The organism is Streptomyces verrucosisporus (genome assembly GCF_017114865.1).
GTDB classification, from domain to species: domain Bacteria; phylum Actinomycetota; class Actinomycetes; order Streptomycetales; family Streptomycetaceae; genus Streptomyces; species Streptomyces fenghuangensis.
The window spans coordinates 1-111,644 of record NZ_JADEYH010000003.1; the positions used below are offsets into that span (position 1 = coordinate 1).

A 111,644-nucleotide genomic window follows, 5' to 3' on the forward strand; every position below is an offset into this window, starting at 1 on the left:
CCGGTCAGCTCCTTGACGAGCTCGGCGACGGCAGGCATACGGGTCGAGCCGCCGACGAGGACGACGTGGTCGATCTCGGAGAGCTGGATGCCCGCGTCCTTGATCACGTTGTGGAACGGGATCTTGCAGCGCTCCAGCAGGTCGGCGGTCAGCTGCTGGAACTGGGCCCGGGTGAGCTTCTCGTCCAGGTGCAGCGGGCCCTCGGCCGAGGCGGTGATGTAGGGCAGGTTGATGGTGGTCTCGGTCGAGCTGGAGAGCTCGATCTTCGCCTTCTCCGCCGCCTCGCGCAGCCGCTGGAGGGCCATCTTGTCCTTGGCCAGGTCCACGCCGTGGCCGGACTGGAACTGCTTGACCAGGTAGTCGACGATCCGCTGGTCCCAGTCGTCGCCGCCGAGCTGGTTGTCGCCGTTGGTGGCCTTCACCTCCACCACGCCGTCGCCGATCTCCAGCAGCGAGACGTCGAAGGTGCCGCCGCCGAGGTCGAAGACCAGGATGGTCTGGTCGTCCTTCTCCAGGCCGTAGGCCAGGGCGGCCGCGGTCGGCTCGTTGACGATCCGCAGGACGTTCAGGCCCGCGATCTCGCCGGCCTCCTTGGTGGCCTGGCGCTCGTGGTCGTTGAAGTAGGCGGGGACGGTGATCACCGCGTCGGTGACCTTCTCGCCCAGGTACGCCTCGGCGTCCCGCTTCAGCTTCTGCAGCACGAAGGCGCTGATCTGCTGGGGGTTGAAGTCCTTGCCGTCCAGGTTGATCTTCCAGTCGGTGCCCATGTGGCGCTTGACCGACCGGATCGTCCTGTCGACGTTGGTGACGGCCTGGCGCTTGGCGACCTCACCGACGAGGACCTCGCCGTTCTTGGCGAAGGCGACGACGGACGGCGTGGTCCTGGCGCCCTCGGCGTTGGTGATGACGGTGGGCTCACCGCCCTCGAGAACACTGACGACGGAGTTCGTCGTACCCAGGTCGATGCCGACCGCTCGTGCCATTTCGGGTTCCTCCAGCTCATGCCTTGAGTAGATCTGGCTCAAGAGTGCAGCAGGAGGGTGGGCGGCGTCAAGAGACCTGAGCCGACCCGACTCAACTCTCCTCCGGCGGCCGAACTCACGCCCGGACGCCTCCGCCCCAACTGCCCGCGGAAGACCGGTCGTCGGGGGAAGCGTCCTTCGTGAGTCAGGACGCGCGCCGGGCCGTCACGGCTCCCGGACGGGGCAGCCTTCCCCGTGCCACCCGATCCATCCGGCCCTCACCGCTCCTCTTCCGCCCCCTCCGCCCCCTCCTCCCCGGACACCTCCGCGACCGCCGCCCCGGACGCCGTGAACTCGACGGCGACGACCGCCGCGTCGTCCCGCAGCCTCCCGCCGGTGTGGCGGGCGACCGCCTCCAGGAGTGCGTCCGGCAGCCGCTCGGTGGGCACCCCGCGCAGCTCCCGCAGCGTCTCGGCGAGCGGGAAGAAGCGCCCCCTGCCGTCGCGCGCCTCGTCGATGCCGTCGGTGTGGAGCAGCAGCCGGTCCCCGGGGTGCCACCGGGCGTGGACGGTCAGACCGCGGTCGTCGTCCCACCCGGCCGTGAACCCGTGCACCAGCCCCAGCGGCGGCAGCGGATCGACCGCCAGCGGCTCGCAGCCCCCGGCGGTGAGCAGCAGCGGCGGCGGATGCCCGAGGTCGACGACGCGCAGCCGCCCGCCCTCGATCTCCACCAGCGCGGCGGTGACGAACAGTTCCTCCGCCTCCGCCCGCGTGTCCGGGCCGAAGCCGCCGGCCGCCTCGCGCGCGCACCGCTCCACCGCACGCGAGCAGCGTCCGGCCACGGTCGTCAGCGCGGACTCGTACTGGGCCGCCTCCCGGAAGGCGCCCAGCACCGCGGCCGCCGTACGGATCGCGGGCAGGCCCTTGCCGCGCACATCGCCGATGATCAGCCGGACGCGGCCCGGGTGGACCACGACCTCGTACAGGTCGCCGCCGATCAGTGTGTCGGACTCGGCGGCGCTGTACCTGGCCGCCAGGCGCAGCCCGTCCGCACGGCGCGGCACCGGGGAGAGGAGGGCGAGCTGGGCCGCCTCGGCGACCTGCCGGATCCGGACGAGCTGCCCCTCGCGCCGCCGCCGGGCCCCGGCCGCCACCAGACTCGCGGCACTCACCACCACCAGCGAGACCAGTGCGGTCGTGGAGGTGTCCGTCTCGGACGTGGCCGGCTCGAAGGAGGTGGCCAGCCCGAGGGCCAGGGCGGCGGCGGAGACGGCGAGCACGTCACGCGGACGCCCGCGAACGGCGGCGAGCGCGGGCGCCGGGGTGAGCAGGGAGCCCGCGTGCGCGACGCGGCCGTGGAGCCCGTCGGCGGCCTCCAGGACGGCGACCGCGAGGACGAGCAGCCAGGGGAGGAGGAGCCAGACCCACAGCCGCCCCCACAGGCGCTCCCACAAGCTCTCCCAGAGCCTCGTGGAGGCCCGCGCGAGCCCCGCGCGCGGAGTGCGCATAGGGACTTCCTCCCGGCCGCGGGGAACGAACGCATCCCTTTTTACCGCATTCGACACTGATTCGGAGGATGAGGCGGGGGAGGTCTATAGGATGGATCCACCCTTCCGTTCCCGGGCCGCCACAGGGCCCCGCGGTCACCTCTCGGGCAAGGGCCGCCTCAGCGACGCAGATCACCGTACGAGTGGCTACAGACGGCCTCTGTTCATGGGTAGTCTCGAACAGATCGGATAAGTTACCGCTTAGTAAGCTTGCAGCCGCAGGCACCGCCCCGCAGGTTCGAGGAGCCGCCATGCAACTCGCCGCGATCGTCGTCTCGCTGGTACTCACCGCGGTCGGCGTTGCGCTCTTGGCACGCGCCGTCGCGCAGATCTACCGCTTCGTGAGGCTCGGCCAGTCCGTACCGGCGGGCAGTCGGACCGACGACCCGAAGCAGCGCACGATCACCCTGGTCAAGGAGTTCCTCGGCCACACCCGGATGAACCGGTGGGGAATCGTCGGCTTCGCGCACTGGTTCGTCGCGATCGGCTTCCTGACCCTTCCGCCGACCCTGGCCCAGGCCTACGGGCAGCTGTTCCAGGCCGACTGGGTCCTCCCCGTCCTCGGCGGCTTCCTGCCGTTCGAGATGTACATCGAGTTCATCGGTCTGATGACGGTCGCCGGCATCCTGGTGCTGATCGCGATCCGGCTGCTGAACCTCCCCACCCGCCCCGGCCGCAAGTCCCGCTTCGCCGGTTCGACCGCCTGGCAGGCGTACTTCGTCGAGTACGTCATCCTCACCATCGGCCTGGCGATCCTGGTGCTGCGCGGCCTGGAGGGCGCGATCCACCACGTCGAGGGCTACGAGGCGGCGTACTTCGTCTCCTACCCGCTGGTCGAGGCCTTCGACGGGCTGGAGACCGGCACGCTGCAGAACCTGATCTACTTCACCGCGATGATCAAGATCAGTGTCTCGCTGATCTGGATGATCACGGTGTCGCTCAACATCACCATGGGCGTCGCCTGGCACCGCTTCCTGGCGTTCCCCAACATCTGGTTCAAGCGCGAGTCCAGCGGCGACGTGGCGCTCGGCGCCCTCCAGCCGATGACCTCGGGCGGCAAGCCGATCGACTTCGAGGACCCGGGCGAGGACGACACCTTCGGCGTCTCCCAGGTCGAGCAGTTCTCCTGGAAGGGCATCCTCGACTTCTCCACCTGCACCGAGTGCGGCCGCTGCCAGTCCCAGTGCCCCGCCTGGAACACCGGCAAGCCGCTGTCGCCCAAGCTGATGATCATGTCGCTGCGCGACCACGCGCACGCCAAGGCCCCCTACCTGCTGGCCGGCGGCGGCAAGGACATGGAGGGCGAGGAGCAGGCCACCGAGGAGCAACTGAAGGACGTTCCCGCCGCCGCCCTGGCCGAGGCCGAGCGCCCGCTGGTCGGGACGCTTGAGGAGAACGGCGTCATCGACCCGGACGTGCTGTGGTCCTGCACCACCTGCGGCGCCTGCGTCGAGCAGTGCCCCGTCGACATCGAGCACGTCGACCACATCGTCGACATGCGCCGCTACCAGGTGATGATCGAGTCCTCGTTCCCGTCCGAGGCGGGCACGATGCTCAAGAACCTGGAGAAGAAGGGCAACCCCTGGGGGCTGGCCAAGAAGCAGCGCCTGGAGTGGACCAAGGAGGTCGATTTCGAGGTCCCGGTCGTCGGCAAGGACATCGAGGACCTCACCGAGGTCGAGTACCTGTACTGGGTCGGCTGCGCCGGTGCCCTGGAGGACCGGGCCAAGAAGACCACCAAGGCCTTCGCCGAGCTGCTGCACATCGCGGGCGTGAAGTTCGCGATCATGGGCGGCGACGAGAAGTGCAGCGGTGACTCCCCCCGCCGTCTGGGCAACGAGTTCCTCTTCCAGCAGCTCGGCGCCGAGAACGTCGGGATGCTGAACATGGCCTTCGGCGAGGATGAGGACGAGGGCGTCACCGTCGAGCGGTCCAGGAAGAAGATCGTCGCGACCTGCCCGCACTGCTTCAACACGATCGCCAACGAGTACCCGCAGCTCGGCGGGCACTACGAGGTCATCCACCACACCCAGCTGCTCCAGCACCTCATCGACGAGGGGCGCCTGGTGCCGGTCACGCCGGTCGAGGGTCTGATCACCTACCACGACCCGTGCTACCTGGGCCGCCACAACAAGGTCTACACGCCGCCGCGCGAGATCATCGGCCGCGTGCCCGGCCTGCGCAACGAGGAGATGCACCGCCACAAGGAGCGGGGCTTCTGCTGCGGCGCCGGCGGCGCGCGGATGTGGATGGAGGAGCGCATCGGCAAGCGCATCAACACCGAGCGCGTGGACGAGGCGCTGTCGCTGAACCCGGACATCGTCTCCACCGCCTGCCCGTTCTGCCTGGTGATGCTGACCGACTCGGTCAACGGCAAGAAGAACGAGGGCAAGGCCAAGGAGAACGTCCAGGTCGTGGACGTCGCCCAGCTCCTGCTGGAGTCGGTCAAGACCCCGGCGGAGCCTGAGGGCACGGCCGGCACGGAGCCGGCTCCCGAGCCCGAGCCCGCCTCGTAGCGGTCACGCCCCGGGCAGTACGCAAGACGGCGGAGGCCGGTCCCGCACCCCGCGGGACCGGCCTCCGCCGTTCCGCCGTCCTCCTGCCGTGCCGGGCCGTCCCGGCACGGCCCTTCCGCCGGTTCCTCAGTCCTCGCCGAACCACTCGTCCAGAACGGCGTCGAACTCCTCGTCCCACTCCTTCAGGACCTTCCTGGAGGGGGCGTCGACGTCGGCCTCGTACCAGCGGCGGGCGGTCGTGCAGACCGACACGGAGAACCGGCGCCCGAAGCGCGGGAGGTCGGTCTCGACCGCGCCGATCTCGTCCCAGGGGAACCGGGCCTCCTCGCCGTCCAGCCGGAACACCACCCCGAAGCGGCCGGCGGCTATCGAGCCGCGGCGGTCGGAAGCCTCGAAGGCGGACCCGCCGTCCCCGTCCTCGTCCTGCTCGCCGTCCTGCTCGCCGTCCTCGCTCCCCGCCTCGTCCCGGTCACCGGTCTCCTGCTCACCGGCGGACTCCCCGGCAGGGGTCTCCTCCTGCTTCTGTTCCACCTCCTCCCCGGCGGCCTCCTCACCGGCCCGGTCCGGGCTCGGCGGAGCGAGGCCGGGAATGTAGGCCGGATCGGTGCCGGCTGCGGTTACGGGCGGGATGACCGGACCTCTGAGCTGTTCCACGGCGGGCAGTATGGCCGACGAACCCGCACCGGCGACAGACGGTCCCGTGCCCGGGCGGTGAAGAAAACCCCGCCTCCCGTACAACCTCCAGGCCTCCCCGGAGGTCTCCTGTTGGCCACCTCCGCGTGAATTCCTGGCCAACGCCCGGTGAAACGGGCGTATTTGGCCGCATCAGCCCGGGATGCCGACGGCATCCTCATCGTGCAGCAGGAGAGTTCCGAGTGCACAATCGTTTCCGTACGGCTCTCGCGGCCGCGACCGTGGCCGCCCTGACCGGTGGTCTGATGGCCGCCACCGCCGGCCCGGCCGCCGCCGAGGGCGACCGCCCCACCGCCGACTTCAACGGCGACGGCTACCGCGACCTCGCCGTCTCGGCCCCCTTCGCCACCGTCAACGGCCAGAAGGAAGCCGGCCAGGTCGTGGTGCTCTACGGCTCCGCCAACGGCATCACCACCACCTCCAAGCGCACTCTCATCAGCCAGGACAGCCCCGGGGTGCCCGGCGTCTCCGAGGCCGGCGACGGCTTCGGCCACGACACCACCGCGGCCGACTTCAACAACGACGGCTTCACCGACCTCGCCGTCGGCACCCCGCGCGAGAAGGTCGGCAAGGACGTCAACGGCGGCACGGTGCAGATCATCTGGGGCTCCGCCTCGGGTCTGTACGGGGGCACCACCGTCCCCGACCCCGCGCCGAGCTCCCACGACCGCTTCGGCTACGTACTGGACGCCGCCGACTACGACGGCGACGACCTGGCAGACCTGGCCGTCGGCACCAGCTCCTCCTACGTCCGCGTCTTCCGCGGCGGCTTCGGCAAGAGCAAGGGGGAGTACCGCGGCGCCTACGGTGTCCGCCCCGCCATCCTCAGTGGCGCTGACACCGGCCCGATGAACCTCCACTCCGGCGACGTCAACGGCGACGACATCGCCGACCTGGTCGTGGACGGCTACGAGAGGGACTCCGCCGACGACGAGTACCACTGGAACGCCAACTACTACGTCCCCGGCTCCGCCTCCGGCCTGACCGCGAGCGGGCAGCAGAAGCTCCCCGCCGGTCTGATCACCGACATCGGCGACGTCAACAGCGACGGCTTCGGCGACATCGTCATCGGCATGCGGTTCGACGCGGACTCCGGCGTCCCCGGCAGCCGCACCGGCGGCCTGGTCAACGTCCTCCACGGCTCCCCCTCCGGCCCGAACGGCACCCGCCAGTCCTTCACCCAGGACACCCCCGGCGTCCCCGGCGGCTCGGAGCAGTACGACAGCTTCGGCTCCGAACTGGACCTGGGCGACGTCAACGGCGACGGCCACCTCGACCTGGCCGTCGGCGCACCCGGCGAGTCCCTGGGCGACGCGGAGTACACCGGCGCGGTCGTCGTCCTGTACGGCGCGGCGGACGGCTCCGGCCTCACCGGCTCCGGCTCGCAGTTCATCCACCAGGACACCTCCGGCGTCCCCGGCGGCAACGAGACCGACGACCAGTTCGGCAGCGACGTCCACCTCGCCGACATGAACGGTGACGGACTGGCGGACCTGACGGTCGGCGCACTCGGCGAGAACAACGGCAACGGCGCGGTCACCGCGCTCCGTTCCGACGGGACGCGGATCGCCGGCGGCGGCTACTTCCTCTCCGTCAGCAGGGTGGGCGTCTCCACGGCCGGCACCCCGCTGTTCGGCGTCAACTTCGCCGGCTGACACCTTGGACGGCGCTTGGGCGCGCACGCACCCCCGTGGGGCCCGGTCCGTCGGACCGGGCCCCACGGCCGTACCCGCGGCGCCGCCCTACGGGGGTGGCCCCACCCCCGCCCGGGGGGCGCCCCCGGGGACCCCGTGGGTGATGTCACAGCTCGGCGGCAATGCGCGGTCCGCCGCCCGGCCCACGACACCACGTACGGCCGGACACGGTACGTTCGAGGGCGTGGCTGGATTCAGGATGGGACACGGCCGGGATCCCCGGAACGCACGACAGCAAGGGCACCTCCCCCCGCAGCAGGCTCCCGGCGCACCCGGGCAGCCGGGGCAGCCGCCCGTACAGCCCGGTCGGCCCGGGCACACCCTGTGGCGCCAGGGCGGCGGGCAACACGGTGAGCCGGAGTACTTCGGCGACCCCGGACACGGCGGTCACCACCCCGGACACGGCGGTCACCACCCCGGACACGGCGGGCACCCCGGGCACGGCGGCCAGGTGCGCCCGCCCGCGCACGACCCCGCCAACAACCCCGGGCACACCCAGATGTTCAGCTTCGGCGAGGCCCCCGACCACGGCGTCCCGCAGCCGGGCCACCCGGCAGGCGACGGCTACACCGACGGCGGTACCTACGCGGCGGGGCGGCCGCCCGCGGCGCCCTCCGGCCCGCGGCTGCACTGGAAGCAGCTGCTGAGCGGCATCGTGCTGCGTCCCGGCACCACCTTCTGGCAGATGCGCGACCACTCGGTGTGGAGCCCGGCGCTCATCGTCACCTTCGTCTACGGCCTCCTCGCCGTCTTCGGCTTCGACCAGGCCCGCGAGGACGCGATCAACTCCACGCTCTCCAGCGCGATCCCGTTCGTGCTGATCACCGGCGTGGCCGTCGTCGTCTCCACCCTGCTGATGGGCGTGGTCACCCACACCCTGGCCCGCCAGCTCGGCGGCGAGGGCCTGTGGGCGCCGACCGTCGGCCTGTCCATGCTGATCACGACGATCACGGACGCGCCGCGGCTGCTGCTGGCGATGTTCCTGGGCGGCAGCGCCACGGTGGTCCAGGTCGTCGGCTGGATCACCCTGCTCGCGGCGGGCGTGCTGCTCACCTCGATGATCCGCCGCTCGCACGACCTGCCCTGGCCGAAGGCACTGGGCGCCTGTGCGATCCAGCTGATCGCGCTGCTGGCGCTGTTCAAGCTCGGCACCCTGTAGGGCGCGCGGCGGGCACGGCCCGCACAACCGCCCGTACGCCCGCGTGTGAAGGGGGCCCGCGCCGGTGCGCGGGCCCCCTTCACACGTCAGGAATCGAGGACCTGCCCCTCCCGCCGTACGACCGGCGGTTCCACACTCCACGGGAAGTCGATCCAGCGGTCGGTGCGCTTCCACACGTACTCGCACTTCACCAGCGACCTCGGCTTCTCGTAGACCACCGCGGACCGCACCTCGGCCACGTGCTCGGCGCAGAAGTCGTGCACCAGCTTGAGCGTCCTGCCGCTGTCGGCGACGTCGTCGGCGACCAGGACCCTCTTCTCGCTCAGGTCGACGACGCTGGGCACCGGCGGCAGCATGACGGGCATCTCCAGCGTCGTGCCGACGCCGGTGTAGAACTCCACGTTCATCACGTGCAGGTTCTTCACGTCCAGCGCGTAGCCGAGCCCTCCGGCGACGAACAGCCCGCCGCGCGCGATGGACAGGATCATGTCCGGCTCGTAGCCGTCGTCCGCGACGGCCTGCGCCAGCTGCCGGACCGCCCGCCCGAACAGCTCGTAGGTCAGGTTCTCCCGCTCGTCGCCCATGCGCCTCTCCTCGCTCCTCGCTGCCCTCTGCCGGCTGCCCGCTGCCCGCTCAGACCTGCGTGCGGTGGAAGTTCAGATAGGAGCGCGAGGGCGTCGGGCCGCGCTGCCCCTGGTAGCGGGAGCCGTAGCGGGCGGAGCCGTAGGGGTGTTCGGCGGGCGAGGAGAGACGGAACATGCACAGCTGCCCGATCTTCATCCCGGGCCAGAGCTTGATCGGCAGCGTCGCCACGTTCGACAGCTCCAGCGTCACGTGCCCGGAGAAGCCGGGGTCGATGAAGCCGGCCGTGGAGTGCGTCAGCAGACCCAGCCGCCCCAGCGAACTCTTGCCCTCCAGCCGGGAGGCGATGTCGTCGGGCAGGGTGACGACCTCGTAGGTGGAGGCCAGCACGAACTCGCCCGGGTGGAGGATGAACGGCTCGTCCCCCTCCGGCTCGATCAGCCGCGTCAGGTCGGACTGCTCGACCGCGGGGTCGATGTGGGGGTAGCGGTGGTTCTCGAACACCCGGAAGAAGCGGTCCAGCCGCACGTCGATGCTGGACGGCTGCACCATCTCGGGGTCGTACGGATCGATCCTCACCCGCCCGGAGTCGACCTCGGCCCGGATGTCCTTGTCTGAGAGAAGCACGACGCCGAGCGTACAGACCGCGGGCCCGGCGCCTGCGCACCGGGCCCGCGTGCCCTCACCCGTCACGACCGCTCACCACGGCCGCCTGGGCGCCTCGGCGTCTCAACGCACCGGCGCCTCAGCGCCTCACGGCCTCCATGCCCGTCACGGCCTGCCGCGCCACCGGCACCGCCTGCCTCAACCGCGCGCACCTCGGACACCGCAGCAGCCGGCCCGGACCGATCCGGCCGCTGCCGAGGTTCTGCATCGGGAACGTCGAGGTGCTGAACACATGCCCATCGGCACACTGAACGACGGTGGACTCCATCGCCTGCCTCTCCCCACTACGTGTACGGCCAAAGCCACATTAGGGGATCAATCGACCTGCCCCGCACCCGGCGCTCCGTACTCACCGTACGCCCCAACTCCCTTCCCCCGCTTCCCGGAAACCCGCCCGTCACACGCCCCGGGGACACGACGAAAAGGACCCCGCGGCTGTGCGCCGGGGGCCCGGTATGGGGTACAGTGTGCGTCGGTGAGTGACGTGATCGTCCACTCCTCGCGGGTGTAGTTTAATGGTAGAACATGAGCTTCCCAAGCTCAGAGCGCGGGTTCGATTCCCGTCACCCGCTCCATGACGAAGGCCCAGGTCGGCGACCTGGGCCTTGTTCGTTGTCCGGATCTCCCGGCGCCGTCCCGGTGGTGCTGAGCGAATACCTTCCGCTGCCCGTCCTGCCTGCTTCGGTTGACCGGCCGGGAGACGAGGCCGCCCACGGCGACCGCCCTCGTCCGGTTGCCTCAGGTGCACCAGGCCCGCGGGCGGCGCCTCCTCAGGTCAGAACACGTCGTGGTCCGGGCGGCAGTGGCGTTCGTGATACGTACGGAAGTCGGAGAAGCGCAGGCCCTCGATCACGGTGTCCGACTCGATCTCCCGCAATGTCCAGGCGTGCTCGGATTAGTCGTCGAACGCGACGCCGCCTCGCTTCAGCAGCAGAGCGGCAAGGTGGCGCACCCCGGCGGTTCCGTCGATTCGCCCGGATACGTCAACCTGTACCGCCCAGGTGGGGTGGTATCCGAGAGCCGCTTCGGGAGGGTTACTTCCTCGGGCCCCAGTCCTGGAACAAGCAGCCGGTTTCCTCGTCGTCGATCACGGCACAGAGGCGTTCGGCGAACGTCCACGCCCCGCCGCCTCCCACAAGGTGCCGGTCGAGGCAGGCCACTGTGTCGGCACGATCGGCAGCGGGAAGCAGGAACACGGTCCGCATGGACGCAGCGTATGCGCAGTGGTCGCGCCGCATCGAACAACAACAACCGGGCGGGCGCCGCCGCCCGGGCCGCCCTCCGCCGCCGGCGACAAGGGCACGGCGCCCTGGAAATGCGGCAGGTGCGGCTCATCGCGTTGGTGGTGCAGGCCGATGCCGGTGAAACCGGCGTGCCTCGACGGGCATCGGTCGGGTACCGTGCGGGCCATGTCGAGTCCTGAGTCGGACAGGGTGGGGGCTTTCGGTCACGCCGTCAGCCCCCTGAACCACTGAGCTCGTAGCCCTTCCGCCGCGCCGCGTTCTGCGGCCCGGCGGGTGTGCCTCTGGGGCTGGCCGCGGTGACGAGATGACCTTCTCGTGCTTCTCCTCACCCCGGAGCCACTCGATGCCTCTCCCGCTGTATCTGCTCGCCATGGCGGTCTTCGCCATGGGCACCTCCGAATTCATGCTCGCCGGCCTCCTGCCGGACATCGCCGCCGATCTCGACGTCACGGTCGGGGCGGCGGGCACGCTCACCTCGGCCTTCGCCGCCGGCATGGCCGTCGGTGCTCCCCTGGTGGCCGCGCTGGCCCGCAACTGGCCCAGGCGCGCCGCCCTGCTCGGGTCCGTCCTCACGTTCGCGGCGGCTCACGCCGTGGGCGCCGTCACCACGAGCTTCCCGGTGCTGTTCGCCACCCGGATCGTCGCCGCGCTCGCGAACGCCGGGTTCCTCGCAGTCGCTCTGACGGCCGCCGCCGCGCTGGTCCCACCCGACCGGAAGGGACGTGCGCTGGCCGTGCTGCTGTCGGGCACGACGGTGGCCACGATCGCCGGTGTCCCCGGCGGGTCGGCACTCGGCACGGTGCTCGGCTGGCGGGCCACCTTCTGGGCCGTCGCCGCTCTCTGCCTGCCCGCCGCCCTCGGCATCCTGAAGGCGATTCCGGCGGGACGGGTGAGGGAGAAGGCGGCCGGCGGGCCGGCCCTGCGGGCGGAGCTCGCCCAACTCGCCAGGCCGCCGCTGGTTCTGGTGATGGGACTCGGTGCGCTGGTGAACGCGGCCACGTTCGCAAGCTTCACCTTCCTCGCCCCCGTGGTGACCGGCCCCGCCGGGCTGGGCGAGTGGTGGATCTCTGTCGCCCTGGTGCTCTTCGGTGCCGGTTCCTTCGCCGGCGTCACCGTCGCAGGCCGGCTGTCCGACCGGCGCCCCGGCCCGGTCATCACAGTCGGCGGCCCGCTGCTGCTGCTCGGCTGGCCGGCCCTGGCAGCGCTGGCCGACGAGCCGCTCGCCCTGTTCGCCCTCGTGTTCGCGCAGGGCGCCCTGTCGTTCGCGCTGGGCGGCACCCTGATCACCCGGGTCCTGTACGAGGCAGCGGAAGCCCCCACCCTGGCCGGGGCGTACGCCACCGCCGCCCTCAACACCGGCGCCGCCATCGGCCCCCTGGTCGCCGCGGCCACCCTCACCACCGCGGCCGGGATCCTCGGGCCGCTATGGGCAAGCGGGCTCCTGGTCGCGATCGCACTGCTCATCGCCCTCCCCTTCCTCGGCGTGGTGGCCGTCGGCCGGGGCGTGCGCCACGACCGGCCTGGCGGGTCCGCGGAGGAACAGCGCGGCCGCGAGGACTCCGGCGAGTACGATCGCGGCGTTCACGCCGACGGCCACCTTCAGTCCGCCGAGGATGCCCGCGGCGCCCGCGCCGGTGATGGATGCGGTCGCGACGGCGCTCATGACCGGCGTGCCCATCGTGATGCCGACCTGCTGGGTCATGGTCGCCAGGCCGGTGGCGAGGCCCTGCTCGTGGTCGGGGAGGCCCGTCGTGGCGGTGATCATGAAGCCCACGATCACCAGCATGTTGCCCACGCCTCCGGCGAAGGTGGCCACCAGCAGCAGCCACATCCACGACCGGCCGTCCCCGAGGCCGAGGAGTGCCGCGGTGGCGGCGGTCTGCAGCAGGCCGCCGGCGATCAGCGTCGACCGGGTGCCGATCCGTCCGACGACCCGTGGGGCGATGGACCCGCCGATGACCGTTCCGATGCCCAGCACACCGAACGACAGACCGGCGGAGAGCGGGGAGAAGTCCAGGACCTTCTGGAGGTAGAGGGTCATCAGGAAGACCAGTGAGGTCTCGGTGAGGAAGGCGATCAGACCGGCGACGTTGCCCCAGGCCACATTGCGCCGACGCAGCACCCCCACCGGCACCAGCGGGGAGGCCGCCCTGCTCTCGACCGCGTGGAAGAGCAGCAGCAGCGCCACGCCCACCGCGAGGGAGGCCGGGGCGACGGGCGAGGTCCAGCCGTGTTCACCGGCCTGGGTGAGGCCGAGGACGACGGCCAGCAGGCCGAGCGTGACGGTGACGGCGCCGGGCAGGTCCAGCTTCGGGCGGCCCTCCGGGCGCGACTCCTTGATCACCACCACCGCGGCGACCAGCACGACGGCGACGACCGGCACGTTGATGAAGAAGGCCCAGCGCCAGGAGAGCAGGTCCGTCAGCAGACCGCCCAGGATGGCGCCGGTGGTGAACCCGGCCGACATGAGCGCTCCGTTGAGTCCCAGCGCCTTGTCCCGCAGCGGTCCCTCGGGGAAGGAGGTGGTCAGCAGCGACAGGCCCGCCGGCGTCACCGCGGCCGTCGCCAGACCCTGGAGGATCCGCGCCACGATGAGCAGTCCGGGCGAGGTCGCCAGTCCGCCCAGCAGCGATGCCGCGCCCAGGACCAGCAGGCCGCCCAGGAACAGCCGCCTGCGGCCGAACAGGTCCGCGATACGCCCGAACAGCAGCGTGAAACCGGCCGCGCACAGCGCGAAGGACGTCGCGATCCACTGGAGGTTCGCCAGCTGGAAGCCCAGGCCCTCGCCGATGACCGGCAGGGCCACGTTCAGGATGGAGAAGTCCACGGCCAGCATGAACTGCGCGGCCAGCAGGAGCACCAGCACCAGCCGCAGGCGGGGGGTGAGCCGGGTGGGAGGCGGCTCCTCGGCCGGTCTCGCACCGGCCCTGTCGATGACACTCATCAGGGGTTCCCTTCTCTTCTCGCGCGCGTTCGTCGCGGAAGTCGCGGGAAGAGCCTCGCCGGGACGCGGCACCCCAGCCAGAACCCGCCTGAGACCTGCACCGCGCAGGGTGGTCACGACAGGACCACCCCGGGCCGCGGCGCGGGCCGTCCGGCGCGGGCATCATGGAGACCGCAGCCACCGACCCGAGGGGTGCCGATGAGCGCGTCGTCCGAGCTGGGGAACTTCCTGAGGAACCGCCGCGGCGACCTCCGCCCGGAGGACGTCGGCCTGCTGCGGCACACCGGCCGGCGCCGCGTGCCGGGGCTGCGCCGCGAGGAGCTGGCGATGCTCGCCGGCGTCAGCGTCACCCACTACACACGCCTGGAACAGGGACGGGCGACGACCGCCTCGGACTCCGTCCTGGACGCGATCGCACGGGCGCTGCGGCTGACCGACGACGAGACCGCCCACCTGAGGGACCTGGCCCGCCCCGCGGCCCCCCGGCGCGCCCCCGCCGCACCGCGGGCGGAGTACGTGAGCGCGTCGGCCCGTCAGCTGCTGTCCGCCATGACGGCGGTGCCCGCCCTGGTGCTGGACCGCCGCAACGACATCCTCGCCTGGAACCGACTGGGCCACGCGCTGCTGGCCGGGCCCCTGGACGCCGGAGGGCCGGACGACCCGAGCGCCCGCCCCAACCTCACCCGGCTGCTCTTCCTCGACGAGAACTTCCGCACCCTGTACGCCGACTGGCACGAGGAGGCCCAGCTCGCGGTCGCCTCGCTGCGCCTGGTGGCCGGGCGCCACCCCGACGACCGCCGGCTGGCCGAACTCGTCGGGCATCTCGTGATGCGGAGCCCCGACTTCGCCTCCCGGTGGGCCAGGCACCCGGTGCGCACCTGCACCTCGGGCGTCAAGCACTTCCGCCACCCCGTGGTCGGCGCCATGGAACTCGCCTTCGAGAACCTCCACATCCCCGGCGACTCGGGGCAGCGCATGATCGCCTACAGCGCCGAGCCCGGCTCACCGTCCGACGCGGCCCTGCGGCTCCTGGACAGCGCCACCGCGCCCGGGGAACGGATGCCGGAGGGCATGGCGGAGAACACGTTCCGCGGCGTGTGACGGCTTCCGGCTCTCGTGGGGTGCCCGGCCCGCCGTTTCACCCTCTGGGCGGCGGGCCGGACGCTTCGCCCTCCGGTACGGCGGGTACCCCTGCGCGCGCGGCCCGGAAAACCGGGCGTGCACTCCTCGTCGTCGGTCCCGCAGGGGGCGTTCCTCCTCAGTCGCGCTCGGGCCAGACCGGGCCCTGCTCGGTCCAGACGACGCCCTTGTTGCGGCACAGGCAGAAGGGGTGGCCGATCGGGTCGGTATAGACCTGCCAGCCGTAGCCGTTCGGGCCGATGAAGTCCTGTCTCAGCGTCGCGCCGAGGTCGAGGACGCGGCGCTGCTCGGACTCGAACTCGTCCACTTCGGAGTCGAGGTGGAACTGCTTGGGGTGCTCTCTGTCGGGCCACTGCGGAGCGCGGTAGTCGTCCACCCGGATGAATGCCAACTCGATCTCGCCGAACCGGATGCCGGCCCAGTGCTCGGAGCTGCCTTCCTTGACCGGACGGCCCGTCACCTCGGAGTAGAAAGCCGCCAGCTTCATCGTGTCCGGGCAGTCGATGATGAAATCGGTGAGACGCAGCATCCCGCGATCCTGTCATCGGGGCTCTCCTTCGTGGATACCCCGCCCTTTAGGGCGGGGTATCCACGAAGGAGAGCCCCGATGACGCCGTCCGGCGTGAAGCCGCGCGAGTCGCCGAGATCGGCATCCGTCTGGACCGGCGGGAGGACGACCGCGACCGGATCACGCCCACCGTCGCGGCAGCCGGTTCACGCCGGGCCGGTGGCGGCCGGGTGCGGACAAGCCGGATTCGCCGGGGCGATCGGCGGAACGGCGGAGTGGTGAGGGCGGTCAGGGCAGTTCGGGGCGTATGAGGGCCCGGGCGATCGGCTCTCCGGTGCGTGCCGCGTAGGACATCCGCTCCCGCACCTCGCGAAGGGTGCGCGGCCGGTAGCCGGGCCCGCCGCAGCAGCTCTTGTGGAAGTGGATTCCCGCGTTCACCAGCACCGTGAGCACCCGCCAGCCCTCGTCGTCCCGCCTCCGGGGCGTCGCGAAGGCCGACCCGACGTGGGCCAGCCCCTCACCGCAGCGGGGACACCGCCGTTCGTGGTCACCGGGGTAGGGCTGCTTGTAGGAGGCCCGGCACGGCAGGCAGACGTACGAGGTCTTCGCGTGTCCCATGCGGTCAGCCCAGGTCCGCCGCCTTCCCGGCCCAACGGATTTACGGACCGGACGGAGTGGAACGGCGGGCGGTCACGCGGGGAGGTCGCGGAGGTCCACGGGGGTGCAGTCGTGGAGGGCCAGGACCTGCCGGTGGGCCACCGTCCACCGGATCGCCGGGTGATCGTGGGAGACCTCCTCCAGGAAGGCGGTGACCGGCTCCAGGGTGGCCGGATGGTGGACGGTCCCGGCCACGCCCCACACCCGTGCCCGGCCCACCAGCGCGGCCACGTGCCCCTCGCGCAGCCGTGGGCAGGCCCGTACCGAGATCCGGGCGCACGGCACGCACACCGGCGGCGCCGTGGTCCGCTCCCCCCCTCCTCCACCGGGCGGCCGACGTCCCGCAGTACGAACAGCCACGGCCCGCCGTTCGCCGCCGGCCCGCCGCACACCTGGCAGAGCATGTACCGCACGGCCCTTCGCTGCCGCAGTGCGTGCACCAGCTGGTACTGCGGCCTGACCCGGCCCGGCGCGATGTCGATCACGACATGGACGCGTTCGGCGAACGTCCACGCCCCGTCGCCCCCCCGCCATGTGCTGGTCCAGGCAGGCCACGGTGTCGGCACGATCGGCAGCGGGAAACAGGAACACGGTGCGCATGGACGCAGCGTAGGAGCAGCGGCCGCGCCGCATCGCGGGAACGGCGACCGGACGAGCACCGCTTCCCGGGCTCGGGGCGCGGGTTCGAGTCCCGTCACTCGCCCCATGACGAGGACTCGGGTCGGCGCCCGGGCCTTGCTCGCCGTCCGGACCGGCCCACAGGTCGCGGCACTGCTCGGTCCGCGGACACGGACCCGTCTCAGGCGCCTTCGGCTCCTCCCGGTACCGCCGGTCACCGGGGCCGTCACGGCCTTCCTCCGGCGTGTGGGGACGGGGTCTGTTCCGGTCGCCCCTCGGGCGCCGCCCAGCCCGGCCGCCCGGCCGCCGGACCGGCTCAGCCGCCGGCGGGCGGGGGGTCGGACGGGTCGAGGTGGCGCAGGACGCGGCGCAGGAAACGGGCTCGGTCGCTGCCGTCGGGCACTTCGGCGAGGCGGGTGCGCAGCCGGCGGACGAGGCCGACGGGGACGGAGTACGCGTCCGCGGCCGTGCCGCTCAGCAGGCGGTCGGTGGTGTTGGCGCACCAGTACATGAGGAACGGCAGCTCCTCGCGGGCGGTGGCGTCCAGCAGCGCCTCCAGCTTCGCCGGGTCCGGTTCGGTGTAGAGGCGGGCGAGGGCGGCCAGGCGCTCGCCGGGCTCCTCGGAGGTCAGCATGGCGTCGGTGTCGAAGCCGGGCACGTGCGGCACCACCTTCAGCATCTCGCCGAAGATCCGCTCCTGGCGCGCGGTGCGCAGGGAGCTGCTCGGCATCCGCTCGCGCACTTCCGCGTACTCGGTGACGAGCCGTTCGAGGGCGCCGACCGCCCAGGAGGCGTCGCCTCCTGTCCCCTCCCAGCCTTCCGGATCGGGGCTGTTGGCCGCGGCGAGGGCCACGCGGGCGGTCGCCGCGGCCCCGTCCACCTGCTGGTCCAGGCGCGTGGCGCGCTCCTCCGCCGCGCCGATGCGCTCCTCCAGTCGCCGGTACTCCAGCCGCGCGCCGCCCGGCAGTTCGATGCTGTGGAACAGATCGCCCATCCACGGCACCAGCGCGATCACGAGCAGCGCGACCGCCGTGCTGTCGATGCTCAGATCCGGGCGCAGCACATGGACCAGCGCCAGCGCCGTCGCCACGCAGGTGACGGCCGCCCCCGTCCAGCGTCGGCGGCGTACGAGACCGCGCTCGGTGTCCTCTCCGTCACTCCCCCTGGACATGGCGTCCAGGATGTCAGGACGCGCCCGCCCCTGTCAGGCGTCCCGGGAACCCTCCGGGGAACGGTCCTGGGGGTACCAGCGCAGTTCGACGGTGTTGCCGTCCGGATCGAGGATGTAGACGGACTCGGCGGTGCCGCGCGCGCCGAAGCGGGGGCCGGGGCCGTCCACCACGGTGAGGGTGCCCAAGTCCACGGCCTCCTGCCAGTCCAGCGGTTCGACGACCAGGCAGATGTGGTCCACGTTGGAGCCGCTGCGGGGACCGGCGACCAGGTCGATGATGGTCGTGTCGCTCACCCGTACCGACGGGAACGGCACCTTCCCGGCGCGCCACTCCTCCACACGGACCGGTTCCAGGCCCAGCGGGCCGCAGTAGAGGTCGAGGGACCTCTCGACGTCCTCGACGTTGAGCACCAGGTGGTCGAAGGCGATGACACGCATGGCGGTCTCCTCAACGGGTTTGTGGGGAAGTGCGGTTGACGGTCGGGGGCTTCCGTCACGCTATCCGCCGGGAGCGCGGCGGGCATCGGCCGCCGGTCCTGCGTCCCCGGGACGAGGAGCCCGGCTGGGCGCCGTAGGCCGGATGCCGTAAGCCGGGCGGCGTACGGTGCGCGGTTCACGCCTCCGGCTCGGAGGGCGCCCGGCGGCGCAGCGCCGACTTGACCGTGTCGACCACGAGCCGGGCCGCGACGCCCACCAGCAGCAGACCGCCGGTCATCTGGACCATCACGATGATCCGGGCCGGCTGGGAGCGTGCGGTGATGTCGCCGTATCCGACGGTGGCGAACGTCGTGAGCGCGAAGTACAGGGCGTCGGTGCGGGTGAGGGGCTCGTTGAAGCTGCCCGGCTCGGCCCTCTCCAGGAGGTGGTAGACGGTCGCGAAGAGCAGCAGGAACAGCAGCAGCACGCTCACCAGCGCCTCGGCCGCCCGCAGGATCGGGCGGGGGGAGTGCTCGATCTCGCGTACCTCCCAGAGGAACAGGGCGAGGACGGCGAGCAGCCCCAGGACGAGGATGACGGCCGTACCGCCGGTGAACTCCTTGTCCACGGGCAGCAGGTAGTACGCGGTCAGGAGCGCGGCGGTGATGAAGGCCAGCCGCACCGCCGCGATCACCGCGGGCACACCGTGGGCGGCGCGGACACCCTCCCAGCTGTCCGGGGGTGGCCGGTCGGGCGGGTCGGGTGGCGGCATGCGCGTCTCCCGGTGGTTCGGTCGCGGCCCGCGAGGGCTCCGGCGGGTGTGAGGGGGCTTCGGCGGTCGGGCGGGCAGGGGGTCGGGCGGACGGCGGCTCGGGCTCGTGCCGGGGCCGGGCCGTCAGGGCCGTCAGGGCCGTCAGGGCCGTCAGGGGCGGACCGACACCGTCCAGCCGCTCTTGTAGGTGTCCGGTACCGGGTGGCGCGGCCAGTCGCGCGCCCAGGGCGGCGGGTCCGCCCGGCGCATGACCACCGCGTCGGACCGCTCGGGGGTCCGCAGGTCCGTTCTGACGCAGCCCGCGGTGTGCGCGACGAGGATCCCGTCGTCGCCCGTGACCGCGCACGGGGCGCGCACGCCGTGCGCGTGGAGCACCGCCGCGATGCGCTGCCAGTCGCCGCGCGCCCGCTCCTGGATGCCCGCGTGGGTGTGCGCCAGACCGGCCTGGACGGCCAGATGGCCCGCCAGTACGGCGGTGAGGGCGACGGCCACCGGCACCGAGCCGCGGGCCCGGTCGGCGAGGCGGAGCAGGCCGAGGCCGGCGGGCACGGCAAGCAGCGCGTAGCCGGGCAGCAGGAAGCGCGGAGCGGCGTAGGGCAGCAGGAAGAAGTACTGCACCGTGAGCGAGCCGGCCGTGGCCGCGGCCAGCCACAGCGGCGCCGCGTCCCCCGTGCCCGCCATGCCCCACGGCGTACGGGTGCGGCGGGCCGCGATCAGCCCCAGCGCGGCGAGCAGCGCCAGCAGCGGCCACCAGGCGGCTGCCGCCCACCCCACGCCGTCGCCCGTGCAGGGGCGGCACAGCAGCGGGCCGTCCAGCGCGGTGAGGTGGTCGGCCACCGACAGCACCGGCCGCATGCCGCCCTGGACCTCGCTCGCCTCGGCGAGCCGTTGCGCCACCCCGCCGAACCGCAGCCGCGCCTCCACCAGCCACGGCAGCGCGCCCGCCGCGGCGCCCGCGGCGACGGCCAGGATCCTGCCCCGGCCGCGCCAGGCGGGCACCACGACGGCGGCCAGCAGCAGGGGTGCGGCGAGGGCCGCGCCCTCGTTGGGCCGCATCAGGGTCGCCACGGCCAGCCCGGCGGCCAGCCCCGCGTACCGCGCGCCGCGGCCGGGTCCGCGTCCCGCGAAGCAGCCCACCGCCGCGAGAGCGCCCATCGCCGTGTAGTGGTTGGGCATGGCGGCGCCCGCGTAGAACAGCGCCGTCCACAGCGAGCCGTACAGCGCCGCCGCCACCCATACCGCCGACGGCCGGGGCACCACCCGCAGCCAGGGGCGGAAGCCCAGGTAGAGCGCGGTGCTCGACAGCACCAGCAGCCAGACGCGCAGCAGTACGACCGAGTCGCTCCAGGTGGTGACCGGGGACAGCAGCAGGGGCACGCCGCGGGTGCGCGGGGCGCTGAAGGGGGTCGGGGGACCGTAGGGGGAGAAGCGGCTGGCGTAGACCGTCTCGTCCCAGCCGAGCGGAAGGGTGAGCGGCACCAGGACGGCGGCGGACAGCGCCAGCAGGACGCAGACGGCCGCCAGCTTGCGGGCCTCCCGCCGCAGGGCGCTCGGCGAGCCCGGCGCCGCGGCCGTGGCGCCGGTGCCGACGGCGGCGAGCCCTTTGATTCCCCGGGGGGCGAGGAGCCCGCCGGGGACCGGCACCGTGCGGCCGAAGGTCGGTGCACTGCCCGGCGTTCTGCCCGGCACGGCGTTCACGAGGCCTCCACCCGGTCGTCCTGCGGCCTGCGGTCTGCCCCCCGCCCGCCGTTGTACCAGCGCGCCGGCCGGGGCGGCGCGCGCCCGCGCGGCGGCCGCACCGATCGGACGACGGCCGTACGGCAGCCGGCCTACGGCCGTGTCCCGCCGGAGGCGGGTGCGAGCGGGGGAGGCGGGCAGGCGCGGACGGGGGGCGGGCCGGGCGGAAAAGGGAAGGGGCGCGCGGGAGGATTGGCGCGCTGTGACGCACGCCCCACGCGCGCGGTCCGCCGCCCCCGGCGGGCCCCGGGCACGCCCGGACCAGCGGCCCGTACCGGTCCCGGGGACGGGCGCGAGGGGGACGACAGAAAGCCGCTGACCTGGGCTTTCGGCCGCACGGACGCACCGGCGCCGCCTGACGCCGACAGGGCGCGGACGGCTGTCCGACGGGCCCGCGGGGCGGGCTGCCGTGCGGGCCGCGAGGCGGGCCCGGGCCCGCCGGAGTCCTGACCTCCCGATACGGAAGATGTCTCAAGTAGGCTACGGCACCGTTGCCGTCCGGCAAGGATGCCGGGAACCGTGACGCCCGCCGATGCTGTCGACCGGGTTCGTACGAGGAAGCGGAGTACAGCGGTGGTGCGGATCGAACTGGGAACCGCGGTGTCCGTTGCCCGGGAGATCTCCGAGGAGGTCCTGGCCCCGCAGGCCGCGGCGGTCGACGCGGAGCAGCGGTGGCCGAAGGAGGGCATGGCGGCCCTGCTGGCCCGGCTGGGCGGGCTGGTGGTGCCCGAGCACTCCGGCGGCATGGGCCACGGTCTGCTGGCCGTGGCGCAGGTGGGAGAGGCGACGGGCCGGGCCTGCGCCTCGACGTCGATCTGTTTCGGCATGCACCTGGTCGGCTCGGCGGTGATCGCCGCCCAGGCCGGCACCGCCCAGCGGGAGCGGTACCTGGAGCCCATCGCCGCCGGGGAGCACCTGACGACCCTGGCTCTGTCGGAACCCGGGACGGGTGGCGAGTTCTGGCTGCCGCAGACGCGCATGGAACGCGTCGGGCACCCCGGCGGCGACCGGCTGCGGCTGACCGGCACCAAGAGCTTCGTCACCAACGGCGGCCGCGCCGACTCCTACGTCGTGTCCACCATCGCCGTGGGGCCGGAGACGCCGCCCGGCCAGTTCTCCTGCACGGTCGTCGACGCCGACGCGCCCGGCCTTCAGTGGGGTCCCGAGTGGCACGGCTTCGGCATGCGGGGCAACGCCTCGCGCGGCCTGGAGCTGCCCGGGGTGGAGATCCCCGCCGAGTGCCTGCTGGGACGGGAGGGCGACGAGATCTGGTACGTGTTCAACGTCGTCGCCCCCTACTTCCTGATGGCCATGTCCGGCACCTACCTGGGCGTCGCCGCGGCCGCCCTGGAGGAGGCCCGCGCCCATCTGACGCGGCGGCGCACGCGCGCAGGTCACACCCTGTCCGGCAACCCGGTCGTGCAGCACCGGCTGGGCACGATGTGGGCCCGGGTGGAGCGCACCCGGCGGCTGATCTACCAGGCCGCCGCCGAGGCGGAGCTGGGCGGACCCGAGGCCCTGCCGGGGCTGGCCTCGGCCAAGGCCGAGGTCGCCGACGCGGCGGAGGCCACGGTGAACGACGCCCTGACCCTGGTCGGCGGGATCGGCTACGGGACCGACTCGCCGCTGCAGCGGATGCTGCGCGACGCCCGGGCCGCCCATGTGATGGCCCCGGTCACCGATGTGCTGCGGGTGTGGGCGGGCAAGGCCCTGCTGGACGAACCGCTGCTGGAAAGCTGACGGTGTACTGACGATGCCCGGCGAGAAGAACCGCATCCTGCTGGTGGACGTCCTCCCCGAGACCGCGGAGGACTTCGAGGCCGCGTTCGGCGAGGGGACCGCGTCCGGCGAGGAGGTCGAACTGGTCCACGTCACGGCCGCGAGCGTCCTGGAGCACACCGAGGGCAGGCCCGGCGAACGCCGGCCCGCCGTGGCGGTGGTGGGCCGGCGGGTACCGGCCCCGGTCGGCCTGATCCACGCGCTGCGTCCCCACCCCGCGGACCTGGCGGCGGTGGTGGTCGCCACCTCCGCCACCGACTCCCGGCTCACCACATTGCCGATACTCTTCTCCGCCGACCTCGTCCGCCGGATCCCGGACGCGCAGGTCCACCTGCTGCCGCGGACGGCCCGCGAACTGCTGGGGGGCGTGACCGGACGGCGCGCCGAGATCTCGGTACGTGCCACCGTCCAGCGGCAGCTCACCACCGGCACGGTGATGGGCCGGCAGCTGGGAGAGCGGCTGCTGGGCGAGTTCCTCACCCAGGCCCCGATCGGCGCCCTCATGCTGGACGACGACGGCACGGTGCTCGCCTGGAACCACCGTGCCTCGGACGTCCTGGAGCTGGACGACCACGGCTCGCTCCGCCGTCCGCTGGCCGACCTGTTCCCGCCGGACGCCCGCGCCGCGCTGCGGCAGCACCTGGCCACCGCCCGGGAGCAGTCCGCCCCCGGCCCCGACGTGGTCTTCGAGCGCACCGGGTCCGACGGCACCTCGCAGGCCATACGCATAGCCCCCCAGAAGGTGACGGACTCCGAGGGCCGCGAGCGCGTCCTGGTGCTCGCCGAGGACGTCACCGACCGCCTGCACGCACAGCGCAAGCTCGCCGAGCGCACCGGCCACGCCCTGCTCAGCGCGGAGGTCGCCGCCGCCATGACGGCCTCCGGGCCGCTGGCCGAGCGCCTGCACCGCTGCGTACGGGCCACCGCGGACCGGCTGGGCGCCGACCGCGCCTGCCTGTGGACCCTGACGCCGTCCGGCAGACCCGAGCCCGCCGCCTGCGCCGACATGGAACGCACCACCGCCGCCGAGCGTCTCCACCCCGAGCACGCGGACGAGGAACTGGTCGGGCGGATCGTCGACCGCAAGCGCCCCCATCTGGACCTCACGCCCCCCGGCGGCCGGCACACCGGGTCCGGCCGCCCGGCGGGGTCCTTCGCCGGGTATCCGCTGGTCTCCGGCGGGGAGCTGATCGGTGTACTGACCCTGAGCACCCGGCTGGCTCTGCCCGGCTCCACGCTGTCCATCCTGGAGAACATCGCCGACCAGGTGGCCGTCGGCATCCAGCGGGACCGCCTGCTGCACCGGCTGCGCGCCACCACCCAGGCCCTGGAGCGCCCGCTGCTCCCGCCCCGCCTGCCCGAGCTGCCCGGTTTCGACCTCGCCGCCCGCTACCACCCCTTCGGCAGCGGCCTGCACATCGGCGGGGACTTCTACGACGCCTTCGCCGCCCCCGACGGCCGGTACGTCCTGGCCCTGGGCGACGTCTGCGGCAAGGGACCCGGCGCGGCGGCCATCACCGGCCTGGTCCGCCACACCCTGTGGGCGGCGGCCCAGCACACCACCGACCCCGAGCACGTCCTGGGCCTGGTCAACAACGCGCTACGGCGTCAGAACACCCCCTTCTGCACCCTCGCCTACGCCGTTCTGGAGCCGCCCCCCGATCCCTCGGACCCCTCCTGCGCCGTCCGCGTCCGCATCGCCTCCGCCGGGCACCCCGCCCCGCTGCTGCGCCGCGCCGACGGGCGTGCCGTGCCGCTGGAGGTGCGCGGCCCGCTGCTGGGCGTCCTGGACGAGCTGCACCACCCGGTGACCGAGGCGGAGCTGCGGCCGGGCGAGACCCTGGTCTTCTACACCGACGGCTTCACCGAGGGCGCCGGGGCGGAGGACCGCCGCGAACCCGAGGACCTCGCCGCCCTGCTCGCCGGACACCCGTCGCCGTCCGCCGACGGGCGCCCCGCCGACCGCGTGGTGGCGGCCCTGCTGGAGGACGCCCACTCCTGGTGGGGCGAGCGGCTCCGCGACGACCTGGCCGTCCTCGCGCTCAGCCGCCTGGGCTGAGCGCCGCCGCCCTTCTGCGGGAGGCCCGCCCCCCTTGGGGGCCCGCTCTCAGGGGCGGGTGCGGAGGTTGGTGCCGTTCAGGCACAGGGCGATGTTGCGGACCGCGGCGGTGAGCTCCTCGATCACCCGGGCGGCCTGCTCGGCGTCGTGGAAGGCGGGACGGTCGGCGGACGCGGACAGGGAACTGCTGAGGTCCTCGGTGAGCCGGCGCATCGCGTCCAGCTCCTCGGCGGGTGGCACGGCGGGCGCTTCGGAGGCCGCCGGCGGGGTCGAAGAGGGCGCCGGGGCCGGTGCGGCGGCCGGGGTCGCCGGGACCAGCGGTACGGGCTCGGGCGCGGGGGCGGGCGCCGGCTGGGCGGGTTGAGGGGGCTGCGGAGCCTGAGCGGACCGGGCCGGCTGCGGCTGTGCCCGCTCGGGCGCGGGCGGAGACGGGGCCTGGGGGTCGGCCCGGGGCGCGGGAGGTGCGGGAGGTGCGGCAGGTGCGGGAGGTGCGGCAGGTGCGGCAGGCACCTCGGGTGCGGCCTCCGCCGTACCCGCGTCCGCGCCCGTACCGCTGCCGCCCGCCGCCGGAGCGGCGTTCCACCCCCCGGCGGACCTCGACGCGTCCGGCGAGAGCCGGGTCTGCGGCGGCAGTACGTTCTCGGCGGTGCCCGGGGACCACAGCGGCGCCGTCGGCTGCGGCGCGGTGGGCACGTGCTCGGCCTTCCACTGCAACCGGTAGCACTCGACCTGGTCGGCGCAGGCGGTGCGGGCGTGGAAGATCGCGCTGCCCTCGCCCAGATCGGGGTACCAGAGGTTGGGGCCGGGGAAGCGCACCGTCCGCATCCGGGGCTTGACGGGCTCCGCGCAGCCGATGCAGCAGCCCGCCGGCACGCACAGCCCCGCGCCCTCCTTCTGGGCGGCGGCGCGGGGGCCGATCTCCCCGCGGTACTCCCCGTTGCCGCAGGGCGGCAGTTCGCCGCAGGTGCGGCAGACCGCGTAGTGCTCGGGCAGGACCTGCCAGCCGTGGCTGATGGGCGCGCACCAGTGCTTGGGCGCGGAGCGCGGGTAGTTCTCGTTGCGCAGGACCAGCACCACGGGCCGCTTGTAGAAGTCGGCCCGCTCGGGGGGCTGCGCGTTCAGCCTCCCGTTCATCCGGCGCAGGTCCTCCGAGTGCCGCCACAGTTCGAGGTGCTCGCGCCAGGCCTGCTCGTAGGAGAGGGGCCAGGGGTGGTCCCGGTACTCGTCGATCTCCAGGATCCGCCAGGGCTGCCGGTCGAAGACGACGACGTGCCCGCTCCTCAGGCGCAGGTGCGTACCGTTGTCGCCTTCCTTGGGCCAGTCGATGCGGCCGACGCGGGTGGGCTGGTCGGGGAGCCCTTCGCGAACATGCATGCCACGCTCCTCGGCAACGGGACAACTATGGTCAACATGGAGCACTTTCCATCATTCTGGATCATTTCGGACCTTTAGCCGCTCAGACACGCGCACGCCACCGCCTCACCCGCCCCGCTCCGCAACCTCCGTGACGCGCCGTCAGCCGGCATCCGCGCGCGGTGCCGGACCGCGGTGTCCGCCCGCGGTGCCGGACCGCGCCAACACCGGGCGCCCCCGTGAGTATTAGCCTTTTGCCCGAGATTCCCCGCGAGTGGTTGGCTGCCCGCCATGAGGCCCGTGACCGAGAAGGACATCCGTGCGTCGTTCGTCAACTGCTCCAAGGGCGAGGCCGGACGCATGGCGCTGCCGCGCGACCTGACCGAACAGCCCTGGGACGACCTGGACTTCCCCGGACGGCGCGACCCCGCCGCCCCCGACCGCCGCCGTGTCGTCGCCGAACGCGGCGGCCCGCTCACGGGCGTGGCGCTCCGCTCCCCCGCCCGGCGGCCGGGCCGCGCCCGCCCCGGCGGCGGCGTGTGCTCGCTGTGCCTGACCACGCACCCGGCCGACGGCGTGGCCCTGATGGCCGCGCCCAAGGCCGGCCGGGCCGGGCGCGAGGGCGACTCCGTCGGGCTGTCCATGTGCGCCGATCCGGCCTGCTCGCTGTACGTGCGCGGCGGGAAGGTCCCCGACGGCGGCGGACGCCTGGAGGAGTCGCCGGCGGTGGAGGAGCAGGCGGAGCGCGCCGGGGCCGGCCTCCCGGCCTTCCTCGACCGGCTCCACGCGTGAGCATCGGCCCGGAGCAGCTCGCGGCCGTCGCCCTCCTGGCCGCGGTCGCCCACGGCCTCAAGGGCCTCACCGGCTTCGGGCCCGCGACGCTGTTCGTCCCGGTGGCGTCGCTGCTGTTCGGCCAGCCGACCGCGGTGGCCGCCTCCGGAGTCCTGGACGCCACCTCCGGCGCGGCGCTCACCGCCGCGGACCGGAGCGTCCGCCGGGGCCGGGAGGGCCTGCTGACCGGTGCGTTCATGGCGGTGGGGACGGCCGCCGGAGTGGTGGCCCTGACCCGTGTGCCCGAGGCCGTGGCCGCCGCCGCCCTGGTGCTGGCGGTGCTCGCCGGCCTGGCGGCGGTGGTGGACGCCGGGCGGCGGGGTCCGGTGGGCGAGTCCCGGCCTCTGGACGCCCGGGACGGGGCGGCCGGACTGCTGGCCGGATTCCTCGGCGGCCTCACCGGTATCGGCGGCCCACCGCTCGTGGTCCACCTCCAGCGCGTCCTGACCCCACACGACCTCAGGGCCGTGGTGACGCGCGTCCTGCTGGTGTCGGCCATGGTGCGGGTCGCCACGTTCCTCGTCATCGGCGACGACGCGCAGGTCGCGGACGCGCTGCTGCTGGCGGCGGTGTGCCTGCCGCCGCAGCTCGCCGGGCTGCTGGCCGGCGCCCGGCTGGCCCGCCGCGTCTCCCCGGCCCGCCTGGCGGCGGTCAACGGCACGGTCGTCGCCGCCTCCGTCCTGCTCGCCGCGCTGGGCGCCCTGCTGTAGTACCCCGCCGGCTGCGAGGCGCCCGCCGGTCCCGGCGGCGGGGCGGAACGGCACGGGCGCCCGGGGCGGCGAACCGTTCCTCCGCCGCCCCGGGCGCCCGGCGCACCCGCCGTGCCCGGCGTGGCCGCTAGATCAGGCCCTGCGCCACCATGCCCTGCTCCACCAGCTCGAAGCCGGCGATGTTGGCTCCGGCCACGTAGTCGCCGGGGCGGTCGTAGCGCTCGGCGGTGGTGTGGCACAGGTTGTGGATGTGCTGCATGATCTCGGTCAGCCGGGCCTCGGTGTGCTCGAAGGTCCACGAGTCACGCGAGGCGTTCTGCTGCATCTCCAGGGCGCTGGTGGCCACGCCGCCGGCGTTGGCCGCCTTGCCGGGGCCGAACAGCACGTCGGCCTCGCGCAGCACGCGCACGCCCCCCGGGGTGGTGGGCATGTTCGCACCCTCTCCGACCGCCTGCACGCCGTTGCGCACCAGCGTCGCGGCGTCCTTCTCGTCCAGCTCGTTCTGGGTGGCCGAGGGCAGCGCCACCTCGCACGGCACCTCCCAGACCCGGCCACCGGGGACGAAGCGCGCCCCGCCGCGCTCGGCGTACTCGGACAGCCGGCCGCGCTCGGTGAGCTTGACCTGCTTCAGCAGCTCCAGATCGATGCCCCTCTCCGCGACGACGTAGCCGCCGGAGTCGGAGCAGGCGATCGGGACGGCGCCGAGCTGCCGCGCCTTCTCCATGGCGTAGATGGCCACGTTCCCGGAGCCGGAGACGACCACGCGCTTGCCCTCCAGGGTCTCGCCGCGCGTCTTGAGCATCTCCTCGGTGAAGACGACCAGGCCGTAGCCGGTGGCCTCGGTACGGGCCTGCGACCCGCCCCACAGGACACCCTTGCCGGTCAGGACGCCGGCCTCCCAGCGGTTGGTGATCCGGCGGTACTGGCCGAAGAGGTAGCCGATCTCACGGCCGCCGACCCCGATGTCGCCCGCCGGGATGTCCGTGTACTCACCCAGGTGGCGGTACAGCTCGGTCATGAAGGACTGGCAGAAGCGCATGACCTCCGCGTCCGACTTGCCCTTGGGGTCGAAGTCGCTGCCGCCCTTGCCCCCGCCGATCGGCATGCCGGTCAGGGCGTTCTTGAAGGTCTGCTCGAAGCCCAGGAATTTGATGACCCCCAGGTTGACGGAGGGGTGGAAGCGCAGGCCGCCCTTGTACGGGCCGAGGGCGCTGTTGAACTCCACCCGGAAACCGCGGTTGACGTGGGTCCTCCCGGAGTCGTCGCTCCACGGGACACGGAAGATGATCTGCCGCTCAGGCTCGCACAGGCGCTCGATGAGAGATTCGTCCAGCAGCTCGGGACGCCGGGCGAAGACCGGTTCGAGGGATTCCAGGACCTCCCACACGGCCTGGTGAAACTCCTTCTCGCCGGGATTGCGGTGCAGTATCCGGTCGTAGATCTTCTCGATCACGCGTACTCCTAGAAGGTGCGGCTCCTGTTGTCCCGCCGGTCCCGCTGACCCCTGCGGAACCCGTGAAACGCATGACGCCGAGCACCCCCATGGAGATCGGGTGCTCGGCGTCTTCGTCGACGTGGCGGACTTCAAGCGTGACACGCCTCGGCCGCGAATTCCTCCCGGGGTGCCCCGGATACCCCGGCCACCATGGCCGGAAACCGGGGTCGTCCGACAACTTGCCGCCCAGGACTACAAACGGCCTCACTGGTAAGGGATGTGGCATCCCCGGCGCGCGTGCGCGGGCGCCCGCGCGGGAAGCGGGATACGAGCGCCCGTGCGCCGCGCGGCGCTCTTGGACGAGCGGAGAGAATATATTAGGTTAGCCTGGCCTAATTTGACGGCCGTTCAGGCGGCCCGGGCAAGCACCCGGAGGGAGGGGACGTGAGCGCTTCCGACGGCGGCTGACGCCGCGCACCGGACGACCGCACCGCCTCCCCGACCGCGCCGCACCCAGCGAGGTAGAGCCCGTGTCCATCGTTCTCCCGCCCTCCGCCGCCCCGCGTTCCGCCTACCCCGACGAGGTCCTGCCCGAGCCGGTCCGCCGGCGCCTGCTGGAGCTGGCGGAGGGCGAGGCACCCGTCTCCGCCTACCTCTACGACGGCCGGGCCGCCGCCGCGCGCGCCCGCGAGCTGCGCGCCGCGCTGCCCGATTGGGCGGCCGTCCACTACGCGGTGAAGGCCAACTCCTTCCCCGGCGTCGTACGGGCGCTGGCCCCGTACGTGGACGGCTTCGAGGTCGCCTCCCGCACCGAACTGGAGCTGGCCCTGGCCGCGCTGCGGGAGCGGGACGGCCTCGGAGGCACGCCGGACTCCCCCGCATCCCCGGTCCCCGTCGTCGCCGCCGGGCCCGCCAAGTCCGTGCCCGTACTGACCGCCCTGGTGCGCGCCGGGGTCGAGGCGATCAACGCCGAGAGCCTGCTGGAACTGCACCGCGTCAGCCGTATCGCCGTCGCCGAGGGCACCACCGCCCGGGTGGCGCTGCGCGTCAACCCGGCCGACGACCCCACTGCCGGCACCACCGCCGCTCCGGCCTCGGGGTCGCTGCGCATGGGCGGGCGGCCGTCGCAGTTCGGGGTGCCCGAGCCCGACGTGCCCGGGGTGCTGGAGCAGGCGCTGCGGCTGCCGGGGCTGGACGTCACCGGCTTCCACGTCCACGCCGCCTCCAACAATCTCGACGCCGAGTCCCAGGCCGCCCACCTGCGCCGTTGCGTGGAGTGGAGCGCGGCGACCGCCCGAAGGCACGGTGTGGACCTGCGCATGGTGGACGTCGGCGGCGGCATAGGCGTGGCCTTCGAGGAGCTCGCGGGCGAGCGGCCCTTCGACGTCTCCCGCTTCGGCGAGCTGGTCGCGGAGTGCGAGCCGCCGCCGGGCGTGCGGGTGGTCCTGGAACCGGGCCGCTTCCTGGTGGCCGACTGCGGCTGGTACGCGGCCGAGGTCACCGACGTCAAGCACAGTTACGGCACCGCCTTCGCCGTGCTGCGCGGCGGCATCAACCACTTCCAGCTCCCCACCTCCTGGGACCTGGTGCACAACATCGCCGTCCTGCCCGTCGACCGCTGGCCCGACGGCCTGCCGCGCCCGGAGGCGGCCGGTACGCGCGTCACCGTCGTCGGCGAGCTGTGCACTCCGGAGGACACCCTGCTGCGCGATGTCCGGGTGGACCGAGTCCGGGCGGGGGATCTGGTCGTTTTCCCCTATGCGGGCTCCTACGGGTGGGAGTTCGCGATGCACGGCTTCCTCGGCCATCCCGTCGCGGAACGCCACCTGCTGTGACCACCGACCGCCCCCCGAGACGGCCGCCGGGCCGTACCGCCGAAGCCTTCCTCCCGACGGAGCGACGCAGTAACGGAGCGAGAACGCCATGACCGTGCCCACCGCACCTCCGACACCGGCCACCGGGGCCGCCGGGGCACCCGGCCCCGCGGCCCCCGGCTCCGCCGCCGCGCCCACCGGGCGGCCGGCGTGACGGGCCGCGTCCGCGCCGCGGAGGCGGGCTCCCCGGCGCCGGGCGTGCCGGGTGTGCCGGGGGCCCGGGACGGCGGCGGCCGGGCCGAGGCGCTGCGCGCCCTCGTCGACGGACTGCTGGCGTCCGCCTCCCCCGCCGGTGCGGAGCCGCCCGGGTCCGAGCCGCCCGGCGTCGCCTCACCGCCCGGCACCGCCCTGTCCGGCTCCGTGGAAGGCCCCGGCGCCCTGGAGCCGCTGCTGCGTGCCGCGCTCGCGGCGCTGGAGGAGGGCGCGGCCCGGCGCGGTGGGCCCGTACCGGCGCTCGAGCCCGGCGAGCTGGCCGCGCGCGTCGCCGGGGAGTACGCGGCGGCCCGCGGCGAGGGGGCGCTGCCCCGGCTGACCTCGCTGCTGGCGTACGGCAGCGCCGATCCGGCCGACCCGCTGTGCGCGGCCCATCTGCACTGCCCGCCGCTGGCCGTCGCCGTCGCCGCCGACCTGGCCGTATCCGCCCTCAACCCCTCGCAGGACTCCTGGGACCAGGCGCCGGCCGCCACCACCCTGGAGACGCTGCTGCTGGCGGAGCTGGCCGGGATGGTGGGGTACGGCGAGGAGGCCGCCGGAGTGCTGACCTCCGGCGGCACCGAGTCCAACCTGATGGGCCTGATGCTGGCCCGCGACCGGGTGATGGGGCGCGCGTCGGGGCGGCAGGTCGAGCTGGAGGGCGTACCGCGTACCGGACCGCGCCCCCGCGTGTTCACCTCCGCCGCCGCGCACTTCTCCGTACAGCGCGCCGCCGCCCTGCTGGGTCTGGGCGAGGACGCGGTGGTGCCCGTCGGCATCGACCACGCCCAGCGCATGGACCCCGGCGCGCTGGCCGGCGCCCTGAGGCGGTGCGCCGGGGCCGGCGAGCTGCCCGTCGCCGTCGTCGCCACCGCCGGGACCACCGACACCGGCACGGTCGACCCGCTGCCCGAGTGCGCGCGCCTGGCCGCCGAGTACGGCGCCTGGTTCCACGTGGACGCGGCCTACGGCGGCGGCGCGCTGCTGTCGGACCGCCTGGCCCCGCTGCTGGACGGCGTCGAGCTGGCCGACTCCGTCTCCCTGGACTGGCACAAGCTGGGCTGGCAGCCGGTCGCGGCGGGCGTCTTCCTCGTCCGGCGCGCGCAGACGTACGCCTCACTCGCCCGCCGCGCGGCCTACCTCAACCCGCGCGACGACGAGGAGGCCGGTTACCCCAGCCTGCTCGGCCTGTCGCTGCGCACCACCCGCCGCGCGGACGGCTTCTCCATCGCCGTCACCCTGCGCGCCCTGGGCCGCGAGGGCCTGGGCCGGCTGGTGGACGCCTGCCACGACCTCGCGCTGGCCGGGGCGGAGGCGGTGCGTGCCCATCCCCGGCTGGAGCTGCACGCCGATCCGGTGCTGACGGCGTTCCTCTTCCGCTACGTGCCGCGCGGGCACGGCGGCCCCGGGCGGAGCGGCCCCGGGCGGGCGGACCGGATCAACGCCGCCCTGCGTCGCAGGCTGCTGCGCGAGGGCCGCGCGGTCGTCGGCCGCACCGAGCTGCCGGGCGAGGGGCCGGGCCGGGTGCGGCTGAAGCTCACCCTGCTCAACCCGCACGCGACGCCCTCCGACGTCGAGCGGCTGCTGGAAGCGGTCGCCGAGGCGGGCCTGGCGGAGGAGCGGGCCGATGAGCGGGCCGGGGAACAGGCCGGGGAGGAGTCCCCGTGACCCCGGACCCACTGGGCGGAAACCCGTCCGCGCCCGGCGGCGGCCCGCACGGCCCCGACCCGCTCGACCACTCCGACCCGCGGCGCGCCGCCGGCGCCGCCGCGGCCGAGCGGCTGCTGCGCGCGTACGTCCGGGAGACCGGCACCGAGGTGCCGGCCGCGGGGCAGTCGCTGCACCTGGTGCTGCCGCTGAGCAGGATGACGCTGCGCGTCCCGGTGCGCTACCGGTCCGCGACCGGCTGGCACCGCTTCGGCGAGGTGCGCGTGGTCACCTCCGAGCGGGGCGGCAGCCTGCCGGCCGACATCGCGCTGGCGGCGGCGGGGCTGGTCCGGGAGCACGCGCTGCGGCGCGACCGCTCCCTCCTGGAGGGAGGCGACGCGGTGGCCCGGGTGCTGGACTCGGCCCGCCGTACCGCCGTCCATCTGGCCCGGCGCCGCGCCGAGGCCCCGGGCACGGCCGGCCCGACGCCGTTCCTGGACGCCGAGCAGGCGCTGCTGCTGGGCCATCCCCTCCACCCCGCGCCCAAGAGCCGGGGGGAGGCCTCGGACGCCGAACTGGATTCCTACTCCCCGGAGTTGCGCGGCTCCTTCCCGCTGCACTGGTTCGCCGCGCACCCGGACGCGGTCGTCGGCGAGAGCGCGGACGGCCGCCCCGTCGCCGATCTGCTGCGGTCCCTGGCGGCGGGTGTGGAGGTGCCCGCCGGCACGGTGCCGGTACCCGCCCACCCCTGGCAGGCCCGCGAGGCCGTACGCCGCCCGGAGACCGCCGCGCTGCTGGAGGCCGGGCTGCTGCGCCCGCTGGGGCCGGCCGGTCCCGCCTGGTACCCCACCTCCTCGCTGCGGACGGTGCACCGGCCGGACGCGGAGGCGATGCTGAAGCTGTCGCTCGGCATGCGGATCACCAACTCCCGCCGCAACAACCTCCGCGGCGAGCTGCGGCTGGGGGTGCGGGCCGCGCGGCTGCTGGCCGCCGGATCGCCGGACCGTCCCGGGCCGGGCGGGTGGCTGCGCGCCGAGCACCCGGAGTTCGGCATCCTGCGCGACTTCGCCTGGGTGTCGGTGGGCCGCGGCGAGGGCTCACCGGAAGCGGGGCCGGAGACGGGTCTGGAGACGGCGGTACGCGACAACCCCTTCCGGGGCACCGGAGGCGTGAGCGGGAGCGGCGGCGGAGCCGGCGAGGCGCTGTGCGTGGCCGGTCTGCTGGCCGAGCGCACCGGCCCCGGCGACGGCTCCCCGCCGCCGTACCGCTCCGCGCTGTGCGAGGCCGTGGAGCGGGCCGCCCGCGCTCACGGCGTCTCCACCGCCGAGGCCTCCGAGCGCTGGCTGCTGCGCTATCTCGACGTGCTGGCCGTCCCCCTGATCCGCCTCCACGCCCACCACGGGATCGCGCTGGAGCCGCACCACCAGAACACCCTGGTGGCGCTGGGCGCCGACGGGCTGCCGGTGGCGGGCCGCTACCGCGACAGCCAGGGCTACTACGTCGCCGCCTCCCGCGCCGCCGCGCTGGAACGGCTGGTACCGGGCCTGTACGAGGAGGTGGAGCTGGTCTTCGAGGACTCCTTCGTCGACGAGCGCGTCGCCTACTACCTGGGAATCAGCAACCTGCTGGGCCTGGTGGGCGCGTTCGGCTCGTTCGGCCTGGCCCGCGAGGAGCGTCTGCTGCGCGTGCTGCGCGGCGCGCTGGAGCGGCTGCGCGCCGCCGAGCCCGGCGCCAAGGGCCTGCTGGAGCTGCTGCTGGACGCGCCCACGCTGCGCTGCAAGGCCAACTTCCTCACCTGTGTGGACGGGCTCGACGAGCTGGTCGGCGACGTCCACACCCAGTCCGTCTACACCGACCTTCCCAACCCCCTCGCGGAGGCACAGCGTTGACCGACCACTCCACCCCGCCGCACGGCGTGTACGACCTCGTCGGCGTCGGCATCGGCCCGTTCAACCTCTCCCTGGCCGCGCTCTGCGACGGCGTGCCGGGGCTGGACACCCTCTTCCTGGACCGCCGTCCCGCCTTCTCCTGGCACCCCGGCCTGCTGCTGGAGGGCACCGTCCTGCAGGTGCCCTTCATGGCCGACCTGGTGACGATGGCCGACCCCACCAGCCGCTGGTCGTACCTGAACTACCTGCGCGAGCACGGGCGGCTGTTCCCGTTCTTCTTCTCCGAGCGCTTCCACATCCCGCGCCGCGAGTACGACCACTACTGCCGCTGGGCCGCCGAGCGCCTGCCCTCGTGCCGCTTCGGCGCGGAGGTGACGGCGGTGGAGTGGGACGCCTCGGCCGAGGCGTTCGCCGTCACCCACCGGCCCTCCGGTGCGCCTTCCGGCGGGGACCGGGACGGCGGCCGGGAGGAGCGCGTACTGGCCCGGCGGGTCGTGCTCGGCGTCGGCACCACCCCGGTCGTGCCCGAGCCGCTGCGCCCCCTGCTCGCGCCCGCGCACGCCGGGCGCGTACTGCACAGCGCCGACTACCGCACCCACCGCGCCGCCCTCGCCGGCAGGGACGACGTGACGGTGGTCGGGGCGGGGCAGTCCGGCGCGGAGGTCGTGCTCGACCTGCTGCGGCACCAGGACGGCGAGGGGCGCGGCGGCCCGTACGTGCGCTGGCTGGCGCGCACCCCGGCGTTCGCGCCCATGGAGTACTCCAAGATCGGCCTGGAGCACTTCACCCCGGACTACGTGCGCTACTTCCGCGCCCTGCCCGAGGCCGTCCGCGACCGGCTGGTGCGCGAGCAGTGGCAGCTCTACAAGGGCGTCAGCGAGCAGACCCTCGGCGAGATCCACGACGAGCTGTACGAGCGGACCATCGGCGGCGGCCGGCCGCGAGCCGGCCTCCACCCGGGCGTGGAGATCACCGCCGTGCGCCCCGTGGAGGGCTCCGAAGGCCGCGGCTACGTGCTGGGCTGCCGCCACACCGGGCAGGGCGCGGAGTTCGAGGTGCGCACCTCGGCGGTCGTCGCGGCCACCGGCTACGCGGCCGTGCGCCCGGCCTGCCTGGACCCGCTGGACAAGCTCGTCGACTGGGACGCGCGCGGCCGCTACCGCGTCGGCGGCGACTACCGCGTCGCGCTCGACGAGAGCGTCACCGGCGAGCTGTACGTGCAGAACGCCGAGATGCACACCCACGGCGTGGGCGCGCCCGACCTCACCCTCGGCGCCTGGCGGGCGGCGGTGATCCTCAACTCCGCCGCCGGGCGCACCGTACTGCCCGTGCCCGAACGGGCGGCCTGGACGACCTTCGGCGCGCCCGAACCCGGGGCACGCGAACCCGGGGCACGCGCCGGGGAGGCGGCCCGGTGAGCGCCGTCCCCCGCGACGCCTGGCGGGAGGCCGGGCGCAGACTCCTGGCCAGGGCCGTCGAGGAGTTCGCCTACGAGGAGCTGCTCGTCCCCGAGCCCGATCCCGCCGCCTCCCCCGACACGTACCGGCTGGACCTGGGCGGCGGGGTGTCCTGGACGTTCCGCGCCGCCCGCGGCTCCTTCGGCTCCTGGCGCCTGATCCCCGGCACCCTGCGCCGCCGGCCCGCGCCCGGCGGCGTCGCGGAGGAGCAAGGAGAGGAGGAGGCCGGCCCGGAGCGGCTGCTGCTCGACGCCCGCGAAGTGCTGGGCTGGGACGGCCCCACCACCGCCGAGGTGCTGCGCGAGCTGACCGCGACACGCCGCGCCGAGGCCCACGTCATATCCCGCGACCTGCCCGCCGCCGAGCTGGCCGACCTGGACCACCTGGAGCTGGAGTCCCACCAGGACGGCCACCCCTGCATGCTGCTCAACAAGGGCCGCCTGGGCTTCTCCGCCTCCGACGCCGCCGCCTACGCCCCCGAGGCGGCCGGCGAGGTGCGGCTGCGCTGGGCGGCCGTCCACACCACCCTGGCCTCGTATTCGGGGTATCCGGGCGCACCGGGCCTGGGCGCGGACGCGCTGCTGGAGCAGGAGCTGGACGCGGCCGTGCGCGAACGGTTCACCGCCGCCCTCGCCGAGGCCTGCGCCCAGGGCCCCCACTCCCCGGGCGACTTCGTCTGGCTGCCGGTCCACCCCTTCCACTGGGACGAGGCCGTGGCCACCCTCTTCGCCCCCTACCTCGCCGACGGCCGGATCGTCCCCCTCGGCGAGGGCCCGGACCGCTACCGGCCCCTGCAGTCGATCCGCACCCTCGCCAACCTCGACCACCCCGGCCGCCGCAACGTCAAGGTGCCACTGCTCATCCGCAACACCCTGGTGTGGCGCGGACTTTCCACCGAGCCGACCAAGGCCGCGCCCGACATCAGCGCCTGGCTGCACGCGGTACGCGAGGGCGACCCCTACCTCCGTGACGAGCTGCGCTTCCACCCCCTGGGCGAGGTGGCCTCCGTCGCCGTGCACCACCCGCTGTACGAGTCGGTGACCGACGCCCCCTACCGCTACCACGAGCTGCTGGGCGCGGTGTGGCGCGAACCGGTGACCGCCCTGCTGCGCGACGGCGAGCGGGCCCGCACGATGGCCGCCCTGCTCAAGACCGGCTCGGACGGCAGGGCGCTGGTGGCCGAACTGGTGGAACGTTCCGGCCTGCCCCCGCGCGCCTGGCTGGCCCGCTTCCTGGCCGCCCTGCTGCCGGGGCTGCTGCACTGCCTGTACCGCCACGGCATCGCCTTCTGCCCGCACGGCGAGAACACCGTGGTCATCCACGACGCCTCCGAGGTGCCCGTCGGCATCGCGCTCAAGGACTTCGCCGAGGACGTCAATCTGCTGCCCGGCCGCCGCCCCGAGTACGCCGGTCTGCCGGAGCGCGCCGACGCCGTACTGCTGCGCTGGCCGGCGCACGAGCTGGCGCACTCGCTGCTGAGCGCCGTCTTCGCGGGCCACTTCCGCTTCCTCGCCCCCCTGGTGGAGGAGCATCTGGGCGTCCCCGAGGCGGACTTCTGGTCCCTGGTCCGCGCCGAGACCGTCCGCTACCACGCCCGCTTCCCCGAACTCGCCGACAGGTTCGGGGAGTTCGACCTGCTCGCGCCCTCCTTCAACCGGGTCGCCCTCAACCGGGAGCAGTTGCTGGGCGGCGGTTTCCACGACCGCGCCGAACGTGACGAGGGCTTCGACGTCGTCCACGGCACCGTCCCCAACCCCCTGGCCGACGCGAAGCCCCTCACCGAGCCCGCCCAGCCCGCCGCCTCCACCGAGGAGCCCAGGTGACCGACCCGTACGAGCGGCTGCGCGCCGAGGCCGAGGCGGGACACGTGGAGGAGGTGGTCGTCGCCGTACCCGACCTCCAGGGGCGGCTGATGGGCAGCCGCCTGTCCGTGCCCTACTTCCTGGACGAGGCCGCCCGCGACGGCCTCGGCGCCTGCGTCTACCTGCTCGCCACCGACGTGGAGATGGACACCGGCCCCGGCTACGCCATCGACGCCTGGGACGGCGGCTTCGGCGACTTCGTCCTGCGCCCCGACCCGGCCACCCTGCGCACCGTCCTGCCCTGGGACGAGGGCACCGCCCTCGTACTGGCCGACGCGGTGTGGCCCGCCGGCCCCGGCGCCGGCCCCGAGCACAACCACGAACCCGTCGCCGTCGCCCCCCGCCACGTCCTGCGCACCCAGCTCGACCGGCTGGCCGCCCGCGGCCTGACCGCGTACGCCGGCACCGAGCTGGAGTTCCTGCTGTTCACCGCCTCCTACCGGGAGGCCTGGGAGCGCCGCTACACCGGCCTGCGCCCCGCCGCCCGCTACAACACCGACTACTCTCTCCAGGGCCTGGAGGAGGTCGAGCCGGTCGCCCGCCGCATCCGCCGCGCGATGACGCGCGCCGGGCTGCGGATGGAGACCGCGCGCGGGGAGTGCCACCCGGGCCAGTACGAGATCGTCTTCCGCTACGACGAGGCGATGGCCACCTGCGACAACCACGTCCTGTTCAAGGACGGCGCCAAGCGGATCGCCGCCGCCGAGGGCGCCTCGCTCACCTTCATGCCGAAGTTCGACGAGGGCGAGGGCAACTCCTGCCACATCCACCTCTCCCTGCGCGGCGCCGACGGCACGCCCGTGCTGGCCGACCCGGACGCCGGCGACGGCATGTCGGAGCTGATGCGGCACTTCGTCGCCGGTCAGCTCGCCTGCCTGCCCGAACTGGCCCTGCTGATGGCGCCCAACGTCAACTCCTACAAGCGCCTCCAGCCCGGCGCGTTCGCCCCGACGGGCGTCGCCTGGGGCCGCGACAACCGCACCTGCCCGATACGGGTGGTGGGCTCGGGGCCGTCGCTGCGCATCGAGCACCGCGTCCCCGGCGGCGACGCCAACCCGTACCTGGCCGTCGCCGCCGCCGTCGCCGCCGGGCTGTACGGCATCGACAACCGCCTGCCCCTGCCGCCGGAGCACACCGCCAACGCCCTGGCCGACCCGTCCGTCCCCCGCCTGCCCGCCACCCTCACCGAGGCCCTGCGCCGCTGGGAGAACGGCGGCATCGCGGCCGAACTCTTCGGCAAGGAGACCGTCACCCACTACGCGCGGGCCGCCCGCGCCGAACTCTCCGCCTTCGAACGCGCGGTCACCGACTGGGAGCGCGTCCGCGGCTTCGAGCGCCTGTGAGCCCGTGCGTCCGCACACCGGAGGCTTGACCGCCACGTACTCCCTCGCCGAGGCGCGAGGCAAGCTCGGCGCCCTCGCCCGCCGGGCCGCCCGGCACGAGCGCATCACCCTGACCGACCACGGCGTCCCCGTGGCCGTGCTCGTCTCCCTCTCAGAACTCGAAGACCTGGAGGACGCTCTCGCCATCGCCCGCCTGGAGCGTGACCTTTCCCTCGGCCGCACCGGGGCGCCGCTCCCCCACGATGAGGCGCGCCGCATCCTCCGCGCCGAACACGTCGACCGGTAGCTCACGACCGGAGCCGGGCCCGCCAGGGGCGGGTGACGGCCTGGGTGTAGGCGCGGTGAGTGGGGTGGTGGGCGGCGTGGCGGAGCTGCCAGTCCAGGGCGGTGCCGAACTCCACGCCGGTGTGCGACGCGGCGCCGCACACCTCGCAGCTCATGCGGTACGTGGCCGGGGGCGCGTCGGGAGCGGTGTCCGGTTCGCCGGTCCAGCCCGCCGTGTCCGGCTCGGCGCGCAGGCGGCGGAACATCACGGGACGCCGCCTCCCGGCCCCTGTCCCGGCCCTCGCCCTGGCACGGGGTCCTGGGGCACGGGCCGCAGGGAGATCTCCCACAGGCACTCGGCGCCCGTGTGGCTGTAGACCACCGCCCGCCCGGCGCGCAGCAGCCGGTGGGTGCGGTCGGCCGCCGCCTCGTGCCCCCAGGCCAGGAACCGGGCGGCGGCCTCGGGGTCGTCGGGGCCCAGGCTCGCCGCGATCCGCACCGCGCGCTCCCCCGCCCACCACTGGACCTCCCCGGCGTGCGCCGAGAAGCAGTCCCCGAGGTGGAACATGCGCGGCCGGGGCGTACGCAGGTAGGCGACGGCCTCGGCCCGGTACGCGGCGGGCCACCGGCCGCTCATCCGCCCTCCTCCGCAGGTGAGTCGAGCAGCACGGTGAACCACACCCACTTGCCGCCGGGCACGCAGGTGTAGCCCAGGGCATCGGCCGTCTCCCGCAGCAGCCACAGCCCGCGCCCGCGTTCGGCGTCCCAGTCCGGCACCTGTACGGCGGGGGCCCGGCGGGAGCGGTCGTACAGCCGGACCAGGGCCGTGCCCCGGCCCTGCCGCACCTCCAGCCGGCACCGCCGGTCGGCCACGTGCCGCCACACGTTCGACAGCAGCTCCGAGATCCCCAGCCGCGCCGTCTCCACCGCCGCCCGGTCCCCGCCCATCGCCCGCACCGCCGCCGCGACCTCGCGCCGCCACACCTCGATCTCCCGCGCCTCGACGGTTATCTCCCAGGCATGGATGTGGTTGTCCGCGATGTTCCGCTCCACGACAGCCATAGGGGGCTCCAACCATCGGTAATCGTTCCGGCACCGATGGCTATCGGCCAACCCCGGCATATCCACCGTCATTTACCTGCCACAACCGACACACTCCTCCGACGTCGGAGAATGTCGGTTATGGCAGGTGAAGAACCTTGAACGAGGCCTTGCGGCATGCTGTCTCGGAGTCCGGTATGACTTCCTACCAATTGGCGCGCGCCTGTGGAGTCGAAGGCCGAACAGTCGATCGGTGGTTGTATGAAGGACGGGTACCCCGCCCCGGTACCCGCGCAGTTGTCGCCGACCGACTGGGAGTTGAGGAAAGCGTGCTGTGGCCCAACGTCGTGAAGGCCGTCATGAAGACCGGCCCCGACCGCGAGGTCGTCTCGGTCTACCCGTACCGCTCGGCCTGCCCGTCGTCCGTCTGGCGCTCACTGATCACGGACGCCCGCGAGGAGTTGACGTTCGCCGGGTACACCAACTACTTCCTCTGGCTCGACCACCCGAACCTCGCCACCGTGCTCAGGAAGAAGGCCCGCGCCGGTGTCGCGGTGCGGTTCCTGCTGGGCGAGCCCGACTCAGTGACGACCCGGCGCCGCGAAACGGTGGAGCAGACCGCACTGACCGTCTCCACCCGCATCCGCATCACGCTGGAGCACCTGGAACGGCTCGGGGACACCGAGAACATCGAGGCCCGCTACAGCCGTCACGAGGGCCACATCAGCCTGTCGGTGTTCCGCTTCGACGACCAGATGCTCGTCACCCCCCACCTGTCCAACCTGGTCGGCCACGACTCGCCCATGCTCCATCTGCGGAGGCTGCAGGACGACGGCATGTTCGACCGTTTCGCCTCGCATGCAGAGGCGCTGTGGAAGGAAGGGGCTCTGATCAACGGATGACTGCGGACAGCGTTCGGCACGACCTGCCGATCGAGCAGTGGCGGAAGTCCAGTTACTCCAACGGCGGCACGGGCAACTGCGTGGAGGTGGCGGAGATACCCGGCGCCGCCGGCATCGCCGTACGCGACTCCAAGAACCTGGGCGTCCCCCCGGCCCGCGTCTCCCGCCCCGCCTGGGCGGCGTTCCTCTCGGCGGTGGCGCGGGGCACGGCCCTCACCAGCTAAAGGGCAAGCGAACCCCGGAAAGAGCGCTGTCGGAGGCTCGGCACGGCCCCGGAGGGGTCGTCACCACCGTCGGCGCACGATCGCCTTGCCGCCGGTCACCAGGCTCGCCGGCGGAACGTCGTCGGCCACGACCGCGCCGGCGGCGACCACGGCGTCACGGCCGATGCTGACGCCGGGCAGGATCGTGGCACCGGCGCCGATCCACACGTTCTCCGCGACGTCGATGGGCGCACCGGTGAGGTACAGCTTGCGCTCCCCGGGATCGACCGGGTGGCCGCTGGTGATGAACGTGGCCTTCGGGCCGATCATCACGCGCTCGCCGAGCCGGATGCCGGCGTAGTCCAGGAACGTGCAGTTCTGGTTGATGAACACGCGCTCGGCGAGGTCGAGGTTGAGGCCGTGGTCCGTGTAGAAGGGCGGGTAGATCGTGACTCTCGGCGGCAGCGGCTTGCCGAGGATCCGCTCGAACAGTTTCGCCTTGCCGGCCTCGTCCTCGAAAGGTAAGGCGTTCAGGCGGGAGGTGAGCTCGGTGACCCGCAGGACCCTCTCGGCCATGGCCTGGAACTCGGCGCTGTGGATGCGCATCAGACGATCGCCGGACATGCCACGACCCCTTCTGGTGTAGCGGTGACCGGGACCCATCGGGTGATCCTTTTCAAAGGGTGCCCACGGGGACGAGAACGAGAGGCGTCCATGATCGCCTCGTGGCGAACAGCCCGGCCTCCTCGCGGCGGCACTCTATGCGACGACCGACGACCTGCCGAGGAAACGCCCGGATCCGGCACCGTGGCGACGGTGCGGGACACGGCGGCGTGGGGACGGAGCCCGGCACCGCGGGCGGAACCTTCACAACGCGGGGTGTGTGCGTCGACGGCGGGCAGGGCTCCGCGGTCACCGCCCGCTCTCCGCGGCGGTCCCTCCCGACGTCCTGTGCGGCATCAGCACCACCCCGCCGATCAGTGACACCACGGCGGTGAGGACGAGCAGCGTCCCCAGCCCCAGGCCGGGGATCACCGCGCCGGCGAGGGCCGGCGCCGCGACCGAGCTGACGGCCCCCACGACCAGGCAGCCGGAGAACGCCGCGCTCGCGCGGCCGGGCACCAGTTCGGCGGTCCAGACCGCCAGCACCGCCGACCCGGTCATGTACCCCGCGCCGAAGACGCACGCCGAGACCGCCGTCGCGGCCGGGGAGTCGCCGGCCAGCCCGAGGAGGGCCAGCGCGGCGGCCACCGTCACCAGGCACAGCGCCGCGACCCTGGGGCTGCCCAGTCGCCGCGCGACGGCCCCGGTCGCCACACCCACCATGCCGGTGGTGCCGATGGCCGCGTAGAGCGCCGGGACGGCTGCATCCGGGAGGTCCCGGGAGACGATGTCCGCGGCGTAGGTGAAGTAGATGATGATGACCGCGAAGTAGACGGCGGAGTAGGCGGCCGGAACCCCCAGCGCCCTCGCGAGCGAGGAGGCCCCGTTCCGTCCGTCCGGGCGGGGGACCGGCCCGGTTCGCGGCGTCAGGCGGAGGTTCACCGCGGCGGCGGCCACGGCGGCGAGGGCGATGCCGCCCCAGACCAGGCGCCACGACCCCAGTGCGGCCAGGGCGGCCAGGCCGCCCAGCACCACCAGTCCGCCGCTGGTGCCGGTCGTGATGATGGCCAGCGCTCTGGGCCGCTGCCGCGGGGACACCATGCGCGTCACGATGTCGGAGTAGGGCGCCCAGACCCAGCCGCCCGCGCTGCCGGCCAGGACGGCGCCGACGGCGAGCAGCCAGGGGGACTGGGCGAAGGTCACGGTCACCGCGCCCGCCGCGCCGCAGGCCCCGCCCACGGTCGTCGGCGCACGTGAGCCTCGGCGGGCGGTGAGCGGTCCCGCGAGCACCAGGCCGGCCAGGTAGCCGGCGAACGTGGCGCTGGCGACGAGGCCGAGTACGAGTTCGGAGAGTTCCAGGTCCTGCCGGATGTCGGGCAGCGTCAGACCGTAGGCGTACCGGGCCATGCCGAAGGCGACCCCGACGACCGCCGCTCCTGCCAGGCCGATCCGGTTGCCCGTGGAGAGCGTCACGACTGCCCTCTCTGTCCTGTTGCCCTGTGGTGTCCACCGGAGCCGCTGCCCGACGCGGCGGAAGGGACGGAGGAGATCCGGCCGTACCGTTCGCCCCGGTTTGAGGTTACATCGACGGATCACCGGTGCTGAGGGCACAGGAGCAGGCGGGCGGTCCGTGCTCACCTTCCCGGTCGGTAGCCGTCGTAGTCGTTCCATCCGGCGGTCCGGTCCAGTTCCTCCCAGGTGGGCCAGACCGCGCCCGTCGCCCGGCGGACGAGTTCGCCGGGCAGGCCGAACGGCGGGGCCTTGTGCGGTTTGGCGAGGGCCTGGCCGACGATCGTGTCGTGGAGGACGGCCGCCGCGTGCAGACGGGGCAGCGCGGCGTGGACGCGTTCGGCGTGGCCGGGCGGGAGGACGTGCGGGTCGTCGATGCCGAGGTCCAGGGCGGCCCCCACCGTCACCAGGGCGATCTCCGGGCGCTTGCGCATCGCGAGGTCGTGGTGGAGGTGGAGGGCGATCGCGTCCCAGACGACCTCGACCCGGTCGGCGGGCATCCCGCGCTCGGTGAGGAAGCGGGCGGCCAGGTCGGCGCCGTCGAGGTCGAAGGACTGGTCGCCGTCGCCCTCCGGGGTGAGCCCGGCATCGTGCAGGACGCAGCCCAGGAACAGCAGTTCGTCGTCGTAGTCGCGGCCGGGCAGCAGGCCGCGCCGCTCGCCGGAGGCGCGCCCGTGGAGGTAGGTCCTCAAGCTGTGGTTGAAGATCGCCGGATGCTCGGTCCGCTTCGCGTGGTGGAGGGCCTCCAGCGCAAGCTCGGTGCGTGGCAGGGGCAGTTCCTCGTGAAGGTCCGTCATGTCATCTCTCCTGGATGCCGGATGTCGGGAGCGGGGCGGGGGTCTTGCGGAGGCGGCGCAGGGCGAGTAGTCCGCCGACGCCGGGGACGAGGGCGTACCACCGTGCACCAGTGTCGGCTGCGGTCGTGGCCTGCCAGGCGGCGGCGATGACGACCAGGTACGCGGTGCCGTGCAGCGGGCCGGTGAGCGAGGTGACCGGCCGCGCGTGGACGGTGAGCAGGTTGGCGAGCAGCACGGCCAGGGTGGCGGCCTCGGCACCGGCGGCGATCCGCAGGGTGCGCACGGCTCTCACACCCCCGTGGTGGAGCCGGGGCGGACGATCATCAGGACGACGACGACCGCCCACAGCAGGTTGAAGGCGCCGGTGAGCATGGACAGCCGGGCCGCCGCCGAGCGCGCCTTCCCGTCGTCCGCCGCCGTACGCGCCCCCGCGCCGTCCGCCGGCCGGAGCATCCGCCGCTGGCCGGGGACGATCGCCAGGACCAGGACGGCCGCGGCGATCGCGGTCAGGACGAGCGAGGCGATGAGCCAGGCGTCGGTGAGGACGCCGAGTCGCGCGCCCGTGGCGATCCCGAAGACCGGTACGGCGATGCCGGCGACGGCGTAGCCCCGGCAGATCCGGTGCAGGAACGCGGCGATCCACTCGTCCCGTCCCCGCCCCGGCTCCCCGGGCGCGGCGGCCGGAACGGCGATCGGCGCGGCGGCCTGCCGTGCGTGGCGCGGGAAGAGGGAGGCGGCGACGGTGATCGGCCCGATCACCACGATCGCCGCCAGGACGTGGACGGACAGCAGCACCTTGGTCACCGCGGTCTCCTCACCCCGATGATGGATATATTGGCTGCCAATATATAGCACGGCTATATGTCCGCTGTGTAGGCTGCCTACTCATGAAGGCCGACGCCGTACGCGGACATCTGGACGGACTGCTGCTGGCCGTGCTGGAGCCGGGACCGCTGCACGGGTACGCGATCATCACCGCCGTACAGCGGCGCAGCGCGGGCGCGCTCGAACTGCGCACCGGCACGGTCTACCCCGCGCTGAACCGCCTGGAGCGCACCGGACTGCTGCGCAGCAGCTGGGACTCCACCGGCGAGCGGAAGCGGCGCCGCTACGAACTCACCGACGCCGGGCGGCGCGCCCTGGCCGAGGAGCGGTCGGCCTGGCAGGCCTTCACGGCGGCGATCGGCTCCGTCCTGGACCCCGCCCCGCACCCCGGGCACGCCGGATGAGCGGCCCCGGACGGCGGACCGGCCCCACCGGGACGTACGCCGACGAGTACGCCGACGAGTACGCCGAGGTCCTGGCGTCCGCCCTGCGCGGCCCGGCCCGCGCAAGGGCCCGGCTGGTGGCGGAGATGCGCGAAGGCCTCGCCGAGACGGTGACCGCGTACACGGGCGAAGGGCTGCCCCACGATCTCGCCGTCCGGCGGGCCGTGCGGGAGTTCGGCACCGTGGCGGAGGTGGCGCCGTCCTGCCAGCGGGAGCTGACCGTCGCCCAGGTCCGTCACACCGCCCGGGCCGTCACCCTCGCCGCCCCGCTGCTGACCGTCTGCTGGTACCTGTTCCTGGCCACCGGGCACGGCGGTCAACTACCCATGGCCACCCGCATGCTGGCGTTCCCCCTGGCCGGATTCGCGGCCGTCGCCGCACTGCTCGCGGCGACCGTGCTGGCCGCCACCGGCCCCCTCGCCCGGCGGCTGCCCACACCGCACCGGCTTCCCCGGGCGACCGCCTGGGCCGGCACGACGGCCGGCGTCTGCCTGGGCGTGTCCGCGCTCACCCTCGCCGCGTCCTCCCCCCTGTCGGAAAACTGGCCGGTGGTCGCGCTCGCGGGCGCCCTCGCCGCCGTGCTCCACACCGTGGTGGCGTCCTCCGCCCGCGCCTGCCGTGACTGCGCCCGCGCATAGCCGCCCACCCCGGCGGCGTTCGCAAACCCGTTCCCCCGATGCCCCTTTCGCGCTGTTCGCCGCCAAAAGCGAGAAGTCGACACATCTCCTTCCCAGACTTGGAGGAGCGGGCCGCCCGGCCCGTGCGCACCACACCGACCGCAAGCGACCGCAAGGGGGAAACATGACCGGGACGACCGGGACGACCGGGACGGCCGGGACGGCGAGGAGAGTCGCACGTACGGCCGCCGTGCTCGGCGGCGCGATCCTGCTGGCCCTGACCACCGCCACATCCGCGTCGGCGACCGTGACGCGCTACCACGGCAGCGACGCCGCCCAGGCGACCGCCTACTCGATGCGCGCCTACGACGGCGAGCGCGACGGCAACGGCGTCTACGCCGACGCCTACCTGGCCAACGGCGCCCACGTCTCCCAGTGGGACGGCAGCGGCGCGGACGGGAGGTGGGGCCCGTGGGCGAGCTACAGCTCACGCATCAAGCAGTTCCGGGTCTGCGAGGACCACAAGGGCTGCTCCAGCTGGGCCTACTGGCCCAGCTGACCGGCACACCCCGGCACCCGCGCACCACGGCCCGCCCCACCCGGGGCGGGCCGCTCACGTCTTCCCGCTCCCGCCCGCCTCAACGGCGCCCCGCCGCACCGCCCACCGGGGCCTGCCCGGCGGCGTTCCGGGCCGTGAGGGCGAAGAGTTCCAGGCATTCGTCCCGGCGGATCCCCTCACGCACCTCCAGCCGCGGATGCCCGGCCCGGACCACGTCGCGGGCCCGGAGGCCGATCTGCCGCCAGGTGAACGTCTCGTCGGGGTGCTCGGCCGCCCAGCTCCGGGCGTCCTCCTGGGTGGCGCCGAAGGCGATGCCGCGCATCTTGGCCCAGATCGCGGCGGCGGTGCACATCGGACACGGCTCCAGCGTCGTCAGCAGGAAGGCGCTGGCGAGGTAGCGGGAGCCAACCCGTTCGGCAGCCCGGCGAATGGCCCGCACCTCCGGGTGCGCGGTCGGGTCGTGGCCCTGGACGAGTCCGCTGCCCGACTCCCCGAGGACGACACCGTCCCGGATCACCACGGCCCCCAGCCCGTAGTTTCCGGAGAGCGCCGCCTCACGGGCCAGCCGGAGGCACCTCAGCATCCCCGCGTCGATCTCCCGGTCCGTCATCCCGCCTCCGCGGGGCGCGTGCTACAGGTGGACATCAAGGATTCCTTTCCGCAGATACGCACATCGGCGTCCTCGGTGGCTCGCTCGATCCACAGCGACCCGTCGTTCTCCACGATCCAGTAGTCCCGGGATCTGATGTCGATGCAGCGAACGTCCATACGCCCCTGGTACGTCTGCGCCAACTCCCGCACACGGCGGAGCACTTCGGACAGTTCCTCGGAACGGAACGAGAACTCCTGCTTTCCGTTGGCGCGCCCCCGGGACACCACGGGTATGAAACTTATCTTTCGCGCACCTCGCCCACAAGCAAAATCTGCCATTTCCTCCATTAGGTTCAGGCCACCCGGAACAACCACTGAGTTAATCGATAATCCGATTTCTCTGCGCACCACCTCGGCGAGGTTTCCCTCGATATCGTCGAAAGATCTACGGCGCAGCACCCGGTCGTTCTCGGCGGACGGCCGGTGGATGCTGAACTTGAACTCACCCGCGTACTCCGCGCAGGCATCCAGCGTGCGGGTGGGCACGGAGAAGCCGTTGGTGGTGACCACGGGCCTGAGCCCGGCGTCGGCGACTGCGGCGATGATCTCGGGCAGGTCCTCCCGGACTGTCGGCTCACCTCCCGCGAGCTTCGCCGACCGGGCGCCACCGGACGCGAAGAAGCGGGAGATCTCACCGATCTCCCGCACGGACAGTTCACTTCTGCTGGTGGGCGGCGCCTGGCAGAAAGAGCAGGCGACATTGCATCTGCGCGTCACTCGTAAGCAGATCGATCTAGGCAGCTCCTGCGGTATCTCCTTCACCGGCCATCTCCGATGCGGTAGAAAGCTCCAGCATGTTGAGAATGTGCGACATCTGTTCGGCGAACTGCTGGGTGTAGTCGAGGCTGCCCCGGACACGGTCGGCGACATCGGGGCCGGACGGTACCTCGGTGCCGTAGAAAACGATGACGCCGTGCGGCGTCCGGCCATGAACGTGGCTGTTGGTGGCCGCGTCGAGCCGGAGTACCGGGCATGCCAGCACCCACCTCTGCCGCGGCTCGATCATCCGGCTCACGTCCGGGTCGTACAGGTTGCTATGGTCCACCGGAAGCTCCTGGTAAAGCGGAACGCGCTCCCGGTACGCCTGGCCGCTTACGATATGAGGGGTGTCGACGTAGATGCGGGTGAACCCGTACTCACGCGGCATGCTGATGTTCAGCACCGCCAGATCGCGGTCCTGCCGGAGATAGTGGCGACCGTCCTCGTCACGCTCGGCCACGAAGTAACGAGCGTTGCAGGTGACCTCCAGAGTTCTGGAGACGAGCTCGCACATGATCCGCAGGGTACTTTCCAGGATTCGCCGCTGCCGCTGCCGCAGCAACTCGTAGCGCTGCACGAAATCGTCCCGCTCCAGCATCCGCTGCCTCCGCACGAAGCCCTCACCGACCGCCAGGGAGGCAATCCCGAGGAACAGCGGGAAATTGCCCCATCCCAACCCTATCGACGCGGTCAAGTAGCCATTCTCCGAGAGCTGGTCGGTGAAGAGGTTCACCCACAGGCCGATCAGCACACCCGAGACGACAGACGTTCCCACCCGCACGGCCGTCATCAGGCGCATATCCACCCCGCCTCCCCCTTAAACCGACAGCCAGTGCAGCACATCGAGGAGTCGCCGCACGAGGGCGCCCGTTGGAATCCCGCCAACATCACCGGCATCACCGGGTGTGGAATACGGAATTCCGCTTCTGCTCCCGCGCCTTCCCCTCGCGTTCTTCCCGGAGGAAGCCACCGGCAAGCCCGGTCACACCCCGGCCGGACGCTCGCCCTCCACCGGCTCGGCGCCGGGGTGACGGCGTTCGCCCGGGGCGTCCCGCGCGACGCCCCGGGCCTCCACGACGCCGCCCGGGCCCGGCGCGCGGGCCGGCGGCCGTGAGAGCCGAACGGGCCCCGCGTCCCGCCCCGCCCGCGCCCATCTCGCACGCCCGGGGGCGTGCGACGGGGCGCGCCGCGGGACGCCGTAGGACAGATCCACAATCCGTTCGTAACTTTTCCGCTCACCGGCAGATATGCACGGCGAACGGCGAACGGCCGTGACCGGATGAGGACGAGAGGAGAAGCACGGTGAGGCGGAACCGGACGACGCGCGGGTGCGTGGTGGCGGCGGGGGCGGCCGTGGTGGCGGTCGTGCTGCCGGGCGGCGCCGCGCCGGCGTGGGCCGACGAGACCCACCGCGGATCGCACAACGGGCCGACCGTCGCGCTGATCTCCACGGGGCAGATCGACGACCCGATGGAGGACGTGCTTGAGCACGCCGCACTCTTCCAGCGGGACCACCACACGGGCTGAGCCCGGATCGGACACCGGCTCCGGGGTGAGGGAGCCGGCCCTGCCCGGTGGGTTCGGACGGAGCCGGGCGGGCCGTCGCACCGGAGGCGGCGGAGGCCGGGGCACGCACCGCCCCCCGGCCTCCCGGCTGTCCGCGAGACCGGGTGGGACCGGTCCAGGGCAGCCGAGAGCCCGGCGGAGGGCGGCTGTGGGGGCCGCCCTCCGCCGGGCCTGTGCTGCTCCGGGGCGCCGGGCGCGATGGCCCGGCGGGCAGGGGTCAGGGGTCAGGGGTCGTCCGTCAGGCGCGGACCTTGGCGCGTTCCACGGCGGCGACACCCGCCGCGGCCAGACCGATCTGGATGAGCAGCTCGATCCAGTCGACGCCGCCGGTGTCCGCGACACCGATCCCGGCCGCGATGAACGTACCGATCAGGGCTGCGACGATACCGACCACGATCGTCCACAGGACGCCGATGCGCTGGCGGCCCGGCAGGACCAGCCGCCCCAGCACACCGACGACGACGCCGATGACGATCGCGGTAATGATGCCGGTTATCTCCATGACTTCACCCTTTCGGGTCGGTTTCCTCACCTCCTCCTTCCCGGTCCCGGCCCACGCACACGCGGGCATGTCAAGTTGTCAAGAGCCGGCGGCCCAGCCCGGCCCGGCCTCCGCACCGGGTCGCCGGACCCGGGAGACCGGACCCGGCCGGGCCGCCGCACCGCCGCACCGCGCTCAGGCGCCGATGCCGCGGCCGTCCTCGCGCCAGACGGAGACGACCGACGGGCGGGGCACCCTTCCCGGCCCGTCGGGCCAGGCCGAGGCGGGCTGCTCGTAGCTGGCGCCGTCCACCTCGCCCGGGTGCTGCACCGCGACCAGCACTCGCCGGTCCTGGATGATCGGGCCGCAGGTCTCGGCCCCGGCCGGGACGGTGAGGAACTGCCGCACCTCACCGCGCCGTCCGCCCGCCGTGGCCACACCGAACAGCCCGTCGTGGGAGCCCAGCGCGTTGCCGTCCGTGGAGATCCACAGGTTGCCGTAGGCGTCGAAGGCGAGGTTGTCCGGGCAGGAGATCGGGCTGACCTGGTCCTTGGGGAAGCCGGCGAAGTAGGTGGCGGGGTCCTCCGGGTCGCCGCAGACCAGGAACAGACGCCAGGCGAAGCCGTCGGCCGCCGGGTCGTCCCAGTGCTCGGCCAGTTCCAGCACCTGGCCGTGCCTGTTGGCGTTGCGCGGGTTGGCCTCGTCCGGGCCGGGCCTGCCCGCCGCGCCGCGCTGGGAGTTGTTGGTCAGCGCGATGTAGACGCGGCCGGTGCGCGGGCTGGGCTCCACGTCCTCGGGACGGTCCATCTTGGTGGCGCCCACCTTGTCGGCGGCCAGGCGCGTGAAGACGTAGACCTCCTCGGCGCTCATGCCGGGGACGTGGGAGGTGTCGCCGGTGGCCAGCGGGATCCACACGCCGGAACCGTCGAACTCGCCGTCGGAGGGAAGCTTCCCGCTGCCGTCGATCTGGTCGGCCGGGCTGTCGCCGGTCAGCTTCGCCACGTAGAGGGTGCCCTCGTCCAGCAGCGTGAGGTTGTGCTCGCGGGCGGCGCGGCTGTCGCCCTTGGCCATCCGCCTGGAGGAGACGAACTTGTAGAAGTAGTCGAAGCGCTCGTCGTCGCCCATGTAGACGACCGGGCGGCCGTCCGCGGTCAGGCGGGGCTCGGCGGCCTCGTGCTTGAAGCGGCCGAGCGCGGTGCGCTTGCGCGGCACGGAGCCGGGGTCGTACGGGTCCACCTCGACGACCCAGCCGAAGCGGTTGGCCTCGTTGGGCTCCTCGGTCAGGTCGAAGCGGTCGTCGAACCGCTCCCACTTGCGCCCCGAGGCGCCGCCGCTCATGCCGTAGCGGGCCAGCCTGGCCTTCACCTCCGGGTCGGTGACGGAGGCGGCGCCCGCGAAGTACTGGTTGAAGTTCTCCTCGGCCGACAGCGCCGTGCCCCAGGGGGTGGTGCCGCCCGCGCAGTTGTTGAGGGTGCCCAGCACCCTGGTGCCGGTGGGGTCGGCGGAGGTCTTCAGCAGGTCGGACCCGGCGGCCGGGCCGGTGAGACGGAACTCGCTGGTGGCGGTGAAGCGGCGGTTGAGGTGGTGGCGGGGGACGGCCGTGAGCTTCCCCGTGCGGCGGTCCTCCTCCACCACGACGACGGACAGGCCGTGCGCGGCCCAGGCGATCTCCACCTGCTCGCGGGTGGGGTTGTCCCCGTCGTAGCCGGGGAACATCAGCTCCTCGTCGGTGTACTCGTGGTTGGCGAAGAGCACCTGGCGCCCGCGCTCGCCCTTGAGCGGCAGCAGGGTGAGGAAGTCGTTGTTGTAGCCGAACTGGCCGGCCTGCGCCTTCGCGCTCTGCTTCTCCGGGTCGAAGGCGGGCGCGCCGCGCAGGATCGGGTCGCCCCAGCGGATGACGACGTTCTGCGCGTAGCCCTCGGGGACGGTCACCGCGTCGATGGTGTTCGGCGCGACGGGCGCGAAGCGCAGGCCGCGCGCCGCCCCGCGGATCTTGCCGCGCTCCTTCTCCCAGCCCTTGCCCGGCACGACGGGGGGCTTCGCGGATGCCTCGGGCGCCTGGCCGATACCGACCGCCGCCCCGGCGGCGGCGGTGGCGCCGACGACGGCGCCGGCGCGCAGCACCGAGCGGCGGGAGAGGGCGGCGGCGATGACATCGCCGGCGTACTCGTTGCCGCTGGTGTTGGGCACCTCGTGGAAGCAGGCGTCACCGCAGCGGTAGCGGCAGGTCAGGGCGGCTCTCCCGCCGGGATGCGAACCGATCAGCGGCAGCAGTTTGCGCATGGTCCCCTCCGGATGTTCCGTGTCTACGCGTGTCGGACGCTAGGCGCGCGGGCACGACGGGGGGCGACCGCACGGTAAACGTAGGGTGAATCCGACCGGTGGAATCGGCAGGCCGTCCGGCGGCCACTCGGCGGCCGCCGACGCACCCTCCGTGGCCGGATCCGTACGGTCGCCGCACCGGTACACCCGGCGCCCGCCGGCCCCGCCCCCGCGCTCTCCCCGGCCTTCTCCCCGCCCCTCGCCGGCCCTCGCCGGCCCTTCCCCCGGCCCTCCCGGCGCCCCCCGCGCACGGCGATATCCGGACCGGCGGCACGGCCCCGGACCGTTAGGATTTCTCCCATGGCGGCCACTGGAAAAGAGCAGCGGGGGGCGAAGGCGTTCTACGTCACGACCCCCATCTACTACGTCAACGACGCTCCGCACCTGGGCCACGCCTACACGACCGTCGCAGGCGACGTGCTCACCCGCTGGCACCGCCAGCGCGGCGAGAAGGTGTGGTACCTCACCGGCACGGACGAGCACGGTCAGAAGATCATGCGCACCGCCGAGGCCAACGGGGTCACCCCCCAGGAGTGGTGCGACAAGCTCGTGGAGGAGGCGTGGAAGCCCCTCTGGGAGCACCTTGAGATCGCGAACGACGACTTCATCCGCACCACGCAGCAGCGGCACACCGCCCGCGTCCAGGAGTTCGTGCAGGACCTGTACGACAAGGGCGAGATCTACAAGGGCGAGTACGAGGGCCCGTACTGCGTGGGCTGCGAGGAGTACAAGTCCCCCGGCGACCTGCTGGACGGCGAGGGTGAGTGGGCGGGCGAGAAGCTCTGCCCGATCCACAAGAAGCCCGTGGAGATGCTCCAGGAGGAGAACTACTTCTTCAAGCTCTCCGAGTACGGGCCCAAACTCCTGGAGCACTACGAGAGGCACCCGGAGTTCATCCAGCCCGAGTCGGCGCGCAACGAGGTCGTCAACATCGTCCGCCAGGGCCTGGAGGACCTGTCGATCTCCCGCTCCACCTTCGACTGGGGCGTGAAGATCCCCTGGGACGACAAGCACGTGATCTACGTGTGGATCGACGCCCTGATGAACTACGCCACCGCCGTCGGCTACGGCTCCGACCAGAAGAAGTTCGAGGAGACCTTCCCCGCCGACGTCCACCTGGTCGGCAAGGACATCCTCCGCTTCCACGCGGTGATCTGGCCCGCGATGCTGATGGCGCAGGGCCTGCCGCTGCCGGGGAAGGTCGCCGCCAACGGCTGGCTGATGGTCGGCGGCGAGAAGATGAGCAAGTCCAACCTGACGGGCATCTCGCCGCAGCAGCTCACCGAACACTTCGGCGTGGACGCCTACCGCTGGTACTTCCTGCGCGCCATCGCCTTCGGCCAGGACGGTTCCTTCTCCTGGGAGGACTTCACCCACCGCTACACCAGCGAGCTGGCCAACGACTACGGCAACCTCGCCTCGCGCGTGGCCGCCATGGTGAACAAGTACTTCGACGGGCTGCTGCCCGAGTCCAAGGCGGACGGCGAGGCCGAGCAGGCGGTCCGGGACGGCATGGCGAAGGCCGTGGCCGAGGCCGACCGGCGCATCGGCGAGGAGCTGGACTTCGCGGGCGGCATCGCGGCGGTCTTCGACTTCGTCAAGCAGGTCAACGGCTACCTCACCGAGCAGGAGCCGTGGAAGGTCGCCAAGGACACCTCGCCCGAGGCCCAGGAGCGGCTGGCGACGATCCTCTACACCGCCGCCGAGTCGCTGCGCGCCTGCGCCGTCCTGCTCAACCCGGTGATGCCGCGCACCTCCGGCCTGCTGTGGGACTCGCTGGGCGCGCAGGCCCCGCTGGGCGACCTGGCCGACCAGCGCGTCCAGGACGCCGGCGCCTGGGGCCTGCTCCCGGCCGGCACCCGGGTCACCAAGGGCCAGGCGCTCTTCCCGCGTCTGGAGGAGCCCAAGGGCGCGTAGCCAGGACCGGACCCGGCGGACCCGGAGCGTCCGGCCCCGTACACGGCGGAGCGGTGCCCACCCGCCGGGACGGGTGGGCACCGCTTCGCCGGGTGCCCGCGCCCGGAGCGCCGCACGCGACGCCGGACTCCGGGTGCGGGGTTCACGGACCGCCACGCCCGGGCGCTCACAGCTCCCAGGTGTGGGTACGCCCGTCGGGGGACGTGTAGGCCATGGTCTGACCCAGGGGTGTGACGCGGACGGTGAACCACTCGCGGCGGGGCCGGTTCAGCTCCCGCCACCGCCGGTGGGCGCGCTCGACCGCCGCCCACAGGTCCCGGGGCCCGGCGGCGGCGACCACCGCGCCGGCGCGCCCGTCCCCGTGGTCGGTCACCCGTGCGCGGGAGCCGTCGGCGGGGTCGTACAGGACGGTGGTGTGGGTGCCGTCGGCGGCGCGGTGGTGTTCGCGCTCGGCACCGGGCCCCAGGTGGAGCTGGGCGAAGAAGGAGAACGTCCAGTCGTCCAGCACACCGCCGGACAGCGGCGTCTCCCGGCTCCGCCCGCCCTCCGCCCCGGCCGGGGGCGGCGCCGCGCGGGGGCCGGACAGCAGTGGCATGAAGGCCGCCGGGGTGTGCAGGAGGTGCCCGGCGGCCGTACCGTCCGCGAGCTTGGTCAGCCGGGCCAGTGCCCCTCCGGCCAGCGTCCCCTTGAGCGGGACCACCATGATCCCGCCCGTCGCGCACTGGTCGGTCCAGGCGGCCGGGACGCGCCGCACCGAGCAGGTGGCGATGATCCGGTCGAACGGTGCGTGCCCCGGGGCGCCCGCCGCGCCGTCGGCCGTCTCCACCACCGGCGACATCCCCAGGCCGTCCAGCCGCTCCCGCGCCGCGGCGGTGAGGCGTTCGGAGACGTCCACGGTCACCACGTTCTCCGCACCGGCCAGCCGGCACAGCAGCGCCGCGTTGTAGCCGGTGCCCGTGCCGATCTCCAGGACCCGCGCGCCCGGCTCGACGTCGAGCGCGTCGAGCATGTCGGCCATCAGGCTCGGCGCGGTCGAGGAGGAGGTGGGCACGCCCGTGACGGACCGCTCCCCCGCTTCCTCCGCGTGGAGCCCGTCCACCTCGGTGATCAGGGAGTCGTCCGCGTACACCCGCGCCGCCCACCCACCGGCGTCCCCGCCCCCGCGGCGGCAGGGCAGGAAGCGGTCGCCGTCCCGGCGGTAGAACACCGGGACGAACCGGTGGCGCGGCACGTTCAGGAAGACCTCGGCCAGCCGCGAGGAGAGCACCACACCGCCCTCGTCCATCCGCCGCACCATGCCGACCCGTGCCCCGACGAGCTCCCCGCGCTCGTCGCCCCCGTGCGCTCTCACATCCCTTTCCCTTCCAGCCAGTCGGCGACGGCGGCCGTGATCGGCAGCCCGGTCGCCTGCTCCACGAAACCGAACTGCCCGCTCGGATTGACCTCCAGGAAGCACCATCGCCCCTCGGGGGTGACGACGAAGTCGAACGCGCCGTAGGGCAGGCCGAGGGCGTCCATCATCCGGCGTACTCCGGCCGCGACGGCCGGCGGCGGCTCGCACAACCGGTATCTGTGGCTGTCGTAGTCGCTGCGCCAGTCCACGTGTCCGGCCGGTGAGTCCGCGTGGATCTCGGCGGCGAACAGCCGCCCGCCGACGGCCGTCAGCCGCACCTCGTACGCCTTGGGCACCCATTCCTGGAACAGGTGCGCCGTGGTGGCGACGTCCGGGTGGCCGAGTTCCGCGGGGCCGACGATGCTGGTGTAGACGGCCGCCGACCTCCCGCCGACGGCGCCGCGCACGGGCGTGAAGGGTTTGAACACCACCCGGCCGCCGGTCTCCTCCCCGAACTCCCTGGCCGCTCCGGGGTCGTTGGTGATCAGCGTGCGCGGCACGGACAGCCCGGACTCGGCCGCGACGCGCAGTTGCAGCGGCTTGTACTCGGCGTCGGCCGCCCGGCCCGGGGGCGGCAGCCACCGCACCGGCAACGCCGCCAGCAGCCCGCCGAAGCCCCGCCGGGCCTCCCGCTCGGCCACCCTGCGGGCCTCCGGCGACATCCCCTCGGGGAAGCGGGGGCGGGCAGGCCTGCGGTAGTAGACGCTGCGCACGTCCCGCAGGTCCAGCGTCCTGCGCCCGGTGCGCAGTGTGCCGCTCCACGCCTTCCCGGCCGCGTGTCCGCCCTCCCCGGTGTCTCCGCCTCCTCCGGCCTTCCCGCCGAGGCGCGCGGCCAGGGACAGCCCCAGCGGGAAGTCCGCGACATCGGTGCGGAAGACGGGTACGGCACGCCGGTTCAGCTCCTCGACCACCAGGTCCGCGGTGGGGTCGAAGCGACCCGTCAGCACCAGGACCTTCCCGGGCGCGGTCGTCCCGAGCCGTCCGTCGTCGGTCACCGGCCGTCAGTCGTCGCTCGGGCCCGGGTCGTCCGGCGCGTCCATCTGGCCGGTGGGCTCGGTGGGGCCGAAGGTCTTCGGCGGATTCTTGGTCATGAACACCCCCGGCGGAAGGCCCTGGTAGACGCCGGTCTGGGTCTCCTCGTCGTAGGAGATGTCCTGCGGCAGCACGCCTCCCGAACCGGTGGTGGCGGTCAGGAACCGGAAGGCCAGCGGCGCCGGGCCCCGGTGGTCCGTCAGGTCCGGCAGGTCCGGGGCGGCTCCCCGGTCCAGCGGGAACCTGTCCTCGGGCCTGTCCAGGGCCAGGCCCGCCCCGGTGCGCTCACCGGAGAATAATGTCATGGTCATGACTCCCCCTTCGCTTCGGGGGGCGGAATCCCCCTCTGGGTTATCTCCGCCCGACGGCCGCCGTAAGCCGGTTTTCCGGCCACAGCCCGTCCCGTACAGGCCAACGAGCCGGCAGGCGTCCGGTTTCGCGGCCCGTCCCCGCCCGGCCCCGCGAAGAGCCGGTCCGGCCGACCGCGCCCTGTGCGGCGGCTGACACGGTGCCGGACGGACACGGTCCGGGCTCCTCACCCCGACCGGGCCGAGCTCCGATCGCCCCCTTTCCCCGGCCGCGGGGCGTGGGATACCCCTGGGGCGGCGTCCGGTGGGCGGACATGGCCGGGGAGGGGAGCGGTCAGCGGACGGCTGGCGGGTGGACGAGCGGCTGCACCGACTGGCCGCCCGGAAGGGGGAGTCGAGGCAGCGCCCGGTGGACTTCAGGGCGATCCGCTGGGGACGGTCGGGGACAGTCACCGGCGGGCGCACGCCGTGCTCACGCCACTCACGCCGTCGCGGCCGGCTCCCCGGCTCCGTCCAGCGCGCATCGGATGAGGGTCTCGGCGGCGGCTCGGGCGTGGCCCGCCATGTCGGGGTCGCGCGATATGGCGGCCGTGGTCTGGGCGCCCTCGGCGAGCAGCACGAGCTGGGGGGCGAGACGGTCGGGGCCGCCCGCGGCGCGGACCAGTTCGGCCACCTCGCGCCCGAAGGACTCCTTCTGCTCGCGCACGGCCTCGGCGACCCGGTCGCTGCCGCCGCCCAGTTCGCCGAACACGTTGATGAAGGCGCAGCCGCGGAAGTCGTCCTCGCGGAACCAGCCGGCCAGGAAGTCGAAGACGGCCAGCAGCCTCTCGCGCGGCGTACCGGCGCCGTCGACCGCGCCGGTGACACCGGCGTTCCACCGGTCCGTGCGGTGCCGCAGGACGGCGACGATCAGCTCCTCCTTGGAGGGGAACAGGGCGTAGATGCGCTTGAGGGAGACGCCCGACTCGCCGCGGACGGCGTCCATGCCGACGGCCTGCACCCCCCGGGCGTAGAACAGCCGGTCGGCGGCGGACACCACCCGTTCGCGCGCTGTCTGCTCATCGATCACGAGAACTCCCCTTGCCAAGAGAACCAACGTTCTCTACCGTAGTCGACAGAATCGGAGAACGACCGTTCTCCGCAGCGGAGAGGATGCTTCCCCATGGGCTACGTCAAGGTCGGCAGCGAGAACACCACCGACATCGAGCTGTACTACGAGGACCGGGGATCGGGTCAGCCGGTCGTCCTCGTCCACGGCTACCCGCTCGACGGCCACAGCTGGGAGCTCCAGACCAGGGAGCTGCTGGCGGCCGGGTACCGCGTCATCACCTACGACCGCCGCGGCTTCGGGCAGTCCAGCAAGACCGGCGAGGGATACGACTACGACACCTTCGCCGCCGACCTGAACACCCTGCTGGAGACGCTGGACCTGCGTGACGTCATCCTGGTCGGCTTCTCCATGGGCACCGGCGAACTGGCCCGCTACGTGAGGACCTACGGCCACGAGCGAATCGCCAAGCTGGCCTTCCTGGCCTCGCTGGAGCCGTTCCTGGTGCGGACCGACGACAACCCCGGCGGGGTGCCGCGCTCGGTGTTCGAGGGCATCGAGGAGGCCGCCCGCGCCGACCGCTACGCCTGGTACACCCAGTTCTTCAAGGACTTCTACAACCTGGACGAGAACCTCGGTACCCGGATCAGCCAGGAGGTCGTCACCGCCAACTGGAACACCGCCACCTCCTCCGCGCCCGTGGCCGCCTACGCGGCGGTCCCCACCTGGACCGAGGACTTCCGCGAGGACGTGGCCGCCGTCCGCGCCGCCGGCAAGCCCTCGCTGATCCTGCACGGCACCGCCGACAACATCCTGCCCGTCGACTCCACCGGGCGCCCCTTCCACAAGGCGTTCCCGGAGGCGGAGTACGTCGAGGTGGACGGCGCGCCGCACGGCCTGCTGTGGACGCACGCCGCCGAGGTCAACGAGGCCCTGCTGGCCTTCGTCGGCAGGTGACCGTCCGACGGGCGGTCCGGGTGCGGGGCTCCGGGGGCCGGGCTCGCCGTGAGGCGGGCCCGGCCCCCGGGCGTCGGGCGCGGTGGCGGGGCGTCAGCGCAGGGCGCGGGCGGAGAGCCGGTAGCGCAGGCCGTCCCCGTCCGGCGCGGTGAGGACGTGGAGGCCGCCGTCCTCCAGGACCCGCAGGGCCTCGCGGTCCGCGATCCCGTCCAGCGGCCGGCGCCGCAGGACGGCGGCGGGGTCCGGCCCGCCCGGGTCGTACGGGCGGATGGTGCCGCGCGCGGCCCAGGGCACGTCCGGGGGCGGGTCGATACGGTCGGCCAGGCGCGGGGCCTGGGCGCGTATCCAGCGCAGGGCCTGACGGGGACTGCGGGCCCGGTGGCAGTCGAGCAGCCACTCCCGGTGGGTGTCCGCGTCCAGGACGGTGGCCTCGCACCACACGCCGCCGGTGCCCCCGGAGTTGCGGGCGGCGGCCACGGCGAAGCCGGTCAGCGCCGCGCTGACGGTCATGATCAGCGCACCCAGGCACAGGGCGGTGAAGTCCATCGCGCTCACGGCCCCTCGCGCGAGGCGCGCAGCTCGAACCAGACCCGTTTCCCGGCCGGTTCCGCCCCGCCGGTCCAGCTCACACCCCAGGCGTGGCTGAGCGCTTCCACCAGGAACAGCCCGCGCCCGCCGGTCTCGTCCTCGGCCGCGTGGCGCGGGCGGGGCACCCCGCGCTGGTCGCCGTCCCACACGGAGACGACCGCGCCCAGCCGCGTGACGGCGGCCCCCACCCACAGGTGGGGTACGCGGGTGTGCACGACGACGTTCGTCACCAGGTCGCTGACCAGCGTGCGTGCGGTGTCCAGCAGCCCGTGGTGCCCGGCGGCGCACAGCCACGCCGCGACCGCGTCGCGGGCGACTCTCGGGGTGGTGGGCAGGGCGGGCGCGGTCAGCCGGTAGACGGCGGTGGCGGGTCTGCCGGGTGCGGTCACGGTCATCGGTTTCTCCCAACGCGGTTCGTCTGCGGTGCTCTTGCGTTTCGCCTGCGGAGCACGCGCGCCCACCACCGTGGCTCGGCCGCCCTCCCCCGCCCGTGCCGGTAAGCGGGCAGGGGAGGCCAACTGCACTGCGGGTTCACTGGTGTTTACGCTGCGCTACCGAGGGCCATAGGGCACATAGATGAGACGTCACAACCATGTGACAGGATCTTCGCTCGTGAGTGGACCGGCGCTACGGACGCGCGGCACACTTGGAGCGCCTATCGGGAGAGGATCGATGCCACCCAGGAGCAACCCCACGGCACGTCAGGCACGACTGGGCGCGGAACTGCGGAAGTTGCGCGAGGCCTCCGGCCTCACCGCTCGCGAAGCGGGAGAACTACTCGGCGGCAACCAGGCCCAGATCAGCCACATCGAGTCGGGACGCTGGGGCGTCAGCGCGGAACGCGTACGACGACTCGCCGCCTTCTACTCGGCCGGCGACCAGAAACTGATCGACGCCTTGTGCGAGATCGCCGAGGACCGGACCAAAGGATGGTGGGAGGAGCACCGAGGCGTCCTGCCTCCGGCGTTCCTCAACGTGGCAGAACTCGAATACCACGCCACTCACCTGCGTTCGCTCCAGACGCTCACGGTGCCCGGGATCCTCCAGACGGAGGACTACTCACGGAAGCTCTTCGAGGAAGTGATCCCACCGCTCCCCCGAAGCGAGATCGACGCGAGAGTCGAGCATCGCGCAAGGCGACGTGTGATCTTCGAACGTGACCACCCCACACCGTTCGAGGCGATCATCCACGAAGCCGCGCTGCGTATGCGCTACGGCGGCCGGAAAGTGGCTCGCTCTCAGCTTGAGTACCTGCTGGAAGTCTCTGAGTGGCCAAGCGTCACCGTACGAGTCATCCCCTTCACCTCCGAGAGGTTCATCGGCTCAGCCCAGTCTGTGCTGTACGCGGGCGGACCTGTTCCACAGCTGGACACAGTGCAGCTCGACAACGCTCTGGGGGCTGTCTATCTGGATGCCAGAGCGCAGCTCGACAGGTACAGAGCGGTCTACAAGGCCCTGGAGAGCGTCTCGCTCAACACAAAACTTTCTCAACAAGAAATCAGCCGAATCATCCAGGAGATTTGAGGTTCATCAGGATGCGAGAAGAATTTAAGTGGCAGAAGTCATCCTTCTCTGAGGGAGAAGGGCCGAACTGCGTCGAGGTAGCCCAAGGTGGCGGACATGTCCTCATACGTGAGAGCGACCTCCCAGAGCTGATCATCACAACCAGCCCAGAAAGCTTGGAATCTCTCCTTAGGGGAGCCAAAAACGGCGAGTTCGACCACCTCGCACTCTGACCTCCGGAAGGCGAGCCGACATGTCCGCACCAATCGAGTGGTACGCCGCATCCTGCGGCCAAGGCGGCGGAAACAACTGCATCGAGATCGCACGGGACGGCGATCGCGTCCTCATGCGCGAGAGCAGCAAGCCCGACGAAATCGTCGTGACCACGCCCGCCAAGCTCGACGCCTTCCTCAAGGGCATCAAGGCCGGCGAGTTCGACCACTTCGTCGAGTGAGCCCCGGCCGGAGCCGACGCGGCGCCCGGACCGGCTGTCCGGTTCCATGGCGGCTCCGGCGCGCCGAGCCCGCCGGAAGCGGCACCCGGGCTGCGCCGCGCCCCGTGAGTCCCGGTTTCTGAGCCGCCGTGTGGGGGACGCCCACGGCTGAGCGGGCCGCCGTCGACAGGCCGGCCCGCTGATCAGGTCGGGCCGACCGGGCTCACCGGGGCGCCCGCCCGTGTGGTTCACGCCCCGTGGCGTGCTCGCGCAGCGTCTTGACCGGGTCGTCCCCCAGAACGTTCGCGAGATGCCTCACGACCCCGGACGAGGAGCAGGACCCCTTGTCGGACAGCCGGTTCTTGAAGTACATGGAGACGAAGTACAGCGTGAGATCCTCGAACCGCCCGCTGAACTCCCAGCGTTTCCACTCGTAGCGCCTGCCGAACTCGCAGCCCCGGTAACTGGTGCGGATACCCCGGTAGCTGACGACGACGAAGGAGAAGTCGTAGCGCCATTTCGTCACCACACGCGTCTTACGGCAGGGACGCCAGGTGCACCATCCCCAGTACCGCTCCTCGATCTGGACCTGTTCGGGCATGGTCACTGCCTTCCGGGAGGGATACCTCCGGTGGAGCGGGCGCCCGGAACCGCGGCGTTCGCCGGTCGGCCGCGCTCGGAGACCCGCCGGGACATGCCCCCCTCTTCTTTCTACGCCGCCGCCCGGCGCCCGGCAACCGGACCGGGGCCCGGCCACCACCGGTCCCGGCCGCACACGCCGGGCGGCCTCCGGCGGCTCGGTGAGGGTGTGCTCGACGCGTGGCGGCACGGTGGGCGCACCGTCCACTCGACCATGCCGTCGCGTCCCAGCACGCGCGGGTTCCGTGTGAGCGCCTCGTGGCTGACTCCCCCGGTCTCCGTTCCTCACTGAACGCTTCTCATCCTGAGCGCCAGGCGATCTCGGTGAGAAGCGTTCACTCTCCGCTCTACCAGAGACACGTTCCGTACGCCACTATGGAGCCAGGAAGCCGAGCGGGGGGATCTCTCATGATCGAGCAGGCGTACGTTCAAGCCGTCGACCGGACCACACCGACGATCCAGGACGTCAGGGACCGGATCTCGCAGGGGGTGGATGCGACGGCGGGCCCCGCCCTCGATCGCCTCAGGTTCTGGTTGCAGATGCCGACTGACTCGGAATTCCGCAAAATGATGGACAACGACTGCCTGGTGCGCGCTAAAAGGGTCGGGGGCTCGTTGAGCCCTGGAACAGGCAAACCGCACATTCCTTCGAGCCTGTCGAGCAGGATTAACATCGAAGGAAAATGGGCCGCCATCGACGAAGCCGTGAAGACCAACCATGCCGTGGTCATCAAAGGTCCGGCCGAACATGTGGGCGGGAGCGAAAGCATGTTCAGAAGCAGCTTTCATGTGATCCTCTTCCTGGCCGTCGGGCAGGAGCACTCCGGGCGTCGCTACTATCTGGGTTTCGACCCGGACATCAGCGCCACGGTGGAGTCCCGGGCGGAGTGGGGACTGTTGATTCCCGGCGACACCAAGGAGAAAGTTCGGGAATTCGATGACGTGCGGAGCGTTCAGGTCGTCAAGGCCATGATCCTGGGCGACTCGCAGAACGGCTTCGGCCCGCTGGTCCGCAAGTACTACGTCGAGACGGGCAAGGCTTTCCCCAGTATCAGCCTCGATCTTGCATGATGACCACACTCTGTCTGCGGGAGATCACCCCGGCCAACTTCGACGCGGCGATCGGTCTGCGGGTCCGTCCGGATCAGGAACACTTGGTCGCTCCGGTCGTGAAATCTCTGGCCGAGGCATACGTCTATCCCGGCACAGCTTGGCCCCGCCTCATCCTTGACTGTGACCGTCCTGTCGGTTTCCTCATGGCCTTCTTCGACATCGACTGGAAGGGCGTCGGCACAGGCACCGACATCCGTTCCGGCCTCTGGCGGCTCAACATCGCAGATGGCGAGCAGGGTCGAGGTTACGGTCGCTTCGCGGTCGAGTCCGTTGCTGCTGAAATCCGCCATCGCGGCGGCACCCGCCTGACCACCACTTGGCATCCGGGCACGGGCGGCCCCGAAGGTTTCCACCTCGGGCTCGGATTCCGTCTGACGGGTGAGACCAGCGGAGGTCAGGCAGTCGGCGAGCTGGACTTGCGCTGGGCCTTATGGATTGAGTGTGAAATCAGTCAACCTGGCTTGAGAGTCAAGCTGCGCTTTTCCTCCCCTGAGGGGGCTTAAAATCCTCGTTGCACGGGTTCGCGCCGACACCGAATCGACGCCCCGTAGGCACTACTGCATGACGGACGGCGCTACCGCCCCCCCACTTCCGCAGCCCTGACCGCCTGAGGCTCGGTCAGGAATCGAATCGACCGCGGGCGGTCTCGATGTGGCCGAGGTAGCGGTGGGTCCAGTCGCACATCACGTCCACCGCCTTGCGCAGGGCCCGGCCCGGCTCGGTGAGGGTGTACTCGACGCGCGGCGGCACGGTGGGGTGCACCGTCCGCTCGACCATGCCGTTGCGCTCCAGCATGCGCAGGTTCTGGGTGAGCATCTTGTGGCTGACGCCCTCGACCTCGTCCCGCAGCTCGCTGAACCGCAGGGTGCGCTCCCCGAGGGCCTCGATGATCAGCAGGGCCCACTTGTTGGCGATGTCCGAGAAAATCTCCCGCGCCAGGGTGTCCGCGCGCCGCAGGTCCGCGTCCTCGGGGGAGTCCCCGAACTGCTTGGTCACCATGAGGTTCCCCAGTCACTCAAAAGTGCGTTCTTCCAGGTCAGCGCAGACTCTCCTACGGTTTCCGGGTAACCGCAAGTGACCACGGGCGCCCACGGGCGCCCGGACAGGAGAACGGAACGGACATGGCCATCACTCTGGTGAACCCCGACGGACTGCCCGCAATCGACGTCTACCGGCAGGTGTCGGTCGCGTCGGGCTCGAAGCTGGTCTTCGTCGCCGGGCAGGTCGCCTGGGACGCCGAGGGCAACACGGTCGGCGCGGGCGACCTGGCCGCCCAGGTCGAGCAGTGCTACCTCAACGTCGCCACCGCCCTGGCCGGGGTCGGCGGGACCTTCGACGACGTGGCGAAGCTGAACGTCCACGTCGTCGACTGGACCCCCGACAGGATGCCCCTGCTCCTGGAGGGGATCTCCCGGGCGGCCGCGAAGCTGGGGACCACACCCGTCCCGCCGGCCACGCTGCTGGGCGTGGCGGCGCTGGACGTACCCGAGCACCTGGTCGAGGTCGAGGCCACCGCCGTCCTGGACTGAGCGCCCGGCACGGAGGACATGCGGAGGCCGGCACCGCCTCACTGCTGGACCAGGCCGCCGACCGGGACGGGGGCGACGTGGCCGGTCGGCGGAAGGTCCCGCGCCAGGGCGAGGCCGACGTCGACCAGCGACAACCGGCGCAGGCCGGTGACCTCGGAGGCCGGAGTCCAGACCGACTCGACGATGTCGCCGTCCGGCTCGGGCCGGAGCCGGCCGCCGGTGATGCGGACCCGGTAGAAGACGCCGACGTTCTGGTGCACGACTCCCTCTCGCGTGGCGGTCGCGGGGATCGCCCGCGAGTCCACTCCCAGCAGGCGGTCCACCACCGCCGAGCAGCCGGTCTCCTCGGCGACCTCCCGGATCACCGCGTCGAACGGATCCTCCGCGTGCTCGACCCCGCCGCCCGGAAGAGTCCATCTGCTCCCGCCGTCCGGCAGTAAGTGGCGAGCGAGCAGCACCCGCCCGTCCTCGACGCACACGGCGTACGCCGCCAGCCGGAAACTCATTTCCCCACTCCCCCCGCCGGACCTTGTCCGGCTTCCATGGTTCGCGCGTCAGCGTCACCACACGGAACGGAATCAGACGAGCGTGAGCGCCGCCAGACCGCACCGTGCCGCACCGGGGACGGGTCACGCGGCGGGCGGCAGTGCGAGCCAGTCCTGCCAGCTGATGTCACGGCCGATGCAACGGGGCCGCCGGAAGGGCCAGTCGGCGTCGATCCACCTCGGCACCAGCGCGTCGAGCGCGCGCTCCTCCTCGCCGCCGACGAGGTCGTCCACCACCCACCAGGAGATGTCCGCGTCGGAGCCGGTGCGCTCGGGCGGGTCGATGTAGACGCAGCCGTGGAGCGCCGTCTCCTCCTCATTCAGCAGGGCGTAGTTGAACGACTGGTGCGCGGCGATCTCCTCCTCGTGCCGCAGCAGGTCGACGCGGTCCTCCTCGTAGGTCATCGTCTCGGCGGGCCAGCCCCAGGCGGGGCCGAAGATCTCCCACAGGCGCTCGCGGGAGCCCATCACGGCGGGGTAGTCGATGGGGGTGTCCGCCTCCCGGATCGGCCGCAGATGAAGCGCGGTACCGGGGACGGGCACATGGACGGGGTGGACGAAGTCGTCGGGGAGCCAGCTCATGAGGGCCGAAGCTACCGCCGGCCGGTACCGGAGGGCCCGGCATTTTCCGCGCCCCGGCACCGGCGCGGGCATCGGCTCCCTGCCGCCCGCACCCGGTACGCCGATGCTTCCGCCTTCAGCCTTCTTTGAAGCTTCTCGGATGGCCGACGGGGAAGAACGGGGGGTTTCTTCGAAAAGCCTCACAGGGAAGTTCAATGAAACAATTCAACACAGGTATCACGACAAGGAGGCCCGAAGTGAAGTTCCGCCTTGAGGTCGACATGGACGACGCGGCGTCCGCCGAGGAGTCCGCCCGCGAGCTGGGCCGGATCCTGAGGTACTGGGGAGGGAACCTCCACCACTACGCCCTGCGGCCCGGCGACGGCTCGGCCGTCCACGACTCCGGCTACCGCGAGGTCGGCCGATGGAGCATCATCTCCGCCGACGGGTCCTGACCTCCCCGCCCCTCCGGTGCACGGGGTCCGCCGACATCCGCACGGGGGCCGCGATGTGGGGTGTCCTCCCGTCCGCGCTCGACCGCACCCGGTCCCGGCGCGCGGGGCGCGGGGCGCGGCCGCACCCGTGCCCGCACCGGCGCGGGACCCGTTCCGCGACACCGGTTCCGTTTCCATGCACGGCGAGCCCGTGATTCACACCTTCCGGTGACACGGCGGCTCTCCGGGACCCGCCGGCCCCCGGCCGCGGCCACGCTGGGGCAGACCCCACGCCCCCGCGAACCCCGGAGCGACCCCATGCCCAGCACCGACCTGCCCGGCCCCGGTTCCCTTCTGCGCCACACCCTCGGCGAGCGGCGCATCGCCCTGGTCGCCTGGCGGCTGCTGGTGCTCCAGACCGCGCACCCGGTCGTCGCCGCCGGGATGAGGGACCACTCCACCTACCGGGCGCACCCCTGGCGCCGCGTGCAGCACACCATGGACAGCGGCAAGCGCCTGTTCTTCTCCGACGCCGACAGCCTGCGCCGGGAGGTCGCCCGGCTGGAGCGCACCCACCGCCGCATCCGGGGCTCCGACGGGCGGGGCGGGGCGTACACGGCCGAGGACCCCGAGGTGCGCGCCTGGGTACTGCTCACCCTCTACGAGTCGATGACGGCGATGCGGGAGCTGTCCGGCGATCCGTTCACCCCCGGGCGGCTCGACGAGCTGTACCGGGAGTTCCTCGCCGTCTGCGGCGAGTTCGGCCTGTCCGGCGACGTTCTGCCGCCGACCGCCGCCGACGTGCCCGCGTACGTCGACCGCATGGTCCGCGAGCGGCTGGAGTACGGCGAGGAGGTGCGGTACCTGCTGTTCGGCATCCTCCGCGAGGCGCCCTGCCCGAGCCGGCTGCGGCGGCTGCGGCCCCTGTGGCCGCTGCTGCGGCCGGTGATCGCGCGCACCCTGGCCGCGCTGACCGTCGCCGATCTGCCGCCCGCCGTCCGGAAGCTGTTCGGACTGCCGCGCTCCCGTGCGGCGGCGCTGCTGTCCTACGTCCTGCACCACGGCGCACGGCACCTGCTGACCCGGCTGCCGGACCGCCTGCGCTACCGCGTGCCGCCCACCGGGGCCGTACCGCGCCCCCGGGCGCCGCGGCCCCCGCGGCACGACCCGCGCCCGCCCCGGCTGGACGCCTTCTTCCGGCAGGTCATGGACCAGACCGGGGACGGGTACGTCGATGCCGCCGACCTGCGGGCCATGGCCCACAACGCCTGCTGGCAGCTGGAACTCACCACGGAACAGGAGGACGAGGTCTACGCCGCCTTCGAGGCCTGGTGGCGGCACATGGCCGCCACGATGGACACCGACGGGGACGGCCGGGTCGGCCGGGCTGAGTTCGTGGCCGCCACCCTGGCGGGCTGCGACCGCGACCCGCGCTATCTGGAGGACGGCCTCCACATCGCCGTACGCGCCCTCTTCCGCGCGGGGGACACCGACGGGAGCGGGGAGATCGGCCCCGACGAGTACCGCACGCTCTTCGGCGGCTCCCGGGTGCACCCGGCCGAGCTGAACGACGGCTTCCGGCAGCTCGACACGGACGGCGACGGGCGGCTGACGGAGGAGGAGTTCGTGCGCGGCTTCACGGAGTTCTTCACCGCCCGCGCCTCGACCGTCGCGGGCAGCCGGCTCCTCGGCCGGCCCTGAACGGCGGTCCTGAACGTCCTGAACGGCGGCCCCGTTCTCCGGGTCGTCCGCTCCCCGCGGGGAGCGGACGACCCGGAGAACGGGGCCGTTTCGATCCTTTTGCGTTTCGCTCCCGCGGCCCCCTACACTCCAGGTGTACGAAACGGTTTCGTTCCCACCGGAGAGCACAGATGTCCGATCAGGCGGCCTCCGCCACACCCGCCCGCCGCACCCGGCTGACCCCGGAGCGCGAGCACGAGGTGTTCACGGCCGTGGTCGACCTGGTGCGCGAACAGGGGTACGAGGCACTGACGATGGACGCGGTGGCGACGCGCACCAAGTCCAGCAAGGCCACCCTCTACCGCCAGTGGGAGAGCAAGCCGAAGCTGGTCGCCACCGCTCTGCGACACCTGGGCAAGAGCCACACGGAGGACGCCGACACCGGTTCCCTGACCGGGGACCTGCGGCGGATGGTGAGCGACTTCATCTGCCACGCCTCCGAGGACACCGCCCTGCTGAACGGCCTGGCACACGCCGTCTCCAAGGATCCCGAACTGTGGCAGGCCCTGTACGAGCTGCACATCCGGCCCGGTCTGGAGGCGTTCGACGCCGCCGTGCACAGAGCCGCCGAACGCGGAGAAGTGGATCCCGCCAACCCTGCGATCGAGTTCGTCCCGCACCTGATCATCGGTGCGCTGGGCACCCGCAAGCTGATCGAGAACCGGGACGCGGACGCCGCGTACATGGAGCGCTATCTGAACGCGGTCGTCTTCCCCTCGCTCGGCCTGGCCTGACCGGCCGGCCGGCCCCGCACGGTGCGAACCCGGCGGACGGACCGTGCCGGCCCCAGAACCTCCCGTCCTCTCCGAGTCCCATTCCTCCCAACCAGGAGTCCTCACTCTCATGGCCACGTTCCTGTACCGGCTCGGCCGCCTCGCCTTCCGGCGGCGCGGGCTGGTCGCCCTGTTGTGGGTGGTGGTGCTGGCGGTCGCGGGCGGCTTCGCCGCCTCCGCGTCCTCGGCGGCCTCCAGCAACATCACCATTCCCGGCACCGAGGCGCAGAAGGCGTTCGAGCTGCTGGAGGATCGTTTCCCCGGCAGCAGCCCCGACGGCGCCACCGCACGGGTCGTCTTCAAGGCGCCCGACGGCGAGAAGATAACCGACCCGGAGAACTCGGCCGCCGTCGGCGAGGTCGTCGCCGGGCTGGCCAAGGGCGACCAGGTCCAGCAGGCCGTCGACCCCTTCCGGGCCCGCGCCGTGAGCCCGGACCAGACCGTCGCCTACTCCCAGGTCACCTACGAGGTCTCCGGCTTCGAGCTGACCGAGGAGTCGCGCGAGGAGCTCAAGGCCGCCGCCGAGGACGGCCGGGAGGCCGGTCTGACGGTGGAGACCGGCGGTGACGCGATGGCGGCGATCCCGCACACCGGCGCCGCCGAGGTGATCGGTGTGGCCATCGCCGCGATCGTGCTGCTGATCGCCTTCGGCTCCCTGGTCGCCGCCGGGCTGCCGCTGCTCACCGCCCTGGTCGGCGTCGGCGTCACCGTCGCGGTCATCACCGCCGTGACCGTGCCGTTCGACCTCAACACCACCACCCCGATCCTGGCGACGATGATCGGCCTGGCCGTCGGCATCGACTACGCGCTGTTCATCGTCTCCCGCTACCGCGCCGAACTGGCCGAGGGCCGCGAGCCCCTGGAGGCCGTCGGCCGCGCCACGGGAACGGCCGGCTCGGCGGTGGTCTTCGCCGGTCTGACCGTCGTCATCGCCCTGGTCGGCCTGTCGGTGGTCAACATCCCGATCCTGACCAAGATGGGTCTGGCCGCCGGCGGTTCGGTCGTCCTGGCCGTGCTGGTCGCCCTGACGCTGATCCCCGCTCTGCTCGGCTTCGCCGGGCAGAAGGTCCTGCCGCGCAAGCAGCGTGCGAAGACCGCCCCTGAGGACGGCCCGGAGGACGGCGAGGACGCCCCGGCGGCCGTCGGGGCCAAGGACGGCGCGGGCACCCGCTGGGCCCGCTTCGTGCTGCGCCGCCCGGTCGCGGTACTGCTGGTCAGCGTCGTCGGACTCGGCCTGCTGGCCGTCCCCGCCAAGGACCTCCAGCTCAACCTGCCCGACGACGGCTCCCAGCCCACCAGCACCACCCAGCGCCGCGCCTACGACCTGATCGCCGAGGGCTTCGGCCCCGGCACCAACGGCCCGCTGATCGTGACCGTGGACGCCGAGGACAGCGACGACCCCGAGGCCGCCGCCGGCGCCACCACCGAGAAGCTCCAGGGCCTGGACGGGGTCGCCGCCGCGATGCCGCCCACGTTCAACAAGGCCGGCGACACCGCGATGATCACGGTCATCCCGAAGTCCGCGCCCAGCAGCGCCGCGACCGAGGACCTCGTCCACGACATCCGCGCCGAGGCCGGCGGCATCGCCGAGACCACCGGCGCCGACGTCCTGGTCACCGGGCAGACCGCCATGGCCATCGACGTCTCGCAGAAGATGGACGACGCCCTGGCGCCCTACCTGGTCCTCGTGGTCGGCCTGGCCTTCCTGCTGCTGATCGTGGTGTTCCGCTCGATCCTGGTCCCGCTCAAGGCCGCGCTCGGCTTCCTGCTCTCGGTGGTCGCGGCCCTCGGCTCGGTCGTGGCTGTCTTCCAGTGGGGCTGGCTGGCCGACGTCTTCGGCGTGGAGCAGACCGGCCCGGTGATGAGCCTGATGCCGATCCTCATGGTCGGCCTGGTCTTCGGCCTGGCCATGGACTACGAGGTCTTCCTCGTGACCCGGATGCGCGAGGCCCACGTCCACGGCGAGACCCCGCACGAGTCGGTCGTCACCGGCTTCAAGCTGGGCGCGCGCGTGGTGGCCGCGGCCGCGCTGATCATGATCAGCGTCTTCGCCGGGTTCATCGGCTCCTCCGAGTCGATGATCAAGATGATCGGCTTCGGTCTGGCCGTCGCCGTCCTCTTCGACGCCTTCGTGATCCGCATGGCCGTCGTCCCGGCCGTCCTGGCACTGCTGGGCAAGTCCGCCTGGTGGCTGCCGAGCTGGCTGGACAAGGTCGTACCCAACGTCGACGTCGAGGGCGAGAAGCTCCAGCGCGAGCTGAACGGTTCCGCCGCGAAGGCGGACGAGCGCGAGCCGGTCGCCGCGCGCGACTGAGCGGCACCCGGGCCCGGGGCCGCCGGCGCGCGAGCGGAAGGCGCGGCGGCCCCGGCCGCACCGGCCCGTGGGGACGGGGACCGGTGCGGCATCCGGGGCCCGGCAGCGGTCCTCCCGCGCGGGAGGACCGCTGCCGGGCCCCGGTCGTGTACGGGGCGGCGCCCCGTACTACCGCCGTGCGCTGCGCTTGACCAGATAGGCGGCGGCCAGACAGGCGGCCGCGATGGCGAGGAACACCAGGGTGATGGTCAGCCCGCCGGGGAGGCTCGTCCCCTCGGCGAGAAGCGCGGGTTCGCCGCCCTGCGCGGCGTCGGTGTACCGACTCACTGCGGTCTCCCTTCCGGAGGAATCCACATCGGGGGCTGCGGCGGCCACGGGGAGGGTGCGCGCCCCGCGACCGCTTCCCTCTCCTCGTTTCCCGTCCCGGGCGGCGGCGCATGCCGCGTGTGCGCCCGGATGGCCGGACCACGGCGGGAACGGGAGTCAGAACGGAAGCCGGCCGCGGGCGCGGCGGCCCGCGGAACCGCTGCGTCCCACCGCCCGGGAACTCTTGCCGAACGGCTTGCTCAGCCAGCGCCCCAGCGGACCGGGGGCCTTGCCCCCCGCCCGGGCGCCCAGTCCCAGGGACCGCTGCGCGCCGCGCTCGGGGTGGCGGGACAGGCGCGGCACCACGAAGGCCAGAACGGCCAGGATCACGCACCCCGCTATCACACCGGCGACCACCATGGTCACTCCTCACGTCGTCTCTCATCCGGTCATATCGCTCCGTGTCGTCCCGACCACAGAAGCCGTATGTCGCATCCGTCTGCCCCGACTCGCGCCCGGCATCCCTGAGAACCGGATCGGTGGGCACAAGCAGACCGAGAGGATTTTCGATTCGGCGGAAGTCCGGGAGTCCGGGAGAGAAGGTCCATGGGTGTCGTGGACGACGAGGCGGAGAAGCGCAAGCGGCGGCTGCGGCGGCGGCTGGAGCGGCTGATCGGGATCGCCGCCACCGAGGGGAACGAACTGACCGCGCTGCGCAACGGTGACGAGATCTTCCCGGCGATGCTGGAGAGCATCCGGGCCGCCGAGCACACCGTCGACATGATGACGTTCGTGTACTGGCGCGGCGATATCGCCCGCGAGTTCGCCCATGTCATGGCCGAGCGTGCCCGCGCCGGGGTGCGGGTGCGGCTGCTGCTGGACGGCTTCGGCAGCCGGCTGATCGAGAAGGATCTGCTGGAGGAGATGGACCGGGCCGGGGTGCGGGTGGCCTGGTTCCGCAAGCCGCTGTGGATCTCCCCGTTGAAGCAGAACCACCGCTGCCACCGCAAGGTGCTGGTGGTGGACGAGCGGACGGCCTTCACCGGCGGGGTGGGGATCGCCGAGGAGTGGTGCGGCGACGCCCGCGACGAGAGCGAGTGGCGCGACACCCATGTGCGGGTGCGCGGCCCGGCCGTGGACGGCATCGCCGCCGCGTTCGCGCAGAACTGGGCGGAGTGTTCGGAGGTGCTGTTCGACGAGCGGGACCGCTTCGTCGAGCACGGGACGCGGGGCGGCTCGGTGGTGCAGGTGGTGCGCGGTTCGGCCAGTTTCGGCTGGCAGGACATGCAGACGCTGCTGCGGGTGGTGCTGGAGACGGCGCAGGAGCGCGTACGGCTGGCCACGGCGTACTTCGCGCCCGACCCGTACTTCGTCGAGCTGCTGTGCGCCGCCGCGCGCCGCGGTGTGGAGGTGGAGCTGCTGCTGCCCGGCCCGCACACCGACCAGCGGGCGTCCCAGCTGTCCGGGCAGGGCCACTACGAGGAGCTGCTGGCGTGCGGGGTGCGGATCTGGCACTTCCAGCCGACGATGATGCACGCCAAGATCGTGACGGTGGACGGGATCGCCTCGCTGGTGGGATCCACCAACCTCAACCGGCGCTCGATGGACCACGACGAGGAGGTCATGCTCGTCGTCCTGGACGAGGACTTCACCGCGGGGCTGGACCGGGACTACGACGCGGACCTGGCCCGGAGCGTGCGCATCGTGGGCGCCCGCTGGCGCAGGCGGCCGGTGGTGCAGCGGGTGCGGGAGGCCGCCGTGGCGCCGATCCGCCGGTTCCTGTGAGCCGCCGCCTCCCCCGGGACGCCGACGGGCCGGGACCGCGATGCGGTCCCGGCCCGTCCCCGCGGCCCTGTGTGCCCGTCAGTCGGCCTGCTTGACCTGCGGCGGCTTGCGCACCGACAGATGCAGCTCCTTCAGCCGGGCCTCGTCGACCTCGCTCGGGGCGCCCATCAGCAGGTCCTGGGCGTTGCCGTTGAGCGGGAAGGCGATGGTCTCGCGGATGTTGGGCTCGTCCGCCAGCAGCATCACGATGCGGTCGATGCCGGGGGCGATGCCGCCGTGCGGCGGGGCGCCGAAGTGGAAGGCGCGCAGCATGCCGCCGAACTCGCGCTCGACCTCCTCGTGGCTGTAGCCGGCGATCTCGAAGGCCTTGTACATGATCTCCGGCTCGTGGTTCCGGATCGCACCGGAGGACAGCTCCACGCCGTTGCAGACGATGTCGTACTGCCAGGCCAGGATGTCCAGCGGGTCCTTGGTCTCCAGCGCCTCCAGGCCGCCCTGCGGCATGGAGAACGGGTTGTGGGAGAACTCGATCTGCCCGGTGTCCTCGTTCCTCTCGAACATCGGGAAGTCGACGATCCAGCAGAAGCGGAAGACGTTCTCCGCGAAGTGGCCGGTGCGGCGCCCGGCCTCGACACGGACCGCGCCCATGATCCTGGAGACCTCGTCGAACTCTCCCGCGCCGAAGAAGACGGCCGTGCCCGGCCCGGCGTCCAGGCGGGACAGCAGGGCGGAGACGTTCTCCTCGGTGAGGAACTTCGCGATCGGGCCCGTCAGCCTGCCGTCGTCGCCCACGCGCACCCAGGCCAGGCCCTTGGCGCCCTGTTCGACGGCGAACTCGCCCATCTGGTCGAAGAACTTGCGCGGCTGGTCGGCGGTGCCGGGCACGGCCAGGGCGCGCACGTGCCTGCCCGCGAACGCCTTGAACTCCGAGCCGGCGAAGACGTCGGAGACGTCGGTCAGCTCCAGCTCCACGCGCAGGTCCGGCTTGTCGCTGCCGTACTTGAGCATCGCCTCGCGGAAGGGGATGCGCGGGAAGGGCGAGGTGACGTGGCGTCCGTTGCCGAACTTCTCGAAGAGGTCGGTCATGACCTTCTCGATGACGCCGAAGACGTCCTCCTGCTCGACGAAGCTCATCTCCATGTCGAGCTGGTAGAACTCGCCCGGCGAGCGGTCGGCGCGGGCGTCCTCGTCGCGGAAGCAGGGCGCGATCTGGAAGTAGCGGTCGAAGCCCGCGATCATCAGCAGCTGCTTGAACTGCTGCGGGGCCTGCGGCAGCGCGTAGAACCTGCCCGCGTGCAGCCGGGAGGGCACCAGGAAGTCGCGCGCGCCCTCGGGGGAGGTGGCCGACAGGATCGGGGTGGCCAGCTCGTTGAAGCCGAGCGCCGTCATCTCCTGCCGGATGGTGGAGATGACCGCCGAGCGCAGCATGATGTTGCGGTGCATGCGCTCCTTGCGCAGGTCGAGGAAGCGGTACTCCAGGCGCCGCTCCTCGTTGACGCCGTCCTCGGTGTTGATGGTGAACGGCAGCGGGTCGGCGGCGCCCAGCACCTCGACCCCGGCGACCTCGACCTCGATCTCGCCGGTGGGCAGCTCGGGGTTGACGTTCTCCTCGCCGCGGGCGACGACCCGGCCGTCGACGCGGACGACGGACTCCTTGGAGATCGAGCTCAGCGCCTCGTAGGGGGCGGTGTCGGGACGGACGACGAGCTGGACGATCCCGTGGTGGTCGCGGAGATCGATGAAGAGGATGCCGCCCAGGTTCCGCCGATTGTGCAGCCAGCCGGAGAGGCGGACATCCGTGTCGATGTCCGCGGCACGGAGCTCGCCGCAGGTGTGGGACCGGTACCGATGCATCATTCGTCCAAGTCGTCAGGTTGTCGGTTGGTGTCGGGCCGCCGGCCGCTCGTCGGCGAGGGGGCGCACACGCCCCACAGACTACCGTCCGGCCCGCCTTCCGCCGGGTGCCCCCACCAATGAGCACATATGGTGTAAAAGTGCACACAGAGGACATTCTCGCGGCCACCGGAGTCGGCCTGTGGCGCTGGGACAACACCGCCGGCGCCATCACGCTGGACGCCACCGCCGCCCGGCTGCTGGGCCTGCCGCCCGAGGAGACCGTCCTGACCGAGGAGGCCCTGCGCTCCCGCTTCCACGCGCTCGACTACGCCGAGCTGGCCAACGTCGCCGCCCTGGCCATCGCCGAGGGCACGATCGCGGAGGCACTGCAGCGGGTGGTGGCGCCGGACGGCACCGTCCTGCGGATCGTGCGCAACCGGCTGGCCCTGGCCGGGCAGAGCCTGATGGGGCCGGAGCCGGGCCAGTCCTTCGTGCTGTACGGGCTGCTGACCGAGGCCCCCTGGCCGACCCGCCCCGGCGGGGCCGGCGGGGACATCGAGGAGATCCCCCGGGAGGCGTACCCGGTGGAGATCACCGCCGAGCGGCCCCCGGGCGCCTCCACCCCCGCGGTGCGGTCCCCGGCCGCCCAGGTCCCGGCCGCCGCCCGGTGGCGGCACTCGCGCGAGGCGTTCCTGCTGGACGTGGGGAAGGCGCTGGCCGAGGCGCAGACCACGCAGGAGGTGCTGCGGGTGGTGGCCCAGATGTCGCTGCCCGGCCTCACTCCCTCCTCCCTGGTCATCTACGGCGTCAAGGGGGACAGGCTGACCCCCATCGGCTACTACGGGCCGGACGCGGACCGGCGGCCGGCCTTCGGCGAGACGACGCTGGAGAGCGACTACCCCGGCAGCGTGGCCGTCCGCACCGGCCGGGCCGTCTACCTGGCCTCCCCCGAGGAGTACCGCCGCCGCTTCCCCGCCGTCTGGCCCCTGGTCGCGGGCTACGGGCGCCGGGCCTGGTCCTATCTGCCGCTGATCGTGGGCGGCCGCACGATCGGTGCCTGGCTGCTCGCCTTCGACACCCCCGTCGCCTTCACCCCCGACGAGCGTCAGCTGCTGGTGTCGGTGGCGCGGATGCTGGCGCAGGCCCTGTCACGGGTGTACGTCCAGGAGTCCAAGCGGGAGCTGGCCGACAGCCTCCAGCGCACCATGCGGCCCGCCCAGCGCACCACCGTCCCGGGCATGACGGTGGTCAGCCGCTACCTGCCGGTCGGCGGCGGCCTCCAGGTCGGGGGCGACTGGTACGACGTGATCCCGCTGCCTTCCGGCCGCACCGCCCTGGTGATCGGCGACGTACAGGGGCACGACGTGCGCGCCGCGGGGGTCATGACGCAGCTGCGGATCGCGCTGCGCGCCTACGCCGCGGAGGGGCACCGGCCCGACGCGGTGCTCGCCCGCGCCAACCGCTTCCTGGCCGGGATGGAGACCGGCGAACTGCCCGAGCCCGGCGGCGCCACCACCGAACAGGCGGACGTGGACGCGGCCGACGACCACCGCTTCGCCACCTGCCTGTACGTGGAGGCCGATCCGTCCGGCGCGCTCGACATCGCCCGCGCCGGCCACCCCGACCCGGTGGTCCGCCTGGCCGACGGCGCGGTGCTGACCTGCGCGGTGACGTCCGGACCGCCGCTGGGGATCGTCACGGGCGCCGACTACCCCATCACCCGGGTGGTGCTGGGCCGGGGCGAGACGCTGCTGATGTGCACCGACGGGCTCGTCGAGGCCGGCGGCCTGGACTACGACGCCGGATGGGAGCGGCTGCGCAAGGTCCTGGGGGAGCACGGGGGATCGCCGGAGAACCTCGCCGACACGCTGATCCGCGCGATGCACGGCGCCCCGACCCGCCATGTGACCGGCACCGGTCACGGCATGGAACCGCGCGCGGGCGGGCGCGAGGACGACATCGCGCTGATGCTGCTGAAACGCGAGGGCGGCGCGCCGGAGAGGTTCCCGCACCCCCTCGCCCGCCGCCTGGTGATGTCGGTGTCCCAGACCGAGCAGGTCCGCATCTCCGACGCCCGCCACCAGCTGCGCGAGCTGCTGTTCGACTGGGCGGTGGACGACCAGGTGGAGGGCGCCGTCCTGCTGCTGTCGGAGCTGCTGACCAACGCCCTGGTCCACACCGAGTGGGACGCCGCGCTCACAGCCGAGCTGGAGGGCGAGCCGGGCTCGCGGCGGCTGCGCGTGGAGGTCGCGGACTCCAGCGAGGAGCTGCCCCACCGGCGCCACCCCGGCGAGCTGGCCTCCCGCGGACGCGGTCTGCTGCTGCTGGAGATGCTGGCGCACTCGTGGGGGGTCGAGCCCAGGGGCGCGGGCAAGAGCATCTGGTTCGAGCTCCACGAGGCCGGGGGAGAGCCGGACTGGGGGTGAGCCGCCCCGGGTCCGGGCCCCGTCCGGTCCTCGCGTGTGCCCGCGCCGCGCCGTGCCGGACCCCGGCGTATCCCGGCGGACCGTGTCAGGCGGTGTCAGGCGGTGTCAGTGGGCTTCGGCCGGGACCGAGCCCAGCCGCCCTGCCCTGAAGTCCTCGAAAGCCCGGACCAGTTCGGCGTGGCTGTTCATCACGAACGGGCCGTAGTGGGCCATCGGCTCGCGGATCGGCAGACCGCCGAGCAGGATCACCTCGAAGTTCTCGCTGCGGGAGTCCTGGTCCTCGGCGGCGCGTACGGTGAGCGCGCCGCCGCCTCCGAAGACGACCGTCCGGCCCATGCCGAAGGGGCGCCTCTCCCCGCCGGCGAAACCGTGGCCCGCCAGGCCGTACGCGAGGGCGTTGAAGTCCGGCCGCCAGGGGAGCGTGATCTCCGCGCCGGGGCTCACCGAGGCGTGGATCATCGTGATCGGCGTGTGCGTGACGCCCGGGCCCTCGTGGCCGTCCAGCTCCCCCGCGATGACGCGCAGCAGCGCGCCGCCGTCGCCCGAGGCCAGCAGCCTGACGCTGCCGCCGCGGATGTCCTGGTAGCGGGGGTCGGTCATCTTGGCCCTGGCCGGCAGGTTGACCCACAGCTGCAGGCCGTGGAAGAGGCCGCCGGAGACGACCAGCTCCTCGGGCGGCGTCTCGATGTGCAGCAGGCCGGAGCCCGCGGTCATCCACTGGGTGTCACCGTCGGAGATGGTGCCGCCGCCGCCGTGGGAGTCCCGGTGGACGAAGGTGCCGTCGATGATGTAGGTGACGGTCTCGAAGCCCCGGTGCGGGTGCCAGGGGGTCCCCTTGGGCTCGCCGGCCTCGTAGTCCACCTCGCCCATCTGGTCCATCATGATGAACGGGTCCAGGTACCTGTGGTCGATCCCGGCGAACGCGCGGCGCACCGGGAAGCCCTCGCCCTCGAAGCCGGAGGGGGCCGTGGCCGTGTGCAGGACGCGGCGCCGGCGGGCGCCGGCCGGAGCGGCGACGCGGGGGAGCACGAGCGGGTTCTCGGCGGTGATCGCCGGCATCTGGACCTCCTCGGGAAGCCTGGAGGAACCAGAGTATTTCAACGTTCAACAGAATGCCAGGGGCGCCCGGAGCGGGCGGTGCGACCTTCCGCTCCCCGCACGCCCCGGCAGCGCGCCCCGGCGGAGCGGCGGAGAGCCGGGGCCGGAGGCGGGCCGGGGCCGGAGGCGGGTCAGCCGTACATCCGGCGCATCGCGAAGTCGACCATCTCCTCGACCGCCTTGGCGTCGAAGACGATCCGGTGCTCGCCCTCCATGTCCAGTACGAAGCCGTAGCCCGACGGCAGCAGGTCGAGCACCTCCGCACCGGTGATCACGAAGTACTTCGACTCCTTGCCCGCGTACGCGCGCAGCTCCTTGAGCGTGGTGAACATCGGGATCACCGGCTGCTGGGTGTTGTGCAGCGCCAGGAAGCCGGGGGTGTCACCGCGCGGGCAGTACACCTTCGACGTGGCGAAGATCGCCTGGAAGTCCTCGGGGGACATCACCCCGGTGGTGAAGGCCCGTACGGCCTCGGCCAGGGACGGCGGCGAGGGCTCCGGGTAAAGCGGCTGCTGCCCGTAGCCGGACGGCGGCGGCTGCTGCCCGTAGTGCTGGCCGGCGTGTGCTCCGTGCCCGGGATGGCCGGTGTGCCCCGGGTGGCCGGTGTGGCCGCCGTGACCGGCGTGCTGCCCCGCGTGCCCCGCGTTTCCGGTCTGGTCGTAGCCGTACATGGGCGTAAGCGTAACGACTTCGAACCCCCTCCCGCCCCGCCGCGGGGGCTCTCCGGCGTCAGGGCGCGCACCGGGGAGTTCTGTCACAGTCGCGCGGATCGGGTTGCTTCTTATTACCGGCGGGTAGCATGATGGGAGCTACTTTCTGGTACGCGTAGGGAGGAGTCTCCTCCCCCTATCCACTACGGAGCCGTCGCCATGGGGCACTACAAGTCGAATCTCCGCGACATCGAGTTCAACCTCTTCGAGGTACTCGGCCGCGACACGGTGTACGGCACCGGCCCGTTCGCGGAGATGGACGTCGAGACCGCCAAGAGCGTGCTGGCCGAGGTCGCCCGCCTGTCCGAGAACGAACTGGCCGCCTCCTACGAGGACGCCGACCGCAACCCGCCGGTGTTCGACCCCGAGACCAGCACCGCTCCGGTCCCGGAGTCCTTCAAGAAGAGCTACCAGGCGTACATGGACGCCGAGTGGTGGCGGCTGGGCATCCCGGAGGAGATCGGCGGCACCACCGTCCCGCGCTCCCTGCTGTGGGCCTTCGCCGAGACCATCCTCGGGTCCAACCCGGCCGTGTGGATGTACGCGTCCGGCCCCGCCTTCGCCGGCGTCCTCCACGAGGAGGGCACCGAGGAGCAGAAGAAGATAGCCAAGCTCATGGCGGACAGGCAGTGGGGCTCCACCATGGTCCTCACCGAGCCCGACGCGGGCTCCGACGTGGGCGCCGGCCGCACCAAGGCGATCAGGCAGGACGACGGCTCCTGGCACATCGAGGGCGTCAAGCGCTTCATCACCTCCGGTGAGCACGACATGTCCGAGAACATCGTGCACTTCGTCCTGGCCCGCCCCGAGGGACACGGCCCGGGCACCAAGGGCCTGTCGCTGTTCGTCGTGCCCAAGTACGACTTCGACTGGGAAACCGGCGAGCTCGGCGAGCGCAACGGCGTCTACGCCACCAACGTCGAGCACAAGATGGGCCTGAAGGCCTCCAACACCTGCGAGATGACCTTCGGCGCCAACGCCCCCGCCAAGGGCTGGCTGATGGGCGAGAAGCACGACGGCATCCGCCAGATGTTCAAGATCATCGAGTTCGCGCGGATGATGGTCGGCACGAAGGCCATCGCCACCCTGTCCACCGGCTACCTCAACGCGCTGGAGTACGCCAGGGAGCGCGTCCAGGGCGCCGACCTGGCCCAGTTCACGGACAAGACCGCCCCGCGCGTCACCATCACCCACCACCCCGACGTGCGCCGCTCGCTGATGACGCAGAAGGCGTACGCCGAGGGCATGCGCTCGCTGGTGCTCTACACCGCCACCGTCCAGGACGAGGTCCTGGCCAAGGAGGCCGCCGGCGAGGACGCCTCCGCCGCCAAGCGCCTGAACGACCTGCTGCTGCCGATCGTCAAGGGCTACGGCTCGGAGAAGTCCTACGAGCAGCTCGCCCAGTCGCTGCAGACCTTCGGCGGCTCCGGCTACCTGCAGGAGTACCCGGTCGAGCAGTACATCCGGGACGCCAAGATCGACACCCTCTACGAGGGCACCACCGCGATCCAGGGCCAGGACTACTTCTTCCGCAAGATCGTCCGCGACCAGGGCCAGGCGATGACCGCCCTGTCCGAGGAGATCAAGAAGTTCCTGGCCGAGGCCGCCGGCGGCGAGGACCTGGCCGGCGCCCGCGAGCAGCTCGCCAAGGCCGCGGGCGACCTGGAGGCCATCGTCGGCACCATGCTGACCGACCTGGCCGCCACCGAGAAGGACGTCAAGTCCATCTACAAGGTCGGCCTGAACACCACCCGCCTGCTGATGGCCTCCGGCGACGTCGTCATCGCCTACCTGCTCCTCAGGGGCGCCGCCGTGGCCGCCGACAAGCTGCCGGGCGCCTCCGCCAAGGACAAGGCGTTCTACGAGGGCAAGATCGCCGCCGCGAAGTTCTTCGCCGCGAACATCCTGCCGGGCGTCGGCGTCGAGCGGCAGATCGCCGAGGCCACCGACCTGTCGGTGATGGAGCTGGACGAGGCCGCCTTCTGAGCCTCCTCCCCGGCCGGTTCTCCCGGCCGGGGTCCTGAGCGGGGCCGGCCGGGAGGACCGGCCGGCCCCGGTTCCGTGCGACACCCGCGTCCGCCCGTCCTCGGAGGCGGGCGGACGCCGGGCAGGCGGGGGCCCCGTTCCCAGGTCAGGGGGGAGCGGGGCCCCCGCCGTTCGTATGCTGGACACATGAGCACTCCCAGCCGCTTCGACCGTGGCCACACCGACGACCTGGCCTCCTTCCTCGCCGCCTCGCCCACCCCGTACCACGCGGTCGCGAACGCCGCCGAGCGGCTGGAGGAGGCGGGCTTCCGGCGGCTGGAGGAGACCGACGCCTGGGACGGCGACGGCGGCGGCCGGTACGTGCTGCGCGGCGGCGCGATCATCGCCTGGTACGTGCCCGAGGGCGCCACGCCGGCCACCCCCTTCCGGATCGTCGGCGCCCACACCGACTCCCCCAACCTGCGCGTCAAGCCCGTGCCGGACACCGGCGCGGCCGGCTGGCGGCAGATCGCCGTCGAGATCTACGGCGGCACCCTGCTCAACACCTGGCTCGACCGCGACCTGGGCCTGGCCGGACGGCTGGCCCTGCGCGACGGCTCCACCCGCCTGGTGAACGCGGACCGCCCGCTGCTGCGCGTCCCCCAGCTCGCCGTCCACCTCGACCGGGAGGCCAACAGCGGCCTGAAGCTGGACCGCCAGCGCCACATGACGCCGGTCTGGGGCCTGGGCGAGCCCCGCGAGGGCGATCTGGTGGACTTCCTGGCCGCCGAGGCCGGCCTGGACGCCGCCGACATCGCCGGCTGGGACCTGATGGTCCACAGCGTCGAGCCGCCCGCCTACCTCGGCCGCGACCGCGAACTGCTCGCCGGACCGCGCATGGACAACCTGCTCTCCGTCCACGCCGGCGCCGCCGCCCTGATCGCGGCCGCCGGGGCCGGGGACCTGCCCCACATCCCGGTGCTGGCCGCCTTCGACCACGAGGAGAACGGCAGCCAGTCCGACACCGGCGCCGACGGCCCGCTGCTGGGCAACGTGCTGGAGCGCTCCGTCCTGGCCCGGGGCGGCGGACCCGAGGACCGCGCGCGGGCGTACGCGGGCACCCTCTGCCTGTCCTCGGACACCGGCCACGCCGTGCACCCCAACTACCCCGAGCGCCACGAGCCGGGCCACCACCCGATGCCGAACGGCGGCCCGATCCTGAAGGTCAACGTCAACCAGCGCTACGCCACCGACGGCACCGGCCGCGCCGTCTTCGCCGCCGCCTGCGAGCGGGCCGGGGTGCCGTGGCAGTCGTTCGTCTCCAACAACGCCGTCCCCTGCGGCACGACGATCGGCCCCATCACCGCCGCACGGCACGGCATCGCCACCGTGGACATCGGCGTGGCGATCCTGTCGATGCACTCCGCCCGCGAACTGTGCGGAGCGGACGACCCGTTCCTGCTGGCGAACGCCCTGACGGCCTTTCTGGAGGCCTGACGGGGAGGGCCGGCCGCCCCGCTCGCGGCGCCCCGTGACAGGCCGTCACGGGGCGCCCGGGCGGGCCGGATCGCAGGGTCCGCACGGTGCCCGGCATGCAAGTCCCGCCCAGGGGTACGCGGTTGGTTGAACGAGCCCTCAACCAGCCGGACGGAGGCGGTTCTTCATGGGCATGGCACTGACCATCGTACTGATCGCGGTGGGCGCGATCCTGACCTTCGGGGTGAACTGGGAGATCTCCGGGGTCAACCTCGATGTGATCGGCCTGATCCTCATGGCGGTCGGCTTCATCGGGCTGGCGTCCTACGTGGCCATCTTCAAGCGCCGCCGTGTGCAGCCGCCGAGCCCGGCGGCCCCGGTCGTCGAGGAGAACCACCGCCACCAGTGGCGCGCCTGACGCGGCGCCGGCGCGAAGGCACCGGCGGTAAGGCGTCCGCGGGACGTGTGCGCGGCCCGGGCCGGGAACGCCGGGCCGGGCCGCGCACACGTCCCGCGGACGCGCTCCGGCGCTACGCGTCGCCGTCCAGCCCCGCCAGCACCAGCGGCAGCCGGGAGGCGCCGTCCGCGGTGACGCGTACGGGCACGCCCCAGTCCTGCTGGTGGACGTGGCAGGCCGGATACTCGTTGGCCGGGTCGTCGTCGCAGGACGCGGCCATCGCCGAGACGTGCAGCACGCCCTCGGTCACGCCGTCGGCGAGCACCAGCTCCCGGCTCAGGTCGGTGCCCTGGCCCGCCCCGTCCGCCAGCAGCTCCGGCGGCGTGGAGCCGACCAGCAACCGGGTGGAGGGCCCGTAGCGGGTGTCCAGCTTCTGGCCGGGCGGGGCCTGGAAGACCACGTCCAGCCGGAGCGTCCCCGGCGCCACCCCGGTCGCCTCGCGCCGGGTGCGGTGGGCGACGGACTCGACCCGCACCGCCTCCTCGGGCAGCCGCAGCCGGGTCAGCCGGTGGCGGGCGGACTCCACGACCACGATGTCGTCCTCCGACAGGACGGCGTCGGACGGCTCGCGCAGATCCGTGGCCAGCGTGGTGACCTCGCCGCTCGCCGGGTCGTAGCGGCGCAGGGCGTGGTTGTAGGTGTCGCAGACGGCCACCGATCCGTCGGGCAGCGCGGTGACGCCCAGCGGGTGCTGGAGCAGGGCCTGGCCGGCCGCTCCGTCGCGGTGGCCGAAGTCGAACAGACCGGTGCCGACCGCCGTGCGCACCACGAACCCGCCGCCGTCCGCGGCGCCCTCGCCGCCGTCGCGCTCGACCCAGCGCAGCGCCGAGGTCTCGGAGTCGGCGATCCACAGCCGGTCCCCGGCCGCCGCGAGCCCGGACGGCTGCGCGAACCACGCCTGGCCGGCCGGGCCGTCCACCAGGCCCTCGTTGGTGGTGCCCGCCGCGACCGAGACCGTCCCCGCCTCCGGGTCGTACGCCCAGAGCTGGTGGACGCCCGCCATCGCGATCCACAGCCGCCCCTCCCACCAGGCCACGTCCCACGGCGAGGACAGGTCCACCTCGCGCGCCGGCCCGGCCGTCGGCGAGCCCTGCCACCACTGGCGGCCCGTGCCGGCGAGCGTGGTGACCTCGCCGGAGGCCGGATCCCAGGCCCGCAGCGCGTGGTTGACGGTGTCGGCGACGGCCACCTGGCCGTCCGGGAGCGGCGCCAGGCCCTGCGGCTCGTTGAACCGGGCCTTCTCCCCCGGCCCGTCGGCCAGCCCGCGCGTCCCCTCGCCGACACGCCGCACCACCGTCTCGCCGTCCGGCTCCAGCTCCACCAGCTGGTGCCGGGTGGTGTCGGTGACCAGCAGGTTGCCCGAGGGCAGGAGGAGCGCCTTGCCGGGGAAGCGCAGGTCGGTCGGCTCCGGCTCCGGCGGCACGTAGGGGCCGTCACCGCGCCGCAGGGTGCCCTTGGCCTCGTGCTCGGCCTCCAGCTCCGTCACCAGCTTCTCGATGGCGTGGACGTGGCCCTCGCCCGCGTGCTGGGCGACGACGTACCCCTCGGGGTCGATGACGACGAGGGTGGGCCAGGCGCGCACCGCGTACTGCTTCCAGGTCGCCAGCTCGGGGTCGTCCAGGACGGGGTGGTGCACCCCGTAGCGCTCGACGGCGTCGACGACGGCCCGGTGCTCGGCCTCGTGGACGAACTTGGGCGAGTGGACGCCGACGACCACCACGGTGTCGCCGTGGCGCTCCTCCAGCTCGCGCAGCTCGTCGATGACGTGCAGGCAGTTGACACAGCAGAAGGTCCAAAAATCTACCACCACTAGACGACCTCGGAGGTCAACCAGCGAGAGATCCTTCCCGCCAGTATTGATCCATCCGCCCTTGCCGATCAGTTCGGGGGCGCGGACACGCGCTCGCTTCGCCATCCGTCCATCGTGCCTGATGACGGGCGAGGCCTGGACGCCGGGCACTGCTGCCCGCTGGACGCGAGCAACACAAACGCCCCGACCAATGGGCCGGGGCGTCGTACCGGGCGGTCAGCGGGGCGTCAGGCGCCCTTACGGCATCCGTCGCACCAGTCGGCGGAACGCGGGAGCACCTTCCAAGCGTCGCGGTGCGTCCGGACCGCCGATCCACTGCCCGCGTGCGCGGAGATACTGCTTGGCGTGTCCGACGCGCGCTCCGAGGTTGCGGGATTCGTTCCGGGCGAGCTCAGCGAGCAGGGCGACGGTGATGCGGGCGCTGTCGTTCGAGGTGTCGAGCCCGTCCATGACGGATATGAGGCGGCCCCCGGCTTTGCCGATGGCGTCGAGCGCTGTCCCGACCTCGCCGATGCCCTTGCGCGACAGCCGGTCGAGCTTCCAGACGATGAGCGTTCCGACGACGCCGGACGTCACGGCGGCGAGGGCGGACCGGAAGCCCTGGCGTTCGACCTCCTTATAGCCGGAGATGCCTCGGTCGATGTGGACCTTGCGGACTTCCAGGCCGTTGCGTTCGGCCCAGGCGCGGCAGTCGATCTCCTGCCGTTCGATGGCGGTCTTCCCGTCGCGGTCGAGTGACAGGCGAAGGTACAGGTCAGCAAGCGTGTGATGGTGCATGGACGTCTTCCGAGTTCGTTACTCGATTATGGACGTCCGAAGTCGAGGACGGTGATGCGTCCCCGCAGGTAGGCGAGGGTCAGCTCCTTGCCGCCGGTGTTCAGCCAGCCCCCCTTGCCCACCAGCTCGGGGGCACGGACACGGGCACGGCGGCGGGGTTGTTCATGCCCTCCAGTGTGTCAAGGCCCCGCGCGCGTCCTCACGCGGCTCCCCGCGGCCCGCGCGGAGGGCGTCCAGCGACCAGCGGCCGGGGCCGAGGGCGGCTATGAGCAGGAAGGCCCAGCAGAACACCGCGGCGGACTCGCCGCCGTTCTCGATGGGGAGCAGGCCCTTGGGCTGGTGCACGGTGAAGTACGCGTAGGCCATCGAGCCGGAGCAGACCACCGCCGCGGTCCGGGTGAACAGGCCCGCCGCCACCAGGAGGCCGCCGGCGAGCTGGATGACCGCCGCCCACCAGGAGGGCCACTGGCCGATGTCCGGTACGCGGCCGCCGTGCGGGCCGCCGAGCACGTCGAAGAGGGTGGCCGCGCCGTGGCAGGCGAAGAGGAGGCCGACGACGGCACGGAAGAGCGCGACGACGTGGTCGCGGCTCCCGTCCAGGAGGACCGGGGGGGGGCGGCCGGGGCGGTGGGGGCGGTGGGGACGGTGGGGACGGTGGGGGGCTTCCTTCGCATGGTGTGCTCCTGGGGGTGGGGGTCCGCGAGCTTTCCGGACATGCGACGAGGTGTGACCGGGCGGTGCCAGACCGCAGGACATTGGTCTAGACCTAGCGCACCGTAGCCATGCGCCGATCGGTTGTCTAGACCACTCGCGAGTATCTCCCCCCGGAAACGGCCCGGCGGGTTTCAGCGCCATGGGCCCGCCCCGCCGACGGCGGCGGGCATGCCGGAGGCGGTCGTCCCCGCGGGGACGACCGCCTCCGGGACACGCACCGGGCGGAGTCCGTCGGCCCCCGCGGCTCCTCCCCCGGCAGGGCGGCGCTCCCGTCCCGCCGCCCCGTGTCGGAGCCGGTGGCGCGGACGCGGCCGGCCTCAGCTCGGCGGCCCCGCGGCCTTCGGCCGCCGGCGGGCGAACACGGCCAGCTTCAGCACCAGGAACCGCACCACGGTGACCACCACGCACGCGGCGGCCAGCACCAGGGCCTCGGCCGCGAGGGTGGGATCGTCCGCCACCTGCCGGAAGCCCAGGACCGCGCCCACCGTCAGCAGATAGCCGAACACGAAGAGCAGACCGGCGCCGACGTGGGCGCGGACCAGGCCCGTCGCGGACCCGCGGAAGGTCAGGCGCCGGTTGGCCTCGGTGTTGGCGAGGGTGAGGACCGTCTGCGCCACCAGGTTGGCCACCAGCGGCGGCCACCAGGTCCGCAGCAGCCAGTAGAGCAGGGCGTGTCCGGCCGTCGAGGCGATCCCGATCGCGATGAAGCAGCTCAGTTCCCAGGTCAGGGCGCCGCGTCCGCCCCGCTCGGCGACCACCGCGTCGGGGTGCTCGGCCTTCGGTCCGGGGCGCGGCGGCAGCTCGGCCACCGCCCCGCCGGCGGCCTTCAGCCGCGCCACGCGCCACAGACCACGGATGTCGCCGACCGCGGTGCCCACCAGGTTGACCCGGGTGTCGAGGTCCTCGACCCAGTCGACCGCCACCTCGTGCACCCGCAGACCGTTGTGGTCGGCCAGCAGCAGCAGCTCGGTGTCGAAGAAGAAGCCCTCGTCCCGGGTCAGCTCCAGCAGCGGCCTGAGCACCTCGGTCCGGGCCGCCTTGAAGCCGCACTGGCCGTCGCTGAACCGGACGCCGTGGGTGAGGCGTATGAGCGCGTTGTACGAGCGGGACACGAACTCGCGCCGCAGCCCGCGCAGGGTGCGGGCGCCCGGAGCGAGCCTGCTGCCGATCGCGAGGTCGGAGTGGCCGTTGGCCAGCGGGGCTATGAGGGGCAGCAGGCCGTCCAGGCCGGTGGACAGGTCGACGTCCATGTAGGCGACGATGTCGGCGTCGCTGGCGCCCCAGACGGTGCGCAGCGCCACCCCCTTCCCCTTGCGGTCGAGGTGGACCACCCCCACTCCCGGCAGCTCGTCGGCCAGTTCGCGGGCCACCTCCAGGGTGCGGTCGGTGCTGGCGTTGTCCGCGACGGTGATGCGCCACGGGTAGGGCAGCTCGTCGCGGAGCCGCGCGTGCAGGGTACGCAGGCAGCCGGGCAGGGCCCGCTCCTCGTTGTACACCGGGACGACGACCTCGACGGTGGCGGTGTCCCGGGCGGCGCGGGGGAAGCGGACGGACCTCTGGAAGGGGCCCGGTCGTAAGGCGGCCGGGCCGGAGGGGAAGGTTCCGGAGGGACCGGAAGGACCGGAAGGAGGGGCCCCGGGCGGGGCGGCCGGCCTGCCGGCGGTTCCGGCGGTGGTGCCGTGGGGTGTGTTCACCATCGCTCCTCGTGTGGGTGGAGTGGATGTGGCCCCGGTCGCGGACGGGCGGGAGGGCGGGCGCCGCTCGGCTCCCGCCCTCCCGTGGCCCCTGCGGGGGGTGTCCGGACCGGTGGCCCTGCGCCGTGTCCGTTCTCGTCAGGCTGTTCCGGCTCCCGCGCGCTCGTGGGCGGCGTCCCCGCCCCCGCCCGGCGGGTCCGGGAGGCGGCCGGGGCCGGCCCGGCGAGCGCCCCCGGCCGACGGCGCGGTGCCGTCCGCGACCGGTGGGATCCGCCTGAGCCACAGGGGCCCGAGGGTGAGCAGCGCCAGACCGGTCAGCGGGTACGCCGCGGCCACCACCTGCTCCCACGCCGCCAGGGCCATCGGGGCCGGTGGCGACTCCTGGATGCCGACGAGCATGAAGATCCGGACGGTGAAGACCGTGACCAGCACCGCCGTGGCGACGGCGACCGGCAGGGAGCGCGTCCGGTGGGCCCGTACGGCCAGCCAGACCAGCAGCGGGATCACGTAGACCCAGTGGTGCTCCCAGCTGACGGGCGAGACCAGCAGGCCGGTGACCGCGGTAGCCGAGAACCCCAGGAGATCGGAGCCGCGGCGGAACGCGAGGAGGGCCACGGCGATCCCCCACAGTCCGACCACCGCCATGACCAGCAGCCACCAGCTCGCGAACTGCTCGCTGGAGAGCACCCGCGCCATCGCGCCGGCCAGGGACTGGTTGGGGGTGTCGAAGACACCGCCCGCACGGGAGGAGTGGAGGACCAGGCCGCCCCAGTACCGCGCCGCGTCCCCCGGCAGGACCAGGAAGCCGATGGCCACGGTGACCAGGAAGGCGGCCAGTGCGTTACGGGCCGCGGCCCAGCGCCGGGTGACGAGCAGGTAGACGATGAAGATCAGTGGGGTGATCTTCAGACCCGCCGCGATGCCGATGCCGACACCCCGCAGGCGGTCGGACCGGCGGCTGAAGTCCAGCAGCACCAGCAACAGCAGGAACATGTTGATCTGGCCCGCGATGAGCTGGATCCGCACCGGGAGCAGGCAGGCGGCGAGGACGAGCCCGACGACGGTCAGCGCGGACCGGGTCCGGTCGTCGCGCACGCCCGCCATGCCCAGCGACAGCCACACCACGGCTCCGAGGGCCACCAGCGAGGCACTGTTCCACACCAGGGCGGCCGCGCCCGCCGGCAGGAACGACAGGGGGACGAAGAAGAGCAGCGCGGTCAGGGGCGGGTACAGGTAGGGCATCTCCCCGTACAGGGGGGAGATGATGACGAGGTCGTAGAGGGAGGCTCCCTCCCGGACGGTCTCGCCGCTGGCCAGGTAGACGGTCAGGTCGACCGTCCACCTCTGGCTCCAGTAGTCGTCGCGGGTGTAGATCCAGGACGCGGCCAGGGCCAGCGCCACCGAGACCGCGACGACCGCGGACCAGGTGAGCAGCGGGCGGCGGTCCCTGCGCCGTTTCGGGGACGTGGTGGGTCGGGGCATGTCGTCACCTCTCCGGTCTCCTCGGTCTCCGCCGCGCTCAGGCGGAGGCGTCCGAGCCGGCGGCGTCGGCGACCAGTGATCCCCTGGCCGTGGTGTCGCGGCTCTCGAACAGGCGCGGGTGCGCCTGGCGTATGCCGCCCACGACCAGGTCGTAGGGGACGTCGTCGAACTCCCCGTGCGAGCGGAGGAACTCCATGTGCCTGCGGCCGTCCTCGTCGTACGGGTGGTACATGCTGTCGCGGCGGCCGTCGAACTCCAGCGGCTTGATCTTGTACAGGCGGCACAGCAGTGCGTTGAACACCGGCGTCGTCCTCACCCACCTCCCGTCCAGCAGGAGCGTGGTGAGGCTGTGGAAGGTGAAGACCTTGCCGCCCATCAGCTCCTCCAGCTTCGGGGAGGCCAGGTGGTTGCGGACGTCGCCGTAGTAGAGGCGGCTGGGCACGCCGACCGCCCGCATGGCGGCCGCGTACACGATGGACTTGTGGACGCAGAAGCCCATTCCGCGTCCGATGACCGAACTGGCCCTCAGTCCCTCCCGGGATAGATCGGCCCCGTAGACCTCGTAGTGGATGCCGTCGCGGACCTCGTAGTAGAGGGCGCGGGCCCGCTCGATGTCGCTCATCCCCCGGCCCCCGTCGGGCAGGACCCGGTGGACGAACTCCTGTACGGCGTCGCTGTCGTGGTCGAGGAACTCGGTGGCCCTCAGCAGGTGGTCGGTGGCGGTCGGTGCGGTCATGGCGGGTGTCTCCTCACAGTCCGATCATGGTGGCGATGCGCTGGCGCTGGATCTCGGAGGTACCGGAGTAGATGGTTCCGGCGACCGCGTTGCGAAGGTCCTTCTCCAGGCCGTACTCGGTCGTGTAGCCGTAGCCGCCGAACACCTGGACGGCGGCGAGTGCGGTGCTGACGTTGCTCTCGCTGGTCACCAGCTTGCTGATGGCGATGTCGACGGTGGCGTTCTCGCCGGCGTGGAGCTTGTCCGCCGTGTCGTAGAGCCACTTGCGGGAGGTCTCGACGGCCATCGTCATCTCGACGATCTTGTTCGCGACCGACTGGTAGGAACCGATCGGCTGCCCGAACTGGGTGCGCGTACGGGCGTACTCCACGCAGCGCTCCAGCCGGTGCTGCATCTCCCCGAGGTTGATGACGAAGGAGCAGAGGATCTCCCACCTCATCACGTGGTCCAGGATCAGGAACCCGGCGCCGGGGGACCCCACGACGTTCGCCGCCGGGACACGGCAGTCGTCGAGGAACAGCTCGCTCAGCGGGGAGGTGCGCAGCCCCATCTTGGAGATGGGCCGGCCCACCGACAGGCCCGGTGTGCCGCTCTCGACCAGGAACGCGGTGAGCGCCGCCGGACTGCCCTTGCGGCCGGTGCGGGCATAGACGACGAACACGTCGGCCACCGGGCCGTTGGTCACGAACGCCTTGCTGCCGTTGAGCACGTACTCGTCACCGTCGCGCACCGCCGTGGTGCGCATCGACATGACGTCCGAGCCGCCCTCCGGTTCGGTGATGGCGTGGGCGCCGATCAGTGAACCGTCGCAGACCCGCGGCAGGAAGCGCCGCTTGAGCTCCGCCGAGCCGAAGCGCTGGACCGGGACACCGGTGCTGACCATGTGCGTCGAGGCGGAGAAGCTCAGACCGCCGTCCCGGCAGGTGTTCCCCAGGCCCTCCAGCACGTACATCGTGGTGGGCAGGGACTGGCCGAGACCGCCCCACTCCGTGCCGAAGGGCAGACCCAGCAGGCCCGTCTCCCGCAGCAGTCTCCACGCCCCGGCGGCGAACTCGCCGGCGGCGTCGCGCTCGACGTGCCCCTCGCCCAGCGCCGGGCCCAGCCGCTCGGCCGCCGCGCGCAACTCGCGCTGCTCGTCGTTCCACACCGTCACTGCACTCTCCTTCGTCGGTTCCGTCGGTTCCGCGGATTCCGCCGGTGCTCGCGGGGCGGGCCCGCGTTCACGCCGTGACGGCCGGTCCCGGGGCCGGCTCCGTGTCCGGCCCCGGGCTGCGGAGCCGGCGCAGCGCGTCGCGGTCCACCTTTCCGGTGGAGGTCACGGGCAGCGGTTCGTCCCCGATCTCGAACGCCCCGGGGATCGCGGTCCTGGGCAGCGCGGCCGCGCAGTGGACGCGCAGCCCGAGGCTGTTGAGCGACGAGCCCGGCGCTCGGCGCACCACGGCGTGCAGGACGTTGTCCCCGGCGGCGTCCGGCACCGCCAGGACGACGGCCTCGCCGACCTGGGGGTGGTCGAGGACGACCCTCTCGACCTCCGCGAGGTTGGTGCGCACCCCGCGGACCTTCACCTGGTGGTCGGCCCGGCCGGTCAGGAACACCAGTCCCCGCTCGTCGCGGCGCACCAGGTCGCCGGTGCGGAACCAGCCGTCGCGCCACCTGTCCCGGTCCGTCGTCCGGCCGAGGTAGCCGTGCGCCTGGAAGGGGGTGGACACCAGCAGCTCGCCGGAACCCGCGCCGGCCACCTCGTGGCCTTCGGCGTCCGCGATCCGCACGCCGACACCGTCGATGGGCCCGCCGATCGGCACCGCGCCGCCCGACCCGATCTCCTCGGGGGTGATGCGGTGCAGGAAGCTGTCGTTGGTCTCGGTGCAGCCGTACACGTTCCACAGCCGCGCGCCGGGGAACGCGGCGGCGATCCGCTCCAGCAGACCGGGCGGGGCGGCGTCCCCGGTGAGCAGCACGTCCCGCGCCTCGGGGAAGACCAGGCCGAGCGCGGCCGCCGCCTCGGTGACGTGCCGGAAGAACAACGGCACCGCCTGGAGCACGTGCGGTGCGCGGGTGGCGCACAGTTCCGCCAGGCGGGCGCCGTCCACCCCGTGGTCGGGGTCGACGAGTTCGGCGCAGCCGCCCGCCGCGAGCGTGGCCCACACGTCCAGCAGGCAGAGGTCGAAGTTGAGCGGGGCGTAGTTGAGCACGCGTGTTCCGGGGCCGATGCCGAAACGGTCCGCCGCCCAGTACATGAAGCGGTCGGCGCCCTGGGAGTCGAGTACCACCGTCTTGGGCGTACCGGTCGATCCGGAGGTGGTCAGCAGCAGGCCGGCCCCGGGCGGGACCTCCTCGCACTCCCCCCGCTCCCGCGCCGGGGCACCGGAGGGCCGCGCGACGAGGGCGGGGGCTCCGCCCGGTCCGGTTCCGCCGGCGCTCAGGACGTGCGTACAGCCCGCCCGTGCGCAGAGCGCGGCGAGCGCCCGCGCGCCCAGCCCGGCGGAGGGCAGCAGGACCCGCCGTCCGGCCCGGAAGCAGGCGATGAGGAGCGCGATGGTCTCCGGGGACTTCCGCGCGGGCACGCACACCGGCGCGCCGTCGGCGATGCGCAGTGCCGTGAGCTCCGCGTGGGCCGTGTCGGCCCACGCGGCCAGCTCGGCGTACCGCAGTACGCGGCCGTGCCAGGACAGGGCCGGGGCGTCCGGCCGGGTCCGTGCCTGTTCGGCGAGGAGTTCCGTGAACGATCGGGACGGCATGGGGACTCTCCCTTCACGTCGGACGGGCGTGGTGTAGCGGCCCGGACGGGCCGGTGGTGCCGGCCCGTCCGGGCGGGCCCGGTCGGGGGTTCGGGACGCCGGCTCACACCGCGGCGGCCGGGCGGCGGCCCAGGAGCCGGCCGCCGCCCGGCACACCGGCGCCCAGACCGGTCAGGTCGAGCAGCTTCCACAGGCACGCCTGGTTGGAGGTCACCACCGGTACGCCGAGCGCGTCCTCCAGCGGTTCGACCGCCTCGAAGGAACGGAACCCGCTGCCCGGTATCAGCACACCGTCGGCGTCCGCCGGGAACCTCCGGGCGACCTGGCGGCACACCTCGTCGGGGCGCACCTCCCAGCGGCCCCCGCGGTCGAACAACTGGTGGCGGCGGATCTCGCTCCACTCGTCGTCGAGCTGGTACTGGACCAGGTCGGCGGCGCCCCTGCCGGCCTCCTCCAGATAGCCGCGCGCGGCGACGAAGGTCGGCGCGGTGAACCACGGCGGGACCACGAGCAGCGGTCGCTCCACACCGGTCTCGGCGAGAGCTCCCAGGATCGCCTGGCCCGCGGTGTACACCTCGGTGCCGCCCGCCACCTCGCGGGCCGCGGCGGTGAAGCCCTCGTCGAACCCGGCGCCGCCGAAGAAGCTGGCCGAGCCGAAGCACAGGCAGATCGCGGACAGGTCCATCCGGCCGAGCTGGTGCAGCCCGCGCCGGACGTCCGGCGCGTCCAGCATCTCCTGCCAGGGGGTGCCGGTGTACTCGGCGCCGTTGCTGGTCGGACTCTCGAACCGGGCCGCGTGGACGGTGACGCCGGCCGGCGCCATGGCCCACAGTTCGGCCTCCACCACGGGGTCGTTGTGGATTACCAGGACCCCCAGCTGCGCCACCCAGGAGTGCCGTCTCATGACAGCCTCTCCTCCTGGCGGGGGCCGGTCCCGGCCTCCGTGCCGCCGGCGGTCTCCGGTCCGGGCCGGGCCGCGGCGGTGCGCACCAGGCCGAACCAGGCCAGTGCGGCGCCGAGGAGGGCGGCCACCGCCGTGGCGACGAACGCCCGGCCGAAGTCGTCCTGTCCGGGGTCGGTGCCGAGCACCAGGACCAGGACGGCGATGCCGAGCGCACCGCTCATGTACTGGGCGGTCGTCATCATCGCGCCCGCCACGCCCTGGTTGCGGTCCTCGACGTCGGCCGTGCCCGCGATGAACATCACCACGTAGGTGACGCCGTGCGCGAAGCCCGTGACCAGCAGCCCCGGCAGCAGGTCGGCCACATAGCTGTCCCCCCTGACCTGGAACGCGAGCATCAGCAGGCCCGCGGCGTCGGCGAGGAAGGCCAGTGTGAGGGTGAGCCGGACCCCCAGCGCGTCCACCAGGCGGGCCGCCACCGAGTTCGCCACGGTGATGGCCACGGCCATGGGGAGGAACGCCAGCCCGGCGGAGAGCGGACCGTAGCCGCGCAGCTCCTGCAGCAGCAGTGTCACCACGAAGAACATGTTCCCGACGCTGGCCATGTAGAGCGCCGTCGAACCGCAGCCCACCAGCAGGGAGCGGGTGCGCCGGACCATCGGGTCCACCAGCGGCCGTTCGCTGGTCCGCTCCCGCAGCACGAACAGGGCCAGCAGCACGGCGGCCGTCCCGAGGGCGGCGAGGGTGCTCCAGTGGGACCAGCCCCGGCTGGACGCCTGGGTGAGTCCGAGTGCCGCGAGGAGGACCGTGCCGGTGCACAGCACCCCGTTGGGCACGTTGAGGGTGGTGTCGCGGCGGGGCGCCGCCGTCTCCTTCGGCAGCAGACGGGGCGCGCCCAGGATGCACAGCAGCGCGATGGGCAGGTTGATCAGGAAGATCCAGCGCCAGGAGACGGTGGTCAGCAGGCCGCCCGTCATCACGCCGGCCGCCAGGCCGGACGCGCCGACGGTCCCCCAGACCGACAGCGCCCGGTTGCGTGCCGGGCCCGCCTCGAAGGAAGTGTTGATCAGCGCGATGACGGCCGGCTGGAGCATGGCCGCGGCGACGCCCTGGAAGCCGCGGGCGACCAGCAGGACGGCCGTGTCGGAGGCGAGTCCTCCGGCCAGTGAGGAGACGCCGAACAGCAGCATCGCCGCGATGTACAGGTTGCGGGGGCCGAAGCGGTCCGACGCCCGTCCGCCGACGATGAGGAATCCGGCGAAGAACACGGCGTAGCCGCTGACGACCCACTGGACCGAGCTCTCGGTCAGGCCGAACTCGTTGCCGACGCTCGGCAACGCGATGTAGACGATGGAGTAGTCGAGGGCGAGCAGGAACTGCGCCACGGCGAGGATCGCCAGTGCGGCGCGGGTCGCGCCGCGGGACGCGGCGCCGGTGGTGCCTGTCGGAGACATGGGGATCATCCTTGGTCGGAGCCGAGTGGAAGGGGGGCGGGGGCCGTGGCCGCCGAGAGCGCCGCGCGCAGTTCGCCGACCGAGCCGGACACCGACAGCGCACCGGCGTCCATGAGCTGAGGCCGGGTGGCGACCCCGAACCCGACACCGAGGGCCTCCATGCCGGCGCCGCGCGCCATGCGCATGTCGTCCACCGCGTCGCCGACGACCAGGCAGCTTCCGGCCGGCACGCCCAGCTCGCCGCAGGCGAGCAGCGCGAGGTCCGGGGCGGGCTTGCCCCGCGGGGCCATGCCGTGGCACGAGAGGGTGTCGAACGAGTCCAGCAGTCCGGCCGCCTCCAGCAGTTCGACCGCGCTGCGCCGGACCTTGCTGGTGACGACGGCCAGCGGCAGACCGCGGCCGCGCAGTTCGGCGAGCATCTCCGGCACCCCGGGGAAGACCAGGTCGGCCGCGCTCGGGATCACCGTCTCGGTGAACAGCCGCCGGGCACGCTCCACGGCGCGTGCCACCTCCTCGTGCTCCCCGGGGAGCTCCAGGAGGGCGGCGAACGAGGCCGCCAGGGGGCGTCCGACCGTGGCGCGCAACCGCTCCCGGTCCACTTCCCGGCCCGTCTCCCGCACCACCGTGTCCAGCACCGACGCCATACCGCCGGGGGTGTCGACCAGGGTGCCGTCGACGTCGAAGAGCACCGCTGTGCACGGGCCGCTCACGCGGCGCCCACCGGGGCCCCGTCGCGGCTCATGGCGACGGCCACCTCGGCCGCGAGCGCGCAGGTGGACAGCAGTACGGAGCGGTTGGCCTCCGCGGTGCGGCCCTTGGTCGCGGCCGACACCGCGCCCAGGATGCGCGGTGTCATCGCCGGACCGCTGACGCCCTCGCGCTCGGCCTCGGCCTGCTTCTCCCGGATCAGCGCGTAGATGTGCTCCGAGGGCAGCGCGTCCTGCTCGGCGATCGGGTGGGTGACGACGAATCCGCCGCGGTTCCCGGCCGCCCAGTGCAGGCGGACGGAGGCCGCGAGCTCCTCCATGTCGTCCGTGCGGCGCGGGTTGGGCCGCCCGCTGGACACGCAGTAGTAGGCGGGGAAGTCGTCGCAGCGATAGCCGACCACCGGGACGCCCTGGGTCTCCAGGTACTCCAGTGTCAGCGCCGGGTCCAGTACGGTCTTCGCCCCCGCGCACACGGTGGCGACCCGGTGCCGGGTGAACTCGATCAGGTCGGCCGACACGTCGAAGCTGTGCTGCGCGCCGAAGTGCACCCCGCCGATGCCGGCGACCGCGAAGACCTCGATGCCCGCCCGGGCGGCGGCCACCAGCCCGGCGGAGACGGTCGTGCCTCCGGGCTTCCGGGAGGCGAGGGCGGGACCGATGTCCCGGGTGCTGACCTTGGGCAGGTCCGGCGTGGTGGCGAACCGCTCCACCATCGAGTCGGACATGCCGATCACGAAACGCCCGTCGAGGAGGCCGATGCGGGCGGGCACCGCGCCGCCCGCCCGGATGGCCTTGTGCATGTCGAGCGCGGTCTCCAGGTTCATCGGGTAGGGCAGACCGTGGGCCACCCCCGAGGACTCCATCGCGACCACCGGCAGCCCCGACGCCACCGCGTCGGCCACCTCGTCCGATATCGAGAACAGTTCGGTCCGGTCGTGTGCGGACATCGGTCCTTCCTCCTTGCTCCGGCCCGCGGTCGGGCGCTGGGGTGGGAAGCGGTGACGAGCTGTCACGGTGGGCCCGGCCGGCGCGCCCGGGGGAGGGGGGATCGGGTGCGCCGGCCGGCGTCGGGTGCCCCGCGCCCGTGGGGGACGCGGGTCACCGGATCGGTGGCACCGGCTCAGTAGTGGGAGTACTCGGCGGCGTCGAAGCTGTGCCGCTCGTCACCTTGCAGCGGCGGGTTGAAGACACTGACGAGCTCCATGTCCTGGTCGGGCGCGGCGATCAGGAAGTGCTTGTCGTGCTTGTCGAGCGCGTAGAGGACCCCGGGCTCGATCTCGTGCACCGAGCCCTCCTCGGTGACCACCTGGCCGCGGCCGGCGATGCAGTAGCAGGCCTCCAGGTGCCTCCTGTAGTGCAGGGGCGACTTCGAGCCGGCCTTCACGACCGTGTGGGCCACCGTGAAGCCCATCCGGTCCCTCTCGACGAGGAACCGGTAGCTCAGGCCGTTGCCCCAGTCGACGCCCTCGACCTCTTCTTTTCCGCGAACGATCATCTTCTCCTCCTCTTGTGGCCCCGAACGGGACTGACCGCCGTGCCGGCTCAGCCGACACGTGCTCCTCGGACGAAGCCCGCGATGGCTTCCACCGAGCTGAACTGGTGCGGCGCGATATCGAGATCGGCGACCGGGATCCTGTACTCGTCGCCGACCCAGGTGATGAGGCGCAGCAGACCGAGGCTGTCCACCACTCCGTTCTCCAGCAGGTCGAGATCGGAGGAGAGCTGGTCGGCGGGAACGTCGGGAAGGAAGTTTCCGATGATGAAGCGCTTTATCTCGCCTTCTACGGACACGGTTATCCTCTCGTGGGTTTCACGGATCCGGGCGGGCCCATGGCCGTGCGGGACGGTTCACGGACGGAATGGGGACGGGCCGCGCAGGCCCGGGGGGCCCGGGGGGCCCGGGGGGCCCGGGGGGCCCGGGTGCCGTCGCAGGCACCGGGCGGTGCGGGCGCGGAGCCGGGAGCGGGGATCACGGGGCACCACTGCCCGGCGCGGACTGTTCGGCATACGCGTGTCCTCACTACGAGGCGGTCGGGGGGACGGGCGCGGCCGCGCCCGGGGCGGAACACACGGGAGAACCGGGGGCCGAGCCGTCAGCCGGGTGAGGGGACGCCCAGGCGGTGTCGCAGCGCGGCCCGGTGGATCCGTTCCGCGAGCGCCAGATCCAGCCTCATGTGCGAGGCCGCACCGCTCAGGAGCTCCACCAGCAGGATGTGGTCGGCGCAGGCACGGCCGGGGTGCTCACCCGTGAAGACCTGGCGCAGGTCGGCCTCGACGCCGAGGTGTTCCTGCGCCGGAGCGGAGGGGCCCGCCGCGGCCCCGGAGCGGGGGCAGCCGCACCCGGCCCCCTCCAGCAGGCCGAGATCGTCGACGTAGACGGCGCTGACGCAGCCCGCCATCTCCGCCGGCAGACCGCGGCCGGTGGCGTTGACCAGTACGGACCCCGGCGCCAGATGGCCCAGACACAGTTCGTTCACGACCGGCTCCGTGACGACGACCAGACTGGCGCCGAACGTGGCCTCCGCCGCGCGCCGGGTGACGGTCAGTCCGATGCCCGTCGCCTCCAGGGCACCGGCGACCCCGTGGTCGACCGGTGAGTCGCGCCGGCCCCCCGGCGAGTGGACGGCGATGTGGCTGACGTCCGGTACGCTGCGCGAGATCACCAGCAGCTGTATGCGCCCCGCGGTGCCCGAGCCGATCAGCGAGACCGTCACCACCCCGGGGTCCAGCAGCTGGTTCGCCGCCAGCGCGGTCAGGGCGGCGGTCCGGCAGGCGTACAGGCCCGACGCCGGCAGCTCGCACAGGTCGCCGGCGCGGGGGTCGCGTAACACCACCGTCGGGCCGCGCAGTTCCAGTAAGCGTCCGCCCGGCCCGCCGGGCCGGGCGGGGCCGTGGTCAGGGTGTGCCAGCAGTTCCTCGGCAGCCGCCTCCGCGGGGTCGAAGTCGGAGACGAGGGCGCACAGGTCCTCCGTGTCCAACCTCAGAAAGTGACTGTCCATCCGGCCGTGGCCCCCTCGCGTCAGGAGATCGTGCACACGACAATGAGGAGAAGGCCTCCTGATGCGCTGTCGATCCGCTCCTGTTGTGCCGAGAGCGCACCGGGAGCGAGGAGATGGCGCTTCGATGGGGTCCTGCGCTCCACTTGTCAACGAACCGCACACAGACCGCAAACCACCGGGGAGAACACATGTCCGCCAGCCGGCAGCTCACCGCCACGCTCCTCATCGCACTCGCGGCCGTCCTCGGGCCGGCCGCCGCGGGCATGGCGCCCCAGGCCGGGCCGCAGGTGACGGCGACCGGGGCGGCGGAGGGCGACTGCCCGGCGGACACCCGCGAAGGTTCGGTCACGGGCGGCTGCACGGACGACACCCACTGGTGAGCCCGCGCCGGTGCGGACGCGCGGACGCGTGTCCGCACCGGCGCCGACTCCGCCTTCGCCGACCCGGCTCACATGGCGGCGGGACCGCCGACCTCGGTGCCCGAGCCGAGCAGTTCCGCCGCCGGCAGATCCGGATGGGCGGCCCGGAGCTCCGCCAGGAGCTTCGCGGACTCCCGTGAGTCGACCGACGACAGCAGCCGCACGGCACCCTCCAGGTCGTGCCGGGCGAAGGCGCCCTCGGTACGGGCCTCCGACAGCAGGATGAGCGCCTTGGCCTGCCAGAGCGCCGAGCCCAGTGTCCCGAAGATCTCCTGTGCCGCCACCAGATGACCGGCGGCGCTCGTACCGCCCCCACGGGCCAGCGCGATCTCGCCGAGCGCGTACAGCGCCTTCGCCTCGATGAGCCGCTCCCCCACCCGGCGGGCCAGTCCCAGGGCGTGCGCGAGGGTGGTCTCGGCGGTGTCCAGCCGGCCCTCCCTGTGCCGCAGCAGCCCCAGGCCGTAGACCACGTGGACCTCCCCGATGCGGTCACCGGTGTCACGCACCATGCGCAGCACCCGGTGCAGTGCCTGCCGGGCGAGGTCGATCCGGCCGGTGGCCATGTACAGCTCGGCGAAGCGGTGCACGATCTGCACCTCCACCCTCGGGCACGACACCTCCCGGCATATGGCCAGGGCCTCCTCCAGCAACCTGCCCGCGGTCTCCGTGTCCCCTTCCCCCATGTGGAACTTGGCGAGGCTGCGCAGGATGTGCGCCTCCCCCACACGGTCGCCGACGGCGCGCATCGTCCGGAGCGACTCGCCGTACTTGTCGAGCATTCCGCGGATGTCGCCGTACAGACCGTCGATGTGCGCGGCGTTGCGCAGCACCAGGGCGCAGCCGTGCGCCTCACCCTCCGCCCGGAAGAGGGCGAGCGCCGCGTCGAAGCAGTGCCGCGCGTCGGCCATCTGGGTCTGGAACATGTGCAGGGTCCCCAGGGAGTACAGCATCGCCGCCGTGCCCGTGCGGTTGCCGGCCCGCTCGGCGGCCTCCCTGGCGACCGTGGCGCACTCGCGCCAGTCGTCGAAGTAGCCCTTCGCCTCGAAGAGGGTGACCGCGGTCAGTGCCAGATCCCAGCACAGCTCGTCCAGCCCGGCATGCGCGGCCTGCCGCACGGCCGCGGTCAGGGCGCGCCGCTCCGCCTCCCACCAGTACGCGGGATCGCCGACGCCGTCCGCGTCCCAGCCCCCCGCCGGGCGCCAGCGCGGAGCACCACCGTGCAGGATCGTGTAGTCCCCGCCGTACTCGCTGCGGTGCGCCTCCTCGGCCAGGGCCAGCCAGCCGCCCAGGAGACGGGACATCGCCGAAGCGCGCTCGTGCTCGTCCTCGTCCGCCAGCAGCCGCTCCCCGGCGTAGATCCGTATGAGGTCGTGGAAGCGGTAACGCGGTGCACAGACACCCGGGTACACCACGACGTCCAGCAGCTGCGCGTCCACCAGTGTGTCCAGGAGCTCCCTGCCCTCGGCCAGCGGGACGTCGAGCATCGCCGCCGCGGTCCAGTCGGGGAAGTCGAGGACCTTGACCATGGACAGAAGGCGGAACAACCGAGCGGCGGACTCGCCGAGACCCCGGTGGGCCAGCTCCATGTTGGACCTCAGCTCCAGCCCCTGATGGGCCAGCTCGTCCAGCCTGCGCGCCTCGTCGCGCAGCCGCCTCACCAGGCCCTCGATCTGCCAGTGGGGCCGTGAGGCCAGCCGCGCCCCGGCGATCCGCAGTGCCAGCGGCAGACCGCCGCAGAACGTCACCAGTTCCACGGCCGCCTCGCGCTCCGCCTTCACGCGGTCCTCACCCGCGATCCTGGCAAGGAGCTCGATGGACTTGTCGACGTCGAACACGTCTATGTCGAGCCGGTAGGCGCCGGTCAGACCGCCCAGGCGCCTGCGGCTGGTGGTGATCACCGCACAGGTGGGGCTGCCCGGCAGCAGGGGCCGCACCTGCTCCTCCGAAGGGGCGTCGTCGAGCACCAGCAGCAGCCGCCTGCCCGACAGCTTGCTGCGGAAGAGTTCGGCGCGTTCGTCCGTGTCCTCCGGCACCGCGGTGCCCGGGACCCCGAGGGCCCGCAGGAAACGGGCGAGAAGCCGGGCCGTGCGGTCCTCTCCGCCGGGGATTCGCATGTCCGCGTAGAGCTGCCCGTCGGGGAAGAGGGCGCTCAGCTCGTGCGCGGCCCGTACCGCGAGACTGGACTTGCCCACTCCGCCCTTGCCGGAGATCGCGACGATCGGCACGCTCCAGCGCGGTCCGTCCTCCTCGTCCCTTCCCGTCAGGATGCTCTTGATCTCACCCAGGTATCCCTCACGCCCCGTGAAGTCGGCGATGGTGGGCGGAAGTTGCCGAGGGACGAGCGCCTTCCCCTCCGCGTACGGGCCGGCGGGGCGCTGTTCACGGGCGCCGGATCCGGGAGGACGGGACGGGAGGGGGCGCGAATCCGCGGGCAGGTCGAGCGACGGGTCGCGGTTCAGGATCGCCCGGGTCAGTTCCTGGAACTCCTGGCTGGGCTCGACGCCCACCTCCTCCACCATCACGGTGCGTGCGAGGCGTCCCGCCTCCAGCGCCTCGGCCTGGCGGCCCGCGCGGTACAGCGCCAGCATCAGAAAACGGTGGAGCCGCTCGCGCAGCGGATGTTCAGCCACCAATGCGCGTAATTCGTGACTGATCTCCTCGTGCCTGCCCAGCACGAGGTCGAGCCGCACGAGTTCCTCGACGGCGGCCATCCGCCGGTCCTCCAGGACGGTGGCCCCGCGCCGCGCCACCCCGCTGAGGACACCGGCGAGCGCGGTCCCCCGCCAGAGGGCCAGCGCTTCGCGCAGCACCGCGGCGGCCCGCTCCTCGCGTCCCTCGTCCGCGTGCCCGCGGGCCTCGGCCACCAGCGCGGAGAACCGCAGGACGTCGAGCTCCTCACGGCCGCTCCTCAGCATGTATCCGGGCTGACGCGTGGTGATGGCGTCGGGGCACCCGGCGTCGGAGAGGATTCTGCGCAGCGCGGAGATGCAGGTCTGTATCTGCCCGCGGGCCGTGGAGGGGGGATCGGTCTCCCATACGGCGTCGATGAGCTGCTCGACGGGGACGACGCGGTTCGCGTTGAGGCCCAGCACGGCCAGTACGACACGTTGCCGGGGGCCCCCGAGGTCGATCGACCGACCGTCCGCCACAAGTTCGACCGGACCGAGGAGCCTCAGGTCCATTCAGCACCCCCGTACATGGCGACTCCGTGGTCGAGACCACTTTGACCGGCCTCGACGTTGCCCCATCTTCTGTCCTCTGTCAACGACGCCCCCGTGGAACCGGACGCCCCCCCGTCCGGCCCGCCCGGCAAGGCGGTGACATGGCGAAACGCCCCCAGTCCCGGCATGCGCCGGCATATCACCGTCCGGGCCGTATGCCCTGCGCGGCCGGGAGCTCGATCCGGGCGGCGACCGGGAGGTGGTCGCTGCCGGTGGCGGGAAGGACCCACAGGCGGGTGACGGCGGCGCCGCGGGCCATGACGTGGTCGATCCGGGCGACGGGGAAGGCCGTGGGCCAGCTGAAGGAGAAGCCGTCCGCCGCCTCCCGGCCGGTGGAGCCCACACCGTTCAGGACAGGGGCGAGCCCGCGGTCGTCCAGGGTGCCGTTGAAGTCGCCGAGCACGATCACCCGGGGCAGTTCCTCCGCCCGCAGCTCCTCCCCCAGCAGGGCGGCGCTCTCGTCCCGCCACCCGGTGTCGAAACCGGTCGCGCGGACGCGGACCGAGGGCAGATGGACCACGTGCACGGCGATGTCACCGTGCGGGGTGCGCACGGCGGTGCGCAGTCCGCGGTTCCAGTCGGGGCCGAGGTCCGCGGGGCGGATGTCCAGCGGACGGGTGCCGGTCAGGGGGTGCCTTGACCACAGGCCGACGGTCCCCACCACGGCGTGGTGCGGGTACTCCCGCGCCAGCGCCTCGCCGTAGGCGGGCAGGGCGGCGGGGGTCAGCTCCTGCAGCGCGACGATGTCGGGGCCGGCCGCGGCGAGGGCCCGCGCGGTGGCGGCCGGATCGCGGTTCTCGTCGCTCGCGTTGTGCTGGACGGCCGTGAGGAGGGCGGTACGGGCGGCGCCGGTGGCGTCCCCGCCCCGGGGGGACAGGGCGTCGTGGAAGAGGGCGAGCCAGACCGCCGACGGCAGCACCAGCGCCACCAGGGCGAGGGCCGAGCGGCGTACCAGCGCCACGACCAGCAGCAGCGGGACGGCGAGACCGAGCCACGGCAGGAAGGACTCCAGCAGGCTGCCCAGACCGAGTACGGCACCCGGCACCAGAGGGTGGAACGCCGCCGCCCCGGCCGTGAGCACGGCGAGCGCGGCGGGCACGCGGCCCCGCGTCCAGGCGGTGCGTCCCGCACCGCCCCACCACCGCCGTGCTCCCGCCGCCCGTGCCATGCGCTCTCCCTCCGTGGCCTACGGGAGCAGGACGTCCCGCGGCGGCGGCGCGGTTGCCCGGTGGGCGGGGGCGGGGGCGGGGGCTCGCGCGCTCAGCGCAGCACCCGGTCCCGCAGGACGGGGAAGTCCTGGCGGACCTCGTCGACGTACGCCGGGTCCAGCTCGGCGGTGACGACCCGCTCCCCGGCGTCCGGCGCCTCGGCCAGCGTCTCGCCCCAGGGGTCGATGATCGCGCTGCGGCCCGCCTGGGGGACGCCCGCGTGGGTGCCCGCGGTGCCGCAGGCCAGGACGTACGCCTGGTTCTCCACGGCGCGGGCACGGGCCAGCAGGGACCAGTGGGAGGCGCGGCGGTCGGGCCAGCCCGCCGGGACCACCAGCGCCCGGGCGCCCGCGTCGGTCAGCGCGCGGAACAGCTCGGGGAAGCGCAGGTCGTAGCAGGTGGCCAGGCCCAGGGTGATGCCGGGCAGGGCGACGGTGACCGGTTCGGCGCCGGCGGACATCAAGGTGGCCTCGCCGCGGTCGAAGCCGAAGCGGTGGATCTTGCGGTACGCGGCGGCCCGCTCGCCGTCGGGGGAGAAGACCAGGGAGGTGTTGTACAGGGCCGTTCCCGCCCCCGTTCCGCCGGGGCCGCCGGGGCGCCCGGCGCGTTCCACGACGGACCCGGCGTGCAGCCAGACGCGCGCCTCGCGGGCCGCCTCGGACATGGCCCGCGCGGTGGGTCCGTCCAGCGGCTCGGCGCCGGCCTCGAAGGAGTCGAAGGCGAAGGCGCCGACCGTCCACAGCTCGGGCAGGACGACCAGGTCGGAGGCCGTCTGCTCGCGGACGAGCGAGGCGGCCCGCAGGCGGCGTGCTTCGACCGTTTCGTCCTCGTCCACACCGATCTGGATGAGAGAGGCGCGCACCGTACCACCGTCCATGGGTTCGAGGGGGCCAAACGCCGGTCGAAAGCCGGTCGAAAGCAGCCTACGATCGTCACCCGAAAGGCCTGTCAGGCTGCTCGCCCGCAGCGTAACTTGAGAGCACCCAGTCCGCGAACCCACACCATCCACACGTATTCAGCACGTATCCGAGGGGTCCCGTTGACCGACCACCCTAGCCTTCAGCCCTACGCCGACGCCTGGGCCCACTCCATCGAGGCGATATCCGAGCTGGTCTCCCCGCTGGCCGAGGGCGAGTGGAACCGCGCGACCGAGTGCCCGGGGTGGTCGGTCCGCGACATCGTTTCCCATGTCATCGGGTCGGAGTGCGAGATGCTGGGCGACCCCCGTCCCATCCACACGCTGCCGCGGGACCTGTTCCATGTGAAGGACGAGGTCAGCCGCCGCGTCGAGGTCCAGGTGGACGTGCGGCGCTGCCACACCGCCCCGGAGATGACCAGCGAGCTGGAGTACACGGTCATCCGCCGCTCCCGCCAGCTGCGGAACGAGAAGCGCGAGCCGTCGACGATGGTGATGACCCCGCTCGGCCGGGAGATGACGCTGGAGCGGGCGCTGCGGCTGCGGGCGTTCGACGTGTGGGTGCACGAGCAGGACCTGCGGCGGGCGCTGGGCAGGCCGGGCAACCTCGACTCCCCCGGCGCCCACGTGGCGCGGGACGTGCTGGTGGACGGGCTGCCCAAGGTGGTCGCCAAGGACGCCGGGGCGCCGCCGAACTCGGCGGTCGTCATCGACGTGAGCGGGCCGGTGGAGTTCATGCGGACCGTGCGCGTGGACTCCGAGGGCCGGGGCACGGTGGACGGCAGCGTCTCGCTGGGTCCGGCGGTCACGCTGGCGACGGACTGGGAGACGTACCTGCGGCTGGCCTGCGGGCGGGTGCGGCCCGCGGCGGTGCGCGAGGACCTCAAGATCGAGGGCGATCAGGCCCTCGCGGACGCGATCCTCGCGCACTTCGCCGTCACGCCCTGAACCCGAAGACCCTCGGCCCGAAGACCCGGTCCCCCGGCGGGAGCCCTTCTCACACCGGTACGTGCACCGCCTCGACGCGGCTGGCCACCACCCGCTCGCGCTCGCGGCGGTGCGCCCGGCCGCGCAGCCGCAGGATCTGGGCGGCGCCCAGCGCCTGGAGGACGAAGACGGAGGCGAACGCGATCCGGTAGTCGTCGCCGGTCGCGTCCAGCAGGACGCCCACCGCCAGCAGGGTGGCCATGGACGCGGTGAAGCCGCCGATGTTGACGATGCCCGAGGCCGTGCCCTGCCGCTCGGGCGGATTGGCCGGACGGGCGAAGTCGAAGCCGATCATCGAGCCCGGACCGCAGGCTCCGAGCACCACGCACAGCAGGGCCAGCGCCCACAGCGGCGCCCTCCCCGGCCAGCACAGCACCATCGCCCAGAAGGCGGCAGTGGCCAGCACCGTGCCGAGCGCGATCGGCGCCCGTGCGCTGTGGTGCCGGGCTATGACCTGGCCGTAGACCAGGCCGATGGCCATGTTGGAGAGCACCACCACGGTCAGCAGGGTGCCGGCCTCGGCGCGGGTGCGGCCCTGCGCCTCGACGAGGAACGGCATCCCCCACAGCAGCAGGAAGACCATGCCGGGGAACTGGGTGGTGAAGTGCACCCACATGCCCAGCCGGGTGCCCGGCTCGCGCCACGCCTCGGCGAGCTGGCGGCGTATGTAGCCGGGTTCGCGCGCCGGCCCCGGACCGGCCGCGGAGGCGGGTCCGGCGCCCTCGGGCCGGTCCCTGAGGAAGAGCAGGACGAGCACCAGGACCAGCACGCCCAGCCCGGCGCTGCCCGCGAAGGTCGGCGTCCAGCCGAAGGCGGCCAGCAGACGCGCCAGGACCAGTGTGGTCAGCAGGTTGCCCGCCATCCCGAACAACGCCGCCACCTGGGTGATCAGCGGACCGCGGCGGGGCGGGAACCAGTTGGAGCCCAGCCGCAGCACGCTGATGAACGTCATGGCGTCGCCGCAGCCCAGCAGCGCGCGGGCGGCCAGCGCCATGGCGTACGAGCCGGAGAGGGCGAAGGCGAACTGGCCGGTGGTGAACAGCACGATGCCCAGGAGCAGGACCTTCCTGGTGCCCCAGCGGTCCACCAGCAGGCCGACGGGTATCTGCATCCCGGCGTAGACCAGGAGCTGGAGGATGGAGAAGGTCGACAGGGCCGAGGCGTTGATGTGGAAGCGGTCGGCGGCGTCGATGCCCGCGACGCCCAGCCCGGTGCGGTAGGTGATGGCGGTGAAGTAGACGGCGACGCCCAGGCCCCACACGAAGGCGGCCCGCGGGCCGCCGAGCCGCACTCCGGAAGCCGGGTTTCCGGGTGTGTTCCCGCCGCTCACCGGACCTCACCGCGCAGCAGGTGCCGCACGGAGCCGACATGGCCGCGCACCGCCTCGGCGGCGGCCTCCGCGTCCCCCGTGCGCAGTGCGCGCAGGATCTCGGTGTGCTCGGTGATGTTCTTGGCGATGCGGTCGGGGTGGGAGTGCATCACCGCGACGCCCATGCGCAGCTGGCGGTCGCGGAGCTGGTCGTACAGGCGCTCCAGGATCCGGTTGCCGGCCGCCCCGACCACGGCGGCGTGGAAGCAGCGGTCGGTGACGGCCACCGCCGCCAGGTCGCCTGTCTCGGCCTGGCGGCGCTGCTGCTCCAGGAGTTCGCCGAGCCGGTCCAGCAGATCGCCCGGCGCGGGGGTGACCTTGCGCACGGCGTGCTCCTCGACCAGCAGCCTGGTCTCGACGACGTCGCCGATCTCCTGGACGGAGACGGGCAGGACGAGCGCGCCCTTCTTGGGGTAGAGCCTGAGCAGGCCCTCGGCCTCCAGGCGCAGCAGCGCCTCCCGCACGGGGGTGCGGGAGACCCCGGCCGCCCTGGCCAGCTCGCCCTCGGTGAGCAGGGTGCCGCCCTCGTAGCGGCGTTCCAGGACGGCCTGCTTGACGTGGGTGTAGACGCGCTCGGCGGCGGGCGGTGCGGGGGGCGGGGTCAGGGAGGGCATGGACACACCATAGATACAACAGGTATGCGCGTCCGTCCCCGTCCGCCATCCGGGACGGGGACGGGCTCGGCGGAAACGGGCGGGGCGGTACGGGGCCGGACATGCGGCGGGGCCCGCCGCACGGTGCGTGCGGAGGGCCCCGCCGTGGTCCGCCGGGACGGACGGAGCCGGTCGGCCCGTCAGGCCGCCAGGCCCAGGTGATCAGGCCCAGGTGATCAGGCGCTTGGGGTGCTCCAGGACGGCCGCGATGTCGGCCAGCACCTTGGAGCCCAGCTCGCCGTCGACCAGGCGGTGGTCGAAGGAGAGCGCCAGAGTGGTGACCTGGCGCGGCTTGACCTTGCCCTTGTGGACCCACGGCTGGAGCTTGACCGCGCCGAAGGCCAGGATCGCCGACTCCCCGGGGTTGAGGATCGGGGTGCCGGTGTCGACGCCGAAGACGCCGACGTTGGTGATCGTGACCGTGCCGCCGGACATGTCCGCCGGGGAGGTCTTGCCCTCCCTGGCGGTGGCGACCAGATCGCCCAGCGCCCTCGCCAGCTCCGGCAGGGTCTTGGCGTGCGCGTCCTTGATGTTCGGCACGATCAGACCGCGCGGGGTGGCCGCGGCGATGCCCAGGTTCACGTAGTCCTTGTGGACGATCTCCTGGCTGGCCTCGTCCCAGGCGGCGTTGACCTCCGGGTTGCGGCGGATGGCGACCAGCAGCGCCCTGGCCACCAGCAGCAGCGGGTTGACCCGCAGGCCCGCCATGTCCGGGTCCTGCTTGAGCTCCTGCACCAGCTTCATCGTGCGGGTGACGTCGACGGTGACGAACTCCGTGACGTGCGGCGCGGTGAAGGCGCTGGAGACCATCGCCTGCGCGGTCGCCTTGCGCACGCCCTTGATCGGCACCCGGCGCTCGCGCTCACCGGTGCTCCACACCGCCGGAGCCGGGGCCTGGGCCGGGGCCTCGGCCGGAGCGGGGGCCGCCTGGGGGGCGGTCCCGGTCACGGCGGCGGCCTCGTGCGAGGGCGCCGGGGCCGCGGCGGCGTGCACGTCCTCGCGGGTGATGATCCCGTTCGGGCCGGTCGGGGTGACCGCGGCCAGGTCCACGCCCAGGTCCTTGGCGAGCTTGCGCACCGGCGGCTTGGCCAGCGGACGGCCCGAGGCCGGCTTCACCGAGTCCTCGGTGGTGGGTGCCACGGCCGGGGGCGTGGTGGTGGCGTCCATATCCGCCTGGACGGCGACCTGCGCGTCCCGCACGTGGTTCTGCTGCTGCTTGCGCGGGCGCCGCTTGGTCGAGGCGGTGCCGACGCCGTAGCCGACCAGCACCGGCCGGCGCTTGGCGCCCTCCTCCTCGGCCGCCTCCGGCTCGGCCGGGGCGGGCGCGGCGGGCGCGGCCTCACCGGCGGCCGGCGCTCCGGCGGGAGCGGCCGGCCCCGCCGACGGGTCGGTGTCCACCGTGATGATCGTGGTGCCCACGTCCACGGTGACGCCCTCTTCGAAGCGCAGCTCGTGCACCACGCCGTTGTACGGGATGGGCAGCTCGACGGCCGCCTTGGCCGTCTCCACCTCGCACACCACCTGGCCGTCGGTCACCGTGTCACCGGGCCCGACGTACCACTTGAGGATCTCGGCCTCGGTCAGGCCCTCCCCCACGTCCGGCATCCTGAACTCTCGGATGCGCTGGGCAGCGGCCCCGGCGGCAGCCGTATCAGTCATCGTCACGACTCTCCTCAGCCCCTACTCTCAGTACGCCAGCGCGCGGTCGACGGCATCGAGCACCCGGTCCAGGTTCGGCAGGTACTCGTCCTCCAGCCTGGCCGGCGGGTACGGCGCGTGGAACCCGCCCACCCGCAGCACCGGCGCCTCCAGGTGGTAGAAGCACCGCTCGGTGATCCGGGCGGCGATCTCCGAGCCCGTGCCCAGGAAGACCGGCGCCTCGTGGACCACCACCAGGCGGCGGGTCCTCTCCACCGAGGCCTGGATCGCGTCGAAGTCGACCGGGGACATCGACCGCAGGTCCAGCACCTCCAGCGACCTGCCCTCCTCCTCGGCCGCCGCGGCGGCCTCCAGGCAGGTCTTCACCATCGGCCCGTAGGCCGCCAGCGTCAGGTCGGTGCCCTCGCGGGCGATTACCGCCCCGTGCAGCGGCCCGGGGATGGCCTCGGTGTCGACCTCGCCCTTGTCCCAGTAGCGGCGCTTGGGCTCGAAGAAGATCACCGGGTCGTCGGAGGCGATCGCCTGCTGCATCATCCAGTAGGCGTCCGAGGCGTTGGACGGCGAGACGCACTTCAGGCCCGCCACGTGCGCGAACAGCGCCTCGGGCGACTCGCTGTGGTGCTCCACCGCGCCGATGCCGCCGCCGTAGGGGATGCGGACGACGACCGGCAGCTTGACCTTGCCCAGCGCGCGGGCGTGCATCTTCGCGAGCTGGGTGACGATCTGGTCGTAGGCGGGGAAGACGAACCCGTCGAACTGGATCTCCACCACCGGCCGGTAGCCGCGCAGGGCCATGCCGATCGCGGTGCCGACGATGCCGGACTCGGCCAGCGGGGTGTCGATGACCCGCTCCTCGCCGAAGTCCTTCTGCAGGCCGTCGGTGATGCGGAAGACGCCGCCGAGCTTGCCGACGTCCTCACCCATGATCAGGACCTTGGGGTCGGTCTCCAGTGCCTTGCGCAGCGACTCGTTGAGCGCCTTGGCCATGGGCATCTTGGTGTTGGCCATCTCAGCGGCCCTCCTCGTCGGCGAAGGACGCCAGGTACTCGGCGAACTGGGCGCGCTCCTCGTCCACCAGCGCGTGCCCGTCGGCGTAGACGTTCTCGAAGATGGCCATGGTGTCCGGGTCCGGCATGGTCCGGATGGCCTCGCGTACCCGCAGCGCCAGCGCGTCGCTCTCCCGGTCGAGCCCGGCGAGCCAGTCGGCGTCGACCAGGCCCTCCTTCTCCAGGTAGGTGCGCAGCCGCAGGATCGGGTCCTTGGCCTCCCACTCCTCGCGCTCGGCGTCCTTGCGGTAGCGGGTGGGGTCGTCGG

Annotated in this window: 109 protein-coding genes, 1 tRNA gene and 1 pseudogene (1 of these 111 running past the window's edge); 43 read left to right on the forward strand and 68 right to left on the reverse strand. The window is 72.8% G+C overall.

The window, feature by feature from the left end; translation table 11 throughout:
- Together IQ279_RS05665 and IQ279_RS05670 are read right to left on the reverse strand one after the other, a co-directional pair.
- Window positions 1-983: Hsp70 family protein (locus IQ279_RS05665; RefSeq protein WP_206347219.1), on the reverse strand; the 983-nt coding region annotated here is incomplete at its 3' end.
- A 257-nt stretch (window positions 984-1,240) separates the two neighbouring features.
- Entirely contained in the window at window positions 1,241-2,470 is a 1,230-nt protein-coding gene (locus IQ279_RS05670) for a PP2C family protein-serine/threonine phosphatase (RefSeq protein ID WP_206347220.1), read from the reverse strand.
- A gap of 290 nt (window positions 2,471-2,760) precedes the next feature.
- Here IQ279_RS05670 and IQ279_RS05675 point away from each other — a divergent pair, with 290 nt between their 5' ends.
- A complete protein-coding gene (locus IQ279_RS05675; RefSeq protein WP_206347221.1) occupies window positions 2,761-5,025 on the forward strand; it encodes a (Fe-S)-binding protein in 2,265 nt (754 codons plus the stop codon).
- Between the two features lie 126 nt (window positions 5,026-5,151).
- Here the strand turns inward: IQ279_RS05675 and IQ279_RS05680 are convergent, their stop codons facing one another.
- Window positions 5,152-5,679: a hypothetical protein gene (locus tag IQ279_RS05680; RefSeq protein WP_206347222.1), complete on the reverse strand. Its 528-nt coding sequence runs from the start codon at window positions 5,677-5,679 to the stop codon at window positions 5,152-5,154.
- Between the two features lie 221 nt (window positions 5,680-5,900).
- Between IQ279_RS05680 and IQ279_RS05685 the strand changes: the two genes are divergently transcribed.
- Together IQ279_RS05685 and IQ279_RS05690 are read left to right on the forward strand one after the other, a co-directional pair.
- A complete protein-coding gene (locus IQ279_RS05685) occupies window positions 5,901-7,373 on the forward strand; it encodes an FG-GAP-like repeat-containing protein (RefSeq protein WP_206347223.1) in 1,473 nt (490 codons plus the stop codon).
- Window positions 7,374-7,596: 223 nt separating this feature from the next.
- Window positions 7,597-8,571, forward strand: a complete 975-nt coding sequence (locus tag IQ279_RS05690) for a Yip1 family protein (RefSeq protein ID WP_372445075.1) — start codon at window positions 7,597-7,599, stop codon at window positions 8,569-8,571.
- An 86-nt stretch (window positions 8,572-8,657) separates the two neighbouring features.
- Here the strand turns inward: IQ279_RS05690 and IQ279_RS05695 are convergent, their stop codons facing one another.
- From IQ279_RS05695 to IQ279_RS27755, 3 genes are all read right to left on the reverse strand, one after another.
- On the reverse strand, window positions 8,658-9,155 hold the full coding sequence (locus IQ279_RS05695; protein ID WP_206347224.1) for a phosphoribosyltransferase: 498 nt from the start codon (window positions 9,153-9,155) through the stop codon (window positions 8,658-8,660).
- A 49-nt stretch (window positions 9,156-9,204) separates the two neighbouring features.
- On the reverse strand, window positions 9,205-9,780 hold the full coding sequence (gene dcd, locus IQ279_RS05700) for a dCTP deaminase (RefSeq protein WP_206347225.1): 576 nt from the start codon (window positions 9,778-9,780) through the stop codon (window positions 9,205-9,207).
- 118 nt (window positions 9,781-9,898) lie between these two features.
- Window positions 9,899-10,087 (reverse strand): hypothetical protein, encoded by a 189-nt coding sequence (locus IQ279_RS27755; RefSeq protein WP_101256100.1) that lies wholly within the window; start codon window positions 10,085-10,087, stop codon window positions 9,899-9,901.
- Window positions 10,088-10,320: 233 nt separating this feature from the next.
- On the opposite strand from IQ279_RS27755, the gene IQ279_RS05705 reads away from it, so the two are divergent.
- Window positions 10,321-10,394 (forward strand) — tRNA-Gly (locus IQ279_RS05705).
- A 459-nt stretch (window positions 10,395-10,853) separates the two neighbouring features.
- Here IQ279_RS05705 and IQ279_RS05710 read toward each other — a convergent pair.
- Entirely contained in the window at window positions 10,854-11,024 is a 171-nt protein-coding gene (locus IQ279_RS05710; RefSeq protein WP_206347226.1) for a hypothetical protein, read from the reverse strand.
- Between the two features lie 11 nt (window positions 11,025-11,035).
- Here IQ279_RS05710 and IQ279_RS05715 point away from each other — a divergent pair, with 11 nt between their 5' ends.
- Both IQ279_RS05715 and IQ279_RS05720 read left to right on the forward strand, forming a co-directional pair.
- Entirely contained in the window at window positions 11,036-11,242 is a 207-nt protein-coding gene (locus IQ279_RS05715; RefSeq protein ID WP_206347227.1) for a hypothetical protein, read from the forward strand.
- A 164-nt stretch (window positions 11,243-11,406) separates the two neighbouring features.
- Window positions 11,407-12,552 (forward strand): annotated as a pseudogene (locus IQ279_RS05720) (Cmx/CmrA family chloramphenicol efflux MFS transporter); the annotation flags it as partial.
- On the opposite strand, the gene IQ279_RS05725 reads toward IQ279_RS05720, so the two are convergent.
- A complete protein-coding gene (locus tag IQ279_RS05725; protein ID WP_206347228.1) occupies window positions 12,487-14,007 on the reverse strand; it encodes an MFS transporter in 1,521 nt (506 codons plus the stop codon). The pseudogene IQ279_RS05720 and the gene IQ279_RS05725 overlap by 66 nt on opposite strands.
- Window positions 14,008-14,205: 198 nt before the next feature.
- Here IQ279_RS05725 and IQ279_RS05730 point away from each other — a divergent pair, with 198 nt between their 5' ends.
- Complete coding sequence (locus IQ279_RS05730; RefSeq protein WP_206347229.1) at window positions 14,206-15,108, forward strand: helix-turn-helix domain-containing protein; 903 nt, start codon at window positions 14,206-14,208, stop codon at window positions 15,106-15,108.
- Window positions 15,109-15,265: 157 nt separating this feature from the next.
- Here IQ279_RS05730 and IQ279_RS05735 read toward each other — a convergent pair whose 3' ends face one another.
- The 7 genes from IQ279_RS05735 to IQ279_RS05765 all read right to left on the reverse strand — a co-directional run bounded on the left by IQ279_RS05735 (window position 15,266) and on the right by IQ279_RS05765 (window position 20,988).
- Window positions 15,266-15,676, reverse strand: a complete 411-nt coding sequence (locus tag IQ279_RS05735) for a VOC family protein (protein WP_206347230.1) — start codon at window positions 15,674-15,676, stop codon at window positions 15,266-15,268.
- 267 nt (window positions 15,677-15,943) lie between these two features.
- Entirely contained in the window at window positions 15,944-16,273 is a 330-nt protein-coding gene (locus tag IQ279_RS05740) for a deoxyxylulose-5-phosphate synthase (protein WP_101256104.1), read from the reverse strand.
- 72 nt (window positions 16,274-16,345) lie between these two features.
- Window positions 16,346-16,603, reverse strand: a complete 258-nt coding sequence (locus IQ279_RS05745; RefSeq protein ID WP_206347231.1) for a hypothetical protein — start codon at window positions 16,601-16,603, stop codon at window positions 16,346-16,348.
- A gap of 643 nt (window positions 16,604-17,246) precedes the next feature.
- Window positions 17,247-18,101 (reverse strand): hypothetical protein, encoded by an 855-nt coding sequence (locus IQ279_RS05750; RefSeq protein ID WP_206347232.1) that lies wholly within the window; start codon window positions 18,099-18,101, stop codon window positions 17,247-17,249.
- A gap of 33 nt (window positions 18,102-18,134) precedes the next feature.
- On the reverse strand, window positions 18,135-18,539 hold the full coding sequence (locus IQ279_RS05755; protein ID WP_206347233.1) for a VOC family protein: 405 nt from the start codon (window positions 18,537-18,539) through the stop codon (window positions 18,135-18,137).
- 175 nt (window positions 18,540-18,714) lie between these two features.
- Complete coding sequence (locus tag IQ279_RS05760; RefSeq protein ID WP_206347234.1) at window positions 18,715-19,290, reverse strand: potassium channel family protein; 576 nt, start codon at window positions 19,288-19,290, stop codon at window positions 18,715-18,717.
- Window positions 19,291-19,440: 150 nt separating this feature from the next.
- Window positions 19,441-20,988 (reverse strand): hypothetical protein, encoded by a 1,548-nt coding sequence (locus IQ279_RS05765; protein WP_307792231.1) that lies wholly within the window; start codon window positions 20,986-20,988, stop codon window positions 19,441-19,443.
- Window positions 20,989-21,600: 612 nt separating this feature from the next.
- Between IQ279_RS05765 and IQ279_RS05770 the strand changes: the two genes are divergently transcribed.
- Window positions 21,601-22,767, forward strand: a complete 1,167-nt coding sequence (locus tag IQ279_RS05770; RefSeq protein WP_206347235.1) for an acyl-CoA dehydrogenase family protein — start codon at window positions 21,601-21,603, stop codon at window positions 22,765-22,767.
- Between the two features lie 13 nt (window positions 22,768-22,780).
- Window positions 22,781-24,865: a SpoIIE family protein phosphatase gene (locus tag IQ279_RS05775; protein WP_206347236.1), complete on the forward strand. Its 2,085-nt coding sequence runs from the start codon at window positions 22,781-22,783 to the stop codon at window positions 24,863-24,865.
- A 48-nt stretch (window positions 24,866-24,913) separates the two neighbouring features.
- On the opposite strand, the gene IQ279_RS05780 is transcribed toward IQ279_RS05775, so the two are convergent.
- Complete coding sequence (locus IQ279_RS05780) at window positions 24,914-26,239, reverse strand: hypothetical protein (RefSeq protein ID WP_206347237.1); 1,326 nt, start codon at window positions 26,237-26,239, stop codon at window positions 24,914-24,916.
- A 270-nt stretch (window positions 26,240-26,509) separates the two neighbouring features.
- Between IQ279_RS05780 and IQ279_RS05785 the strand changes: the two genes are divergently transcribed.
- On the forward strand, window positions 26,510-27,010 hold the full coding sequence (locus IQ279_RS05785; protein WP_206347238.1) for an FBP domain-containing protein: 501 nt from the start codon (window positions 26,510-26,512) through the stop codon (window positions 27,008-27,010).
- Window positions 27,007-27,759, forward strand: a complete 753-nt coding sequence (locus tag IQ279_RS05790) for a TSUP family transporter (protein ID WP_206347239.1) — start codon at window positions 27,007-27,009, stop codon at window positions 27,757-27,759. Before IQ279_RS05785 ends, IQ279_RS05790 begins: the two co-directional genes overlap by 4 nt.
- Window positions 27,760-27,886: 127 nt before the next feature.
- On the opposite strand, the gene gdhA is transcribed toward IQ279_RS05790, so the two are convergent.
- Window positions 27,887-29,212 (reverse strand): NADP-specific glutamate dehydrogenase, encoded by a 1,326-nt coding sequence (gene gdhA, locus IQ279_RS05795; RefSeq protein ID WP_307792232.1) that lies wholly within the window; start codon window positions 29,210-29,212, stop codon window positions 27,887-27,889.
- A 512-nt stretch (window positions 29,213-29,724) separates the two neighbouring features.
- Between gdhA and IQ279_RS05800 the strand changes: the two genes are divergently transcribed.
- The 7 genes from IQ279_RS05800 to IQ279_RS05830 all read left to right on the forward strand — a co-directional run bounded on the left by IQ279_RS05800 (window position 29,725) and on the right by IQ279_RS05830 (window position 39,744).
- Window positions 29,725-31,029, forward strand: a complete 1,305-nt coding sequence (locus IQ279_RS05800) for a type III PLP-dependent enzyme domain-containing protein (RefSeq protein ID WP_206347241.1) — start codon at window positions 29,725-29,727, stop codon at window positions 31,027-31,029.
- A 399-nt stretch (window positions 31,030-31,428) separates the two neighbouring features.
- Complete coding sequence (locus IQ279_RS05805) at window positions 31,429-32,928, forward strand: pyridoxal phosphate-dependent decarboxylase family protein (protein ID WP_443742652.1); 1,500 nt, start codon at window positions 31,429-31,431, stop codon at window positions 32,926-32,928.
- On the forward strand, window positions 32,925-34,796 hold the full coding sequence (locus IQ279_RS05810; RefSeq protein ID WP_307792234.1) for an IucA/IucC family protein: 1,872 nt from the start codon (window positions 32,925-32,927) through the stop codon (window positions 34,794-34,796). Before IQ279_RS05805 ends, IQ279_RS05810 begins: the two co-directional genes overlap by 4 nt.
- Window positions 34,793-36,214 carry a lysine N(6)-hydroxylase/L-ornithine N(5)-oxygenase family protein gene (locus tag IQ279_RS05815; protein ID WP_206347242.1) on the forward strand — a complete coding sequence of 474 codons (1,422 nt, stop codon included), beginning with the start codon at window positions 34,793-34,795 and terminating at the stop codon, window positions 36,212-36,214. The genes IQ279_RS05810 and IQ279_RS05815 overlap by 4 nt, the downstream gene beginning before the upstream one ends.
- A complete protein-coding gene (locus IQ279_RS05820) occupies window positions 36,211-38,076 on the forward strand; it encodes an IucA/IucC family protein (RefSeq protein ID WP_206347243.1) in 1,866 nt (621 codons plus the stop codon). The genes IQ279_RS05815 and IQ279_RS05820 overlap by 4 nt, the downstream gene beginning before the upstream one ends.
- Window positions 38,073-39,458: a glutamine synthetase family protein gene (locus tag IQ279_RS05825; RefSeq protein ID WP_307792235.1), complete on the forward strand. Its 1,386-nt coding sequence runs from the start codon at window positions 38,073-38,075 to the stop codon at window positions 39,456-39,458. The genes IQ279_RS05820 and IQ279_RS05825 overlap by 4 nt, the downstream gene beginning before the upstream one ends.
- A 25-nt stretch (window positions 39,459-39,483) precedes the next feature.
- Complete coding sequence (locus IQ279_RS05830) at window positions 39,484-39,744, forward strand: type II toxin-antitoxin system prevent-host-death family antitoxin (RefSeq protein WP_206347244.1); 261 nt, start codon at window positions 39,484-39,486, stop codon at window positions 39,742-39,744.
- 1 nt (window position 39,745) lies between these two features.
- Here the strand turns inward: IQ279_RS05830 and IQ279_RS05835 are convergent, their stop codons facing one another.
- Genes IQ279_RS05835 through IQ279_RS05845 form a run of 3 tightly spaced genes read right to left on the reverse strand, consistent with a single transcriptional unit; the run spans window position 39,746 to window position 40,784 of the window.
- A complete protein-coding gene (locus tag IQ279_RS05835; protein WP_206347477.1) occupies window positions 39,746-39,988 on the reverse strand; it encodes a DUF7848 domain-containing protein in 243 nt (80 codons plus the stop codon).
- Window positions 39,988-40,359 (reverse strand): hypothetical protein, encoded by a 372-nt coding sequence (locus IQ279_RS05840; RefSeq protein WP_206347245.1) that lies wholly within the window; start codon window positions 40,357-40,359, stop codon window positions 39,988-39,990. The genes IQ279_RS05835 and IQ279_RS05840 overlap by 1 nt, the downstream gene beginning before the upstream one ends.
- A complete protein-coding gene (locus tag IQ279_RS05845; RefSeq protein ID WP_206347246.1) occupies window positions 40,356-40,784 on the reverse strand; it encodes an ATP-binding protein in 429 nt (142 codons plus the stop codon). The genes IQ279_RS05840 and IQ279_RS05845 overlap by 4 nt, the downstream gene beginning before the upstream one ends.
- 308 nt (window positions 40,785-41,092) lie before the next feature.
- Between IQ279_RS05845 and IQ279_RS05850 the strand changes: the two genes are divergently transcribed.
- A complete protein-coding gene (locus IQ279_RS05850; protein WP_307792236.1) occupies window positions 41,093-41,665 on the forward strand; it encodes a hypothetical protein in 573 nt (190 codons plus the stop codon).
- Window positions 41,662-41,889 (forward strand): DUF397 domain-containing protein, encoded by a 228-nt coding sequence (locus IQ279_RS05855; protein WP_206347248.1) that lies wholly within the window; start codon window positions 41,662-41,664, stop codon window positions 41,887-41,889. Before IQ279_RS05850 ends, IQ279_RS05855 begins: the two co-directional genes overlap by 4 nt.
- Before the next feature lie 60 nt (window positions 41,890-41,949).
- Here IQ279_RS05855 and IQ279_RS05860 read toward each other — a convergent pair whose 3' ends face one another.
- From IQ279_RS05860 to IQ279_RS05880, 5 genes are all read right to left on the reverse strand, one after another.
- On the reverse strand, window positions 41,950-42,492 hold the full coding sequence (locus IQ279_RS05860; protein WP_206347249.1) for a DapH/DapD/GlmU-related protein: 543 nt from the start codon (window positions 42,490-42,492) through the stop codon (window positions 41,950-41,952).
- 288 nt (window positions 42,493-42,780) lie between these two features.
- Entirely contained in the window at window positions 42,781-43,944 is a 1,164-nt protein-coding gene (locus tag IQ279_RS05865; protein ID WP_206347250.1) for an MFS transporter, read from the reverse strand.
- Between the two features lie 161 nt (window positions 43,945-44,105).
- Entirely contained in the window at window positions 44,106-44,777 is a 672-nt protein-coding gene (locus IQ279_RS05870) for an HD domain-containing protein (protein ID WP_206347251.1), read from the reverse strand.
- Window position 44,778: 1 nt separating this feature from the next.
- Window positions 44,779-45,069 carry a hypothetical protein gene (locus tag IQ279_RS05875; protein WP_372445077.1) on the reverse strand — a complete coding sequence of 97 codons (291 nt, stop codon included), beginning with the start codon at window positions 45,067-45,069 and terminating at the stop codon, window positions 44,779-44,781.
- Window positions 45,066-45,581, reverse strand: a complete 516-nt coding sequence (locus tag IQ279_RS05880) for a DUF2269 family protein (RefSeq protein ID WP_206347252.1) — start codon at window positions 45,579-45,581, stop codon at window positions 45,066-45,068. The genes IQ279_RS05875 and IQ279_RS05880 overlap by 4 nt, the downstream gene beginning before the upstream one ends.
- An 83-nt stretch (window positions 45,582-45,664) precedes the next feature.
- Here IQ279_RS05880 and IQ279_RS05885 point away from each other — a divergent pair, with 83 nt between their 5' ends.
- The 3 genes from IQ279_RS05885 (at window position 45,665) to IQ279_RS05895 (ending at window position 47,221) form a co-directional block, all read left to right on the forward strand.
- A complete protein-coding gene (locus IQ279_RS05885) occupies window positions 45,665-46,006 on the forward strand; it encodes a PadR family transcriptional regulator (protein ID WP_206347253.1) in 342 nt (113 codons plus the stop codon).
- On the forward strand, window positions 46,003-46,683 hold the full coding sequence (locus IQ279_RS05890; RefSeq protein WP_206347254.1) for a permease prefix domain 1-containing protein: 681 nt from the start codon (window positions 46,003-46,005) through the stop codon (window positions 46,681-46,683). The genes IQ279_RS05885 and IQ279_RS05890 overlap by 4 nt, the downstream gene beginning before the upstream one ends.
- A 163-nt stretch (window positions 46,684-46,846) precedes the next feature.
- Window positions 46,847-47,221, forward strand: a complete 375-nt coding sequence (locus tag IQ279_RS05895; protein WP_206347255.1) for a hypothetical protein — start codon at window positions 46,847-46,849, stop codon at window positions 47,219-47,221.
- A gap of 79 nt (window positions 47,222-47,300) precedes the next feature.
- Here the strand turns inward: IQ279_RS05895 and IQ279_RS05900 are convergent, their stop codons facing one another.
- Genes IQ279_RS05900 through IQ279_RS05910 form a run of 3 tightly spaced genes read right to left on the reverse strand, consistent with a single transcriptional unit; the run spans window position 47,301 to window position 49,436 of the window.
- Entirely contained in the window at window positions 47,301-47,831 is a 531-nt protein-coding gene (locus tag IQ279_RS05900; RefSeq protein ID WP_206347256.1) for a nucleoside deaminase, read from the reverse strand.
- On the reverse strand, window positions 47,828-48,634 hold the full coding sequence (locus tag IQ279_RS05905) for a radical SAM protein (RefSeq protein ID WP_206347257.1): 807 nt from the start codon (window positions 48,632-48,634) through the stop codon (window positions 47,828-47,830). Before IQ279_RS05905 ends, IQ279_RS05900 begins: the two co-directional genes overlap by 4 nt.
- Window positions 48,606-49,436: a hypothetical protein gene (locus tag IQ279_RS05910; RefSeq protein ID WP_206347258.1), complete on the reverse strand. Its 831-nt coding sequence runs from the start codon at window positions 49,434-49,436 to the stop codon at window positions 48,606-48,608. The genes IQ279_RS05905 and IQ279_RS05910 overlap by 29 nt, the downstream gene beginning before the upstream one ends.
- A 497-nt stretch (window positions 49,437-49,933) precedes the next feature.
- On the opposite strand from IQ279_RS05910, the gene IQ279_RS05915 reads away from it, so the two are divergent.
- Window positions 49,934-50,158, forward strand: a complete 225-nt coding sequence (locus IQ279_RS05915; protein ID WP_241027766.1) for a hypothetical protein — start codon at window positions 49,934-49,936, stop codon at window positions 50,156-50,158.
- Window positions 50,159-50,435: 277 nt separating this feature from the next.
- On the opposite strand, the gene IQ279_RS05920 is transcribed toward IQ279_RS05915, so the two are convergent.
- Complete coding sequence (locus IQ279_RS05920; RefSeq protein WP_206347259.1) at window positions 50,436-50,699, reverse strand: GlsB/YeaQ/YmgE family stress response membrane protein; 264 nt, start codon at window positions 50,697-50,699, stop codon at window positions 50,436-50,438.
- Between the two features lie 174 nt (window positions 50,700-50,873).
- Window positions 50,874-52,961, reverse strand: a complete 2,088-nt coding sequence (locus IQ279_RS05925) for a PhoX family protein (protein WP_206347260.1) — start codon at window positions 52,959-52,961, stop codon at window positions 50,874-50,876.
- A gap of 339 nt (window positions 52,962-53,300) precedes the next feature.
- Between IQ279_RS05925 and metG the strand changes: the two genes are divergently transcribed.
- Window positions 53,301-54,917: a methionine--tRNA ligase gene (gene metG / locus IQ279_RS05930; RefSeq protein ID WP_206347261.1), complete on the forward strand. Its 1,617-nt coding sequence runs from the start codon at window positions 53,301-53,303 to the stop codon at window positions 54,915-54,917.
- 166 nt (window positions 54,918-55,083) lie between these two features.
- On the opposite strand, the gene IQ279_RS05935 is transcribed toward metG, so the two are convergent.
- The 4 genes from IQ279_RS05935 to IQ279_RS05950 form a co-directional block, all read right to left on the reverse strand.
- Window positions 55,084-56,268, reverse strand: a complete 1,185-nt coding sequence (locus IQ279_RS05935) for a methyltransferase domain-containing protein (RefSeq protein ID WP_307792237.1) — start codon at window positions 56,266-56,268, stop codon at window positions 55,084-55,086.
- On the reverse strand, window positions 56,265-57,305 hold the full coding sequence (gene tgmB / locus IQ279_RS05940; protein WP_206347262.1) for an ATP-grasp ribosomal peptide maturase: 1,041 nt from the start codon (window positions 57,303-57,305) through the stop codon (window positions 56,265-56,267). Before tgmB ends, IQ279_RS05935 begins: the two co-directional genes overlap by 4 nt.
- 6 nt (window positions 57,306-57,311) lie before the next feature.
- Entirely contained in the window at window positions 57,312-57,653 is a 342-nt protein-coding gene (locus IQ279_RS05945) for a hypothetical protein (protein ID WP_241027685.1), read from the reverse strand.
- 478 nt (window positions 57,654-58,131) lie between these two features.
- Window positions 58,132-58,719 carry a TetR/AcrR family transcriptional regulator gene (locus IQ279_RS05950; protein ID WP_206347263.1) on the reverse strand — a complete coding sequence of 196 codons (588 nt, stop codon included), beginning with the start codon at window positions 58,717-58,719 and terminating at the stop codon, window positions 58,132-58,134.
- Between the two features lie 93 nt (window positions 58,720-58,812).
- Between IQ279_RS05950 and IQ279_RS05955 the strand changes: the two genes are divergently transcribed.
- Window positions 58,813-59,655 (forward strand): alpha/beta fold hydrolase, encoded by an 843-nt coding sequence (locus IQ279_RS05955; RefSeq protein ID WP_206347264.1) that lies wholly within the window; start codon window positions 58,813-58,815, stop codon window positions 59,653-59,655.
- A 93-nt stretch (window positions 59,656-59,748) separates the two neighbouring features.
- On the opposite strand, the gene IQ279_RS05960 is transcribed toward IQ279_RS05955, so the two are convergent.
- Both IQ279_RS05960 and IQ279_RS05965 read right to left on the reverse strand, forming a co-directional pair.
- Complete coding sequence (locus tag IQ279_RS05960) at window positions 59,749-60,210, reverse strand: hypothetical protein (RefSeq protein WP_206347265.1); 462 nt, start codon at window positions 60,208-60,210, stop codon at window positions 59,749-59,751.
- The gene (locus IQ279_RS05965; RefSeq protein ID WP_206347266.1) at window positions 60,207-60,638 is read right to left on the reverse strand and encodes an ATP-binding protein; all 432 of its coding nucleotides are present in this window, start codon (window positions 60,636-60,638) and stop codon (window positions 60,207-60,209) included. The genes IQ279_RS05960 and IQ279_RS05965 overlap by 4 nt, the downstream gene beginning before the upstream one ends.
- 277 nt (window positions 60,639-60,915) lie before the next feature.
- Between IQ279_RS05965 and IQ279_RS05970 the strand changes: the two genes are divergently transcribed.
- The 3 genes from IQ279_RS05970 to IQ279_RS05980 are packed head-to-tail and all read left to right on the forward strand — an operon-like array spanning window position 60,916 to window position 62,200.
- On the forward strand, window positions 60,916-61,767 hold the full coding sequence (locus IQ279_RS05970; RefSeq protein WP_206347267.1) for a helix-turn-helix domain-containing protein: 852 nt from the start codon (window positions 60,916-60,918) through the stop codon (window positions 61,765-61,767).
- A gap of 11 nt (window positions 61,768-61,778) precedes the next feature.
- Window positions 61,779-61,979 carry a DUF397 domain-containing protein gene (locus IQ279_RS05975; protein ID WP_206347482.1) on the forward strand — a complete coding sequence of 67 codons (201 nt, stop codon included), beginning with the start codon at window positions 61,779-61,781 and terminating at the stop codon, window positions 61,977-61,979.
- 20 nt (window positions 61,980-61,999) lie between these two features.
- Window positions 62,000-62,200, forward strand: coding sequence for a DUF397 domain-containing protein (locus IQ279_RS05980; protein WP_206347268.1), 201 nt, complete (start codon window positions 62,000-62,002; stop codon window positions 62,198-62,200).
- A gap of 202 nt (window positions 62,201-62,402) precedes the next feature.
- On the opposite strand, the gene IQ279_RS05985 is transcribed toward IQ279_RS05980, so the two are convergent.
- A complete protein-coding gene (locus IQ279_RS05985) occupies window positions 62,403-62,780 on the reverse strand; it encodes a hypothetical protein (RefSeq protein ID WP_206347269.1) in 378 nt (125 codons plus the stop codon).
- 446 nt (window positions 62,781-63,226) lie between these two features.
- Here IQ279_RS05985 and IQ279_RS05990 point away from each other — a divergent pair, with 446 nt between their 5' ends.
- Window positions 63,227-63,889 carry a hypothetical protein gene (locus IQ279_RS05990; RefSeq protein ID WP_206347270.1) on the forward strand — a complete coding sequence of 221 codons (663 nt, stop codon included), beginning with the start codon at window positions 63,227-63,229 and terminating at the stop codon, window positions 63,887-63,889.
- The gene (locus IQ279_RS05995) at window positions 63,886-64,434 is read left to right on the forward strand and encodes an N-acetyltransferase (RefSeq protein WP_241027686.1); all 549 of its coding nucleotides are present in this window, start codon (window positions 63,886-63,888) and stop codon (window positions 64,432-64,434) included. The genes IQ279_RS05990 and IQ279_RS05995 overlap by 4 nt, the downstream gene beginning before the upstream one ends.
- A 115-nt stretch (window positions 64,435-64,549) precedes the next feature.
- Here IQ279_RS05995 and IQ279_RS06000 read toward each other — a convergent pair whose 3' ends face one another.
- Window positions 64,550-64,930, reverse strand: a complete 381-nt coding sequence (locus tag IQ279_RS06000; protein ID WP_206347271.1) for a winged helix-turn-helix transcriptional regulator — start codon at window positions 64,928-64,930, stop codon at window positions 64,550-64,552.
- A gap of 122 nt (window positions 64,931-65,052) precedes the next feature.
- Here IQ279_RS06000 and IQ279_RS06005 point away from each other — a divergent pair, with 122 nt between their 5' ends.
- A complete protein-coding gene (locus IQ279_RS06005; protein ID WP_206347272.1) occupies window positions 65,053-65,460 on the forward strand; it encodes a RidA family protein in 408 nt (135 codons plus the stop codon).
- A 38-nt stretch (window positions 65,461-65,498) separates the two neighbouring features.
- Here IQ279_RS06005 and IQ279_RS06010 read toward each other — a convergent pair whose 3' ends face one another.
- A complete protein-coding gene (locus IQ279_RS06010) occupies window positions 65,499-65,966 on the reverse strand; it encodes an NUDIX hydrolase (RefSeq protein WP_206347273.1) in 468 nt (155 codons plus the stop codon).
- A gap of 123 nt (window positions 65,967-66,089) precedes the next feature.
- Window positions 66,090-66,587 (reverse strand): N-acetyltransferase, encoded by a 498-nt coding sequence (locus IQ279_RS06015; protein WP_206347274.1) that lies wholly within the window; start codon window positions 66,585-66,587, stop codon window positions 66,090-66,092.
- A gap of 236 nt (window positions 66,588-66,823) precedes the next feature.
- Between IQ279_RS06015 and IQ279_RS06020 the strand changes: the two genes are divergently transcribed.
- The 4 genes from IQ279_RS06020 to IQ279_RS06035 all read left to right on the forward strand — a co-directional run bounded on the left by IQ279_RS06020 (window position 66,824) and on the right by IQ279_RS06035 (window position 71,827).
- A complete protein-coding gene (locus IQ279_RS06020) occupies window positions 66,824-67,021 on the forward strand; it encodes a hypothetical protein (RefSeq protein WP_206347275.1) in 198 nt (65 codons plus the stop codon).
- Window positions 67,022-67,318: 297 nt separating this feature from the next.
- The gene (locus IQ279_RS06025) at window positions 67,319-68,701 is read left to right on the forward strand and encodes an oxygenase MpaB family protein (RefSeq protein ID WP_206347276.1); all 1,383 of its coding nucleotides are present in this window, start codon (window positions 67,319-67,321) and stop codon (window positions 68,699-68,701) included.
- Window positions 68,702-68,871: 170 nt separating this feature from the next.
- Window positions 68,872-69,474, forward strand: a complete 603-nt coding sequence (locus IQ279_RS06030) for a TetR/AcrR family transcriptional regulator (protein WP_206347277.1) — start codon at window positions 68,872-68,874, stop codon at window positions 69,472-69,474.
- 109 nt (window positions 69,475-69,583) lie between these two features.
- Complete coding sequence (locus IQ279_RS06035) at window positions 69,584-71,827, forward strand: MMPL family transporter (protein ID WP_206347278.1); 2,244 nt, start codon at window positions 69,584-69,586, stop codon at window positions 71,825-71,827.
- A gap of 168 nt (window positions 71,828-71,995) precedes the next feature.
- On the opposite strand, the gene IQ279_RS06040 is transcribed toward IQ279_RS06035, so the two are convergent.
- Window positions 71,996-72,154: a hypothetical protein gene (locus IQ279_RS06040; RefSeq protein WP_206347279.1), complete on the reverse strand. Its 159-nt coding sequence runs from the start codon at window positions 72,152-72,154 to the stop codon at window positions 71,996-71,998.
- Between the two features lie 156 nt (window positions 72,155-72,310).
- Window positions 72,311-72,553, reverse strand: a complete 243-nt coding sequence (locus IQ279_RS06045; protein WP_206347280.1) for a DUF6411 family protein — start codon at window positions 72,551-72,553, stop codon at window positions 72,311-72,313.
- Between the two features lie 186 nt (window positions 72,554-72,739).
- On the opposite strand from IQ279_RS06045, the gene IQ279_RS06050 reads away from it, so the two are divergent.
- On the forward strand, window positions 72,740-73,918 hold the full coding sequence (locus IQ279_RS06050; protein WP_206347281.1) for a phospholipase D-like domain-containing protein: 1,179 nt from the start codon (window positions 72,740-72,742) through the stop codon (window positions 73,916-73,918).
- 78 nt (window positions 73,919-73,996) lie between these two features.
- On the opposite strand, the gene aspS is transcribed toward IQ279_RS06050, so the two are convergent.
- The gene (gene aspS, locus IQ279_RS06055; protein WP_206347483.1) at window positions 73,997-75,772 is read right to left on the reverse strand and encodes an aspartate--tRNA ligase; all 1,776 of its coding nucleotides are present in this window, start codon (window positions 75,770-75,772) and stop codon (window positions 73,997-73,999) included.
- 140 nt (window positions 75,773-75,912) lie between these two features.
- On the opposite strand from aspS, the gene IQ279_RS06060 reads away from it, so the two are divergent.
- Complete coding sequence (locus IQ279_RS06060) at window positions 75,913-78,180, forward strand: SpoIIE family protein phosphatase (RefSeq protein ID WP_206347282.1); 2,268 nt, start codon at window positions 75,913-75,915, stop codon at window positions 78,178-78,180.
- A gap of 105 nt (window positions 78,181-78,285) precedes the next feature.
- Here the strand turns inward: IQ279_RS06060 and IQ279_RS06065 are convergent, their stop codons facing one another.
- Together IQ279_RS06065 and IQ279_RS06070 are read right to left on the reverse strand one after the other, a co-directional pair.
- Window positions 78,286-79,239: a pirin family protein gene (locus tag IQ279_RS06065; protein WP_206347283.1), complete on the reverse strand. Its 954-nt coding sequence runs from the start codon at window positions 79,237-79,239 to the stop codon at window positions 78,286-78,288.
- 170 nt (window positions 79,240-79,409) lie between these two features.
- The gene (locus IQ279_RS06070) at window positions 79,410-79,949 is read right to left on the reverse strand and encodes an SseB family protein (RefSeq protein ID WP_206347284.1); all 540 of its coding nucleotides are present in this window, start codon (window positions 79,947-79,949) and stop codon (window positions 79,410-79,412) included.
- Between the two features lie 198 nt (window positions 79,950-80,147).
- On the opposite strand from IQ279_RS06070, the gene IQ279_RS06075 reads away from it, so the two are divergent.
- The 3 genes from IQ279_RS06075 (at window position 80,148) to IQ279_RS06085 (ending at window position 83,847) form a co-directional block, all read left to right on the forward strand.
- Window positions 80,148-81,974, forward strand: a complete 1,827-nt coding sequence (locus IQ279_RS06075; RefSeq protein WP_206347285.1) for an acyl-CoA dehydrogenase — start codon at window positions 80,148-80,150, stop codon at window positions 81,972-81,974.
- A gap of 186 nt (window positions 81,975-82,160) precedes the next feature.
- A complete protein-coding gene (locus IQ279_RS06080) occupies window positions 82,161-83,450 on the forward strand; it encodes a M18 family aminopeptidase (protein ID WP_206347286.1) in 1,290 nt (429 codons plus the stop codon).
- Between the two features lie 166 nt (window positions 83,451-83,616).
- Window positions 83,617-83,847 carry a DUF6458 family protein gene (locus tag IQ279_RS06085; RefSeq protein ID WP_206347287.1) on the forward strand — a complete coding sequence of 77 codons (231 nt, stop codon included), beginning with the start codon at window positions 83,617-83,619 and terminating at the stop codon, window positions 83,845-83,847.
- Between the two features lie 112 nt (window positions 83,848-83,959).
- Here the strand turns inward: IQ279_RS06085 and IQ279_RS06090 are convergent, their stop codons facing one another.
- The 15 genes from IQ279_RS06090 to IQ279_RS06160 all read right to left on the reverse strand — a co-directional run bounded on the left by IQ279_RS06090 (window position 83,960) and on the right by IQ279_RS06160 (window position 99,877).
- Window positions 83,960-85,801 carry an NHL domain-containing thioredoxin family protein gene (locus IQ279_RS06090; RefSeq protein WP_206347288.1) on the reverse strand — a complete coding sequence of 614 codons (1,842 nt, stop codon included), beginning with the start codon at window positions 85,799-85,801 and terminating at the stop codon, window positions 83,960-83,962.
- 132 nt (window positions 85,802-85,933) lie between these two features.
- Window positions 85,934-86,473, reverse strand: coding sequence for a recombinase family protein (locus tag IQ279_RS06095; protein WP_206347289.1), 540 nt, complete (start codon window positions 86,471-86,473; stop codon window positions 85,934-85,936).
- Window positions 86,474-86,635: 162 nt separating this feature from the next.
- Window positions 86,636-87,073, reverse strand: a complete 438-nt coding sequence (locus IQ279_RS06100; protein ID WP_241027715.1) for a DoxX family protein — start codon at window positions 87,071-87,073, stop codon at window positions 86,636-86,638.
- A 431-nt stretch (window positions 87,074-87,504) separates the two neighbouring features.
- Window positions 87,505-88,884 (reverse strand): bifunctional glycosyltransferase family 2/GtrA family protein, encoded by a 1,380-nt coding sequence (locus IQ279_RS06105; RefSeq protein WP_206347291.1) that lies wholly within the window; start codon window positions 88,882-88,884, stop codon window positions 87,505-87,507.
- A 135-nt stretch (window positions 88,885-89,019) separates the two neighbouring features.
- Entirely contained in the window at window positions 89,020-90,363 is a 1,344-nt protein-coding gene (locus IQ279_RS06110; RefSeq protein ID WP_206347292.1) for a glycosyltransferase 87 family protein, read from the reverse strand.
- Between the two features lie 37 nt (window positions 90,364-90,400).
- Entirely contained in the window at window positions 90,401-91,099 is a 699-nt protein-coding gene (locus tag IQ279_RS06115) for a transglutaminase-like domain-containing protein (protein ID WP_206347293.1), read from the reverse strand.
- Between the two features lie 13 nt (window positions 91,100-91,112).
- Entirely contained in the window at window positions 91,113-92,252 is a 1,140-nt protein-coding gene (locus IQ279_RS06120; RefSeq protein ID WP_206347294.1) for an acyl-CoA dehydrogenase family protein, read from the reverse strand.
- Window positions 92,253-92,319: 67 nt separating this feature from the next.
- Window positions 92,320-93,837 (reverse strand): AMP-binding protein, encoded by a 1,518-nt coding sequence (locus IQ279_RS06125; protein WP_206347295.1) that lies wholly within the window; start codon window positions 93,835-93,837, stop codon window positions 92,320-92,322.
- A gap of 103 nt (window positions 93,838-93,940) precedes the next feature.
- Window positions 93,941-94,741: a maleate cis-trans isomerase family protein gene (locus tag IQ279_RS28460; protein WP_206347296.1), complete on the reverse strand. Its 801-nt coding sequence runs from the start codon at window positions 94,739-94,741 to the stop codon at window positions 93,941-93,943.
- Window positions 94,738-96,192 (reverse strand): MFS transporter, encoded by a 1,455-nt coding sequence (locus tag IQ279_RS06135; RefSeq protein ID WP_206347297.1) that lies wholly within the window; start codon window positions 96,190-96,192, stop codon window positions 94,738-94,740. Before IQ279_RS06135 ends, IQ279_RS28460 begins: the two co-directional genes overlap by 4 nt.
- A gap of 5 nt (window positions 96,193-96,197) precedes the next feature.
- Window positions 96,198-96,902, reverse strand: coding sequence for an HAD family hydrolase (locus IQ279_RS06140; RefSeq protein ID WP_206347298.1), 705 nt, complete (start codon window positions 96,900-96,902; stop codon window positions 96,198-96,200).
- Window positions 96,899-97,846 carry a pseudouridine-5'-phosphate glycosidase gene (locus IQ279_RS06145; protein WP_206347299.1) on the reverse strand — a complete coding sequence of 316 codons (948 nt, stop codon included), beginning with the start codon at window positions 97,844-97,846 and terminating at the stop codon, window positions 96,899-96,901. The genes IQ279_RS06140 and IQ279_RS06145 overlap by 4 nt, the downstream gene beginning before the upstream one ends.
- 173 nt (window positions 97,847-98,019) lie before the next feature.
- Entirely contained in the window at window positions 98,020-98,394 is a 375-nt protein-coding gene (locus tag IQ279_RS06150; protein WP_206347300.1) for an ectoine synthase, read from the reverse strand.
- Between the two features lie 47 nt (window positions 98,395-98,441).
- Window positions 98,442-98,690, reverse strand: a complete 249-nt coding sequence (locus IQ279_RS27770; protein ID WP_206347301.1) for an acyl carrier protein — start codon at window positions 98,688-98,690, stop codon at window positions 98,442-98,444.
- Between the two features lie 302 nt (window positions 98,691-98,992).
- Window positions 98,993-99,877 carry a hypothetical protein gene (locus IQ279_RS06160; RefSeq protein ID WP_206347302.1) on the reverse strand — a complete coding sequence of 295 codons (885 nt, stop codon included), beginning with the start codon at window positions 99,875-99,877 and terminating at the stop codon, window positions 98,993-98,995.
- A gap of 209 nt (window positions 99,878-100,086) precedes the next feature.
- On the opposite strand from IQ279_RS06160, the gene IQ279_RS06165 reads away from it, so the two are divergent.
- Entirely contained in the window at window positions 100,087-100,278 is a 192-nt protein-coding gene (locus tag IQ279_RS06165; protein ID WP_206347303.1) for a hypothetical protein, read from the forward strand.
- 68 nt (window positions 100,279-100,346) lie between these two features.
- Here IQ279_RS06165 and IQ279_RS06170 read toward each other — a convergent pair whose 3' ends face one another.
- The 3 genes from IQ279_RS06170 to IQ279_RS06180 all read right to left on the reverse strand — a co-directional run bounded on the left by IQ279_RS06170 (window position 100,347) and on the right by IQ279_RS06180 (window position 105,608).
- Window positions 100,347-103,499: an AfsR/SARP family transcriptional regulator gene (locus IQ279_RS06170; protein ID WP_206347304.1), complete on the reverse strand. Its 3,153-nt coding sequence runs from the start codon at window positions 103,497-103,499 to the stop codon at window positions 100,347-100,349.
- A 178-nt stretch (window positions 103,500-103,677) separates the two neighbouring features.
- Window positions 103,678-104,706, reverse strand: coding sequence for an endonuclease/exonuclease/phosphatase family protein (locus IQ279_RS06175; protein ID WP_206347305.1), 1,029 nt, complete (start codon window positions 104,704-104,706; stop codon window positions 103,678-103,680).
- 92 nt (window positions 104,707-104,798) lie between these two features.
- Entirely contained in the window at window positions 104,799-105,608 is an 810-nt protein-coding gene (locus tag IQ279_RS06180; RefSeq protein ID WP_206347484.1) for a carbon-nitrogen family hydrolase, read from the reverse strand.
- Between the two features lie 177 nt (window positions 105,609-105,785).
- On the opposite strand from IQ279_RS06180, the gene IQ279_RS06185 reads away from it, so the two are divergent.
- Complete coding sequence (locus IQ279_RS06185; RefSeq protein WP_206347306.1) at window positions 105,786-106,610, forward strand: maleylpyruvate isomerase family mycothiol-dependent enzyme; 825 nt, start codon at window positions 105,786-105,788, stop codon at window positions 106,608-106,610.
- Between the two features lie 49 nt (window positions 106,611-106,659).
- Here the strand turns inward: IQ279_RS06185 and IQ279_RS06190 are convergent, their stop codons facing one another.
- The 5 genes from IQ279_RS06190 to pdhA form a co-directional block, all read right to left on the reverse strand.
- The gene (locus tag IQ279_RS06190; RefSeq protein ID WP_206347307.1) at window positions 106,660-107,979 is read right to left on the reverse strand and encodes an MFS transporter; all 1,320 of its coding nucleotides are present in this window, start codon (window positions 107,977-107,979) and stop codon (window positions 106,660-106,662) included.
- Window positions 107,976-108,632 carry a GntR family transcriptional regulator gene (locus tag IQ279_RS06195; RefSeq protein WP_206347308.1) on the reverse strand — a complete coding sequence of 219 codons (657 nt, stop codon included), beginning with the start codon at window positions 108,630-108,632 and terminating at the stop codon, window positions 107,976-107,978. Before IQ279_RS06195 ends, IQ279_RS06190 begins: the two co-directional genes overlap by 4 nt.
- Window positions 108,633-108,833: 201 nt before the next feature.
- Complete coding sequence (locus IQ279_RS06200; RefSeq protein WP_206347309.1) at window positions 108,834-110,330, reverse strand: dihydrolipoamide acetyltransferase family protein; 1,497 nt, start codon at window positions 110,328-110,330, stop codon at window positions 108,834-108,836.
- A gap of 27 nt (window positions 110,331-110,357) precedes the next feature.
- On the reverse strand, window positions 110,358-111,338 hold the full coding sequence (locus IQ279_RS06205; RefSeq protein ID WP_206347310.1) for an alpha-ketoacid dehydrogenase subunit beta: 981 nt from the start codon (window positions 111,336-111,338) through the stop codon (window positions 110,358-110,360).
- Between the two features lies 1 nt (window position 111,339).
- A protein-coding gene (gene pdhA / locus IQ279_RS06210) for a pyruvate dehydrogenase (acetyl-transferring) E1 component subunit alpha (protein WP_206347311.1) crosses the window boundary here: on the reverse strand, window positions 111,340-111,644 show its 3' portion. Its footprint extends 865 nt past the window's final position; 305 of the gene's 1,170 nt are visible here — the last part of the coding sequence; its start codon lies off the right edge, out of view; the stop codon is at window positions 111,340-111,342.

What these genes read in the sequence shown, in the direction of transcription:
- IQ279_RS05670 (WP_206347220.1), bottom strand. Translation starts at nt 2,470, where the DNA reads ATGCGCACTCCGCGCGCGGGGCTCGCGCGGGCCTCCACGAGGCTCTGG.
- IQ279_RS05675 (WP_206347221.1), top strand. Translation starts at nt 2,761, where the DNA reads ATGCAACTCGCCGCGATCGTCGTCTCGCTGGTACTCACCGCGGTCGGC.
- IQ279_RS05695 (WP_206347224.1), bottom strand. Translation starts at nt 9,155, where the DNA reads ATGGGCGACGAGCGGGAGAACCTGACCTACGAGCTGTTCGGGCGGGCG.
- IQ279_RS27755 (WP_101256100.1), bottom strand. Translation starts at nt 10,087, where the DNA reads ATGGAGTCCACCGTCGTTCAGTGTGCCGATGGGCATGTGTTCAGCACC.
- IQ279_RS05710 (WP_206347226.1), bottom strand. Translation starts at nt 11,024, where the DNA reads ATGCGGACCGTGTTCCTGCTTCCCGCTGCCGATCGTGCCGACACAGTG.
- IQ279_RS05715 (WP_206347227.1), top strand. Translation starts at nt 11,036, where the DNA reads ATGCGCAGTGGTCGCGCCGCATCGAACAACAACAACCGGGCGGGCGCC.
- IQ279_RS05725 (WP_206347228.1), bottom strand. Translation starts at nt 14,007, where the DNA reads ATGAGTGTCATCGACAGGGCCGGTGCGAGACCGGCCGAGGAGCCGCCT.
- IQ279_RS05730 (WP_206347229.1), top strand. Translation starts at nt 14,206, where the DNA reads ATGAGCGCGTCGTCCGAGCTGGGGAACTTCCTGAGGAACCGCCGCGGC.
- IQ279_RS05735 (WP_206347230.1), bottom strand. Translation starts at nt 15,676, where the DNA reads ATGCTGCGTCTCACCGATTTCATCATCGACTGCCCGGACACGATGAAG.
- IQ279_RS05740 (WP_101256104.1), bottom strand. Translation starts at nt 16,273, where the DNA reads ATGGGACACGCGAAGACCTCGTACGTCTGCCTGCCGTGCCGGGCCTCC.
- IQ279_RS05750 (WP_206347232.1), bottom strand. Translation starts at nt 18,101, where the DNA reads ATGTCCAGGGGGAGTGACGGAGAGGACACCGAGCGCGGTCTCGTACGC.
- IQ279_RS05755 (WP_206347233.1), bottom strand. Translation starts at nt 18,539, where the DNA reads ATGCGTGTCATCGCCTTCGACCACCTGGTGCTCAACGTCGAGGACGTC.
- IQ279_RS05760 (WP_206347234.1), bottom strand. Translation starts at nt 19,290, where the DNA reads ATGCCGCCACCCGACCCGCCCGACCGGCCACCCCCGGACAGCTGGGAG.
- IQ279_RS05775 (WP_206347236.1), top strand. Translation starts at nt 22,781, where the DNA reads ATGCCCGGCGAGAAGAACCGCATCCTGCTGGTGGACGTCCTCCCCGAG.
- IQ279_RS05780 (WP_206347237.1), bottom strand. Translation starts at nt 26,239, where the DNA reads ATGCATGTTCGCGAAGGGCTCCCCGACCAGCCCACCCGCGTCGGCCGC.
- IQ279_RS05785 (WP_206347238.1), top strand. Translation starts at nt 26,510, where the DNA reads ATGAGGCCCGTGACCGAGAAGGACATCCGTGCGTCGTTCGTCAACTGC.
- IQ279_RS05835 (WP_206347477.1), bottom strand. Translation starts at nt 39,988, where the DNA reads ATGTTCCGCCGCCTGCGCGCCGAGCCGGACACGGCGGGCTGGACCGGC.
- IQ279_RS05840 (WP_206347245.1), bottom strand. Translation starts at nt 40,359, where the DNA reads ATGAGCGGCCGGTGGCCCGCCGCGTACCGGGCCGAGGCCGTCGCCTAC.
- IQ279_RS05845 (WP_206347246.1), bottom strand. Translation starts at nt 40,784, where the DNA reads ATGGCTGTCGTGGAGCGGAACATCGCGGACAACCACATCCATGCCTGG.
- IQ279_RS05855 (WP_206347248.1), top strand. Translation starts at nt 41,662, where the DNA reads ATGACTGCGGACAGCGTTCGGCACGACCTGCCGATCGAGCAGTGGCGG.
- IQ279_RS05860 (WP_206347249.1), bottom strand. Translation starts at nt 42,492, where the DNA reads ATGTCCGGCGATCGTCTGATGCGCATCCACAGCGCCGAGTTCCAGGCC.
- IQ279_RS05870 (WP_206347251.1), bottom strand. Translation starts at nt 44,777, where the DNA reads ATGACGGACCTTCACGAGGAACTGCCCCTGCCACGCACCGAGCTTGCG.
- IQ279_RS05885 (WP_206347253.1), top strand. Translation starts at nt 45,665, where the DNA reads ATGAAGGCCGACGCCGTACGCGGACATCTGGACGGACTGCTGCTGGCC.
- IQ279_RS05890 (WP_206347254.1), top strand. Translation starts at nt 46,003, where the DNA reads ATGAGCGGCCCCGGACGGCGGACCGGCCCCACCGGGACGTACGCCGAC.
- IQ279_RS05895 (WP_206347255.1), top strand. Translation starts at nt 46,847, where the DNA reads ATGACCGGGACGACCGGGACGACCGGGACGGCCGGGACGGCGAGGAGA.
- IQ279_RS05900 (WP_206347256.1), bottom strand. Translation starts at nt 47,831, where the DNA reads ATGACGGACCGGGAGATCGACGCGGGGATGCTGAGGTGCCTCCGGCTG.
- IQ279_RS05920 (WP_206347259.1), bottom strand. Translation starts at nt 50,699, where the DNA reads ATGGAGATAACCGGCATCATTACCGCGATCGTCATCGGCGTCGTCGTC.
- IQ279_RS05925 (WP_206347260.1), bottom strand. Translation starts at nt 52,961, where the DNA reads ATGCGCAAACTGCTGCCGCTGATCGGTTCGCATCCCGGCGGGAGAGCC.
- metG (WP_206347261.1), top strand. Translation starts at nt 53,301, where the DNA reads ATGGCGGCCACTGGAAAAGAGCAGCGGGGGGCGAAGGCGTTCTACGTC.
- IQ279_RS05945 (WP_241027685.1), bottom strand. Translation starts at nt 57,653, where the DNA reads ATGACCATGACATTATTCTCCGGTGAGCGCACCGGGGCGGGCCTGGCC.
- IQ279_RS05955 (WP_206347264.1), top strand. Translation starts at nt 58,813, where the DNA reads ATGGGCTACGTCAAGGTCGGCAGCGAGAACACCACCGACATCGAGCTG.
- IQ279_RS05965 (WP_206347266.1), bottom strand. Translation starts at nt 60,638, where the DNA reads ATGACCGTGACCGCACCCGGCAGACCCGCCACCGCCGTCTACCGGCTG.
- IQ279_RS05970 (WP_206347267.1), top strand. Translation starts at nt 60,916, where the DNA reads ATGCCACCCAGGAGCAACCCCACGGCACGTCAGGCACGACTGGGCGCG.
- IQ279_RS05975 (WP_206347482.1), top strand. Translation starts at nt 61,779, where the DNA reads ATGCGAGAAGAATTTAAGTGGCAGAAGTCATCCTTCTCTGAGGGAGAA.
- IQ279_RS05980 (WP_206347268.1), top strand. Translation starts at nt 62,000, where the DNA reads ATGTCCGCACCAATCGAGTGGTACGCCGCATCCTGCGGCCAAGGCGGC.
- IQ279_RS05985 (WP_206347269.1), bottom strand. Translation starts at nt 62,780, where the DNA reads ATGCCCGAACAGGTCCAGATCGAGGAGCGGTACTGGGGATGGTGCACC.
- IQ279_RS05990 (WP_206347270.1), top strand. Translation starts at nt 63,227, where the DNA reads ATGATCGAGCAGGCGTACGTTCAAGCCGTCGACCGGACCACACCGACG.
- IQ279_RS05995 (WP_241027686.1), top strand. Translation starts at nt 63,886, where the DNA reads ATGATGACCACACTCTGTCTGCGGGAGATCACCCCGGCCAACTTCGAC.
- IQ279_RS06000 (WP_206347271.1), bottom strand. Translation starts at nt 64,930, where the DNA reads ATGGTGACCAAGCAGTTCGGGGACTCCCCCGAGGACGCGGACCTGCGG.
- IQ279_RS06005 (WP_206347272.1), top strand. Translation starts at nt 65,053, where the DNA reads ATGGCCATCACTCTGGTGAACCCCGACGGACTGCCCGCAATCGACGTC.
- IQ279_RS06010 (WP_206347273.1), bottom strand. Translation starts at nt 65,966, where the DNA reads ATGAGTTTCCGGCTGGCGGCGTACGCCGTGTGCGTCGAGGACGGGCGG.
- IQ279_RS06015 (WP_206347274.1), bottom strand. Translation starts at nt 66,587, where the DNA reads ATGAGCTGGCTCCCCGACGACTTCGTCCACCCCGTCCATGTGCCCGTC.
- IQ279_RS06025 (WP_206347276.1), top strand. Translation starts at nt 67,319, where the DNA reads ATGCCCAGCACCGACCTGCCCGGCCCCGGTTCCCTTCTGCGCCACACC.
- IQ279_RS06030 (WP_206347277.1), top strand. Translation starts at nt 68,872, where the DNA reads ATGTCCGATCAGGCGGCCTCCGCCACACCCGCCCGCCGCACCCGGCTG.
- IQ279_RS06035 (WP_206347278.1), top strand. Translation starts at nt 69,584, where the DNA reads ATGGCCACGTTCCTGTACCGGCTCGGCCGCCTCGCCTTCCGGCGGCGC.
- IQ279_RS06045 (WP_206347280.1), bottom strand. Translation starts at nt 72,553, where the DNA reads ATGGTGGTCGCCGGTGTGATAGCGGGGTGCGTGATCCTGGCCGTTCTG.
- IQ279_RS06050 (WP_206347281.1), top strand. Translation starts at nt 72,740, where the DNA reads ATGGGTGTCGTGGACGACGAGGCGGAGAAGCGCAAGCGGCGGCTGCGG.
- aspS (WP_206347483.1), bottom strand. Translation starts at nt 75,772, where the DNA reads ATGCATCGGTACCGGTCCCACACCTGCGGCGAGCTCCGTGCCGCGGAC.
- IQ279_RS06065 (WP_206347283.1), bottom strand. Translation starts at nt 79,239, where the DNA reads ATGCCGGCGATCACCGCCGAGAACCCGCTCGTGCTCCCCCGCGTCGCC.
- IQ279_RS06070 (WP_206347284.1), bottom strand. Translation starts at nt 79,949, where the DNA reads ATGTACGGCTACGACCAGACCGGAAACGCGGGGCACGCGGGGCAGCAC.
- IQ279_RS06075 (WP_206347285.1), top strand. Translation starts at nt 80,148, where the DNA reads ATGGGGCACTACAAGTCGAATCTCCGCGACATCGAGTTCAACCTCTTC.
- IQ279_RS06080 (WP_206347286.1), top strand. Translation starts at nt 82,161, where the DNA reads ATGAGCACTCCCAGCCGCTTCGACCGTGGCCACACCGACGACCTGGCC.
- IQ279_RS06085 (WP_206347287.1), top strand. Translation starts at nt 83,617, where the DNA reads ATGGGCATGGCACTGACCATCGTACTGATCGCGGTGGGCGCGATCCTG.
- IQ279_RS06090 (WP_206347288.1), bottom strand. Translation starts at nt 85,801, where the DNA reads ATGGCGAAGCGAGCGCGTGTCCGCGCCCCCGAACTGATCGGCAAGGGC.
- IQ279_RS06095 (WP_206347289.1), bottom strand. Translation starts at nt 86,473, where the DNA reads ATGCACCATCACACGCTTGCTGACCTGTACCTTCGCCTGTCACTCGAC.
- IQ279_RS06105 (WP_206347291.1), bottom strand. Translation starts at nt 88,884, where the DNA reads ATGGTGAACACACCCCACGGCACCACCGCCGGAACCGCCGGCAGGCCG.
- IQ279_RS06110 (WP_206347292.1), bottom strand. Translation starts at nt 90,363, where the DNA reads ATGCCCCGACCCACCACGTCCCCGAAACGGCGCAGGGACCGCCGCCCG.
- IQ279_RS06115 (WP_206347293.1), bottom strand. Translation starts at nt 91,099, where the DNA reads ATGACCGCACCGACCGCCACCGACCACCTGCTGAGGGCCACCGAGTTC.
- IQ279_RS06125 (WP_206347295.1), bottom strand. Translation starts at nt 93,837, where the DNA reads ATGCCGTCCCGATCGTTCACGGAACTCCTCGCCGAACAGGCACGGACC.
- IQ279_RS28460 (WP_206347296.1), bottom strand. Translation starts at nt 94,741, where the DNA reads ATGAGACGGCACTCCTGGGTGGCGCAGCTGGGGGTCCTGGTAATCCAC.
- IQ279_RS06135 (WP_206347297.1), bottom strand. Translation starts at nt 96,192, where the DNA reads ATGTCTCCGACAGGCACCACCGGCGCCGCGTCCCGCGGCGCGACCCGC.
- IQ279_RS06145 (WP_206347299.1), bottom strand. Translation starts at nt 97,846, where the DNA reads ATGTCCGCACACGACCGGACCGAACTGTTCTCGATATCGGACGAGGTG.
- IQ279_RS06150 (WP_206347300.1), bottom strand. Translation starts at nt 98,394, where the DNA reads ATGATCGTTCGCGGAAAAGAAGAGGTCGAGGGCGTCGACTGGGGCAAC.
- IQ279_RS06165 (WP_206347303.1), top strand. Translation starts at nt 100,087, where the DNA reads ATGTCCGCCAGCCGGCAGCTCACCGCCACGCTCCTCATCGCACTCGCG.
- IQ279_RS06170 (WP_206347304.1), bottom strand. Translation starts at nt 103,499, where the DNA reads ATGGACCTGAGGCTCCTCGGTCCGGTCGAACTTGTGGCGGACGGTCGG.
- IQ279_RS06175 (WP_206347305.1), bottom strand. Translation starts at nt 104,706, where the DNA reads ATGGCACGGGCGGCGGGAGCACGGCGGTGGTGGGGCGGTGCGGGACGC.
- IQ279_RS06195 (WP_206347308.1), bottom strand. Translation starts at nt 108,632, where the DNA reads ATGCCCTCCCTGACCCCGCCCCCCGCACCGCCCGCCGCCGAGCGCGTC.
- IQ279_RS06200 (WP_206347309.1), bottom strand. Translation starts at nt 110,330, where the DNA reads ATGACTGATACGGCTGCCGCCGGGGCCGCTGCCCAGCGCATCCGAGAG.
- IQ279_RS06205 (WP_206347310.1), bottom strand. Translation starts at nt 111,338, where the DNA reads ATGGCCAACACCAAGATGCCCATGGCCAAGGCGCTCAACGAGTCGCTG.